General features: G+C 40.1%; 81 protein-coding genes and 1 tRNA gene. 59 read left to right on the top strand and 23 right to left on the bottom strand.

Annotated features, from left to right (window positions below; translation table 11 throughout):
- Nucleotides 1-394 precede the first annotated feature (394 nt).
- Nucleotides 395-1,534: a PIN domain-containing protein gene (locus tag BM380_RS17165; RefSeq protein WP_090495341.1), complete on the top strand. Its 1,140-nt coding sequence runs from the start codon at nt 395-397 to the stop codon at nt 1,532-1,534.
- A gap of 136 nt (nt 1,535-1,670) precedes the next feature.
- On the opposite strand, the gene BM380_RS17160 is transcribed toward BM380_RS17165, so the two are convergent.
- From BM380_RS17160 to BM380_RS17150, 3 genes are read right to left on the bottom strand one after another with little or no spacing between them, the layout of a single operon-like run.
- Nucleotides 1,671-2,858, bottom strand: a complete 1,188-nt coding sequence (locus BM380_RS17160; protein ID WP_033102823.1) for a vWA domain-containing protein — start codon at nt 2,856-2,858, stop codon at nt 1,671-1,673.
- A 1-nt stretch (nt 2,859) separates the two neighbouring features.
- The gene (locus BM380_RS17155; RefSeq protein WP_008464234.1) at nt 2,860-3,708 is read right to left on the bottom strand and encodes an AAA family ATPase; all 849 of its coding nucleotides are present in this window, start codon (nt 3,706-3,708) and stop codon (nt 2,860-2,862) included.
- Between the two features lie 54 nt (nt 3,709-3,762).
- A complete protein-coding gene (locus BM380_RS17150) occupies nt 3,763-3,987 on the bottom strand; it encodes a DUF1653 domain-containing protein (protein ID WP_008110327.1) in 225 nt (74 codons plus the stop codon).
- 61 nt (nt 3,988-4,048) lie between these two features.
- Here BM380_RS17150 and BM380_RS17145 point away from each other — a divergent pair, with 61 nt between their 5' ends.
- From BM380_RS17145 to rpoS, 11 genes are all read left to right on the top strand, one after another.
- Entirely contained in the window at nt 4,049-4,522 is a 474-nt protein-coding gene (locus tag BM380_RS17145) for a DUF2947 domain-containing protein (RefSeq protein ID WP_013465675.1), read from the top strand.
- 70 nt (nt 4,523-4,592) lie between these two features.
- On the top strand, nt 4,593-5,225 hold the full coding sequence (locus BM380_RS17140; protein WP_016899656.1) for a hypothetical protein: 633 nt from the start codon (nt 4,593-4,595) through the stop codon (nt 5,223-5,225).
- A gap of 35 nt (nt 5,226-5,260) precedes the next feature.
- Entirely contained in the window at nt 5,261-5,548 is a 288-nt protein-coding gene (ftsB, locus tag BM380_RS17135; protein WP_013465673.1) for a cell division protein FtsB, read from the top strand.
- Nucleotides 5,538-6,239: a 2-C-methyl-D-erythritol 4-phosphate cytidylyltransferase gene (ispD, locus tag BM380_RS17130; RefSeq protein ID WP_090495340.1), complete on the top strand. Its 702-nt coding sequence runs from the start codon at nt 5,538-5,540 to the stop codon at nt 6,237-6,239. The genes ftsB and ispD overlap by 11 nt, the downstream gene beginning before the upstream one ends.
- Nucleotides 6,236-6,718 carry a 2-C-methyl-D-erythritol 2,4-cyclodiphosphate synthase gene (ispF, locus tag BM380_RS17125; RefSeq protein WP_090495338.1) on the top strand — a complete coding sequence of 161 codons (483 nt, stop codon included), beginning with the start codon at nt 6,236-6,238 and terminating at the stop codon, nt 6,716-6,718. The genes ispD and ispF overlap by 4 nt, the downstream gene beginning before the upstream one ends.
- Nucleotides 6,715-7,764: a tRNA pseudouridine(13) synthase TruD gene (gene truD, locus BM380_RS17120; protein ID WP_013465670.1), complete on the top strand. Its 1,050-nt coding sequence runs from the start codon at nt 6,715-6,717 to the stop codon at nt 7,762-7,764. Before ispF ends, truD begins: the two co-directional genes overlap by 4 nt.
- Complete coding sequence (gene surE / locus BM380_RS17115) at nt 7,745-8,509, top strand: 5'/3'-nucleotidase SurE (RefSeq protein ID WP_028833935.1); 765 nt, start codon at nt 7,745-7,747, stop codon at nt 8,507-8,509. The genes truD and surE overlap by 20 nt, the downstream gene beginning before the upstream one ends.
- On the top strand, nt 8,499-9,137 hold the full coding sequence (locus tag BM380_RS17110; RefSeq protein ID WP_036953558.1) for a protein-L-isoaspartate(D-aspartate) O-methyltransferase: 639 nt from the start codon (nt 8,499-8,501) through the stop codon (nt 9,135-9,137). The genes surE and BM380_RS17110 overlap by 11 nt, the downstream gene beginning before the upstream one ends.
- A gap of 9 nt (nt 9,138-9,146) precedes the next feature.
- A complete protein-coding gene (locus BM380_RS17105) occupies nt 9,147-9,725 on the top strand; it encodes a YqaA family protein (protein ID WP_016899662.1) in 579 nt (192 codons plus the stop codon).
- Between the two features lie 41 nt (nt 9,726-9,766).
- Nucleotides 9,767-10,591, top strand: coding sequence for a peptidoglycan DD-metalloendopeptidase family protein (locus BM380_RS17100; protein WP_090495337.1), 825 nt, complete (start codon nt 9,767-9,769; stop codon nt 10,589-10,591).
- A 117-nt stretch (nt 10,592-10,708) separates the two neighbouring features.
- Entirely contained in the window at nt 10,709-11,680 is a 972-nt protein-coding gene (gene rpoS, locus BM380_RS17095) for an RNA polymerase sigma factor RpoS (RefSeq protein ID WP_028833937.1), read from the top strand.
- A gap of 61 nt (nt 11,681-11,741) precedes the next feature.
- Here the strand turns inward: rpoS and mutS are convergent, their stop codons facing one another.
- The gene (gene mutS, locus BM380_RS17090; RefSeq protein WP_090495335.1) at nt 11,742-14,327 is read right to left on the bottom strand and encodes a DNA mismatch repair protein MutS; all 2,586 of its coding nucleotides are present in this window, start codon (nt 14,325-14,327) and stop codon (nt 11,742-11,744) included.
- A 21-nt stretch (nt 14,328-14,348) separates the two neighbouring features.
- Here mutS and BM380_RS17085 point away from each other — a divergent pair, with 21 nt between their 5' ends.
- Together BM380_RS17085 and recA are read left to right on the top strand one after the other, a co-directional pair.
- Complete coding sequence (locus tag BM380_RS17085; RefSeq protein WP_024602330.1) at nt 14,349-14,837, top strand: CinA family protein; 489 nt, start codon at nt 14,349-14,351, stop codon at nt 14,835-14,837.
- A 68-nt stretch (nt 14,838-14,905) separates the two neighbouring features.
- The gene (gene recA, locus BM380_RS17080; protein ID WP_013465663.1) at nt 14,906-15,949 is read left to right on the top strand and encodes a recombinase RecA; all 1,044 of its coding nucleotides are present in this window, start codon (nt 14,906-14,908) and stop codon (nt 15,947-15,949) included.
- A 127-nt stretch (nt 15,950-16,076) separates the two neighbouring features.
- On the opposite strand, the gene BM380_RS17075 is transcribed toward recA, so the two are convergent.
- Both BM380_RS17075 and BM380_RS17070 read right to left on the bottom strand, forming a co-directional pair.
- On the bottom strand, nt 16,077-18,197 hold the full coding sequence (locus tag BM380_RS17075; RefSeq protein ID WP_175527476.1) for a TonB-dependent siderophore receptor: 2,121 nt from the start codon (nt 18,195-18,197) through the stop codon (nt 16,077-16,079).
- A gap of 201 nt (nt 18,198-18,398) precedes the next feature.
- On the bottom strand, nt 18,399-19,568 hold the full coding sequence (locus BM380_RS17070; RefSeq protein ID WP_090495332.1) for a DcaP family trimeric outer membrane transporter: 1,170 nt from the start codon (nt 19,566-19,568) through the stop codon (nt 18,399-18,401).
- A 404-nt stretch (nt 19,569-19,972) separates the two neighbouring features.
- Between BM380_RS17070 and acs the strand changes: the two genes are divergently transcribed.
- The 3 genes from acs (at nt 19,973) to BM380_RS17055 (ending at nt 24,418) form a co-directional block, all read left to right on the top strand.
- Nucleotides 19,973-21,913, top strand: a complete 1,941-nt coding sequence (acs, locus tag BM380_RS17065; RefSeq protein WP_090495331.1) for an acetate--CoA ligase — start codon at nt 19,973-19,975, stop codon at nt 21,911-21,913.
- Nucleotides 21,914-22,005: 92 nt separating this feature from the next.
- Nucleotides 22,006-22,656 carry a response regulator transcription factor gene (locus BM380_RS17060; RefSeq protein WP_013465659.1) on the top strand — a complete coding sequence of 217 codons (651 nt, stop codon included), beginning with the start codon at nt 22,006-22,008 and terminating at the stop codon, nt 22,654-22,656.
- Nucleotides 22,657-22,810: 154 nt separating this feature from the next.
- Nucleotides 22,811-24,418: an AbgT family transporter gene (locus BM380_RS17055; protein WP_028833942.1), complete on the top strand. Its 1,608-nt coding sequence runs from the start codon at nt 22,811-22,813 to the stop codon at nt 24,416-24,418.
- A 73-nt stretch (nt 24,419-24,491) separates the two neighbouring features.
- Here the strand turns inward: BM380_RS17055 and purU are convergent, their stop codons facing one another.
- Nucleotides 24,492-25,322, bottom strand: a complete 831-nt coding sequence (gene purU, locus BM380_RS17050) for a formyltetrahydrofolate deformylase (RefSeq protein ID WP_013465657.1) — start codon at nt 25,320-25,322, stop codon at nt 24,492-24,494.
- A gap of 401 nt (nt 25,323-25,723) precedes the next feature.
- Between purU and BM380_RS17045 the strand changes: the two genes are divergently transcribed.
- Nucleotides 25,724-27,391: a methyl-accepting chemotaxis protein gene (locus BM380_RS17045; protein ID WP_090495329.1), complete on the top strand. Its 1,668-nt coding sequence runs from the start codon at nt 25,724-25,726 to the stop codon at nt 27,389-27,391.
- 300 nt (nt 27,392-27,691) lie between these two features.
- Complete coding sequence (locus tag BM380_RS17040; protein WP_016899669.1) at nt 27,692-29,044, top strand: magnesium transporter; 1,353 nt, start codon at nt 27,692-27,694, stop codon at nt 29,042-29,044.
- A 90-nt stretch (nt 29,045-29,134) separates the two neighbouring features.
- Here BM380_RS17040 and BM380_RS17035 read toward each other — a convergent pair whose 3' ends face one another.
- From BM380_RS17035 to BM380_RS17005, 7 genes are all read right to left on the bottom strand, one after another.
- On the bottom strand, nt 29,135-30,130 hold the full coding sequence (locus tag BM380_RS17035) for a sensor domain-containing diguanylate cyclase (RefSeq protein ID WP_090495328.1): 996 nt from the start codon (nt 30,128-30,130) through the stop codon (nt 29,135-29,137).
- A 335-nt stretch (nt 30,131-30,465) separates the two neighbouring features.
- Nucleotides 30,466-30,843, bottom strand: coding sequence for a DP-EP family protein (locus BM380_RS17030; RefSeq protein WP_010387773.1), 378 nt, complete (start codon nt 30,841-30,843; stop codon nt 30,466-30,468).
- A 55-nt stretch (nt 30,844-30,898) separates the two neighbouring features.
- Nucleotides 30,899-34,156, bottom strand: coding sequence for an nSTAND1 domain-containing NTPase (locus tag BM380_RS17025; RefSeq protein ID WP_090495326.1), 3,258 nt, complete (start codon nt 34,154-34,156; stop codon nt 30,899-30,901).
- A gap of 76 nt (nt 34,157-34,232) precedes the next feature.
- Nucleotides 34,233-35,066 (bottom strand): mechanosensitive ion channel family protein, encoded by an 834-nt coding sequence (locus BM380_RS17020; RefSeq protein ID WP_090495325.1) that lies wholly within the window; start codon nt 35,064-35,066, stop codon nt 34,233-34,235.
- Nucleotides 35,067-35,103: 37 nt separating this feature from the next.
- The gene (locus tag BM380_RS17015) at nt 35,104-35,835 is read right to left on the bottom strand and encodes an LrgB family protein (RefSeq protein ID WP_090495323.1); all 732 of its coding nucleotides are present in this window, start codon (nt 35,833-35,835) and stop codon (nt 35,104-35,106) included.
- Complete coding sequence (locus BM380_RS17010; protein WP_013465649.1) at nt 35,828-36,181, bottom strand: CidA/LrgA family protein; 354 nt, start codon at nt 36,179-36,181, stop codon at nt 35,828-35,830. The genes BM380_RS17015 and BM380_RS17010 overlap by 8 nt, the downstream gene beginning before the upstream one ends.
- Nucleotides 36,182-36,264: 83 nt before the next feature.
- On the bottom strand, nt 36,265-37,056 hold the full coding sequence (locus BM380_RS17005) for a crotonase/enoyl-CoA hydratase family protein (protein ID WP_028833950.1): 792 nt from the start codon (nt 37,054-37,056) through the stop codon (nt 36,265-36,267).
- Between the two features lie 290 nt (nt 37,057-37,346).
- Here BM380_RS17005 and BM380_RS17000 point away from each other — a divergent pair, with 290 nt between their 5' ends.
- The 3 genes from BM380_RS17000 to BM380_RS16990 are packed head-to-tail and all read left to right on the top strand — an operon-like array spanning nt 37,347 to nt 39,039.
- Nucleotides 37,347-37,667 carry an HI1450 family dsDNA-mimic protein gene (locus BM380_RS17000; protein WP_013465646.1) on the top strand — a complete coding sequence of 107 codons (321 nt, stop codon included), beginning with the start codon at nt 37,347-37,349 and terminating at the stop codon, nt 37,665-37,667.
- A gap of 46 nt (nt 37,668-37,713) precedes the next feature.
- Nucleotides 37,714-38,526 carry a DUF481 domain-containing protein gene (locus tag BM380_RS16995; RefSeq protein ID WP_064663076.1) on the top strand — a complete coding sequence of 271 codons (813 nt, stop codon included), beginning with the start codon at nt 37,714-37,716 and terminating at the stop codon, nt 38,524-38,526.
- Nucleotides 38,527-38,553: 27 nt separating this feature from the next.
- Nucleotides 38,554-39,039 carry a hypothetical protein gene (locus tag BM380_RS16990; protein WP_090495321.1) on the top strand — a complete coding sequence of 162 codons (486 nt, stop codon included), beginning with the start codon at nt 38,554-38,556 and terminating at the stop codon, nt 39,037-39,039.
- 41 nt (nt 39,040-39,080) lie between these two features.
- Here the strand turns inward: BM380_RS16990 and BM380_RS16985 are convergent, their stop codons facing one another.
- A complete protein-coding gene (locus BM380_RS16985; protein ID WP_013465643.1) occupies nt 39,081-39,566 on the bottom strand; it encodes an FKBP-type peptidyl-prolyl cis-trans isomerase in 486 nt (161 codons plus the stop codon).
- An 11-nt stretch (nt 39,567-39,577) separates the two neighbouring features.
- Entirely contained in the window at nt 39,578-40,489 is a 912-nt protein-coding gene (locus tag BM380_RS16980; protein ID WP_090495320.1) for a CAF17-like 4Fe-4S cluster assembly/insertion protein YgfZ, read from the bottom strand.
- Between the two features lie 152 nt (nt 40,490-40,641).
- Between BM380_RS16980 and BM380_RS16975 the strand changes: the two genes are divergently transcribed.
- The gene (locus tag BM380_RS16975) at nt 40,642-40,893 is read left to right on the top strand and encodes an FAD assembly factor SdhE (RefSeq protein ID WP_013465640.1); all 252 of its coding nucleotides are present in this window, start codon (nt 40,642-40,644) and stop codon (nt 40,891-40,893) included.
- 55 nt (nt 40,894-40,948) lie between these two features.
- Nucleotides 40,949-41,305 carry a hypothetical protein gene (locus tag BM380_RS16970; RefSeq protein WP_090495318.1) on the top strand — a complete coding sequence of 119 codons (357 nt, stop codon included), beginning with the start codon at nt 40,949-40,951 and terminating at the stop codon, nt 41,303-41,305.
- Here BM380_RS16970 and nadB read toward each other — a convergent pair.
- On the bottom strand, nt 41,280-42,890 hold the full coding sequence (nadB, locus tag BM380_RS16965) for an L-aspartate oxidase (protein ID WP_013465638.1): 1,611 nt from the start codon (nt 42,888-42,890) through the stop codon (nt 41,280-41,282). The genes BM380_RS16970 and nadB overlap by 26 nt on opposite strands.
- Before the next feature lie 245 nt (nt 42,891-43,135).
- Between nadB and rpoE the strand changes: the two genes are divergently transcribed.
- The 10 genes from rpoE (at nt 43,136) to pdxJ (ending at nt 51,685) form a co-directional block, all read left to right on the top strand.
- A complete protein-coding gene (gene rpoE / locus BM380_RS16960; RefSeq protein ID WP_010387792.1) occupies nt 43,136-43,717 on the top strand; it encodes an RNA polymerase sigma factor RpoE in 582 nt (193 codons plus the stop codon).
- A gap of 1 nt (nt 43,718) precedes the next feature.
- Nucleotides 43,719-44,333, top strand: a complete 615-nt coding sequence (locus tag BM380_RS16955) for a sigma-E factor negative regulatory protein (protein ID WP_013465637.1) — start codon at nt 43,719-43,721, stop codon at nt 44,331-44,333.
- A gap of 4 nt (nt 44,334-44,337) precedes the next feature.
- A complete protein-coding gene (locus tag BM380_RS16950; protein ID WP_016899682.1) occupies nt 44,338-45,291 on the top strand; it encodes a MucB/RseB C-terminal domain-containing protein in 954 nt (317 codons plus the stop codon).
- Between the two features lie 12 nt (nt 45,292-45,303).
- Nucleotides 45,304-45,753 (top strand): SoxR reducing system RseC family protein, encoded by a 450-nt coding sequence (locus BM380_RS16945; RefSeq protein ID WP_013465635.1) that lies wholly within the window; start codon nt 45,304-45,306, stop codon nt 45,751-45,753.
- 122 nt (nt 45,754-45,875) lie between these two features.
- Entirely contained in the window at nt 45,876-47,663 is a 1,788-nt protein-coding gene (gene lepA, locus BM380_RS16940; RefSeq protein WP_090495317.1) for a translation elongation factor 4, read from the top strand.
- A gap of 16 nt (nt 47,664-47,679) precedes the next feature.
- The gene (gene lepB, locus BM380_RS16935) at nt 47,680-48,615 is read left to right on the top strand and encodes a signal peptidase I (protein ID WP_013465633.1); all 936 of its coding nucleotides are present in this window, start codon (nt 47,680-47,682) and stop codon (nt 48,613-48,615) included.
- Between the two features lie 2 nt (nt 48,616-48,617).
- On the top strand, nt 48,618-49,295 hold the full coding sequence (gene rnc, locus BM380_RS16930; RefSeq protein WP_008466504.1) for a ribonuclease III: 678 nt from the start codon (nt 48,618-48,620) through the stop codon (nt 49,293-49,295).
- A complete protein-coding gene (gene era / locus BM380_RS16925) occupies nt 49,285-50,217 on the top strand; it encodes a GTPase Era (protein ID WP_013465632.1) in 933 nt (310 codons plus the stop codon). The genes rnc and era overlap by 11 nt, the downstream gene beginning before the upstream one ends.
- 22 nt (nt 50,218-50,239) lie before the next feature.
- Nucleotides 50,240-50,932, top strand: a complete 693-nt coding sequence (gene recO, locus BM380_RS16920) for a DNA repair protein RecO (protein WP_013465631.1) — start codon at nt 50,240-50,242, stop codon at nt 50,930-50,932.
- Between the two features lie 21 nt (nt 50,933-50,953).
- Nucleotides 50,954-51,685, top strand: coding sequence for a pyridoxine 5'-phosphate synthase (gene pdxJ, locus BM380_RS16915; protein ID WP_010387803.1), 732 nt, complete (start codon nt 50,954-50,956; stop codon nt 51,683-51,685).
- A gap of 29 nt (nt 51,686-51,714) precedes the next feature.
- Here the strand turns inward: pdxJ and barA are convergent, their stop codons facing one another.
- Entirely contained in the window at nt 51,715-54,489 is a 2,775-nt protein-coding gene (gene barA, locus BM380_RS16910; RefSeq protein ID WP_175527475.1) for a two-component sensor histidine kinase BarA, read from the bottom strand.
- Nucleotides 54,490-54,600: 111 nt separating this feature from the next.
- Here barA and rlmD point away from each other — a divergent pair, with 111 nt between their 5' ends.
- The 6 genes from rlmD (at nt 54,601) to BM380_RS16880 (ending at nt 63,202) form a co-directional block, all read left to right on the top strand.
- Nucleotides 54,601-55,926, top strand: a complete 1,326-nt coding sequence (gene rlmD, locus BM380_RS16905) for a 23S rRNA (uracil(1939)-C(5))-methyltransferase RlmD (protein ID WP_090495314.1) — start codon at nt 54,601-54,603, stop codon at nt 55,924-55,926.
- Nucleotides 55,927-55,934: 8 nt separating this feature from the next.
- On the top strand, nt 55,935-58,091 hold the full coding sequence (gene relA / locus BM380_RS16900; RefSeq protein ID WP_028833955.1) for a GTP diphosphokinase: 2,157 nt from the start codon (nt 55,935-55,937) through the stop codon (nt 58,089-58,091).
- Nucleotides 58,072-58,896 (top strand): nucleoside triphosphate pyrophosphohydrolase, encoded by an 825-nt coding sequence (gene mazG / locus BM380_RS16895; RefSeq protein ID WP_090495312.1) that lies wholly within the window; start codon nt 58,072-58,074, stop codon nt 58,894-58,896. The genes relA and mazG overlap by 20 nt, the downstream gene beginning before the upstream one ends.
- Before the next feature lie 157 nt (nt 58,897-59,053).
- Nucleotides 59,054-60,688, top strand: coding sequence for a CTP synthase (locus BM380_RS16890; protein WP_013465625.1), 1,635 nt, complete (start codon nt 59,054-59,056; stop codon nt 60,686-60,688).
- A 97-nt stretch (nt 60,689-60,785) separates the two neighbouring features.
- Nucleotides 60,786-62,084 (top strand): phosphopyruvate hydratase, encoded by a 1,299-nt coding sequence (gene eno / locus BM380_RS16885; RefSeq protein WP_013465624.1) that lies wholly within the window; start codon nt 60,786-60,788, stop codon nt 62,082-62,084.
- Between the two features lie 143 nt (nt 62,085-62,227).
- Nucleotides 62,228-63,202 (top strand): prolyl hydroxylase family protein, encoded by a 975-nt coding sequence (locus BM380_RS16880; RefSeq protein ID WP_013465623.1) that lies wholly within the window; start codon nt 62,228-62,230, stop codon nt 63,200-63,202.
- A 13-nt stretch (nt 63,203-63,215) separates the two neighbouring features.
- Here the strand turns inward: BM380_RS16880 and mutH are convergent, their stop codons facing one another.
- Nucleotides 63,216-63,887 carry a DNA mismatch repair endonuclease MutH gene (gene mutH / locus BM380_RS16875; protein WP_013465622.1) on the bottom strand — a complete coding sequence of 224 codons (672 nt, stop codon included), beginning with the start codon at nt 63,885-63,887 and terminating at the stop codon, nt 63,216-63,218.
- Between the two features lie 529 nt (nt 63,888-64,416).
- Here mutH and rppH point away from each other — a divergent pair.
- The 17 genes from rppH (at nt 64,417) to BM380_RS16790 (ending at nt 80,502) form a co-directional block, all read left to right on the top strand.
- Nucleotides 64,417-64,935: an RNA pyrophosphohydrolase gene (gene rppH / locus BM380_RS16870; protein WP_013465620.1), complete on the top strand. Its 519-nt coding sequence runs from the start codon at nt 64,417-64,419 to the stop codon at nt 64,933-64,935.
- Between the two features lie 23 nt (nt 64,936-64,958).
- Nucleotides 64,959-67,223 (top strand): phosphoenolpyruvate--protein phosphotransferase, encoded by a 2,265-nt coding sequence (ptsP, locus tag BM380_RS16865; RefSeq protein ID WP_013465619.1) that lies wholly within the window; start codon nt 64,959-64,961, stop codon nt 67,221-67,223.
- 65 nt (nt 67,224-67,288) lie between these two features.
- Nucleotides 67,289-68,098, top strand: a complete 810-nt coding sequence (locus BM380_RS16860) for a sulfite exporter TauE/SafE family protein (protein WP_090495311.1) — start codon at nt 67,289-67,291, stop codon at nt 68,096-68,098.
- A gap of 12 nt (nt 68,099-68,110) precedes the next feature.
- Nucleotides 68,111-68,914: a prolipoprotein diacylglyceryl transferase gene (lgt, locus tag BM380_RS16855; RefSeq protein WP_064663050.1), complete on the top strand. Its 804-nt coding sequence runs from the start codon at nt 68,111-68,113 to the stop codon at nt 68,912-68,914.
- A 13-nt stretch (nt 68,915-68,927) separates the two neighbouring features.
- Nucleotides 68,928-69,779, top strand: a complete 852-nt coding sequence (locus BM380_RS16850) for a thymidylate synthase (RefSeq protein ID WP_090495309.1) — start codon at nt 68,928-68,930, stop codon at nt 69,777-69,779.
- 17 nt (nt 69,780-69,796) lie between these two features.
- Nucleotides 69,797-70,675 (top strand): UTP--glucose-1-phosphate uridylyltransferase GalU, encoded by an 879-nt coding sequence (galU, locus tag BM380_RS16845; RefSeq protein ID WP_013465615.1) that lies wholly within the window; start codon nt 69,797-69,799, stop codon nt 70,673-70,675.
- 225 nt (nt 70,676-70,900) lie between these two features.
- Nucleotides 70,901-71,803, top strand: a complete 903-nt coding sequence (locus tag BM380_RS16840) for an SPOR domain-containing protein (protein WP_090495308.1) — start codon at nt 70,901-70,903, stop codon at nt 71,801-71,803.
- A gap of 70 nt (nt 71,804-71,873) precedes the next feature.
- Nucleotides 71,874-72,470 (top strand): SPOR domain-containing protein, encoded by a 597-nt coding sequence (locus BM380_RS16835; RefSeq protein WP_090495306.1) that lies wholly within the window; start codon nt 71,874-71,876, stop codon nt 72,468-72,470.
- Between the two features lie 136 nt (nt 72,471-72,606).
- Nucleotides 72,607-73,200 carry a hypothetical protein gene (locus BM380_RS16830; RefSeq protein WP_090495305.1) on the top strand — a complete coding sequence of 198 codons (594 nt, stop codon included), beginning with the start codon at nt 72,607-72,609 and terminating at the stop codon, nt 73,198-73,200.
- 39 nt (nt 73,201-73,239) lie between these two features.
- Complete coding sequence (locus tag BM380_RS16825; protein WP_090495303.1) at nt 73,240-73,689, top strand: DUF4402 domain-containing protein; 450 nt, start codon at nt 73,240-73,242, stop codon at nt 73,687-73,689.
- Nucleotides 73,646-74,533 (top strand): fimbrial biogenesis chaperone, encoded by an 888-nt coding sequence (locus BM380_RS16820; RefSeq protein WP_244186360.1) that lies wholly within the window; start codon nt 73,646-73,648, stop codon nt 74,531-74,533. The genes BM380_RS16825 and BM380_RS16820 overlap by 44 nt, the downstream gene beginning before the upstream one ends.
- Before the next feature lie 62 nt (nt 74,534-74,595).
- Nucleotides 74,596-77,607, top strand: a complete 3,012-nt coding sequence (locus tag BM380_RS16815) for a carboxypeptidase regulatory-like domain-containing protein (RefSeq protein ID WP_090495300.1) — start codon at nt 74,596-74,598, stop codon at nt 77,605-77,607.
- 18 nt (nt 77,608-77,625) lie between these two features.
- Entirely contained in the window at nt 77,626-78,288 is a 663-nt protein-coding gene (locus BM380_RS16810; protein WP_090495298.1) for an SPOR domain-containing protein, read from the top strand.
- A gap of 67 nt (nt 78,289-78,355) precedes the next feature.
- On the top strand, nt 78,356-78,949 hold the full coding sequence (locus BM380_RS16805) for a FlgO family outer membrane protein (protein WP_090495297.1): 594 nt from the start codon (nt 78,356-78,358) through the stop codon (nt 78,947-78,949).
- A gap of 12 nt (nt 78,950-78,961) precedes the next feature.
- Nucleotides 78,962-79,639, top strand: a complete 678-nt coding sequence (locus tag BM380_RS16800; RefSeq protein WP_090495295.1) for a FlgO family outer membrane protein — start codon at nt 78,962-78,964, stop codon at nt 79,637-79,639.
- Nucleotides 79,640-79,647: 8 nt separating this feature from the next.
- A complete protein-coding gene (locus BM380_RS16795) occupies nt 79,648-80,325 on the top strand; it encodes a FlgO family outer membrane protein (protein WP_090495294.1) in 678 nt (225 codons plus the stop codon).
- 102 nt (nt 80,326-80,427) lie between these two features.
- A tRNA-Arg gene (locus BM380_RS16790) sits at nt 80,428-80,502 on the top strand.
- Nucleotides 80,503-80,690: 188 nt separating this feature from the next.
- Here the strand turns inward: BM380_RS16790 and BM380_RS18350 are convergent.
- From BM380_RS18350 to BM380_RS16775, 4 genes are all read right to left on the bottom strand, one after another.
- Nucleotides 80,691-80,852, bottom strand: a complete 162-nt coding sequence (locus BM380_RS18350; RefSeq protein ID WP_175527474.1) for a hypothetical protein — start codon at nt 80,850-80,852, stop codon at nt 80,691-80,693.
- Nucleotides 80,849-81,802 carry a hypothetical protein gene (locus BM380_RS16785; RefSeq protein ID WP_090495292.1) on the bottom strand — a complete coding sequence of 318 codons (954 nt, stop codon included), beginning with the start codon at nt 81,800-81,802 and terminating at the stop codon, nt 80,849-80,851. Before BM380_RS16785 ends, BM380_RS18350 begins: the two co-directional genes overlap by 4 nt.
- 289 nt (nt 81,803-82,091) lie before the next feature.
- Nucleotides 82,092-82,934, bottom strand: coding sequence for an SEC-C domain-containing protein (locus BM380_RS16780; protein ID WP_090495291.1), 843 nt, complete (start codon nt 82,932-82,934; stop codon nt 82,092-82,094).
- Nucleotide 82,935: 1 nt separating this feature from the next.
- The gene (locus BM380_RS16775; protein WP_090495289.1) at nt 82,936-83,331 is read right to left on the bottom strand and encodes a hypothetical protein; all 396 of its coding nucleotides are present in this window, start codon (nt 83,329-83,331) and stop codon (nt 82,936-82,938) included.
- Nucleotides 83,332-84,067: 736 nt separating this feature from the next.
- On the opposite strand from BM380_RS16775, the gene BM380_RS16770 reads away from it, so the two are divergent.
- Nucleotides 84,068-84,859, top strand: a complete 792-nt coding sequence (locus BM380_RS16770) for a type IV toxin-antitoxin system AbiEi family antitoxin (RefSeq protein ID WP_064662646.1) — start codon at nt 84,068-84,070, stop codon at nt 84,857-84,859.
- Nucleotides 84,852-85,796: a nucleotidyl transferase AbiEii/AbiGii toxin family protein gene (locus BM380_RS16765; RefSeq protein WP_064662645.1), complete on the top strand. Its 945-nt coding sequence runs from the start codon at nt 84,852-84,854 to the stop codon at nt 85,794-85,796. Before BM380_RS16770 ends, BM380_RS16765 begins: the two co-directional genes overlap by 8 nt.
- Nucleotides 85,797-85,991 lie beyond the last annotated feature (195 nt).

Below are 85,991 nucleotides of genomic sequence, written 5' to 3'. Positions count from 1 at the left end.
AAACAAGGACCAAAGTAGGGCGAACGAGTTAGCAGCTAGGTAGCTGCTTAAAATCAATTAGTTAACCTGCTTAACTGCTCAGGCTAGCGGCCTCTGTACGTGTAAAAAATATAATTGCTTATTAAGGCAAATTTAGGTGTAATGAATACATAATAAGCGCTGAGCAATGCAGGGAAAGCTTACATAACACTAGCTAAGCTGATTAAATCAGCTAGGAAAGTGAGAGCCTCCAAAAAGCAAATTCCCATAGCATAAACAACACCAACTCTGACACACCGAGCAGGTAGCGGCTCAGTCCAACAAGCGATTATGCAACACAAACAGCGTGTCGCATAAATACTAAAATGTTATATTTTCATAAGCACTTGCAGCACATTAAGGAATATTGTGGAAAATGAAAAACGAATTTAGCAAGCGAAATATCTACCCATCTCCAGCGGAATCTTTTGGGTTTTCATTAGAGCCTATAGAAGACATAAAAAATGATGCTCTAATTGTTTTAGATGCAAATGTACTTTTACTTCCTTTTACAACAAATGTTAAAAATGTCGAAGCAATTAAAGCCGTTTATGGGCAACTTGTAGAAAATGACAAAATATTCTTGCCAGCTCAAGCTGTTCGAGAATATCTAGATAATAGAGCAAAAAAACTTAGTGAAATGAACGAAGCTTTACAGAAGAAATCTAACCAAAGTTTCAATTATGTCGGCGCTTATCCTTTGTTAGAAAGCTTAGATGAATTTCAAGCTGTATTAGAGCTTGAAAGTGAACTAAAAAAGGCAATTAAGGACTATCAAAACAAAATAAGAGAAACACTAACAGCAGTTCATAAATGGGGATGGAATGATCCTGTCAGTAAAATGTATCATGAAGTCTTAGCCGAAAGAGTTTTAGATGATAAAGAAATAGATATTGAAGAAATTTCTAAAGATCTTGAAAACCGAAATGCTTTAAAAATTCCACCGGGATATAAAGACCAAAATAAAGAACAAAATCAAGCCGGTGATTTGCTGATTTGGCATGAAATTCTTAAGATTGCTAATGAAAAAGGCCAGCATGTTATTTTCGTTTCTGGTGATGATAAAGTTGATTGGTGGCATCAAAGTGGTAAAAGTCCTTTGTATCCTAGGTTTGAGTTAGTCGATGAGTTCAGAGAGAAAACTTCTGGAAAGTCGTTTCATATTGTCAGTCTCTCTAAGTTATTAGAGTTATTTGAAACAGATCCAGAGGTTGTAGATTCGATAAAGACCTCAGAGGAGGAAGCCAAATCAGAACCTGTTGAAGATAACCCTCCTAAAAAGAGAACCCCTTCATACGATCCGGATTGCGAATACAGAAAATATCTAAAAATACCTATCTCTCATGGCTTGTTTGTGAATCATGAAAAATGGAAAGTTAAGGGTGGATATGACACTGATACGTATTCTATTACGGAGATAAATGAAAAAGGCGAAGTTGAAAACGAATATCAGCTGTTTGATAGTACAAAAACATCACCTCCATTTAGCCGTGAAATTTATGGAAAGAAAATATAACAAAGCCTTAGAATCAGATTCGTAAAAGTTGGCTCGATTCCGCTTCGCTTCACATTTTAGCCAACTCTTACTCACCGCTTAAGGCGGCGTTGTTACAACTGTCTGCAATTGGCGCTGAGCTGTCGTAAATTAATATTTAACTCAGCTCTTTTATAGCGCTACTTATCCCATCTAAACTCAGTGGGTACATGCGGTTGTTCATCAGCTGCTTTATAAAATCAATTGATTGGTAGTATGGCCAGTGTTCAACCGGTTGTGGGTTGAGCCACGCTACTTTATCAAAGTGATTGGTGATTCGGTTTAACCATGCACTGCCGGGTTCTTCATTCCAATGCTCTACTGAGCCGCCAGGATAGGCAATTTCATACGGGCCCATAGTGGCATCACCTACAAATATAACTTTGTAGTCGCTGGTAAACTTGTTAATGAGCGTCATGGTATCAATAACGTTTGAGTGGCGGCGTTGGTTATCTTGCCACACGTGTTCGTATAAACAGTTATGAAAGTAGTAAAACTCTAAATGTTTAAACTCGCTGTGGGCGGCGCTAAATAGTTCTTCACAGGTATGAATGTAGTCATCCATTGAACCGCCAATATCAAACAGCATCAATACTTTTACTGCGTTGTGGCGCTCGGGGGCCATTTTTACATCGAGCATGCCGCCTTGCTTGGCGGTCGCGCGTATGGTTTCGTTTAAATCAAGGGTGTCGCTTGCGCCAGTGCGGGCAAATTTGCGTAGTTTTTTAAGTGCCAGCTTTATAGTGCGTGAGCCAATTTCGCGGTCAGAATCTAGATTACGGTATTCGCGCTTATCCCACACTTTTACTGCTTGGCGATTGCGGTTGCCATCTTGACCAATACGCACACCTTCAGGGTTATAGCCGTATGCCCCAAAAGGCGAGGTGCCGCCGGTACCTACCCACTTATTGCCGCCTGCGTGGCGTTTTTGCTGTTCTTCTAAACGCTCTTTAAGAGTTTTCATCAGCTCGTCTAGCCCGCCCATGGCTTTTAGTTGGGCTTTTTCTTCATCGCTTAGGTGCTTTTCAAACTCTTTGCGCAACCAATCTTCAGGTAAGTTGTGTTGCTGTTTTAAGCTCTCGAGCAGGTCTAAGTCGGCAATACCGCTAAAGTAATCGCTAAAGGCTTTATCGAATCGATCAAAGTGCGTTTCGTCTTTTACCATTATGGTGCGCGCTAAATGATAAAACGCGTCCACATCAGCAAATATAACGCCTTGTTTTAAAGCGTTTATTAAATCGAGCAGTTCGCGCAGACTCACGGGTAAGCGGTATTTGCGTAGCGTGAAAAAAAACTGTACCAACATATTAGCGACGGCTCATAAACGCGAGCTTTTCGATTAGGCTTATGTCTTGCTCGTTTTTAAGTAGCGCGCCAAACATCGGCATTAAGCCGCCTTTTTGCGCTTTGTCATGCAGGGTTTTGGCATCTATATCTTCAGCCATTAATAGTTTTAACCAATCCAGTAACTCGCTGGTGGATGGCTTCTTTTTAAGGCCATTGGCTTCGCGTAAGTTAAAAAATACTTCTAGCGCTTGGCGAACTAAATCTTGTTTAACATGCGGGTAGTGCACATCAATAATTTGCTGCATTTCGTCGCTATTTGGAAAATCAATATAATGGAAAAAGCAGCGGCGTAAAAACGCATCAGGCAGCTCTTTTTCATTGTTTGACGTGATGATCACAATAGGGCGCTCTTTGGCCACAATGCGCTCACCGGTTTCGTATACATGAAATTCCATTTTATCGAGTTCGAGCAGTAAATCGTTTGGAAACTCAATATCGGCTTTGTCTATTTCGTCAATAAGCAGTACTGGGCGTTTTCCGTTTAGTTCAGCGTACATGAAGGCTTGCCACAGCTTACCTTTAACTATGTAGTTACTAATATTGTGAACGCGCTCATCACCTAGCTGGCTGTCGCGCAAACGCGATACCGCATCGTACTCGTACAAACCTTGCTGCGCTTTAGTGGTTGATTTTATATGCCACTGAATAAGCTCGGTATCTAAACTTTTTGCCAGCTCTTCAGCCAACATGGTTTTACCTGTGCCCGGCTCGCCTTTAATTAAAAGCGGCTTTTGCAGCATAATAGCGGCGTTTACGGCCTGTTTTAATGCTGAGCTTGCGATGTAATTATCAGTAGAATTAAATTGCACGGGTTATCCTTTATCTGGTCTGAGCAGTAATTATTATGCGTTATAATGCCATAGTTAATCGGCTTCACCAAGGTAGGCAAAACGCGCAATCGTTTTACCGTCTTTTTCAACGGTTTCAGTAAACATACTTAGTGGGCGTGCCCATATGCCGTATTCACCGTATAAGGCTTGGTAAATAACCAATTGCTCGTTGGTTTCGCTGTGAGTTGCCACATGCATAACTTTATATTGTGGGCCTTTGTAGTGTTGATATAAACCCAGTTTTAGTGCTGTAGTCATAGTCTGTTATCTTGTATAATTTGCCTTCGCTTTTTATTATGCCAAAGAATACGCCAATACTATGAATTATATTTCTCTTGATGATTACAAAAAAGCCTGGGTATTTCGCCACAAAGATATTCCGGTTTCAGATATTGATGCAGCTAATATTAAACCGATGACCAGCGAACGTGCTGCAGTGCTATGGACAACCATGGTGAGTCGTGAACATGATCATCCTGACTTTTTTGATAAAACCGATTGGTGCGCGCAAGAGCAAAACTTTAGCCAAGAAGTAAATTGGGAAGACGCATGGGAAAGCGAAGATCCCCAATTTCCTGACGCTATTTTAAACCACCTAGACTGGCAGGCTAACACCACCGTTTATTTTTGTATGGCGCGCGATAATATTATTGAAACGAGCTTTGATGTGTTTAAACGCAACTGGCAAAACTTTATGTTTTTAGCCGATGGCAGTTTATTAATTGGAAAAAAACGTAATACGGTTGTGCAATTTTTAGAATCAGGCATTGCGAAATTAGGCGAAAAGCCCTAACAATCGGTGCTTAAAAACTGTGCATTACTGTGTTATAAAACATCTATCAAGGTGTTTTTGAGTACAGCGATTGGTCAGTAAAAATAAGCAGTTTGACACAAACCAACAAGTTGAAATGTGGCAAACTGATGCACAAAAAGTGCTTTATGCACAATTATGTAATGCCTTTTATCAGCGTGAGGTGCAGCGCTTAGTGGCTGAACCTAATGGTGATCGTTTACGCAGGCAATTAAAAAGCCTGCCTTATTACATTGAACGTGCCGCAACACGGGTGGCTAATGCAACATCGCCTTTTACGCTCGATGCGCAAAATGGTGGGTGGCTTGAAAAGCAAAAACCAACTCCGCCAGAAGTTAATTCTTCAGCGAATGAACTTTTTTATCAAGTCTATGCCAAAGTTGGGCTGATTATTCCTGTATTATTACAAAATCACGGCCAAATTCGGGTTAGAATAGACAGCATTGATCAAGTAACTAAAACACAGGTTCATTGCAATGAGCTTGGCTGGTTTGATTTTTTAGGCCAAGGGCTTGAGCAGCAAAGTGCGCAATTACTCAAACCCAATAAAGCAACGCTTGCTGCGGCGTGTTGTGGCCACCAGTGGCAGTTTTCTAAGCGCAGTACGCCACGGGTATTATCGTTACGGGAAATGTTATTGGCTGCCAATATTAATTGGCGCAATGTTAAGCGGCCATTGGCGTAAAGCTTACAATTCAAAATTAAAATAAGGAGTGTTTAATGCGATTTTTTCAATTTGGCTTGTTGTGCTTAGCACTTTTTATTCAGTATAGACTTTGGTTTGGCCATAATGGTGTGCAAGACTACACCCGTCTAAAAAATGCGGTAGCATCGCATCAACAAACAAACGAAAAGCTGATCAAGCGTAATAAAGTATTAAAAGCGGATATAGAAGATTTAAAGCTCGGCCTTGAAGGTATTGAAGAGCGTGCCCGCAACGAATTAGGAATGATTAAACCGGACGAAACCTTTATTCGTGTTTTACCGGCTCAACACCATGACAAATAAATTTACTATTGCAGCTATTGTTCCTGCCGCAGGTGTTGGCAGCAGAATGCAACACACAACACCAAAGCAATATATTTCCTTAGCAGGGAAAACCATTTTAGAGCACACGCTCGCTAAGTTATCGCAGTTACCGCAGTTAAATTCTATAGTGGTGGCTTTGAGCGAAACCGACCCTTACTTTGACGACCTTACGCTATCTGATCCTCGCATCGTGCGTGCTATTGGCGGTAAAGAGCGTGCAGATTCAGTATTAAACAGTTTATTGTTTTTAGCTGCCAATCCACCGACTTGGGTTTTGGTGCATGATGCAGCAAGACCTTTAGTTGATATTGCTGATATAGAGCGCCTAATAGCACAGTGCATGCAGGCTGATGAAGGCGGCATTTTAGCCAGCAAAGTAAAAGACACCATAAAACGAGGGCAGAGCCATGCGCAGCAAACAGTGCCTCGTGATGATTTATGGCAAGCACTTACGCCACAGCTTTTTAAATATGACGAGCTCAAAACAGCACTGCAAAATGCGTTAGCCAAAGGGGCAATTATTACTGATGAAGCCAGTGCCATGGAATGGGCAAATAAGCCGGTAAGGTTAGTGGCGGGGCGCAGCGATAATATTAAAATTACCACCCCAGAAGATTTAGACTTAGCAGGTTTTTTACTGCAAAAACAAAATAATGAGAGTGCAACATGATACGAATAGGCCATGGTTTTGACGTGCATAAGTTTGGTGGCCAAGGGCCTTTAACCATCTGCGGCGAAAAAATTGATTACCCGCAAGGCTTTTTAGCGCACTCAGATGGTGATGTAGCTATTCATGCGTTGTGTGACGCGATTTTAGGCTCATTAGCGCTGGGCGATATTGGTAAGCACTTTCCAGATACAGCCAGTGAATATGAAAATATCGATAGCCGTATTTTACTTCGCCATGTAGTGAGTCTAGCCAAGCAACAGGGCTATGTATTGGGCAATGCGGATGTCACCATTGTGGCACAAGCACCAAAAATGCTGCCGCACATTCAAGCAATGCGAACCAATCTTGCCAGTGATTTAAATGCTGAACTGTCACAGATAAATGTTAAGGCTACAACCACTGAAAAGCTCGGGTTTGAGGGGCGTAAAGAAGGTATTTCAAGTCATGCTGTGGTCATTATGAGTAAAGAAAGCGCATGAGCGAATTAAATTATTTATACGGCGCGCCGCTTTCTAAAGCCGACTTTAAAACCACCGCTGAAGACTTTATGGTTGATGAAGATCTCGGTATAGAGTTTACCGGCAGTGGCGAACATGTGTGTTTGCAAGTGGTAAAAAAAGGCGAAAATACTCAATATGTGGCTAAGCTGATTGCACAAAAAGCGGGGGTGTCGCCACGTGATGTAAGTTATGCCGGCATGAAAGACCGCCATGGAGTATGCTCGCAGTGGTTTAGCGTAAAAGTACCGATTAAAAAGCATATTGATTTTACTGAGCTCAACAGTGAAAGCGTGTTTGTGGTATCGCAGCAGCGCCATGAGCGAAAATTGCGCACCGGTTGCCATAAAGGAAATAGATTTACCATTACCCTACGAAATGTAACCGAACCTTTGGATATTTTGTGCCGTATAAACGCAGTACGCGCAGGTGTGCCTAACTACTTTGGTGAGCAGCGTTTTGGCCGTGATGGGCATAACTTAGTGATGGCTGAAAAAATGTTTGCCGGTGAGCGCATACGCGATAAAAAGCTACGAGGCATTATTATTTCAGCTGCGCGTTCACATGTGTTTAATCAAATTGTTAGTTTACGCGTGGCAGAACATGGCCTTGCTAAAACCATGCACCGCGAAGTATTTATGCTTAGCGGTAGCAATGCGTTTTTTGAAGATGCGATCAGCGATGAAAATATTGCACGTCTTGCCTCTGGCGATATTATGATGTCGGCGCCCATGGTGGGCAAAAGCGAAAAAGGCCTTACCGAACAAGAAAAAACATGGTTGGCACCGTATCAAGCATGGTGTGATGGCTTAGGTGAGTTAGGGCTTAAAAACGAGCGCAGAATGCTGCGTTTAATCCCTCAAGATCTAAGTGTAGAAACACTTGATGAACGCACATTAAAACTCAGCTTTGGTTTACCCAAAGGCTGCTTTGCAACGGCTTTACTGCGCGAACTGGTTGATTATACTGACGCCAGTCCTCGCGAGCGGAAAGAAAAGGATAACGCAGATGAAGATTCTATTAAGTAATGATGATGGTGTTAATGCCAAAGGTATTGCTGTTTTATACCAAGCATTAACACAAATTGCTGAGGTAACGCTGGTTGCGCCAGATAGAAATTGCAGTGGCGCAAGTAATTCACTGACGTTAATGAATCCTTTGCGTGCAACGACACTCGACAATGGCTTTATGTCGGTTAATGGCACGCCAACGGATTGTGTGCATTTAGGTGTGAATCAATTAATGGATGAAAAGCCCGATTTAGTGGTAGCCGGTATTAACCACGGCGGCAATTTAGGTGACGATACACTTTACTCTGGTACGGTTGCTGCGGCGACTGAAGGTCGTCATCTGGGTTTACCAGCAATTGCGGTGTCTTTGTGCTCTCACCATGGTGAACACTTTGAAACGGCAGCAGCCGTTACGGTCAATATTATTAAAGGGCTTGCTTCGCATCCACTGCCTAAAGATCAGATCATCAATATTAATGTGCCAGATATTCCTTTAAGTGAGCTAAAAGGGGTTCAGGTAACTCGCTTAGGCGCGCGACACAAAGCAGAAACCATGACTAAGCAAAGCGATCCTTGGGGACGCGATATTTTTTGGTATGGTTCTTTGGGTACAGAAAGCGATGCCGGTGAAGGCACCGATTTTTATGCTGTAAATAATGGCTATGCATCAGTCACCCCATTGAGCGTTGATATGACCGCTAAAGACAGTATCAAAGCTGTGGGAGAGTGGTTAGCCGAGTTGGAGATCAACCGTGCTGGCTAATTATACCCGCAGTGCACAAGCGCTTTCAGACCTATTACAACGAGAGGGCGTAGAAGATAAGGAGGTTTTAAAGGCGATTTCGCAAATTCCTCGGCATATTTTTATTGATGATGTACTAAAGCACAAAGCGTATCAAAATACGGCGCTACCGATAGGGCAAGGACAAACTATTTCTCAGCCTTACATTGTTGCCCGCATGACCGAATTGATGCGTTTAGCTGGCGTGAAAAGTAAAGTGTTAGAAATTGGTACCGGATCCGGCTATCAAACCGCGGTACTGGCTAAAACCTTTGATAAGGTGTATTCGGTTGAGCGTATAAAAGCTTTGCAATGGCAAGCAAAGCGTCGATTACATCAGCTCGATTTATATAATGTCACTATGAAACACGGTGACGGTTGGCAAGGATGGCAATCGCAAGCGCCATTTAATGGCATTATTGTGACGGCTGCGGCAACGATTATCCCTCCAGAACTACTCGCACAACTTGCAGATGGAGGCGTATTACTCGCCCCCATTGGTGAGGCAGAACAAAAATTAACCATGGTTATTCGCCAAGGCGATAGCTTTACAGAGCATGTAATTGCGCCAGTAAGATTTGTACCTTTGGTCCCTGGCGATATTGAATAGGAATTCATTTTGAAGTTGTTTACCAAGTTATATGATATGGCCTTAGTGTGGGCTAAGCATCGCCATGCAGAACGTTATTTAGCAGGGATGAGCTTTGCCGAATCGGTTTTTTTTCCGGTGCCACCCGATGTAATGTTAGCGCCTATGTCGCTGGCGCAACCGAGTAAAGCATGGCGATTTGCAAGCTTTGCTACCGTAGCTTCTGTGCTTGGTGGCGTGCTAGGTTATCTACTAGGGTTTTGGTTATTTGAACCTGTTGTAGAGCCTTTTATTGCACAAATGCAATGGCAAGATAAATTTAATACGGCACTTACATGGTTTAAAGATTATGGCGTATGGGTGGTATTTTTAGCCGGGTTTTCGCCTATTCCTTATAAGGTATTTACTATTGGTGCAGGGGTATTACAAATGGCGTTTTTACCCTTTATTGTTGCATCGGCGGTTGGACGAGGGGCGCGTTTCTTTTTAGTATCTGCTTTAATGAAATGGGGCGGAGTTAAAATGGAGCAAAAATTACGTCAATATATTGAAGTGCTTGGCTGGGCTGTTGTTGCTTTAATTGTTGTTGCGTACATTTTATTACGTTAAGTACTATATATTAATGTTATTAACGCAGAGGGCAAAACGCATTGAATAAACAAATACGCTGTTATGTTGCTTTATTTATTAGTGTTTTGCTCTGTGCATGCTCGTCTCGCCATGTTCCCGCTCCGGTAAGCAGTTTAAATAATAATATTAATGACTATCCCTCACGGATTAATATTAACGGCGGAAAATACACAGTACAAAAAGGCGATACACTTTACTCGATTGCTTTTAGTGCCGGAAAAGATTTCAGAGAGCTTGCAAAAAACAATTCAATTCCATCACCTTACACTATTGTTCCTGGTCAGGTTGTTTCTCTTTTAGAACCAAGTAAGCCAAGGGTTACAGCAAAAACGAATGAAAAACACCCAGCTAAAAAGCCATCTCATTTACAAAAAAATAACAAAAAATTAAAGAAAGAGCTTGATAAGCCGAAAAAACGAAGGTATGTTCAAAAACAAGCTAACCAAAAAATTAGCAAGTCTCAAGGTTCTACAAACAGAAAGTTGAGTTGGTTTTGGCCTGCTAAAGGTAAAATAATCCAACGCTTTTCTAACAAGGAAAATGGTTATAAAGGCCTACAGATTGCTAATAAAAAGGGGGCGGCAGTATTCGCCGCTGCTCAAGGAACGGTAGTCTATGCGGGTAGTGCACTAAGAGGTTACGGTAATTTAATTATATTGAAACATAATGATGATTACCTAAGTGCTTATGCACATAACTCAAAGTTACTTGTTAAAGAAAAGCAAATAGTGAAGGCGGGACAAAAAATAGCAGAAATTGGTAATTCAGAGTCTTCAGTAACGGCACTTCGCTTTGAAATTCGTTATCGAGGAAAAGCTGTTAACCCTGCTAAATACCTACCCTGAACTAAAGGTGTTGATTGACAGTTCTGGAGAAGGCTCATGGCTAATACAGCAAAAGCTAATAAAACGACTACAGACCTTAATCATAAAGTTATTGATAGCTTGCTCAGGAGAAGTCTTATGGCTGATGTAGCAAAAGCTGAGAAAACCCCCACTGATGATAAGTTTGACGATTCAAAAGTTGAAGAGCCAACGCAACTACTTGATGACGTGGAAGATGAAGACGTATTTGTTAAAGAAGAAGTCACTAAAAACCTCGACGCCACTCAGTTATACCTAGGCGAAATTGGTTTTTCCCCTCTATTAAGTGCCGAAGAAGAAGTTTTTTTTGCACGAAAATCGCTTAAAGGCTGTGAAGCTTCCCGTAAACGCATGATTGAAAGTAACTTACGCTTGGTTGTGAAAATTGCGCGCAGGTATAACAATCGTGGGCTTGCTCTACTCGATTTAATTGAAGAAGGCAACTTAGGACTCATTAGAGCTGTTGAAAAGTTTGATCCTGAACGTGGTTTTCGATTTTCTACTTATGCTACATGGTGGATACGTCAAACCATTGAGCGGGCGATAATGAATCAAACGCGTACTATTCGTTTGCCTATTCATGTAGTTAAAGAGCTTAACGTTTATTTACGTACAGCACGTGAGCTAACGCAAAAGCTTGATCATGAGCCTACCGCAGAAGAAATTGCAGAAAGCTTGGATAGACCGGTCGAAGACGTCACCAAAATGCTACGCCTAAATGAAAAAATCGCCTCTGTAGATATGCCCATTGGTGGCGAGAATGACAGTGCATTATTAGATGTGATAGCTGATGAAAAAAATGTAGGCCCTGAAGGTGAAGTACAAAACAACGATATGAATACGCATATCATTGACTGGTTAGGTGAATTAAACCCTAAGCAACGCGAAGTACTTGCACGTCGGTTTGGTTTACTAGGCTATGAACCCTCAACCCTTGAAGATGTTGGCCGTGAAATAGGCTTAACCCGTGAGCGAGTTCGCCAAATACAGGTTGAGGCGTTACGTCGGTTAAAAGATATTTTGCAGCAAGAAGGATTAAGTACCGAAAGCTTATTTGAACAATTTGCTTAATCTAATCTAAACACACAGAAAAATGAATACAGCCCGGCTTTTTAAGCCGGGCTGTTTGCGTTTAAAGCAGTGCTTTTAATTTATAAAGCAGTTCATGCGCCTGACGCGGTGATAGGTTATCAGGGTCTATTGCGCTCATTTGTTGCTCAAGCTCACTAGGCTGAATTATTTGCGGTTCACTATCAAACGGTAAAACCTGTTGCTCTGTAGTGACTGTGGTGACACTTTGATGGTTTTCAAGCAAGCTTAGCTTTTGTTTAGCTTGGGCAATAACCGCTTTAGGCACCCCGGCCAGTGCAGCTACTTGCAAACCAAAGCTCTTACTCGCTGCGCCATCTAATACCGTATGCATAAAGGCAATGGTATCGTTGTGTTCGATGGCATCTAGGTGCACATTAACCAGCCCAGGCGTTTGCTCTGCAAGCTCTGTAAGTTCAAAGTAATGGGTTGCAAACAGGGTTTTAGCCGCTATTTTTGAAGCGAGGTGATCAGCCGTCGCGTACGCCAGTGATAAACCATCGTAAGTGCTGGTTCCTCGGCCTATTTCATCCATAAGCACCAATGATTGCGCGGTGGCATTATTTAAAATAGCCGCGGTTTCGGTCATTTCAACCATGAAGGTTGAACGCCCAGATGCTAAGTCGTCACTGGCGCCAATACGGGTAAATATTCTATCTATATTACCAATTTTAGCGCTATCGGCAGGAACGTAGCAGCCAATATGTGCCATAAGCACAATAAGCGCAGTTTGGCGCATGTAGGTTGATTTACCGCCCATGTTAGGGCCGGTAATAATCAACATTTTACGCTGGTTATTGAGCTCCACAGGATTGGCAATAAACGGGTCTTTCATTACCTGCTCTACCACAGGGTGGCGGCCTTGTTTAATGCTGATATTATCGTTATCGCAAAGCTTTGGCTTGGCATAATTAAGTGTTTGGGCACGCTCTGCCAAGTTATTTAGTACGTCTAAATCGGCAATCACCGAAGCCATTATTTGTAGCTGCTCAATGTGTGGAGCAATAAACTCAAATAACTGTTCGTACAATTGTTTTTCAAGAGCCAGCGCTTTTGATTGACTGCCGAGGACTTTGTCTTCGTGTTCTTTTAGTTCTGGGATTATATAGCGTTCGTTATTTTTTAATGTTTGACGACGAATGTAATCTGCAGGCACTAAGTGCGAGTTGGCGCGGCTCACTTCAATAAAAAAGCCATGCACTCGGTTATAACCAATTTTAAGTGTACTAATACCGGTGCGTTCACGTTCGCGCAGCTCTAGCTGTTCAAGCACATCGGTGGCACCTTGGCTTAAATTACGCCACTCATCGAGTTCGCTGTTATACCCTGGCGCAATAACACCGCCATCACGAATTAATACTGGCGGATTATCAATGACAGCACGTTCAAGTAATGCTTGTAGCTCAGGAAGCTCTTTAGAATGCGTAATTATATGTGAAATACGTGTATCAGTTGCATCGTTTAATAAGCTATGCAGCGGTGCTAATGCTTGAAGCGCACTGCGAAGCCGTGTTAAATCGCGTGGGCGAGCGGTATGTAATGCCAAGCGAGCAATTACACGTTCTATATCACCAATCTCTTTGAGCGCGTCATGCAGTTCACCACATAATTGTGCATCTAAAATGGCAGTAATAGCATTAAGTCGTGAGTTGAGTTCATCTTTATTACGAATAGGAGTATGAATGCGACGTTTAAGTAATCGCGAGCCCATCGCCGTTGCTGTTTTATCAAGCACTTGGGCTAAGGTGTTTTCAAAGCCGCCGGATAAATTAACCGTTAACTCAAGGTTTTTACGGGTTGGCGCATCCAAAATAACCGCGTGTTCGTTATGCTCAAGAGTGATTGCGCGGATGTGCGGTAATGCAATACGTTGGGTATCTTTTACGTACTGCATTAAACAGCCTGCTGCAACCAAGGCGCTATGTGCTTTGTCGACGCCAAATCCCACTAAATCTTTGGTCCCAAACTGCTCGCACAGTAAGTGTTGCGCGGTATCAAGGTCAAACTCCCAATCAGGGCGACGTCTTGCCCCTTTAATGTGTTCAATTAAGTGAGTGTTTTCAAAGTGTTCGCTATACAGTAATTCAGCAGGCGCTAAGCGTTGTAGCGTTGAGCTAAATGCTTCATCAGTGTTTACTTCAACAACATTAAAGCGCCCTGAGTTGATATCAAGATACGCAATACCGTATTGGCCTTTTTTATTTTGCCAAACACTGGTTAAAAGGTTGTCTTGGCGTTCTTGCAGTAAGGCTTCGTCAGAAATGGTACCCGGAGTGACAATACGTACTACCTTGCGCTCAACAGGACCTTTGCTGGTGGCTGGGTCGCCCACTTGCTCACAAATAGCCACCGACTCGCCCATTTGTACTAAGCGGGCTAAATAGTTTTCTACTGCATGATAAGGCACGCCCGCCATAGGAATAGGATCGCCGCCGGCTTTGCCACGATGTGTTTGTGAAATATCAAGCAATTGCGCGGCGCGTTTTGCGTCGTCAAAAAAGAGTTCGTAAAAATCCCCCATCCGATAAAACAATAAAATATCGCGATGCTCTGATTTTATTTTTAGATACTGCTGCATCATAGGGGTTTGTTGTTTTATAGTGTGCGGTGCATAAAGATCAAACGACATGTATTTACCCAAAGGCTGAATATGGAATTACATCAAGAGATTAAGACACTTGCTGCGCAATTAGGCGCTATTTTAACGGATAAACGCTTATGGATCACTACCGCTGAATCATGTACTGGTGGTGGAGTGAGTTATTCGCTTACCGATACCCCCGGAAGCTCTGCATATATTGACCGCGCATTTGTCACTTATAGCAATAACGCAAAGCATGAATTACTCAATGTGAAACGTGATACCCTCGAGGAATTTGGCGCGGTGAGCGAACAAACAGTCATTGAGATGGCAGCAGGTGCATGTAAGGCGGCTAATGCTGATATTGGCATTGCTATTTCAGGAATTGCAGGTCCCGGTGGTGCCACTGAGGGCAAACCGGTAGGGCTTGTGTGGTTTGGGCTACAAATTAACGGTAAACACTGGACGTTTGAGCAAGTATTTGATGGAGACAGGGCGCAAGTTAGGCTGCAAGCTATTGTATTTTCATTGAAAAGTATAATAGAGAAGATAAAATAATAAAATTAGCTTGATACTGTGATTTCATACAGTATACTTGTCTGCATTAGCTGGATTTGGAGAGTAAAATGAACGATAACAAACAAAAAGCATTGGACGCAGCTTTATCACAAATTGAACGTCAATTTGGTAAAGGCTCAATTATGAAATTGGGTGATAACAAGGCGTTAAACATTGACGCTGTATCAACAGGCTCGCTAGGTATTGATATTGCTTTAGGCATAGGCGGCTTACCAATGGGGCGTATTGTTGAAGTATATGGCCCAGAGTCATCAGGTAAAACAACGCTAACATTGCAAGTTATCGCTGAAGCTCAAAAAGAAGGTAAAACGTGTGCCTTTGTTGATGCTGAGCATGCTCTTGATCCAATTTATGCACAAAAACTAGGCGTTAACATTGATGAGTTACTGGTATCTCAACCAGATACGGGTGAGCAAGCACTGGAAATTTGTGACATGTTAGTGCGTTCAAGCGCGGTTGATGTGGTTATTGTCGATTCGGTTGCAGCATTAACGCCAAAAGCTGAAATTGAAGGCGACATGGGTGATTCACACATGGGCTTACAAGCACGTTTAATGTCACAAGCATTACGTAAGCTGACTGGTAACATTAAGCGCTCAAACACGCTATGTATTTTCATTAACCAAATCCGTATGAAAATTGGTGTAATGTTTGGTAACCCTGAAACAACAACCGGTGGTAACGCCCTGAAATTTTACGCCTCTGTACGTATTGATATTCGTCGTATTGGTTCGGTAAAAGAAGGCGACGAGGTTGTTGGTAATGAAACGCGCGTTAAAATTGTTAAAAACAAAGTTGCACCGCCGTTTAAACAAGCTGAATTTATCATTATGTATGGTGAAGGTATTTCTAAGCAGGGTGAGCTGATTGATTTAGGTGTTAAGCACAAACTTGTTGAAAAAGCAGGTGCTTGGTATAGCTATAATGGCAACAAAGTTGGTCAAGGTAAGTCTAATTCGATTAAGTTCCTTAAAGAAAACCCTGAAATTGCAGATGAAATTGAAGGTAAACTACGTGAAATGCTATTGCTAAAGGCAACAGTTGAGCCAGAAGATGGCGAAGACGTATTAGGTGACGAAGGCGACCTTTAAGCCAATTAGTTTTAAAAGCTTGATTTGACCCGAGCTTAAAAAAAGCGCTAACCAATTAGGTTAGCGCTTTTTTATTGCTTGCTATAAATTGACTTAAGCTCTGTTCATGAGAGCCCAGTACTCAGGTTTATAGCTGCCAGTTAACTGACAGTGAGTAGTTACGCGGTGCACCGTAGTAACCTTGAGCCCAATAGAGGCTGTTTATGTATTTTTCATCAGTGCTGTTATTAACATTGAAGGTAACACCGACGTTTTGAGTGATTTCGTAGGTGGCCATTAAATCTAGTAAGCCATAAGCACCTTGTTTTGTAGTAACCAATGCGTTGCCTGCTGGATCTTTTACTTGCACGCGGCTAATAGAGTCTTGCCAGCGGTAATTAGCACCTAAGGTTAAACCATCAATAAATGGCACCTGATAAGTGGCAGCCATTTTTAATTGGTTTTCTGGGGTGTAGTCTTTAACAAGTTCGTCACCATCAATACTTAAATTACTAAAGCTGATACTGGCACTTAAATCGTCAGTTAAGCGACCGCTTAGCTCAATTTCGAATCCATCGCTATTGATACCATCTGCAGCATAATAACGCGTATCGCTAGGAAGAGAGTTTGGAAGTGCAACAGCAAGTCCATCTTGCTCGGCATCAAAGTAGGCGAGTGTAACAAATACTTGCTCACCTAAAAGCTGTGCTTTTAGGCCAACCTCAGTACTTTTGCCAATTACAGGAGCCAGTTGTTCAGCATTAATGTCTAACTCTTTTTGTGGTACAAACGTTTCGGTATAGCTAGCATACGCAGATAACGACTCGGTAAAATCGTACACTGTGCCAATATAAGGGATTAATTCTGAGTCATCACGGGTTTGTACTACATCATAAGCAATACCTTTAGTTTCCCAATCGGTATAGCGTACTCCAGCTAAAAGGCTCAATGGTTCAGCTAATTTGATGCGGGTTGATATATAAGCCGACCTTTGTGTGTTTTGTACATCACTGCCATTAGGTCTATCAACCAATGTCGCTTCTGGAATAACACCATCCCAACTTGCTAAATCAGGCATACCTGGAAAACCATTACCTGTAGTGTAGTCATAAAGCGATTGGTCATTAAAGTCCATGTTTGCTTGGCTGATGCCGAATGATAAGTCGTGCTCTAGCGAAAATAGCTCAAACTTACCGCTGGCATATAAATCATACAAATCTTGTGTGTCTTTGTAATCATAACGACTCGCATAGCCCGTTAAACCTAAACCAGTTTCTTTATCTGGTGTGCCATACACATAAAACAACTCTGAATTTTGTTCATTTTTTATGTGGGCATAACGCGCTTTAGCGACCCAAGTCGCTGATAAGTTTTGCTCAAGTGTTACATAAACACGTTCAGCGCTATTATCCCAATACGACCAATCTGCAGCTGTGCTAGTTGAGTCATCATAGTTAGTTGCTGAGCCATCAGTGTAATAAAGTGGTAACGCGCCCCATAAAGGACTGTCGGCATCTTTTTGTTCGTTTACGTAGTTAATGCTCAATAGTGTATCGTCAGTCAGCTTACCCTCATAGGCAAGGTAGGCAACGGTTTTATCGGTTTCGTAACGGTCTAGGTATGACTCTTTATCTTGCTTAGTAAATACAGCACGAACAGCGTGTTCATCGTTAATCGGTGTGGAAACATCAATATCTACACGTTTATTATTCCACGAACCATAAGAAGCGGATGCATGAGCTTGCGTTGTGTAGGTTGGTTTTTTTAGCACCATATTAACAGTAGCCGATGGGTTACCTGCACCGGTCATCATGCCGTTGGCACCACGCACTATTTCAACGCGATCGTAAATTGCCGTATCAAGTGTACCTTGAATTGAACCTGAACTTTGCGGCGTGCCTAAACCATCAATTAAAAAGTTAGTTATTTCAAAACCACGGGCTTTAAAGTAAGTACGATCGGTTTCTATTTGTTCCACTGTTACGCCTGGGGTGCTTTCTAATACCGCATTAATATCATCAAGTGAAAAGTCATCCATCAACGCGCGTGAGACAACAGAAATTGACTGTGGAGTTTCTTTAATTGTTAAACCTAGCTTAGTCGCTGACTGTGCTTCTTCGGTAATATAATTTTTATGATGTTGCCCATAAACGGCAATTTTTTCTAAAGGTAGGTCGTCTTGCGTGTCGTTAGCAATAGCATGCCCAGATAAAACCAGTGAAGTAAGTAGACTCAGTTTAAATGCAGAGTTTTTATGTTTGTACAGCATCTTGTTTCCCATAAGATAAAATGTGGGTGTAATTTAATCTAAATGAGAGTGATTTGCAATTGCGTTAAGTCGGTATTTTACACATCTTTGATATTTTTTAAATAAAGCGTGTGGTTGTAGTTAACCTGAGCGCTAGTTAAAAACCAAAAAAGCGGCCGAAGCCGCTCAGGAAGTAAATCAGTACTTTAATCAGTAAAGAAATTAAAATGCATATTTAACAGAGAACTGTAAGCGATCCATATCGCCATCTACGCCACTTTCAAGCTCACGTTCTGCATGTTTTAATTCAGCACCAAAGGTTAAGCGTTTAACCGGTGAGTACAGAATATTTGCGCTGTAGCTTTGGCTTGATTCTGTCGGATCACCTGAGAATGAAAGTAAGTCTGTATTGTTATCTGCTGAGAAAAACGAATATAGGAATGTAGAGCGCCATTGGCTGTTCCACTTATGTTGATAAGCAATAAAACCTGATGTTGAATCAATGGCATCTAAATCATCACCGTTGAGTACCGCACCACGTGCTACGTTTAGACCAACATAACGGCCTAACCCTTTACCTTGAGTAAGCATAAATTTAAGGTTGTCTTCACCTAGTTTAACCATACCTGATGCACTGACACCAAAAGAAGTTTCATTGGCATCAACACCGCCTACTTTATAAGTTAATTGACGAGCGAGTGCAGCAACTACAAAGTTACCCCAGTCAGCATTGTGGGTATAGCGTGCAGTAAAATCAGGTAATGAGGCATCATCCGTCACTGCCATGCCACCACCAGGTGTTGTAATTGTACTTTCTGGGTTTTCTAAAGAGAAAGACCATGCGCCCGTAGTGTATTTAATTTGAGATTGACGAACAAAGACGGTGCCTTCAGCTGGGCCAACAAAATCAAGCGCTTCTGGTAATGCACCGACGTTTTGAAAGTTTGACCATGTTTGACCAAATAACCAGCCATCATAAGAAATAAAGGCATGGCGAATACGCGGAGAATATGAATTGGACACACGCTCGTTGCCGCCAGGAGCAGAAGCTAAAAAGTCTAACTCAATTTTAGTTTTAACCGTTTTGCCATTATCTAAAAGTGTAGACGTACCAAAGTTAAAGCGAGATTCACGTGCGTGCATATCAAATACAGCGTCTGAGTTATTATCGCTGCCAACGGTTAATGTACTTGGTACATAAAAGTCACGGCCAACACTGGTGCCTGCAGGCGCACCTGCTGAGTAGTCACTCCACATTGCGTCGAGTTTAATGTATCCACCGTAGGTGAATTCGGTATCACCTATTTTTGCAGCTGTTGCGGCATAAGCTGTGCTAGAAAGTGCACAAAGTACAGCTGTAGCTGCCAGTGTTTTAATTGGAGTAAGTTTCATTGTTGCGTCCTTTTATAGGCTACTTGTTGTATGTTTTTTCTAACGTGTGTTACTTATATAGTACTAACAAATTGAATTTACATAGTTTTAATTTAATTTGTAAGTAAATAAGGATTGTTAATAAACAGTCAATACTTTTAAATATTTAAGCTACTGTTGTATATGTACACAATTTACTCAATCAACTATTAGTCTATTAGACTAAGGTTTAATAAATATGAGTTGTTCATATTCTTTGCTTTAATAATGTGTATTTTTATGTATATCAAGTGTAACTAAGGGGATTATAGATAAGATAATAGCTGTTTGAACCTAGATACAACTAATGTCTAATATTTAATAGTGCACCGCTGAGTAATCCTTGATGAAAAGCCTAAGGCAAGTAATATAAATTGGAGACTAATATGTCACAAAGTATCTACCCAGTTCCTGCGCATATTAAAAACGCAGCGCTCGTCGATAATGAAAAATATAATACGATGTATAAACAGTCTGTAGAAGACCCTGAAGGGTTTTGGGCTGAGCACGGTAAGCGTCTTGACTGGTTTACTCCTTATTCAAAAGTAAAAAACACTTCATTTGATAAAGGCCATATTAATATCAAATGGTATGAAGATGGCTACCTTAATGCATCTTACAACTGTATCGACCGCCACTTAAAAACAAAATCAGATAAAGTAGCGCTTATTTGGGAAGGCGATGATCCTTCGCAAAGTGAAAATATTACCTATCAACAACTACATGACGAAGTCGCTAAATTTGCCAATGGCTTAAAAAAATTGGGTGTAAAAAAAGGTGACCGTGTTGCCATTTATATGCCAATGAGCCCACAAGCTATTTATGCAATGCAAGCTTGTGCCCGTATAGGTGCGATTCATTCTGTTATATTCGGTGGCTTTTCACCATCGGCTATTGCAGATCGTATTAATGATTCAGGCGCTAAGGTGGTGATCACATCAGATGAAGGTCGACGCGCCGGTAACTGTGTACCGCTTAAAGCAAATGTAGATGAAGCGGTGTTACAAGATTCGGTAACTACCGTTGAGCATGTAGTTGTTCATAAACTGACCTCTGGCGATGTTGATTGGCATAGCCATGATATTTGGTGGCATGAATTAGTTGCTGATGAAGCACCCGAGTGTGAGCCTGAGCGCATGAACGCTGAAGACCCATTGTTTATTTTATATACCTCAGGTTCTACGGGGCAGCCTAAAGGTGTGGTACATACCACTGGTGGTTATTTAGTGTATTCATCAATGACTCATGAATATGTTTTTGACTTACAAGAAGATGATATTTTTTGGTGTAGTGCCGATGTGGGCTGGATCACCGGTCACAGTTATATTGCTTATGGCCCGCTTGTTAATGGGTGTACGCAAGTCGTATTCGAAGGTGTGCCAACTTACCCAACAGCAGGGCGTATGGGTGAAGTTGTTGATAAACATAACGTTACTATTTTATACACCGCACCTACTGCTATTCGAGCGCTTATGGCCAAAGGTGATGAGCCAATTGCCAGTTCAAACCGAAATAGCCTGCGTATTTTAGGTTCAGTAGGTGAGCCAATTAACCCCGAAGCGTGGACATGGTACTACGAAAAAATTGGTAAATCTAACTGCCCAATCGTTGATACCTGGTGGCAAACTGAAACTGGCGGCATTATGATTGCGCCGCTTCCAGGTGCAACTGATATGAAACCAGGCTCTGCAACTCGTCCATTTTTTGGTATTGCACCGGCGTTATTTGATGCTGAGGGTAATACATTAGAGGGCGCTGTTGAAGGAAACCTAGTTATTTTAGATAGCTGGCCTTCGCAAGCACGAACTGTGTATGGCGATCATGAGCGCTTTGAGCAAACTTATTTTAGTGCCTACCCGGGTGTTTACTTCACCGGTGACGGTTGTCGTCGTGATGAAGACGGAGATTACTGGATCACAGGGCGTGTGGATGATGTGCTTAATGTATCTGGGCATCGTTTAGGTACTGCTGAAATTGAAAGTGCTTTAGTTGCTCATGAAGCTGTGGCTGAAGCTGCAGTTGTCGGTTACCCGCACGATATTAAAGGCCAAGGCATATATGTTTACATTACACCTAACGAGGGTGTAACGGTGAGTGATGAGCTAACAAAAGAGATCCGTAATTGGGTACGTAAAGAGCTGAGCCCTATTGCATCACCCGATATGATCCAATGGTCGCCAGGGTTACCAAAAACTCGCTCAGGCAAAATTATGCGTCGTATTTTACGTAAAATTGCTGCAAATGAGTATCAACAGCTTGGTGATACGTCGACACTCGCCGATCCGTCAGTCGTTGATGAGCTAGTAGAAAATCGATTAAATCGTTAATTTCGCGTTAAAAGCTTGATTAGAAGTTGATTCTAAACGTAGTATATCGGCTGTTGTCTATCGGATAGCAGCCGAATTTTTGGGAGTGAACAATGAGTCAGTTTTTAATAGCGGACGATCATCCGTTATTTCGCGAAGCATTAAAGGGCGCTTTGAGCGCAAAATTTGCAGGTTTAGAGGTTTTTGAATCGGCCGATTTTGATAGCACATTGAAAGTGTTAAGCGAACAAGAAGATCTTGATATATTACTACTAGATTTACACATGCCAGGTAACGGTGACTTGTACGGATTAATCCGTATTCGTGAAGATTATCCGAGTTTACCGATTGCGGTGGTTTCGGGTAGTGAAGATGTAAATATTGTTTCTAAGGTAATGGGTTATGGCGCTATGGGGTTTATTCCCAAATCATCTTCATCGGATGATATTGCTAATGCAATAAACCAAATACTTGAAGGCGACACTTGGCTGCCAACTGAACTAAAAAGTAAGGTAGCTGAAATAGAAGGCGAAGATAGGGAAATTGCCGCACAAGTTGCATCACTTACTCCACAGCAATACCGTGTATTGCAATATTTGCACGAAGGCTTACTTAATAAACAAATAGCTTACGAATTGCATATTTCAGAAGCCACCGTCAAAGCACACATTACTGCCATATTTAGAAAACTCGGTGTTTATAACCGAACTCAAGCTGTTTTAATTGCCGCAAAATTACAACTAGAACCCATAGAGCAAGTTTAAACAGGTTAAATTAGAGGCGAGAGCCTCTTTTTTGCAACTCAAGCATGCGAAACCATTCAGTTACTATGACATAACAAGTCATTCATCTTTATTACATGACCTGCTGGGTAAATAATGCTAGGTTACGGGCATTTTGTAATTAATAGAGCATGGTATGTCAGACTCAATAGACTCACCAAACACATCCCAAGATGAAAATCAGGTCGCAAAGAACGGCTGGTTTAATCGATTTTTAGCCACTGTAGAATTTTTAGGGAACATGCTTCCCCACCCAATTACGTTATTTGCATTGTTTTGTATTGCCATTATTTTATTTAGTGGTGTTGCCGATTGGTTTGGACTCAGCGCTATTGATCCACGGCCTGAGGGCTCTGCTGGGCGCGATCCAGATGGTGTTATTGAAGTAGTAAGCTTACTCAGTGCAGAAGGCTTACAACGTATTGTAACGGGGCTGGTGACCAACTTTACTAGCTTTGCGCCATTAGGGACTGTATTAGTTGCGCTATTAGGTGTGAGTGTAGCTGAGCATTCAGGGCTATTGTCTGCCGCTATGCGTGGCATGGTAATGGGGGCATCAAAACGCTTAGTGACCTTTATGGTGGTGTTTGCCGCTATATTATCAAATACAGCTTCTGAGCTTGGCTATGTGGTATTGATTCCGTTAGCGGCAATGATATTTCATAGCTTAGGTCGTCATCCGCTTGCCGGTCTTGCTGCGGCATTTGCTGGGGTATCTGGTGGTTACAGTGCTAATTTATTATTGGGTACTATCGATCCGTTACTAGCCGGTATTACCACGCCAGCTGCACAAATGATTGACCCAACTTACCAAGTAGGCGCAGAAGCAAACTGGTATTTCATGATGATATCGGTATTTTTAATTGCCATATTAGGCACGCTAGTTACTGAGAAAATTGTAGAGCCGCGATTAGGCAAATATAACCCAGACGAAGCCAGTGAAGATTTAGCTCAAAACAACATTGCCGGTTTAACTGATAAAGAAAAGTCGGGCTTAAAATGGGCTGGATTCTCATTACTTGTTGTTTCATTACTACTCGCGTGGACGGTTGTACCCGCAGACGGTATTTTACGTAACCCAGAAACAGGCCTAGTTGCTCACTCGCCGTTTTTAAAAGGGATTGTGGTTTTTATTTTTGTCACCTTTGGTATTCCAGGTTTTGTGTATGGCCGCGTTGTTGGCACCATGAAAAATGATAAAGACGTGATTAACGCCATGAGCAAAAGTATGAGCTCTATGGGAATGTACATTGTATTAGTATTTTTTGCTGCGCAGTTTGTGGCATTTTTTAAGTGGACTAACTTAGGTACTATTTTAGCCATTAATGGCGCTGCATTATTACAGGCACTTAGCCTAACGGGGCCGGAAGTATTTGTGTTGTTTATTTTAATGTGTGCTTTAGTGAACTTAACGCTAGGCTCATCGTCAGCGCAGTGGGCAGTAACAGCCCCTATTTTTGTTCCTATGCTGATGCTTATAGGTTATGCCCCCGAGACAATTCAAGCAGCTTATCGTATTGGTGATTCGGTAACTAACTTAATTACCCCGATGATGAGTTACTTTGGCTTGATCCTCGCGGTTGCCACTAAATACAAAAAAGACATGGGAATAGGTACTTTGGTAGCGACTATGTTGCCATATAGTATTATTTTCTTTGTTGGTTGGGTGGTGCTGTTTTACTTATGGGTATTTGTTTTAGGTATGCCAGTAGGCCCTGGGGCACCAACGTATTACACACCCTAACTAAGTAAGGTTTAATATTTACTTATAAAAAATGCCAGCTTATTAGCTGGCATTTTTATTTAAAAAGTAAAAATTATGAAAATACGACGGTTTTATTGCCATTAATAAATAGCTTATGTTCTGATGCTAGTTGCAATGCTTTACAAAACACTGTTTTTTCCACGTCTTTACCCATTTTAGCCATCATTTCAGCCGTATTAGCATGGGTTACACTCGATACGTCTTGTAAAATAATAGGGCCTTCATCTAGCTCATTATTTACAAAGTGAGCCGTGGCACCAATAATTTTTACACCGCGCTCAAACGCCTGATGATACGGTTTAGCACCAATAAAAGCCGGTAAAAATGAGTGATGAATATTGATGATTTTACCCTCAAATCGACCAACAAACTCAGGGCTTAAAATACGCATGTATTTAGCTAACCCAATAATGTCAGGGTTATAGCTGGCAATTAAGTCACCGACTTTTTCGTCGTGCTCACTGCGCGTAAGCCCTTCATGAGAAACCACATGAAAAGGAATATCAAATCCCTTAACCAAAGGCTCTAATGTAGGATAATTGGCAATCACGGCAAGTATCTCTATGTTTAGGGTTTGTTCAAATTGTTTTAACAACATGCCGCCTAAACAGTGGGCTTCTTTTGTGGCTAATAAAACAACTTTGGTTTTTTCTTCACCGTGTAGCGCCACTTTTGCACCTGCGGGTAATACTTCGCGCAGCTGTGCTAAAAACTCAGTGTGGGGTTCGCCAGTGAGTTCAGTGCGCATAAAAAAGCGCTGTGCATCTTTATCTACAAACTCGTTATTACGAATAATGTTTAAGTTATGTCGGTGACACAGTCCGGTAATTTTGGCGATTAAGCCAATATCATCGGCGCATTGGGTGGTTAGTATGTAACTCATTTTCCTCATTCTTACCCAGTAGTTAGTTGCTTCATTATTTGCGTTTTAACTCAGAAAGCAAGACCTTTGTGTGATGCCCAATATTTAATTTCATTAAAGCTAAAATAGCGTTAGTCAGGTTAATTTAGCTTTAAGGAAGTTTAACAAGCTGTGTACTGGCTATGTGAAAGGCTAAATTGGTTTTGGTTCTTTATTATTGCTTATATACTATCGTCTAGTTATAAAGTGTTTTTTAGTGTGTTTTACTATTGCAAGAGTGTATTAAATTGCTAAACGATCTCGTTTGTGCTTAATTTGTATACAGGTATGCGTTGTATAGTAATGCAAACAATGAAATTTTTTAGCTAACGGGCTACAAAATAAAAAGAGCTTGATGGCTTGTAATGTTAATTGGAGAAATAATGGGTAATTTAAGCTTAAAAAACAAATTGCTACTGTTGGCTGTTTTACCATTAATTGTATTGCTAATCAGTTTTATGGCGGGCTCATATTATTTAGAGAAGCAAAATCAGCAGCAATACTTTAATGAATTCAAAACCAAGCTGATAGCAGACAAACAAACGCTGCTAAAAACAGAAATTGAAATTGGTTCTCAAATAGTGCAATACCAATTAGCACAAGGTAATGAACAAGACGCAAAAAATGCGTTAAGAGATTTAAAATTTAGCGAAGATGGCTATTATTTTATTTACGATACCGATGGCGTGAGTGTTTTTCATGCATTGTTAGGCGATGCAATTGAAGGGCAAAATAAAATAGGCATGACCGACCCAAACGGTAAAAAAATAGTGGTTGGCTTACTAGAGCAAGCTCGTAAAGGGGGGGGGTCTTTTACCTATCACTTTCAAAAACCTAACACGACGGGTTTGATTGAAAAAATAGGGTATGCAGCCATGATCCCAGGTACTAACTGGATGATTGGTACGGGTACTTATATGGATGACATTGAGGCTGAACTAGTTAAATACCAAGCAACCATGGCTGAGCATTTAACTGAAAAAATGACCACCTTATTTTTAATATCACTTCTGCTACTTGGTTTAGCAGCAGTGGGTGCTTTATATGCAGCGAGTAATATGGTTAAACCAATACATCGAATGGTACAAAGTTTAGATGACATAGCAAAAGGTGAAGGTGATTTAACCAGAAGATTAGTGATTGACACCCATGATGAAATTGGTCAATTGGGTGAATCGTTTAATCTGTTTGTTAGTAAGCTGCATAGTATTATTTCCGGTGTGGTCGATGTGACGAGCGATGTTAAAACGGCCTCATCAGATATTAATACGCAAACCTTATTAATTGAAGATAAATTATTAAAACATAATCATGAAACTGAATTAGTAGTCACCGCTATTACTGAAATGTCAGCAACCTCGCATGAAGTGGCGCAAAACACTACACAAGTTGCGGTATCAACGCAGGCAGCAACAAAAGAAGTGGCCAATGCGCAAGATTGTGTGGATGTTTCACTCAGTGAAGTTTCAAATTTAATGGGTGAAATTAACCAAGCCGCTGAGCAAGTAAACTCGTTAAGTGAACAGTCTAAAAAGATTAATAGCGTGTTGAGTGTCATTGGGGGTATTGCTGAGCAAACGAACTTATTGGCATTAAACGCCGCTATTGAGGCTGCACGAGCGGGTGAGCAAGGTCGTGGTTTTGCCGTTGTAGCTGATGAAGTAAGAAGCTTAGCAAGCCGCACTCAAGATAGCACATTAGAAATTAATGAAATGCTTAGCGAATTACATAACTTAGTCACTGCGGCTGTAGGAGCCATGCAAGCGAGTCAACAAAGCTGTAACCGCTCTGTAGAGTCTTCACGCGCTATATCTGAAAGTCTAGGTGCGGTTACTACATCGGTAACAACAATTAACGATATGAGTACACAAATTGCCACCGCAGCTACTGAGCAAAGTAGCGTTACAGAAGAGATAAACCGTAACGTGTATGCAATTCAAGAAATTGTGAATGAATTAACGCAATCGAGTAAAACGACCTCTTCGGTAAGTCAGCACTTAGCGGGACGAGGTCAAAACTTAGGTGATTTAGTTGGTCAGTTTAAAATATAAATAACACTTAGCTATTAATTGCTTTTGGAAGCCGTGACTTATTTAGTTACGGCTTTTTTTTTGCTTTATTTTTAGCTAAAGCGCGATAGTTTATTGCCTGCTACAACCATAAATATTTAACAGCACAGCGATTTTTTAATATTTTTATTAGCGACTAATGTACACTATAAGGGTCTGTTGACCTTTTTGGATTGAAACGTGTTCAACCTCGAAAGATAAACAGACCCTAGCTAATCTCATTAATAAGTACTTACTTATTACAGTAAATTTATAGTGAAACGACTATTTTAGGGTTTTTAAATGATAGAGTATCCGGTTGATCAGTTACCACAACTCATAAACGACTTATTGCAGTGTGATACCACTGAGCGCAAAAATAAATTACTTATAGATGCTCAGCAAACTTTATCAACTGAGCACTTATCTTTATTGTTTGAGGCGATCCCTAAAGAGCAGCGTCTTGAAATTTGGCATTTATTAGATGAAGACACGCAGCACGAAATTTTTGTTAATTTAAGTGAAGATAGCTGTTTATGGTTACTACAAACACTAGACGACAGTGCCGGATTTAAATTATTAGACGAAGTAAATGTTGAAGAGCTACTTGAGTTAGAAGAAGTTATTCCACAACGTTTTATTGATTACGCTAAAAAACAACTCGATGAAGCACAAACTAAGCAATACGAACTGGCTCAGCAATATACACCAGAGCAATTAGGTCACTGGATTGGGTTTGATTTTTTAAAGGTGTCAGACAAACTCACTGCGGGTGGCGCTAAAAAGCTGCTACACAAAGGCTTACCGCAATACAGCGAAGTTATTTATTTGGTGAGCCGTAAAGGTAGCTTAATCGGTGAAGTTGCGGTTAATGATCTGATAAAAGCGCATGATAACGAGAGTTTAATGACGTTAGCTAATCATGACTTTACCTCATTGCACGCAGACCATGATTTATATGAAGCCGCTGAAGTGGTTATTCATAGCGAGAAAATGGCCATGCCCGTGGTTAATGCCGATAACAAATTAATAGGGCGTTTAACCATTGCATCAGCTTATGAATTACGTCAAGAAATAGCCGACGAAGCGGCAGCAAAGGCCGGTGGTTTACGAGAAGACGAAGACTTATTTGCCAGTGTTCGTAAAAGTGCTAAAAACCGTGGTATTTGGTTAGGTATAAACTTAGCAACAGCATTTTTAGCCTCGTGGTTTATCGGTTTGTTTGGCGCAACCATAGAGCAAGTGGTTGCACTTGCGGTATTAATGCCTGTAGTGGCGTCAATGGGCGGTATTGCCGGTAGCCAAACCTTAACGGTTATTGTACGAGGACTGGCTCTGGGTCAGGTTACTGACTCAAACCGAAACGCATTACTTAAAAAAGAGCTGCGAGTAGGGGCGGTAAATGGCTTGGTGTGGGCATTAGTGATTGGTTTGCTAACCTTTGTATGGTTTAACGATATTATGCTTAGTATAACCATTACCGTGGCAATATTACTTAACTTAGTGGCAGCATCGTTGGCGGGTGTAGTGATCCCGTCCATTTTAGATAAAATGAAAATTGACCCTGCGTTATCGGGTTCAGTGATTTTAACCACAGTCACTGATATTGTCGGCTTTGTGACCTTTTTAGGGTTAGGTAGTTTATTGTTACTTTAATTTAATTGGCCGTTATTTAACTAAACGCCACCTCCATGAAGTGGCGTTTAATATAGATATAGCGTCATTAAAAGGCCTTTAATTTAAACTTTAAACAATCGTACTTATTTTATTTCTACCTTCTGTTTTTGCTCGGTATAAAGCCGTGTCTGCGGCATATAACAGCGCCTCGTAGGTGCGGTACTGGTTATTATTTTCACAGGCAATTCCTTGGCTTACACTAACTTTAACCTCCGGTGGTAGGCCTATATCTGTAAATGTCATCGCATTAATTTGTTGTTGTACATGCTTGGCAACAATCGTTGCACTTTTTATATCGCAACGCGGTAAAATAATAGCAAACTCCTCACCGCCATATCTCGCAGCCAAACACTCTCTTGACGGAATACAATGCAAAAGCATTTTTGCAATTTTTTGTAAGCATTTATCACCTTTAATATGCCCATAGGTGTCGTTGAATTTTTTAAAGTGGTCAACATCAATCAATATGCTGGTTAGAGGTTGTTGGCTTTGAATACTTTCTTGCCAGTATTTTTTTAGTGACTCATCTAAAGCTAAACGATTAGCGAGCCCAGTTAAGTGATCGGTTGAAGCTTGTATTTTTAAACGGTTGTACATCGCTTTATGCGTACTGAGATCATGAAGTATGCAAACGTATAATTTTTGCGCCGATGCAATACTTTTTGGCATGCTAGATATTGATAAGTCTGCTTCAATAACATCACCATTCGCTTTATTTATTTTTATTTCATTTGGGCCAAAGCTAAGGGAAGTATCTTTAATGTCTATCCAATTTAATAACGTCTGTTTATATTTATCAAGGTCTGCACCGTGTAAAAACGACAGTAAATTTTCGCCTATTAGAGATTGCTGAGAGTAACCTAATAGCTGTGCTGCTTTTGGGTTTGCAAACTCAAAACCACCGTGCTCATTAAGTACAAAAATGCCTTCGGCGGTGCCGTTAAATAATTCAATTAAAGCGCCAAATTGGGTATGAGAAAAAGGACTCGATAAAGCGCAATCGAAGGGGAGTGCTTTATCGTTTTTAACCGCTGGAGTCTCTTTTTTATTAATTTGTTTAGACACGTTTTAGCCTTAGCATGATACAGACGTTTTTGATGTCTACAAATTTACATAAAAAAGTGCAATTAAACCTTTCGGTAATCTTCTGATTTTAACTGATTGATATTTAATGTCTTATTTGCGTTTGTGGCTTAGTTTTATTTGCGGTTTAAATAGCGGTTAGTGTGTTAAAATTTATTGTTAATTAAAATAGTCATTTAAATTTGTTGTTGGTTATACAACATTTAAAACTAATTAGTAATAATATGAACAACTTTTAAAGTTATGTATGTTTGAACTTTCTAAATAAAAGACGCTCATTTAGTTCACAGCTAAATGAGCGTTTTGAGTTCTAAATATTAACGAGGTTCATTTCTAACTTGTGGATCTGCGCTAATGTATTTTTGGATTGTTGGGATTGCAACAATAAACTGCAAGCATAAATCACCTGCATTTTTATTTGAATCAACAACCACTATAGATTGACCACCGTTGATTATTTTAAAACTAAAATCTTCTACTATTGGCCCACTCAGCTCTGCGCCAACAAAATAAAAACCACGCTTGAGCGTTTCTTCATCTAAAGTATAGACACCATGAGTGTTTGGAACTGTTACCTCTCCACCACCTGATACCTCATGACCATTTTCTGTGTATTTGAATACAGCCTCGTCGTTCTCATTAATTGTTACGTTAACACTAAATTTTATAAGTTGATTGTTATCTACTGTAGTCATTGTTTACATCTCTTTTTTTAATAAGTAGTAGGATACTACTGAATATATTTTTAGTTTATAAGTCGAAATTATTGATACCAAATTCTTTAAGTATCTTTATTTTTTCGGGAGCTTCAGACAAGCGATCTAAGCAACTATATGCCTGTAATAGGGGAAAAAGAATATCAATATCATTTGTTTTTTTAGCTATATTTAAGATTGATTTTAGAGCCTTGTGGCAAAATAATTTTCGCTTCTCATTATTCTCTTTAGATGCTGCTAATTTTGCTTGCGCCAAATATATGCTGGCTGTATTAATGCTATTATTAATGCCTGAGTTTTCTTCAATTCCTAGTGAAGTTGTATATCTGTTTAACTCATCCATGAACTTCTCTGCCAAGGTCGATTGTTTGACTTTGACAAAGTAGCGAATCAAATTGACATAGATACCCGTGATATTACGATTTTTCTCTGATGTATGTAAGAAGTTTATAATGCTTTCAATTAAAGAAATATTAGCGAGCTCACCGTAAATTAAGATTTGGTTAGTTAAAAACTGAAAATATTTTTCTTGGAATTTCTTATTTTTTGGATCCTGTTTTAATGCTTTTTTTTCAGCCTCTAATGCTTCTATTGTATGCAAAAAAGCTGGCTGTTTATTTGGCAGGTAACTTAGTAGATTGGCTTGATGGGAGTGCGTATAGGCTAGCATCTCAAATAAGTTTGCATCATTAGGGTACAGAGAAATTAAAGTATTTAAAACTTTTTCTGCTTGTTCATAAGAATTTAGCGCATTTCTGTAGTTACCTAAGTGTACTTCTGTGCTAGCAATCCAGCTAAGAGTATCAGCTCTATCAATTAATAAGTTTTTATCGTTTGGAATTAAATTAAGCGCTTCATTTTTAAGGGTGAGCGACTTTGTAAAGCGTTGTTTCGCGGCAGTGTAGTTAAATTGCTTTAAATACAAAGAGCCCAGCGAATTATGCGAATACGATAGCTCCATAATCGAGTTAAAACCATTCGGTGCTAATGAATACATTTTCTCGCTGTAGGCATGATATTTTTTAAATAATGGCTCAGTAGCAGCGTAATCACTTTTATCATAATGAAGCTGACCGAGCCAAAAGGCATTGGCACCGGCAAGGGTGAGTAGTTCTAAATTATTTGGTTGTATTTTTAAAAGTGCCTCAAGACGCGTGCGGGCGTTTTCAAAGGCGGTTTTAGCCTCATTGGTTTTACCGCGCGAATAGGCCACTTCGCCCATGGCCTCAAGAGTTTGTGCATATTGAAAGCGGTTGTTAAATTCGGCTTTTTGGTCGTTAAAACTAAAAAGAGAGCTGGGCTCTTCTGCTTGATTGGTAAAATACTCCAGCGCTTTATTACTAATGCCATCGAGCAAATCCATACGCTTAACGCTGCGCAGCTTATCGGCAAAGTCACCGACCATAAAGCCAAGTAGGCTTTCAGCCTCTTGGCGCTTTTGCTGTGCAAGTTGCTGCGCTTGAAAACTAGTGAAACTCATGAATAGGGCAACACAGGTAAGTAAGCAAAGCAGTGCAATCGTGCCGCGTTTTATTATTGTTTTTGTTTTACTATTTTTGAGCGAGTTATTTATAAGGGCGCGTTCGTCATTGTCTAGTTTGAATATATTGTCGTTTAATAACGTGAGCGCTTCTTGCAATGGTTTACCCGGTGCTAATAGGTAAGCGCTACTTTTATGTTCATTAAGCCACTGTTGCGTGTGGTGGTGCAAACGGCTTTTAATAGCAAGGGCATCTTTATGATCGTTTATCCACTGTTTGGCACGTGGCCATTGGCGTAATAATGCCTCGTGGGCAAGGCTAAAGCAGGCTTCTTGGTTTTGTAAGTGCGATACAAATAAGCGACTGTCGACCATGGCTTGTACAAGCTCTTTTTGGCTGGTGTTGGTTAATGCTTGTAAGCGGGCCGCACGGCTAGTAATGGTTTTACCATCTGGGTTTAGCGTCACTAACTGCGATAATACGCTTTTTAGTTGCTGTTGTTGTTTTGCGCTCAGCCCAATAAAAACATCTTCTGCCTTTTTACCAATAGCGCCTTCAATACCGCCGAGTTTTTCATACACGCTGTGCAATAACTCATTATTTTCACTGCGCTGTAAATACAGCTCTTGCAGTGTGTATTGCAACATGGGCAGGGCATCAGGGTTGTTGGCGGTATCTGCACACAGTATTTCATCCAGCGGAGTTTTGGTTTGCGGGTCGTGTGAGAACGTTAAATTAGCGGTTAATGCCGGCAAGCGAATAATTTGTTGTAGTTCCTGGCGGTTGGGAGGGGTTAAATCATAATGGGCGCCATTCGCTTTTGCGGCCATAAGGCTGGGTTGCTCTACCACTAAAGGGTAAAAGTCGTTACGACACGCACTAAATACGATCACCGCTTTAGAGGTGGCTAAACGTTCAATAATCGATAAAAAATGACTTCGGGTGTTGGGACTAAATAGTGGCGATGAAAGCAGCACCTCTAAGCGGTCTATAAACAAAAAAAACTGCGGTGTGTTTAGTTTTGTATTTGCCTTACTGATTGCAGTTTGTAACGTGTTTATCACTTCGTCAATTGTGTGCTCTAATTGCTGTGCCAGTGTTTGCGAGCTTAATCCTTCAAATACGGGTTGTTGGTTTATATCCCAATCAAGCATGGCTGAGGCTAAATCTAAATACAGTCTAGTTTGATGCACATCTGCAAAGTCGAGCTGAGTGTATGAAACAACGCCAATACCATCATAACCGCGCTCATCAAGTAGCTTTGGTAAAATACCCGCATTGACTAACGACGATTTACCCGTACCACTTGGGCCAAGTATTAAGCAAAAAGCACGGCCAGATTTTACTTGGTTTGATACGTTTTCGAGTAAGGTGGTGATGGCTTGGTTACGACCAAAAAATAAATGGGTATCGGTTGGGTTATACGCGCTTAAACCTAAAAAAGGAGAACCACCTTGCCACGTGTTTATAGAGCTTGATGTATCTTCTGCAAATGGAAACTCAAGTTTTGCAATAATACGGTAGCCGCGTTTACGAATGGTTTCTATGTATAGCGGGGAGCTTGCCTTATCACCCAGTGCTTTTCGCAGTTGTGTGATGGTTTTATGCAGTGGGTTATCGCCTACTTCAATGTTTTGCCAGCACTGATTGAGTAATTCGTCGCTGGTGACCATATCGCCTTTTTGTAAGCACAGATATAATAATACATCCATTGCTTTAGGTTCTAATTGCGTTACTTTTTCAGCACATTGTATACAATTGCTGGCAGGTGTTACCTGCCAGTCGCCTAGATAAAAAGGTGATTGATGCATAAGGACTCGTTATTATTTTATTTGTAAGCACGCTTAATTAATTTAATATGATTTAAAATCATATTAAGGTTTTTATTTATTTTAGGTCGCTTTTATTAAGCGTAACAATGCGTTGTGGAAACGGAATTTCAATATTGGCATCGTTAATCGCTTTATACACACCGCCATTTATTGCGAGTTTAGTTTCAATAATTTTAGTGGTGGGCACCCAATAACGATAACTAATGGTGACGCCGCTATCAGCAAAACGTTCTATACCAATTTGTGCATTAGGGTGTTTAGCAACGAGTTCGTGATTGACTAATACGTTTTCAATAAGGCTTATCGCAGTATCACTACAGGCACTGTAGGCTATGTCTATTTCACCTTTTACCAGTGAATAATTAAATGAGTTATGCAGAATTTCGCCAACAATATGCTTGTTAGGAATGGTTATTTCTACTTTTTCTTCATTAATTAATACGGTGTGCCCCAGCTCAATTACTTTTACTTGGCCACTAACGCCTTTTACTTCTATGGTATCGCCAACCACAAATGGTCGCGTAGCAATAATAGCAAGCCCCGCGCCATAATTAGAAAGCATACCTTGTAACGCTAAGCCTGCGCCTAATGAGGCGGCACCTATTGCAGCTACAAATGGGGTCACACTAATGCCAATTTTACCAAGCGCAATAATGATCACCATAATGATCAGCAGTACTTTTACAACATTACTGACAAAATTAGTCAGGGTGATATCAATGTTATGGCGGGTCATTAAGTTTGCGACAACTTCGGCGAGCTTTTTAGCGACCCACAGGCCAACGAGTAGAATAAAAATAGCGCCCACTATTTGCATACTGTAGGTAACTAAATACTCGGTAAGTAGGGCGTAGTACTTTTCAAATTGCTGAATTTCGGAACTGATCATGCTGGGCTCTATTTTTAGCGATACTGTTATCTGCTTACTATAACAAAGTGTTAACTAAAATTGGATATAATAGTGGTACTATCACTGCGGTTAATAATGCACTGAGTGCCATAGCCACTGATGAAAATGCGCCTATTTTTGGGTGTTCGGCAATAGCTGCCGCCGTACCAATTGCATGGCACGCGGTACCGATTGCAATTCCTTGTGCCTCAAAGTTATAAATCTTAACTAATTTGAGTAACATAAAGCCAAACAAAGCCCCCAATAAACCAATAAAAATAACCATGGCAGCGGCAAGTGAGCTAATTCCTCCTAATGAGTCAGTAACCAGCAGTGTGATAGGGGTTGTTACACTAAGTGCCGCAACAGAGGCGCTCAATTGTGAGGGCACAGCAAATAAAATACTTAATACAAAAGCCACTAGTGTGGCGTTAACAATACCTATACTGCAAGTAGCGACAATTAATAGTAAGTTTTTACGTACGTGCATAAATTGCTGATAAAGCGGCAAGGCTAAAGCAACAATGGCCGGCTCTAATAGCCAACTTAGTAACTGACTATGTGAGGCAAATTGTGAATAGGGTAATTTAAGGTTGACTAACAGTAGGGCAATAATGCCAATGCTTAAAAAAACAGGGTTGGTTAATGACTTTAAAATAGTCTGATTTATTTTAAGATTAACCGCTCTTAGTGCAATAAAGAGAATAATAATAAATGGCACGGTTAACCACCATAGGCTGGGGGTTATGCTGGTGGTTAAGTTAGTCATTATTAGCTCTGCCTTTAAAATAGCCCACTAGGCTTGCCACTAAAATTAAACTACTGAGTGGGACTAATAAGATGACCGCAGTTAAGAAAGGCCAATGTGATTTAATTAGCCCTAAATGTTCTATAAAACCGACGCCTGCAGGAATAAAGAAAATAGGCATTACATTCAAAATAGGTGATGCGCAGGGAGCGAGTTGATGTTCTTTAACTATGCCCAATAACAGTAACGTTAGCAGCAAAACCATGGCGAGTAGAGGAGCAGGAAAACTTGCATCAAGAAGATGCATAATGAATTTGCTTGTTGCCAAGCACAATAAAATAATTGCGCTACTTAGTAGGTATTTCATTAATTTGGCTCACTAGAATAGAAGAGCCTAACTTTAACAAATAACGCTGTTTTATGCATTGTGCCTTAGTATTACCATCAATGTTACCAGCGCTTGGCGTTTGTAAACTCAATATCAGCTTTCCCTTTAGCTTTAGCAATGGCTTTTTTAGTATTAGGGTTGATCAGTAAGCGAATTTGGCTCCATGTTTCTTTAGCGAGTATTTTTCGAGCAGGGGCTTTATAGCTTTGTTGAGTTACACGCTTTATTGCAGCTAATGTGTCAGGTGAGCGCGCTAGCAGTGTATCAAGCATCTCTTTAGTTGCTTTATCTGTATCGTCGGTTGTTTTGGTTACTAAACCTAGTTCAAAAGCATGTTGTGCGTTTATTGGATTTGCGTGACTTGCTAACCAAAGCGCTTGGTCGCGTTTTACTAAGCCTGAAAGCATAACATTAGCGCCCATATCTGGGCATAACCCCCAGCGCGCTTCCATAATGGCGAGTTTGGCATCGTGGTGAACAATCCGGTAATCGGCACCCAGTGCTATTTGCAATCCACCCCCAAGGCAATTTCCGTTTATTTTTGCAATAACAGGCACACTCAATGATTGCCAACCAAGTACTACTTTTTGCGCTAAATTTTGATTACCAGGAAGCCATTTAAATAGGAGTTTTATAATATTTATTGGCGAGGCCATAACCGCGTTAATATCAAGCCCTGCACAAAAGTGTTCGCCTTCACCGGTTAATACAACCGCACGAATATTGGCATCTTTTTTAATATTTTTAATCACCTTGTTAAGCTCAATAAACATAGTAAAGCTTAAGGCATTTTGTTTTTCTACTCGATTTAATGTGACGGTGGCAATGCCCTGTTTTTTTTCTAGTTTTATCATCTCGCACTCCTCTGACCTGTTATTTGAGCTTATGTTTTTATTCGTGCTAAGTAAAGTGGATGAAGATGAATAAAAAACAAAGTGAATTTTTTAATGCAATTGCGGTCTGTTATCTTTCAAGGCAAATTTAATCTTGAAAGGCCAACAGACCCTAATGCTAACCAATCCATTAATATCTATAAGTATTAGGTAAAAGTAAAAAAGTCAGTATTTAACGTGTTTTTTTTATCAAAACACTAACAACTTTTGATATTATGGCGCCAACTTAAAAGCTCAGAGGTTAACCACTCATGTCAGGTCCACGTTTATTTACGGTAGAAGAAGCAACCCATCAAGCTTATGATATTTTTTTGGAGCTGGCTCCCAACAACCTGAGTGATAAAGATGTTGAAGAATTTAACCTGCATCGTGAAGAACTTGGCTTTATTGAAGAAGATGAGCCCGATGAACAGTGGCAAGATTTTGTTGCACTAGAAATAGAGCCTGAGCATTTTATTCAAGTATTAGTAGGCCTTGAGTTTGATAACGAAGACGTCTTATTTGCGAAAATTTTAATTAGCCGTGATAAAGACGCGCCTTTTTGCCATATTTTATGGAAAGAAAGTGAATAACTTTTTCGGCCCCTTTTCATTATTACCATTTGCAAGAGAATGTATTTTGCGAAAGTACGTTGTATTACTGCTTTTATTATTTAGCTCCTACAGCTGGGCAGTGGATCCCTTTGAAGATTTTCATCAATATGGGGAGCTCTCTGATGAAGAAATTCATGAGCTACACAAAGGCGAAGTACTTTATGGTGATACCGAGTTTGGTTTTATTTTAAGTAGAGGTAATACCAACTCAACCAGTTTTAAACTCAAAGGTAATCTTTACCAAGATTTTGAAAACTGGCGTAATCAATTCAAAATAGATTCCTTATACAAACGTGACGAAAATGAAGAAACGGGCCAGTCTGATGTTACGGCTAATCGCGTGTTTGTTTCTGCGCAGGGTAACTATAAAGTTGGTGTTAAAAATTCGTCTTTCTTTATTTATGGCGATTATGAAGAGGATGAATTTAGCGGTCTTGATTTTAAAAGTACGGTGGCAACCGGCTATGGTGCACGTATTTATCAAGGGGTTAAAAACAAAGTAGATATAGATATTGGCCCTGGTTTATATCGCTCCGTTGCTGATGATGAGTCAACAATAAGCGAAGACGATAAAGACAAAATGGGTTACTTGTTACGTATTGCCATGCAATGGGAGCGATTAGTATCTAAGCGCACCCGATTTAATCAAGACATTAGTATAGAGCAGTCTTTATCTGGGCTTAACTCACGGTTAAAGTCAGAAACCGCCTTAATTAGCCAAGTGGTTGGGGCTGTATCGCTCAAGTTTGCTTATATGTACCGTTATAACTCTAAGCCTGAAGAAGATAAGCTTAAATATGATTCAGAGCTCAGCGCAACGTTAGTATACAGTTTTTAATTTTTTAACTTTTTAATTGAGAGTGTTATGTATCAGCATAAGCAGTATGCGGTATTTATATTTGTAGTATTGGCATGGATAGGTGGGTTTGTTGCACTTGCATGGAATTTAATGGGTGCCGATGTGCCGTTAATGGTATTTGCAGGTATTTTATTGCTGGTGGGTTTTTTATTTCATGGTTTAACCATTAAAGTTGATGAAGCCCATATTAGCTGGGCATTTGGTCCAGGCGTTGCGGGTCAAAAATTAGCACTAGAGGACATAGTTGACGTAAAAGCAGTACAAAACTCATACCGTCACGGTATTGGTATTCGCATTACGCATGATGGTTGGATTTATTCAGTATCAGGCTTTAGTGCCGTGCAATTAACGCTTAAAGATGGCAGCCAATACCGCTTAGGCTCTAATGACCAAGCAGGATTAGTTGCTGCGCTTGAAGATAAAATAACCCCTAGCGAAGCACCTGCAGCAGAGCCTCAAGTTAAATTACGTACGCATAATAATATGCTATAAAAAAAGCGCCTGAGGCGCTTTTTTTATTACTGGATTAGGGTTTAGTGGTCGTGACCACAACCGCCTTCACCATGTACATGGCCATGCTCAAGCTCTTCAGCCGTTGCATCGCGTACTTCTAAAATTTCTACATCAAAGTTAAGCGTAATACCAGCGAGTGGGTTGTTACCATCAACAATCACTTCTTCGTCTTGAATATCGATGATCATGACTGACTGGTCGCCGTCATCGGTGGTTGCACGAAATTGCATGCCCACTTCAATGTCCATGCCTTCAAACATTGATTTTGGCACTGCTTGCATTAGGTGATCATGACGCTCACCGTAACCTTCTTCAGGCTCTACTTTTACACTTAGTGTATCGCCAGCTTGTTTGCCTTGCAGCGCGTTTTCAAGTCCTGAGATCAGGTAACCCGTACCAACGATAAAAATTAATGGCTCACCGCCAAATGAGTTATCAATGGTATTGCCGTCATTATCTAGTACAGAGTAATGCATTTTTACCACTTTATTTGCTGCAACGATCATAGTCATTCCTATTATTCATCTTCAAGAGAGTAAGGTAGAGGCAGAATGTTTAGCTCTACCGAAGGGGTATGTTTTGCACGAAGAACCTGAGCGGTGTCAGTATCGTTTGGCAACACAACTAAGCCAGTTAAAGTGTGTGTTTTTTCATTAAAGCTTTGCGCAATAAGTTTGCCCGCGCGGCGCCAGTTTTCACCTAACTGGGTTTCGATATCGGGTGCATCGAGCAATCCTTCACTTTGCCCTGTAACGATATACATGGCACGTTTATTTTTACCTAAGTATTTCATACGTGCGACGGTTTCTTGGCCGGTGTAGCAACCCTTTTTAAAACTGATGCCATTGATGGCTTGAAGATTAACCATTTGCGGCACATATTCATCAATTGCATCAACGCTTAACTGAGGCTCACCAGCTAGCAGTGAGGCCTGTTGCCACATAGCGTCGTTGTCGAGGGTAGATACTTCATCAGGTAAGCAAAATTGGCTATCAACCATAAGTAAAACGCGGTTTGGCGCAAGTTTAAGGGCTTTGCCGTTAGCAAAGTCGCATGCTGTGGCATTGTCACTAAAGTGAATATCAAGTTGCGTAAGCAAATCAGTTAGGTCATCACCTAATAAACCAATTAATCGCTCTGGGGCTTTATTAATTTCAACTTTTGCAAATACAGCGTATTTTTTTAACTCAGCCAGTGAGCGTTCTACTTCAGCACTTGATCCGGTTAAATAATAGTTTTGCTGGTAAGAAAATAGCTTAAATACACCCCACAGCTTACCTTTTGCGCTACAGTGACCTGTCCACAAAAAGTTGTTGTTGTTGATTTTATTGAGATCTTGAGTGATTTGTCCGTGTAGGTAAGATAATTTATCTGTGCCTGAGAGGCTAATAACCTGATGTGATAAAGGACATGCATAAACCAGAGACATAAACACCTTCTTTGCAATAACAAATGAAACCACATAATAACGTAGTTAAAGCCGATGGTACAGCCACCAACAAGCGTTGTTTTTTTATAATTTAGTGCTGTTAAATTAACGCGCATTTGTTAAACTCGAATTAATTAAATATGAGGTTTAAAATGGTTGAAATACATAGTAAAGCACGTATCCGTTGGGCTTGCCGCCGTGGCATGTTAGAACTAGATGTTTTGTTTATGCCGTTTGTTGAAGAAGCTTATGATTCGTTAGATGCTAAACAGCAGGCGACTTTTCAGCGCTTATTAACACAAGAAGACCCAGATTTATTTGCTTGGTTTATGGGCCATGAAAAATGTAAAGACGTTGAGCTAAACAGTATGGTTGAGCTAATTTTAGACCGAGTTCGTGTATAGGTTTACCGTCACAAATAATCAGACAGACCACAAACAGGTTGTGGTCTTTTTTTGTGTGCTAACTTTAATATTATGCTTATTTACCACTTCTATTTTGGCAACTCTTTTTTGCATTGCGCTTAATATCGTTGCTGGCATTATCGTTTGGCGAAAAATCGTGGCTGCTCAGCCAGAGCAGGGCGTTATATTATTAGAGCCAAATCAATTTCGTTTTGAGAATGAAAAGCTTATAATTCAAGGGGTTATTGGTAAGCAAAGCCGATTACTTGGTCGCAGTGTGTGGTTGTATATTAATGGCTTTAGTGAAAACTATTGGCTGATTATCTCAGCCAATAGTGTTGATGAGCAAAGCTACGCGCGTTTAAAACGCGCAACACTTGCGGCAATTAATTGCGCTTTGGAGTCAAAATAGTTGGCGTTGGATTTTCGTTTTGCTCTGGGTAGTCAATGGTAAAGTGCAGTCCGCGACTTTCTTTACGTTCCATAGCACTTCTAATTATAAGCTCGGCTACTTGAACTAAGTTACGTAACTCAAGTAAGTTATTACTCACTCTAAAGTTCGCGTAGTAATCGTGGATTTCTTGCTGTAATAGTTCAACACGATGAAGCGCGCGTTCAAGTCGTTTGGTTGAGCGCACAATCCCAACATAGTCCCACATAAATAATCGCAGCTCATGCCAGTTATGGGTGATCACGATTTCTTCATCTGAGTTAGATACGCGGCTTTCATCCCAACTAGGTAACTCAACCAGTGCAGGAGCGGTCTCTATTTTACTCAAAATGTCTTTTGCTGCTGCATGGGCAAATACAATGCACTCTAATAATGAGTTACTTGCCATACGGTTAGCACCGTGCAGCCCAGTGTAAGCCACTTCACCCACAGCGTATAAATTAGCTAAGTCGGTTTTGCCATTAAAGTCGGTCATAACGCCGCCACAGGTATAATGCGCAGCAGGGACAACAGGAATTGCCTCCTTGGTGATATCAAGCCCTACGCTTAAACATTTGGCGTAAATCGTTGGGAAGTGTTCAATAATAAAATCTTTGTCTTTGTGGCTAATATCTAAATATAAGCAATTTGCACCAAGGCGCTTCATTTCAAAATCGATAGCGCGCGCGACTATGTCGCGCGGGGCGAGTTCTTCTCGCTCATCAAACTCTTTCATGAATCGCGTGCCATCTGGGCGTTTTAAATAGGCTCCCTCACCACGCATTGCTTCGGTAATTAAAAAGTTTTGCAACTCAGGGTGATAAAGACTGGTTGGATGAAATTGATTAAATTCCATATTAGCAACGCGACACCCTGCACGCCATGCCATGGCAATACCATCACCGCTAGAAACATCAGGGTTAGAGGTATAAAGGTATACTTTACTTGCGCCACCCGTTGCTAGGGCAACAAATTTTGCGCCAATTGTTTCTACTTTTTTGGCTTTTTTATTCCACACATACATGCCATGAACATGTGAACCCGTTTTGCCGATACTTTTATCGGTAATTAAATCAATCGCGTTGTAATGCTCTAACAAGGTGATATTGCTATGCGCTTGAACTTGGCTAATCAAGGTTGTTTGCACAGCTTTGCCTGTGGCATCGGCTGCATGCAAAATGCGTCGGTGGCTATGCCCACCTTCACGAGTTAAATGAAAGCGCTCTTTACCTTTGCTATCAAACTCCATATCAAAAGGCACGCCTTGGTCAATCAGCCATTGCAGGCAGTCATGAGCATTGCTGGCAGTGTAATGAACCGCCTCTCTGTCGCATAAACCGCCACCGGCGTCTAAGGTATCTTCAACGTGAGACTCTATACTGTCATTTTTTTTATCAAAAACAGCGGCAATTCCGCCTTGGGCATAAAGAGTAGAACCTTCGGTTAATTCACCTTTACTAATTACGGTAACGTTACAGTAATTAGCCAAAGATAAAGCAAGTGATAAGCCTGCTGCGCCGCTACCAATAATAGCGACATCGGTAATGTGATGTTTATTTTGGTTCATCTGTGAGGTACTTTGCGGTTACAATGCTCAGATAGAGCAATATTTATTTTTAATACTTATAGTTGTACCATATTTGTAGCACTACCACGAAGTGGTTTTAGCGTATAAATACGTAATTTTTTAGCTATTTTATAAAAAAACAATATGAAGCAGAACTTTTTATTCATCTAAGGGTCAGAGTAGGTGTGAACAATGGCGACACTATGAATAATAAGCAAGAATCAATCAGAGGAGTACCGGCTCGAATGAGCGAGCAGGAATTAGATTTAGCGTTAGTGAAAAGGGTTCAGCAGGGAGATAAAAACGCCTTTAACCTATTAGTTAAGAAGTATCAGAACAAGATTGCCGGTTTGATCTCACGTTATGTATCAAATCAGGGTGACATTGCTGATGTAGCACAAGAGGCGTTTATCAAAGCGTATCGTGCCCTTCCAAACTTTCGTGGTGACAGTGCTTTTTATACTTGGCTTTACCGTATCGCCGTTAATTGTGCTAAAAATTACTTAGTGGCTCAAGGGCGTAAACCGCCAGCAAATGATATAGATGCTGACGATGCCGAGTTTTATGAGGGTGCTGATTCAATGCGTTCAAACGCATCACCTGAAAATTTACTATTAAGCGAAGAAGTACGCGCTGTTATTTTTAATACGATTGATAGTTTGCCTGAAGATCTTAAAACCGCGATTACCCTTAGAGAAATTGAGGGGATGAGCTATGAAGAAATAGCCGTGGTGATGGATTGCCCAGTCGGGACGGTGCGTTCGCGTATTTTTCGTGCCCGTGAAGCAATTGATAACAAATTAAACCCATTAATAGGCGAGTCTTAGTATGACAAAAGCACACGTTAACCGCTTAGATAACGAATCGTTATCAGCATTACTTGACGGTGAGCAAGCATTAAATGATGCCGAGATTGCATCTGCTGATGTAGCTACATTTGGCCGTTACGCGTTAATCGGTGATGCAATGCGAGCTAAAGAAAACAACAAAAATATGGATTTTGATATTAGCGATCGCATTTCATTAGCACTTGATAGTGAGCCGGTTTATGCAGACTTTAGCCAGTCTGAAAGTGTGGCAAAGCCGGTAAATACTGAAGCCGATAATAAAATCGTGGCGTTTAATTGGCGCAAGCCGGTTGCGCAGTTAGCAATTGCAGCTAGCGTGGCAATGTTTACTATTGTTGGCGTGAACACCTTGCCGCAAGGTGAAGATGCTGTGCAAAACGAAATTCCTTTATTACAAACCACGCCGTTAACCGGCATGGCATCGCCAGTGAGTTATTCATCAGCACCGGCGCTAGAGAACGCAGAGCAAGGCTTACGAGAGCTTCAACAGCAACGTATTGGCGCTCTAGTACTTGAACACCAGCGTCAAGCACGTGTGGCTCATTCGTTGAAAACTGCGAAAACAGATGAAACGTCGCAAGAGGAAAAAAACTAATTAGATGAAAGTAATAACTTTTGTTATGTCGTTGGTGTTAAGTTTTAATGCTTTTGCCAATGACACAAACCCCGCTAAAGATTTACTGCTTGAAATGGCCAGTGCAGTTCATACACGTAATTTTGATGCCTCTTTTGTTGTTGTTAAAGGCAAAAGTATGGAGCCCTACCGTTGGGTGCATGCTAAACAGGGGGACGTTGAGCTTGAGCATTTGAGTTTACTCAACGGTGCTGGCCTTGAAATGATCCGCATTGACAACCAAGTTACCTATTTTGAGCCACAATCAGAGCCGTATTCATTAACAACCGACTCAATTGCCGGCCCTATTCCTGAAGTGCTTTTTAAAGATATTAACCGCTTAAGTGCGCATTATGATTTTGTGCTTGGTGGTAAAGGCCGTATTGCTGGGCGTCCTGCGCAATTAGTTCGAATAGAATCTAAAAACGAAGATAAATACAACTATTGGATATGGATTGATACTGAGTCGTCGTTATTATTAAAAGCGGCGTATGTTAATCATCAAGGTGAAGCGCTTGAGCAATTACAGCTCACTCATATTAGCGTGACTGAGCAACCGGCAAACTTATTATTAGAAGTGCTTAATCGTAACTTTCCAACCCCATTACCTGCCAATTCAATTGATGAACAAACTAAAGCGAATGCCATGAACTGGACTATTGGCTGGTTACCTGAGGGGTTTGAATTACTTAAGTCAGACAGGCATAAGCTCGACTTAAATAATGAATTAACAGATTATTATTTATTTTCTGATGGGTTTGTTGAAGTATCGGTGTTTGTACAACGACCACTACCGGGTAAGCGTTTAAGCGGTGCCCTCACCTCAGGGGCAACTACGATTTATGTACACAACGGCGGAAATTTTGATGTCTCTGTGGTGGGAAACATTCCAACCATGAGTGCCAAAGCCATTGCTGAGTCTGTATCGCGGGCATTATAAAGTAACTAAACTATGATTGAACAAACGTTAACCGTCGTGGCCCTTAGTGGCCACGTTGCGCATTTAGAAGCCCAACAAAAACAGGCCTGTGAAGGCTGTAATGGACGCTGTGGCTCACAAGTGTTTAGTAAGTTATTTGGTACCGCCAAAAAAACATTACCTTATAAATTTGAAACACAGTTAGAAATAGGCCAAAAAGTAACTTTGTCATTGGATGATAGCCATGTTGTAAAGCATGCCTTTGCAGTTTACATGCTGCCTTTGTTTTTGAGTTTAATATTCGCTTTAATAGCCAGTGAATTGATATTGTTAGCCGAAGGCTGGCAAATTTTAGCCGCGATATTGGGTGGGATCACCGGCTTTTTAATTGCTAAAACATGGGTGAAATCATTAAGACATGAGATAAAAGTGATAAAAATTCATCCAATTAGCCTCCCTTTAACTCAAATAGATGGTGATTGACGCCAATTAAATGTAAAATTGCGTTTTTATGCCACAGTAACTTGAAAATACACAGCAAGTATTTTCAAGTTATTTAGGCATATGACCTTAGTCCTTTAAAATAGAAGTTTAGAATCCAGTTTATGAAGCATATCCGTAATTTTTCGATCATCGCCCACATTGACCATGGTAAATCGACCCTTTCTGACCGTTTGATCCAAGTTTGTGGTGGTTTAACCGACCGTGAAATGCAGAAGCAAGTTCTGGATTCAATGGATATTGAACGTGAACGTGGCATTACCATCAAGGCACAAAGTGTAACCTTAAATTATAAAGCGAATGATGGTGAAACTTACCAGCTTAACTTTATCGACACCCCTGGGCACGTTGACTTTACCTATGAAGTATCGCGTTCTTTAGCGGCTTGTGAAGGGGCACTGCTCGTTGTTGATGCTGGTCAAGGCGTAGAAGCGCAAACATTAGCAAACTGTTACACCGCCATTGAAATGGACTTAGAAGTTATACCGGTACTTAATAAAATTGATTTACCACAAGCTGATCCATTACGTGTAGCCGAAGAAATTGAAGACATTATTGGTATTGATGCCCTTGATGCCGTGCAATGTAGCGCCAAAACAGGTGTAGGTATTGCTGAAGTACTTGAAATGATCGTTAAAGATGTACCGCCACCAGTTGGTGATAAAGACGCGCCATTACAAGCGCTAATTATCGATTCTTGGTTTGACCCGTACCAAGGCGTTGTATCGCTAGTGCGTATCAAACATGGCGAACTTCGCGCGGGCGACAAAATTAAAATCATGTCAAACGAGAACGTACATACCGCTGATAATGTAGGTATTTTTACGCCTAAACAAACCAATACCGGTATTTTACGCACTGGTGAAGTAGGCTTTGTTATTGCCGGTATTAAAGAAATACACGGTGCACCGGTGGGCGATACTATCACGCATCAAAAAAATGCAGCACCACTGCGCTTACCTGGTTTTCAAAAAATTAAGCCGCAAGTTTATGCGGGTATGTTCCCAATAGCCTCTGATGATTACGAGTCATTCCGCGATGCACTTAACAAACTAAGCTTAAACGATGCCTCGTTATTCTTTGAACCAGAAAATTCAACTGCGTTAGGGTTTGGTTTCCGTTGTGGCTTCTTAGGTATGCTGCACATGGAAATTATCCAAGAGCGTTTAGAGCGTGAATACGACATTGATTTAATCACCACAGCACCAACGGTTATTTACGAGGTCGTAACTAAAGAGGGCACGACGCAAATTGATAACCCGTCTGATCTTCCGCCAGTTAACGATATTTTAGAGATACGTGAGCCGGTTGTAGAAGCTAATATTTTAGTTCCACAAGAGTACTTAGGCAGCGTAATCACCTTATGTGTTGATAAGCGCGGTATGCAAACTAAAATGAGTTATCACGGTAAGCAAGTTGCAGTAACGTATGAACTGCCAATGGCTGAAGTGGTAATGGACTTCTTTGATAAGCTAAAATCAACAAGCCGTGGTTTTGCCTCGCTTGATTATAACTTTAAGCATTTCCAAACCTCAGACATGGTACGTGTAGATATACTTATCAATGGCGAGCGTGTGGATGCATTGGCTATCATTGTTCACCGCGACAGCGCACAATCACGTGGTCGACAGCTTGCTGATGCGTTAAAAGAACTTATACCACGTCAAATGTTTGATATTGCGATTCAGGCAGCAATTGGTCAACATGTAATCGCCCGAACAACTGTTAAGCAACTACGTAAAAACGTAATCGCTAAATGTTACGGTGGTGACGTGAGCCGTAAGAAGAAATTACTTCAAAAACAAAAAGATGGTAAAAAACGAATGAAGCAACTTGGTAACGTTGAAGTGCCTCAAGAAGCGTTCTTAGCCATTTTGAAAGTTGGTAAATAAAAATAAAGGATAATAAATGGCTGGCTACTTTTCAGTTTTATTGGTGTTGTTAACTTTAGGCTCAGGTCTAATATGGTTAATAGATCACTTAATGTTTGCCCCTAAAAGGCAAGAACGTTTAGCAATTGCTCAAACTTCTGCCGGTGGTCAACTTGATGAAGAAACCGCAGCATTGATTGCGCCTGAGCCAATGATTACTGAAACAGCAAAGTCGATTTTTCCGATGATTGCTGCTATCACTATTTTTAGATCATTTATTTTTGAGCCGTTTCAGATCCCATCGGGTTCAATGATGCCCACCTTATTAGTGGGTGATTTTATTTTAGTGCAAAAGTATTCTTATGGGATTAAAGACCCAGTATGGCGCAGCCAATTAGTGGATGTAAGCGAACCAGAGCGTGGCGATATTGTTGTTTTTAAATACCCGTTAGATGAGAGAGTGGACTATATTAAACGTGCTATAGGTTTACCTGGCGATAAAATTGTTTATCGTGATAAGCGTTTATATATTCAACCAAAATGCGAAGAAGGTGAAGTTCAAAAGGGCGCACTTCTTTGTAATGAATTCAATAAAATTGATTTTAAATTAATTAATGATAATGAATTTAAGCAAGGCCCAATGGATTTAGCGCGTTTAAATGAAGATTTAACCACGACTAACCATGACATTTTAATCAACCCAAAATCGCCTGAACGTAAGGGGCGTTACTACCAGCAATTGGGCACACCTGCGGATGAATGGGTGGTTCCAGCTGATCATTACTTTATGATGGGTGATAATCGCGATAACAGCCAAGATAGTCGCTTTTGGGGCTTTGTACCAAAAGAAAACTTGGTGGGTAAAGCTGTCTTTATATGGATGAGTTTTGAATTTGATAATGGCCCAGATGACATTTTACCAGGATGGGTTCCAACTGGTGTTCGTTTTGAACGCCTAGGTAATATTCAGTAACAATGAAAAAAAATGTAACAGAGTTATACAAAAGAATTGGCTACACATTTGCTGATCAAGGGTTACTTGAGCAAGCAATGACGCATCGCAGCCACAAAGGTCAACATAACGAGCGACTCGAATTTTTGGGCGACTCAATTTTGAGCTTTGTCATTGCCAATGCGCTGTACGCTAAATTTCCTAAAGCACGCGAAGGCGATTTAAGTCGAATGCGTTCGACTTTAGTTCGCGGTCAGACGTTAGCTGAATTTGGCCTTGAATTTGAGCTTGGTGATTACCTACGCTTAGGTCCTGGCGAGCTAAAAAGTGGTGGTTTTAGACGCGAGTCAACCCTAGCGGATGCAGTTGAAGCTATTATTGGCGCTGTATTTTTAGATTCAGACATAGATCGCTGCGGCGAGCTTATTTTAGCGTGGTATGAATCACGTTTAGATGCTATTTCACCAGGGCTTAACCAAAAAGATCCTAAGACCCTGCTGCAAGAGTATTTGCAAGCTCGTAAGCTATCATTACCAGGCTACACCGTAGTTGATACTAAAGGTCAGGCACACAATCAAACATTCACGGTTGAATGTATCGTTGATGGAATGGATAGCATTATTTCTGTTGGCAGCTCACGGCGTAAAGCCGAACAAAAAGCGGCCGAAAAAGCATTGAAGATACTTAAAAATGAATCTTGATACCTTAATACAGCCTCATGAAGGCGAAATAGACACATTTTGTGGCATGGTTGCGATTGTTGGCCGTCCTAATGTGGGTAAATCAACACTGCTTAATGAAATTATTGAGCAAAAAGTCAGTATTACCTCACGTAAGCCACAAACCACGCGCCACCGTATTATGGGTATTCATACTGAGGGTAAGCACCAAGCGGTGTACGTCGATACCCCAGGCCTGCACGTTGAAGAAAAGCGTGCTATTAACCGTTTAATGAACCGTGCAGCGTCTAGCTCAATTGGTGATGTTGAGCTGATCATTTTTGTGGTTGAAGGCACTCATTGGAATGCCGATGACGACATGGTACTTAACAAAGTAAGCCAAAGTGGCAAGCCGGTATTGTTAGTTATTAACAAAATTGACCAAGTGAAAGATCGCGACCTTGTACTTCCACATATGAAGTTTTTAGGCGATAAGTTTGATTTTGTAGGTATTATGCCCGTATCTGCGACTCAGGGTAAAAACATTAACCTGATCAAAGAAGAAGTGACTAAGCGTTTACCACCGTGCGAATTTTATTTTCCTGATGACTACGTAACTGACCGCTCAATGCGCTTTATGGCGGCTGAAGTTATCCGTGAAAAGCTAATGCGCTTTATGGGTGAAGAGTTACCGTATTCAGTGACTGTGGAAATAGAGCAGTTTAAATGGCAAGAAAACGGTATTTGGCATATTAATGGCCTGATACTAGTTGAGCGTGAAACGCAAAAGCGCATGGTAATTGGTAACAAAGGCGAAAAGCTAAAAGTAATCGGCCGTGAAGCGCGTAAAGACTTAGAGGAAATGCTTGAAAATAAAGTGTTTTTAGAACTGTGGGTTAAAGTTAAATCGGGCTGGGCTGACGATGAGCGTGCCTTAAGAAGCTTAGGTTACGGTGAAGATTAACATTTTATACGCAGCATAATTTATGGACAGCGATTTCTATAAAGCTTATTTATTACATCGGCGTCCATATAGCGACTCGCAAGTAATGCTCGATATGCTAGTAGAAGGCGTTGGCCAGCTTAGAATGCTCGCACGAGTTAGTGGCCGCCAGGCCACTAAATACAAAGCCCAACTCCAACCATTTCAAGCCTTACTCGTCCATTACAATGGCAAATACGATTTAAAGTACATCAATAAATTTGAGCTTCATGGTAATCCGTTATTTTTAACCGGTGATAAGCTTTACTGTGGCTTTTATTTAAATGAATTAACCAACCGAATTGTGCCGATTAATGAACCCATTGATCAGGTTTTTCAACTTTATAAAACTCACCTAGAAAACCTTAATAGCGGGACTGACATGCAAGCAGTGCTTCGCTCTTATGAGTTTCAATTGCTAGAGCTACTAGGTTATGGGGTTGATTTTAGTTTTGATGCGGATGGTGAGCCAATTGATGACACGCAAACGTATAGCTACTTTGCAGAAGTGGGCTTTGCGGTGCAACACGACTCGCGTTCTGGGTTTACTGGTTCACAACTCAATGCCATAGCAAATCATGACTTTAGCCAAGCGGATGTGTTATATATGGCAAAGCAATTAAGTCGTTATTTATTAAAACCATTGTTGGGCAACAAACCATTAAAAAGTCGTGAATTATTTACGGCCTCTCAATAAACAAATTTCACAGGTACAAAAATGAAAGATATTCTTCTAGGCGTGAACGTAGATCATATTGCAACGCTTCGCCAAGCACGAGGCACTTCTTATCCTGATCCTGCCCATGCAGCAAGTGTTGCAGAGCATGCCGGTGCTGATGGCATTACTATTCATTTACGCGAAGACCGCAGACACATTCAAGACCGCGATGTGTATGTAATGGCTAAAACTATTCAAACACGTATGAACCTTGAAACCGCAGTAACCGATGAAATGATTGCTATTGCACTTGAGGTTAAACCTGAATATGTATGCTTAGTGCCTGAAAAACGTGAAGAGCTTACCACTGAAGGGGGCTTAGATGTGGCAGGCAATATCGATAAAATAGCCGCTGCAACTAAAACATTAACGCAAGCTGGAATTAAAGTATCACTGTTTATTGATGCTGATAAAGCGCAGTTAGATGCAGCAAAAGCGTGTGGTGCACCTTATGTTGAAATTCACACTGGGGCTTACGCAGATGCCACCAACGATGAAGACACCGCCAAAGAGCTCGAGCACATTCGCCAAGGCGTGAAATATGCAGCCAGTATTGGTTTAATTGTTAATGCTGGCCATGGTCTGCATTATCACAATGTAAAACCAATTGCAGCGATGCCAGAGATTTATGAGCTAAACATTGGCCACGCTATTATTGCCCGCGCAGCCATTGACGGTTTAGATAAAGCGGTTCGTGATATGAAACGCTTAATGCTTGAAGCTCGCGCGTAAAGTTATAATTAACAATATTAAAGACGAGCTTATTTATTACTGATATCAATGTTGGCATCAACAAGTAAGTTTTCAAGCTCGTCTTGCAACTCAAATAACTCGGGCTCAATATTCTCAAGCGTACATTCATTTTTAAGTGATGTTTCGATCGTTTCAGCCAATGTTTTTAATTTTGGTACACCTGTATAGCAGCATGCGCCATGAAATTTATGGATAACGCTAAGTACTTGAGGGCAATCTTCGCTGCTTATTGCTTGATTTAGTAAGTTTAGGGTTTCGGGCACGCTTAGCAGTAACATATTAAGCATTTCATTGGCTAATTCTGCTTTACCGCCTGCACGTTGCAATGCCAGCGTCCAATCAAGCCGAGTGCTATCAAAAGGGGCAGGGCTATGTTCAAATGTGCTTTTTGACTTATCACGACTCACTGGTAATTGCGGGCTATGATCGCAAATAATCTGGTTTAGCATATCTTCATCGATAGGCTTAGTTAAATAACCTTCAAAACCATCTTTTAATAACTGTTCTTTTTCACTATTAAGTGCATGCGCCGTCACGGCAATAATAGGGGTATCTTCATTCAAAGATGACTCTTTAATGAGTTTACAGGCTGTAATACCATCCATTATAGGCATTTGAATATCCATAAAAATCACATCATATTTATGGCTTTTGCTTAAACTATACGCTTGTGACCCATTATGTGCGGTATCAATTAATTCAACTTGCTCGTTGAGTAGGGTGTAAATTAATTTTAAATTAGCGTCATTATCATCCACCACTAACACCTTTAGCGGCAGCAGGGTTTGTTCATGCTGTTCTATATTATGTGCCGGGTGGTCGAGTCGATAAGGCGCAGCTAATAGCTCACATAGCTTTCGGTGATTAAGAGGTTTACTCAAACAGGCGTCAGCGCCGCTGCCGATGAAGGCTTCGCGCATGTTGTGCGATACGGTATTGAGCATTAAATATAAATAATCGGTTGATTCTCTAACCGCTTTTACATAGCTTTTTAAACGCTGCATATCGTCAACTGATGCCATGTGACCAATAAGACAAATATCAAAATTGATCTCTGAATTTCTTATGCACTCTAAAAATTCGGTTTCGTTATAGCAAGGAGTGACACTGACTTTCCACTCTTGTAATAATGAGACAACAGCATGATGGGTATGCTTATGCGGCTCTAAATAAAGAACACGTTTACCAATTAATGACTGGGTAGGCAAATCGTTGATAAATACATGATTTGGTAATCTAAATACGCCATTAAAGGTAAAACAAGTACCGCTACCAGGGGCTGAATTTAAGGTAATACGGCCGCTCATTGCTTCAACGATATGTTTAGTAATAATAAGCCCTAAGCCGGTACCGCCAAATTTGCGGGTAATACTGGAGTCGGCTTGACCAAAGGCGGTGAATAGCGCGTCTTGTTTATCTGCTGGAATACCTACCCCAGTATCTGCGACTGACACTAAGACAGAGGTGCGCTCTTCATCAAGCAAACGATGGCTAATATCAACTTTTATCGCGCCTTTTTCAGTAAATTTAATCGCGTTACTTAACAAGTTAATCAGCACTTGTTTAAACCGTGTGGGGTCGCCAGTTAAGTGATCAGGCACCTGAGGATTAATATAAATAGAAAGCTCAAGTTGTTTGTCGTGTGCGCTAGGTGCTAGTAAGGTCATAACTTCGTTTACGCTATCGCGCAGTTGAAACTGAATAGACTCAAGCTCCATGGCTCCGGCTTCTAACTTGGAGAAATCTAATATGTCGCTAATAATAGTCATTAAGCTGTTAGCCGAAAGCTCTATGGTATCAAGGTAATCTTTTTGGTTTTTATTCAGAGGCGTTTTATAAAGCTGGCGGGTAAATCCAATAACCCCGTTAAGTGGGGTGCGTAACTCATGACTCATTTTAGCTAAAAAGTCAGATTTAACACGGTTAGCATCCTGCGCTTCTTTTTTAGCCATGGTGAGCTGGATATTTTGTGTTTCGTATTGTTCAAGCGTTTCGCGGTAATCGCTGGTTGCCTGATCAATATTTTTTTGCATTTCATCTTTTTGCATCACCATAGAATGCGAGATGGTATTGAGCCCCTCACGTAATAACTCAAACTCGCCATTCATGGGTTCAGTTAATCCGGTTTGTCTTTTACCTTCAATCAACCTGTCGGTAGCAAGTACTAACTTATTAAGCGGGGTCATAAACATCCGACTAAGTCTTAGCGCTAAAATAGCGGCTAATACTAAGGCGAGAATAATAATAATACCGCTGACCAATAATGCACGTTGTTGGCCAATAACAGCTTTGTCGCGGTTAAGCTGAATCACAACGGTGCCCAACGAGGTTTGGAACTCAGAAGTATTCCAGTCGCTATTGGGGGTTGTATGGTTAATGATAGGGGTGAAAAAGGTTACTAAGTCTTCACTTTGCTGAACATAGGTGGCTTTAAAGCCATTTAATTGCGTTTGCTCAATTAAAGTGTCGAATGAGCGATGATAATTACTGGTTATAATAAGTTGGTTGTTATCATTAAAGATGGCAATCGATTTAATCGAAGGGGAGTGTTTATTGTGTGTATAGCGAATAATGCGATTAAGCAGTTTTTTATTTTTTTCCAGTAAAGGTTGTTCAAGTGCAATAGCCAGAGGTTCAGCAATCGTTGTGCCTTGTTGATATAAAATTTCATCAAGCTCAATGTAACGATTTATTGTAAAATAACCACCTAGTAATAGCCCGATGATCACTGTGGGGATCAGGGTGAGTGTTAAAACAGAATCGCGCAAGCCTAGTTTGGTCATAATCTGAGCATTATTATCATTTTTATTGAATGTGAGTATATACATACTCATAGTTATTCTCAAAGTATCTAGGTAGAGACGTGATTCATCAACCCTTTAAGGTAATGCCTAATGGCACAAATATTTAAAGCAAAGAAAAAACCACTTCAACAGCAATCACTTGAACTTGATATAACGGCAATGGATCACCACGGACGTGGTATTGCTAAGTACAATAATAAAGTGTGTTTTGTCAGTGGGGCATTACCTGGTGAGCGAGTAAAAGCCAAGTTAGTTGATGATAAAGCACGTTACAGCCAAGCTGACACGCTTAAAATACTCAAAGCCAGTGAATATCGCACCACACCCATTTGTGAACACTACAGCCAATGCGGTGGTTGTCAGTTACAGCATTTAGATGCCACACAACAAGTCGTTGAAAAGCAAGCGGCGGTAAATCAATTATTTGCCAAGTTTGCAAAATTAACTGATTTGAACTGGCAAGCTCCGCTGCTAAGCCAAGCAACGCATTACCGACGTAGTGCCCGCATTGCCGTAATGTTCGACAAAGCAGCAAAAAAAATGCGGGTAGGCTATAGAGCACGTGGCTCTAAAAGTATTGTTAGCATTAATCATTGCCCAGTATTAAGTGACGTATTTGCAGAGGTATTTAACGTATTTGATAACATAATTAATCATAATAAGGCGCTGCACAGTATAAGTCATTTGCAGTTATGCGCTGCAGATGAGCAACACTTTATTGTTATTCGTCATACAAAAGCCATTTCGCCCACAGATAAAGCGTTTGTTGAGCAAAGTGTCTCGGCACATCATTGGCAATTAGTGTGGCAAAGTGATAGCGATATGATTGATCATGCCCATTTAGCGATGCCATTTTATAAGCTTGATCAGTTAGATATAAAATTTGAATTTGGACTAAATAACTTTATTCAGGTCAATGCGAGCGTAAATCAGGCAATGTTAATTCAAGCGGCGAGCTGGTTAGCATTACAAGGTGATGAAAATATACTGGATTTATTTTGTGGTATTGGTAACTTCTCTTTAGTGTTAGCAAAGCAGGCTAAAACAGTAACAGGAATTGAAGGCGTTACTTCGGCGGTTGCATTAGCGACGCAAAATGCGCACACTAACTCTATTACAAATACTCAATTTCATTGCTTTGATTTAACCACGAGTATTAAAAAAGCGCCGTGGTTTAATAAAGAGTTAGATATTTTAGTACTCGACCCCTCTCGCACTGGTGCTATGGCAGTTTTAGAGCAGCTTCCATTAACGCAGTTTAAAGCGATTTTATATGTCTCTTGCGACCCTGTTACCTTAGCCCGTGACAGCGCTATTATTTCGCAAGCCGGCTTTGAGCTTAATAAAATAGGGCTAATGAATATGTTCCCTCATACGGGGCATATCGAAACTATGGCGTTATTTCAACGGAGGTAAAGCGCATTATGGTAGCGACACGTCAATCTCATCAACATGACAAAACGGGTGACTTTTTTTCACGCGTAGAATCTCTTGATTTGTCTCAGGAAAAAATTAGCTTACTCAATAAAGCACAGCAACTTTGCCAAACTTGCGATAATAGCGAACGCCAAAATACCGCCATAGAGATGGTGGAGATTTTGGTTGAGCTAAATTTAGATGCTGACTCGTTAGCCACCGCCTATTTAACCCCTTATTATTTAAATGATGTAGTGAGCATTGACGCTGTCGAAGAGCATTTAGGAAATCATGTTGCGGTGTTATTAACGGGTGTGTCGCAAATGGCCACCATAAGTACGTTAGCTCATCAAGGCAATGGTACCGTGCAGGTCGATAATATTCGCCGTATGTTGCTTGCTATGGTGGAAGATGTGCGTGCCGTGGTGATTAAATTAGCCGAACAGGTGTGCCATTTACGCAACGTAAAAGATGCCGCTGAAGAAGAGCGAGTGATTGCAGCCAAAGAGACTGCGGATATATTTGCACCGCTTGCTAATCGCCTTGGTATTGGCCAATTAAAGTGGGAGCTAGAGGATTTAGCCTTTCGCTATTTACACCCAGATATTTATAAAAATATAGCTAAACAACTTGATGATAAGCGCCTTGCCCGTGAAGCGTATATGGCTGATATGGTTGAGCAAGTAAAACAGCGCCTACATGAAGCGGGTATTAAAGCCGAGGTATACGGCAGGCCAAAACATATCTACAGCATTTATAAAAAAATGGCGAAAAAGAACTACGAGTTTGATCAGCTGTTTGACATACGCGCGATGCGAATTGTGGTTGAGCGCCTGCAAGATTGCTACGGTGCCCTAGGCATAGTGCACACTAATTGGCGCCATTTAAATAAAGAATTTGACGATTACGTTGCGACCCCAAAACAAAATGGCTATCAATCTATTCATACCGTAGTATTTGGCCCCGAAGGTAAAACTGTTGAGATTCAGATCCGAACGCACGACATGCATCAAGATGCAGAGCTGGGCGTTGCCGCACATTGGATGTACAAAGAAGGTGCGTTACCAGGGCGTGGTTCAGGCTATGAGCAAAAAATTAGCTGGTTGCGTAAGTTACTGCAATGGCAAGAAGAAGTGGTTGATGGCAGCGATTTAGCGCAAGAGCTTAAAAACCAAGTGGTTGAAGACCGGGTCTATGTGTTTACTCCACGTGGAGATATTTTTGACTTACCGCTAGGGGCAACGCCTCTTGATTTTGCTTACTACATTCACTCCAATGTGGGTCATCGATGCATTGGTGCAAAAATATTTGGCAAAATAGTGCCGTTTACTCATCAATTAAGTACCGGCGATCAGGTTGAAATACTGACCCAAAAGCAGCCAAATCCAAGCCGTGATTGGTTGAACCCGTCGCTGGGTTATATTAAATCGTCTCGCGCTAGAGCCAAAATCCACCATTGGTTTAAACAGCTCGACCGCGATAAAAATTTAAGTGCGGGTAAAGAAATCCTTGATAACGAATTACAAAAGTTAGAGTTAACTTACAAAGATTTAGACCCAGCGATAAAGCGCTTTAACTTTAGAGAGCTTGATGACTTAATGGTCGCCATTGGTGCAGGCGATATTCGCCTTAACCAAATGCTTAACTTTATTACCGATAGAACGGAGCACGAGCCGGTTATTCGCTTTAAATCGCCCAGTAAAGTAACTGGCGATAAAAACGGTATTGTGGTTGATGGAGTAGGCAGTTTAATGAGTCATGTTGCTCGCTGTTGCCGCCCTGTACCTGGGGATGAAATTATTGGGTATATTACCCAAGGCCGTGGCATTGCCGTGCATCGTGAGGATTGTGACTCGTTTAGTAATTTAAAAAACAAGCACCCAGAGCGCGTTATTTCAGTAAGTTGGTCAGATGATATTAGCAGCTCCTACGCGTTAACTATTCGTATTGAAGCCAGCGATCGGTCTGGTTTAATTCGTGATATTAGTTCTGCTTTGGCGAATGAAAAAGTCAATGTGCTCAATATGAATGTCAACACGGTTGATAGCACTCAAACGGCTATTTTTGTGATGCAAATAGAAGTGCATGACTTACAAGGCACAAATAAAGTGCTTTCTAAGTTACACCAGATAGAAGGGGTGCACAGTGCAAAACGAGGGCAGTAATCAGGCTAATAATGAGGCTTTAAGCCAACTGCTGGAAATAATGCAAACACTGAGAAACCCTGAGGGCGGATGCCCTTGGGATCTCAAGCAAACGTTTGCGTCAATCGTGCCGCATACTCTTGAAGAAGCCTATGAAGTGGCTGATTGTATTGAAACGAATAATTTAAGCGATTTAAAAAATGAGTTAGGCGACTTACTATTTCAAATTGTGTTTTATGCGCAACTAGCACAAGAGCAGCAATTATTTAATTTTAACGATGTAGTGGCACAGTTAAATGAAAAGTTGGTGCGTCGTCATCCGCATGTATTTTCAGCGCAAGACACACCTAAAACCGATGCCGAATTAGCTGCGCAGTGGCAAGCAATAAAAGCACAAGAGCGTGCGGCTAAACCCCAAGGTCAAAGCTCAGTACTTTGGCAAGATATACCAAACAGTTTACCTAGCTTAACAAAAGCTAAAAAAATTCAGCAACGGGTCGCTGCGTTAGGGTTTGATTGGCCGACTTATCACGGTGCTATTGATAAAGTGAGTGAAGAGGTTGAAGAAGTGGAAGAAGCCTTAGCTCATGACCCATACTCAGATCATACAGCAGAAGAGCTAGGTGATTTGCTGTTTGCTACCGTTAATGTAGCGCGCCATGTTAAACGCGACCCCGAACAACTGCTTCGCAGTGCCAACGATAAGTTTTCTGCACGGTTTGAAAAGGTACAAAACTACTTAATTGCACAGGGTAAATGTATTGATTCTGCGTCTTTAGAGGAAATGGATGCAGCATGGGATGCGATAAAAAAACTAAATAAATAGGGACATAAAAAATGTTTGTTTTTTGTGCACAGATTTACCAATTTTAGCTGGATTGCTTAGCTATGTTTTGGTACAATTTCGCCCCGTCTTGTTTATATTCCAAAATCACTTGTTTGGGTATTATATTCCTTTTAATTCCTGATATTCTAGGGTTCGCATGAGTACAAAATTTATCTTCGTTACTGGCGGAGTTGTTTCTTCGTTGGGTAAAGGTATTGCAGCAGCATCGTTGGCCGCTATTTTAGAGGCCCGTGGCTTAGATGTTACCATTTTAAAGCTGGATCCTTACATCAACGTTGACCCAGGCACAATGAGCCCAATTCAACACGGTGAAGTATACGTTACCGAAGACGGCGCAGAAACGGACCTTGATTTAGGTCACTACGAACGTTTTATTCGCACCAAAATGACCAGCCGTAATAACTTTACGCAAGGGCGCGTATATGAAGATGTACTTCGTCGTGAAAGACGTGGCGAATATCTTGGCGCAACAATTCAAGTTATTCCTCATATCACTAATGATATTAAGCAACGTGTTTATGATGGCGCAGAAGGCCATGATATAGCAATCGTTGAAATTGGTGGTACGGTAGGCGATATTGAGTCACAACCATTTATCGAAGCTATTCGTCAAATGGGTACAGAGATTGGTCGTGAACGTGCGCTATTTATTCACTTAACGCTAGTGCCATTCTTAGGCCCTGCCGGTGAAGTGAAAACAAAACCAACTCAGCACTCAGTTAAAGAGTTACGCTCAGTCGGTATTCAACCAGATATTCTTATTTGTCGCTCAGACCGTAAGCTGCCAAATAACGAGCGTGCAAAAATTGCATTGTTCACAAACGTTGAAGAAAAAGCCGTTATTTCACTGCCTGATGTAGACAGTATTTATAAAATCCCTGCGTTATTAAAGTCGCAAGAGTTAGACAACTTTGTATGTCGTCGTTTCCATTTAGACGCGCCTGAGGCTGATTTAGCTGAGTGGGAACAAGTATTGTATCAAGAGTCTAACCCAACGGGTGAAGTGACAATTGGTATGGTTGGTAAATACATTGAATTACCGGATGCATACAAATCAGTAAACGAAGCATTAAAACATGCGGGACTAAAAAATCGTTTAACTATTAATATTCAATACGTTGATTCACAAGACTTAGAAACTAAAGGAACGGATATTCTTTCTCGCTTAGATGCTATTTTAGTGCCAGGTGGTTTTGGTGGTCGTGGTGTTGAAGGTAAGATTTTAGCGGCTAAATATGCTCGTGAAAACAAAGTGCCTTACTTAGGTATTTGTTTAGGTATGCAGGTTGCGCTTATTGAATACGCACGAAATGTTGCCGGTTTAGTTGATGCAAACTCAACGGAATTTAATGCAAACTCAGAGGCTCCAGTGGTTGGTTTAATCACTGAGTGGCTAGACGCTGAGGGTAACGTAGAAGTACGTGATGAAAAGTCTGATTTAGGTGGCACAATGCGTTTAGGCGCACAAAAATGCCATTTAACGCCTGGCTCTAAAGTACACGAAGTGTATGGCAGCGACGAAATTGTTGAACGTCACCGTCACCGTTACGAAGTTAATAACAACTTCGTTGCACAGCTTGAACAAGCAGGTTTAAGCTTTACTGGTTTATCTGAAGATAAAAAGCTAGTAGAGATTATTGAAAATAAAGATCACCCTTGGTTTATTGCAGCGCAATTCCACCCGGAATTCACTTCAACGCCACGCGATGGTCATCCGCTATTTGAAGGGTTTGTAGCTGCGGCTCATACCTACCAAAAAGCGTCTTCGTAATTTAAAAAAGGCTGTGCATATTGCGCGGCCTTTTTTGTTTCTAAGGCTGGCCTAGGGTTAGCCGTACTCACCATTTTGGGAATATAGAGGAATCAAGATGTCAGAAATCGTAAAAGTAATCGGTCGTGAAATTATGGACTCGCGTGGTAACCCAACTGTAGAAGCTGAGGTATATTTAGCTGATGGTTCATGGGGCCGTGCTGCTGCACCATCAGGTGCATCTACAGGAACTCGCGAAGCATTAGAATTACGTGATGGTGATAAAACTCGTTATTTAGGTAAAGGCGTATTAAAAGCGGTAGGTTTCATTAATAATGAAATTGCAGCGGCTTTAAAAGGTCAAAATGCACTTGCTCAAAGTGATGTAGACCAAGTAATGCTTGATTTAGATGGTACTGAAAATAAAGAAAAACTAGGTGCTAATGCTATTTTAGCGGTTTCACTTGCTAACGCAAAAGCGGCTGCACAATCTAAAAAAGTAGAGCTATACGAGCACATTGCTGACTTAAATGGCACGCCAGGTGTTTACTCTATGCCACTACCAATGATGAACATCATCAACGGCGGTGAGCACGCTGATAACTCAGTAGATATTCAAGAATTTATGGTTCAGCCAGTTGGTGCTGCTAATTTCCGTGAAGCATTGCGTATGGGTGCTGAAGTATTTCACAGCCTTGCAAAAGTGCTTAAAGCGGATGGTCATTCAACAGCTGTTGGTGACGAAGGCGGTTTTGCACCAAACCTTGCATCAAACGAAGCAGCACTTGCAGCAATTAAAGTGGCTGTTGCAAATGCTGGTTATGAGCTTGGTAAAGATATTACCCTTGCACTTGATTGTGCTGCCTCTGAGTTTTATGACAAAGAAGCAAATATCTACGACCTTAAAGGTGAAGGTAAAAAGTTTACCTCTGAAGAGTTTAACTACTTCTTAAAAGACTTAACTGAGCAATACCCAATTGTATCAATTGAAGATGGCTTAGATGAGTCTGATTGGGATGGCTTTGCTCATCAAACTAAACTAATGGGCGATAAAGTCCAATTAGTGGGTGATGACTTATTCGTAACCAATACTAAGATTTTAAAACGTGGTATCGACAATGGTATTGCTAACTCAATCTTAATTAAATTTAACCAAATTGGTTCACTAACAGAAACGTTAGCGGCAATCAAAATGGCGAAAGATGCTGGTTTTACAGTCGTTATTTCTCATCGCTCTGGTGAAACTGAAGATGCAACCATTGCTGATTTAGCGGTTGGTACAGCTGCAGGCCAGATCAAAACAGGTTCATTAAGCCGTTCAGACCGTGTTGCTAAGTACAACCAATTGCTTCGTATTGAAGAGCAATTAGGCGCTAAAGCACCGTACAATGGTTTAAAAGAAGTTAAAGGTCAGTAATTCTTTAATTTGTTTAAAATTATAAAAATCCTCGCTTATGCGGGGATTTTTAATCATAAATGCAAATATAACAGGTGGGTGGTTTATTGTTTGTAAATTTATTGTTACTTTAGGGGCGTATTAAAAATAACAATAAAATGATTATGAAAAATAACTATGTTACTCACCTCATAAATGCCAAATATCATGGCACGCTTCCTCCAAAACAAGAAATAGTGTCTTTTGCGCTAACAGCTCCTGAATTTGTTCACTATTGGTTATGTCATGCGGTTTCATCATCAACTTCTTCTCAGGAGCTAGCCATTGTTTTATGCTTAGCTAAGTATCATAAAATTGAAGCTCTTAAGGTTTTATCTCACTTTTGGCCAATCCGAACTGCTGATCCGCAAGTAACAATTAACTTTGAAAAACATATATCAGGCCTTCCTAAGACTATACAGCAGGGTATTGAAACCGATTTAATAGGGTTGTGGAGTAGCTTAATTATGCCATTGAATATTCAATCCTCTGAACAATCATTACCTGTGACAACATTAGAAACGCAACTAACGAATGAATTAGCGCAGGAGATTATAAAGCTTGCTAATAATAATTTAAATTTAGCTGGGGTGTATGCTGAAAACTCTACAAGACAAAAAGTTATAGACATCAGAGACAATGAGCAGCTTATAACACAATTACCAGTCGATAATATTTTAATAGCTATATTACAGCGCATCATATGTTCAGACGACTATGCTGACTTAGCATATGCTGAGCCTATGATTATTTATCGTTATACTCAAGGTCAGCAATACAAATGGCACTATGATTTTATTACACCTTCAAATGAAAATGCTAAAAAAGAACTTAATTTTTTTGGTCAAAGACGGCGAACACGTATTATAAATTTAAATGACGGATTTGAAGGTGGAGAAACCGCTTTTAAAGACTGGAATGTAAGTGTTAAAGCCAAGCAAGGACAAGTAATTAAATTTAATAATATGATTGGTAATCAGGTAGATAAAAACTCAGTACATAGTGGAAAACCCGTATTATTAGGTGAAAAGTGGATTTGTACGCTTTGGATGCGAGAAAAACCTTTTTGGTTACGCGAATCTATTTGGTGCAAAAATTAATACCGACAAATAATTACAACTGAAACTGCTGTTTTAATATCTCTTTTGTAAAACTGGTTTTCAAATAAAAGCCACGGGGCAGAGTTTGTATAATTTGCCCGTTGGGGCCTATGGCATCGGTAACTACTTTGCTATTAGCTGCTTTTGGCCGTATTTGCATGGCGTCGCCTAAATGCCCTGATATTTCATCTACCCGACCAAGCGCTATAAGCTCCATTTGCTCTTCCCAGTCACGCTGTAATTGCGCATCTTGCGCGGGGGAGGGTTGCCACAAAAAGCCACTGCCTATGGTTCTATCAAACGGAGCAATATCGCGCTCACTTAAAATAGGTAGCCATAAAACATGATTCAACTTTTTACGTACGCTACTTGTGTGCCAGGTCATGCCAGTTACATTCATTAGTGGGGTAACCGACACAAACGTGGTTTCTAATGGTTTGCCTTTATATGAAATGGGCAATGTTTTGAGCTCTATGCCTAAATCCTCAAAGTCGGGTAGCGGTTTTGACCCAGCACTTGCGCCTAATACATACTCAATCAGTTGACCTGTCCAGCCTTTTTCACGCAATAAATCATCTGGCGTTTTAAAGTGGTACTGCTGTGCGAGTTGTCCTAGTGTGAGTCCTGCAATAGCATCGACACGTTGCATTAATTGATTGATTGAATGAGGTTTTAAAGGTTGCATACTGTTTATTTTAGTTGAATAAATACCAACGTCATGATAGCAAATTAGTGTGTTAGTGGATATCTTTAGCGGTTGGTTGAATTTTGTTCGTGCTGTGTGTGGTGCAATTTTATGCACTGTTTTAAAACGCCAAGCTTAACTAAGTAACTGAACTGCATTGTTTTTTTTGTTTTTAGTGTTCAGTTTTAATTAAGGTCTATAAATGTTGTAAGGATAAATACAGATGTATAAACATGTTTATCCACAGATTCTGTGGAGAACATCACCTTTTAGATCTTGTATTGTGGATTTGTTTGCTAAATGAGCGTGTTTTACAAAAGTTATGCACAAGCTGTGAGTAACCAGCACAAACAGTGTGGTTTTTATGTATTTATACATGGCAGTGTTGTTTGTTATTCACATGCAATGGATTTCGCTATTAATTTGCCTTAACCGAGGACGTTAACGGGGCTTGTACGTAATAGTATTTGCCGTATTGCAGCTAATGTGGAACAATCATAAAAAATCGACTTACAAATGAGGCACTAAGGTGATTGATGCCGAAGGTTTTCGTGCCAATGTCGGAATTGTAATTTGCAATAATCAGGGGCAAGTGTTTTGGGCCAGACGCTATGGTCAACATTCTTGGCAATTTCCCCAAGGCGGTGTTGATGATGGTGAAACACCAGAACAAACTATGTACCGTGAATTACACGAAGAAGTAGGTTTGCGACCAGAAGATGTAGAAATAGTTGCAAGCTCAAAACATTGGTTACGCTATAAATTACCCAAACGATTAATCCGCCGCGACTCAAGTCCGGTGTGTATTGGGCAAAAACAAAAATGGTTTTTACTGAAGTTACGCTGTAAAGATGAAGATGTAAATTTACTAAAAACGCACCATCCTGAATTTGATGATTGGCGGTGGGTGAGTTATTGGTATCCAGTAAGGCAGGTAGTATCGTTTAAACGGGATGTTTATCGACGTGTTATGAAAGAGTTTGCTCCTTTTGCTATGCCCTTCAATAAGCGAGAGCAACAAAAAGACAATTGGCGAAGCAAAAGGTAGTTTTACATAAAAAGGAGCAGTGTATGCTGGCAACACTCAGATCGATAGCTGAGTCTGTTTCGCAACAAGCGAATTTAGACGATGCGTTAGTGTGCTTTGTGAAAATGGTAAAAGATGCCATGAATACCCAGTGCTGCTCCATTTATTTTGCCGATTACAGTCAAGATAACTTTGTACTAATGGCCAGCGAAGGGTTAAACCCCGATGCGGTGGGTAAATTTAGAATTGGCTTTACTGAAGGACTTGTTGGGCTAGTTGCTCAGCGCGAAGAGGCGATTAACATTGCGTTTGCTAAATCGCATCCTCGCTTTAAACTCTCCCCAGAAGTGAACGAAGAAGGCTACAACGCTTTTTTGTCTGTGCCTGTTGTTCATCAAAAAAAGGTATTAGGCGTTATTGTTGTGCAACAGAAAATGGCTCGAGTATTTTCTCAAGATGAAGAGTCTTTTTTAATTACGCTCTCAGCGCAGTTAGCTTCACAGCTTGCGCATGCCGAAATAAAAGAAGTATTGCGCCAAGATGAGTCGTCTCATCAAACATCGGTTTTAAAAGGGGTGTCTAGTGCGCCAGGCATTAGTATTGGTAAAGCCTTTGTTGTTATTCCTAAACTTAATTTTAAGTCCATAGAGCTTACTAAAAATAGTGATGTGAATGAACAACGCCGTTTATTCACGCAAGCGGTTGCTGCAACGCGCAAAGAATTTAGCACTTTATCGATGACATTAAGCGATACCATACCGCAAGAGGCGTTGGCGGTGTTTGATGTGTATCAGCAATTATTGGATGCTAAAAGCTTAGGTCATAATGTAGAGGCACAATTACAAGAAGGTTGGTGTGCAAAAAGTGCATTAAAAATTGTGATTGAACGTTTAGTTGCACAGTTTAATGAAATGCAAGACCCTTATATTAAAGAGCGTGCGGTTGATGTTAAAGACATTGGCTTACGGGTGCTTCATCACTTAGTGAACACTGAGCATGCAATAAAAGACTACCCTGAAAACACAATCCTCATCGCTCACACATTAACTCCTGCGATGTTAGCCGAAGTGCCAAATGAGCGTTTAGCAGGTGTGGTAAGCATTAATGGTTCAGCTAATAGCCATGCCTCTATTTTAACGCGAGCAATGGGGGTGCCTGCAATTTGGGGTATTGAAGATTTACCGTTACTGCAGTTTGATAACAAAGAAATGATTTTAGATGCTTTTGCTGGGCGTTTATATATTTCGCCTTCGCAAATGCTTATTGATGAGTATACCGAGTTACAACATCAAGATAACTTACTCAACAATCGTTTTTTAGAAGAGCAATCACTGCCTGCAATTACCTTGGACGGGGAGCATATTAGTTTATTGCTCAACGCAGGGCTTGAACTTAATACGCAACAAAATAGTGCCCATATTTGTGATGGTGTTGGTCTTTACAGAACCGAAGCGTGGTTTATGCAAAAAGGGCAGTTTCCATCGCAACAAGAACAAGAAAAATGGTATCGCGAAGTACTCAGTAGCTATTATCCTAACCCCGTAGTTATGCGAACGTTAGATATTGGTGGCGACAAAGTTTTAGATTATTTTAATATTACCGAAGAAAACCCGTTTTTAGGATGGCGTGGTATTAGAATTAGCCTAGATCATCCTGAGCTTTTTTTAGATCAGCTCAAAGCCATGCTCAAAGCGAATATTGGCTTAGGTAATTTAAAAATAATGCTGCCTATGATCAGTGGCACTGATGAAGTTGAAGAGTCGCTGGCATTGTATAACCAAGCCTATTATGAGTTAAGCGAAACATTTCCTGAGCAATTAATAGAAAAGCCAGATATTGGCATTATGCTTGAGGTACCTTCAAGTGTATTTATGCTGCCAGAGTGGTCTAGAAAAGTCGATTTTTGCTCAGTGGGTAGTAACGATTTAACTCAGTATTTATTAGCGGTAGATAGAGCAAATGCCCGTGTGGCCGATTTATTCAATCCTTATCATCCAGCTGTGTTACGTGTATTAAATAATATTGCCAGCGAATGTGAGCACTATGAATTGCCCTTTAGTTTATGTGGTGAGCTTGGCGGCGATCCCGAGGGAGCAATATTACTCATTGCCATGGGCTATAGACGTTTAAGTATGAACTTATCGTCGTTAAATAAAGTGAAATGGGTGCTTAGGCGCTTAAATGTTAGTGACATGGAACAATTACTGAGCGAGTGTTTAGCACAGCCCAATGCTAAACAAGTGTTGCGTTTAACCCGTAATTTTATGATAGAGCATCAGCTAGGTAATTTATTTTATACACCTAAATGATAGAGCTGTTATTGTTTATATAATCAATTAAAATATACATATTCTTAAATGTATTAGAGATAACTATGTATGAACTAGGACTTCTAGTTGCAAGTTGTGCGTTATTAGGTTGCATTGTTGGTTTTTTAGCAGGACTTCTAGGCATAGGCGGTGGTTTAATCATTGTGCCGGTGCTAACGAGCTTGTTACTGGGTTTTAATGTGGCCGCTGCCGATCATGTATTAGTTATCGCTATTGCGACATCTTTAGCCTCTATTTTATTTACCTCGACTTCTTCAGCGTTAGCTCATCATAAAAATGATAATGTGCCTTGGAAAATTGCCCCTTGGGTAATGTCGGGTGTGGCCATTGGCGCCTTGATTAGCGGCTTTGCTGCCAGCTTTATACCTGAGAAAATGTTACGAACCGTGTTCGCAGTGAGTGTGGTTTTTATTGCTATGAGAATGGTGCTTTCTGCCCGTAATAAAGTGAGCGTAGGTCACCCGATGCCTGCAGGCCCCGTGCTAGGAAGTATTAGTGCGATAATGGGGGCACTATCTGGGTTGATTGGGATTGGCGGTGGCGCATTACTTGTGCCTATGTTGCACTATTTTTCGGTTGATATTAAAAAGGCAATTGGTTGCGCTGCTGCGTGTGGTATTGTAATTGCCTTTTTTGGCTCTATTGGTTATGTCAGCGCCGGTTGGCGAGTAACTGACTTAGCGCATGGTTTTATGGGATTTGTTTATTTACCTGCATTGTTAGGGATTGTTGTTACCTCATGGTTTATAGCGCCAATAGGCGCCAAAGCAACGCATTACTTACCTGTGAATACAATTAAGAAAGTTTTCGCGATGTTACTTGTTATCATCGCTATTAAAATGGTTTTTAGCTAAAGGTTTATTTTTATGGCACTGGAGTTTCCTCAAATTGATCCAATAATTTTTTCTATTGGGCCACTTAGCGTTCGTTGGTATGGATTAATGTACTTAATTGGTTTTGCGTTTGCGATGTGGTTTGCGAATCGCCAAGCTAGTAAGTCCGGTTCAGGTTGGACTAAAGACGAAGTCAGCGATTTACTCTTTTACGGCATGCTGGGCGTTATATTAGGTGGGCGTATTGGTTATGTTCTGTTTTATCAGTTTAGCTATTTTATCGAAAACCCCTTATATTTGTTTAGAATAGACCAAGGTGGCATGTCGTTTCATGGTGGAACACTTGGGGTGATCACTGCAATTGCTATTTTTGCTTACAAGCGTAAAAAATCGTTATTACAAGTCGGTGATTTTGTAGCACCTTTAGTGCCTGTTGGTTTACTGGCTGGGCGTATAGGTAACTTTATTAACGGCGAATTATGGGGGCGTACCACTGATGTTCCGTGGGCAATGGTGTTTCCAACTGGAGGCCCGCTTGCACGCCACCCTTCACAACTTTACGAAGCTTTTTTTGAAGGGCTTGTATTGTTTGTCATATTATTGTGGTTTATTAAGCGTCCACGTCCTGCGGGAAGTGTGTCGGGTTTGTTTTTACTGGGTTACGGCGTATTTAGATTTTGTATTGAATATTTTCGCCAACCAGATGCGCAATTGGGGCTATTTGCCGACTTTATCTCTATGGGGCAAATTCTATCGTTACCAATGATAATTGGCGGGTTAGGCTTACTTATTTGGGCCTATAAACAACCACAATCAAAAACAGCGGCAAAAGCTTAAAAGAAGAAGTTAGATGAAACAATATTTAGAATTATGTCAGCGCATTGTTGACCAAGGACAATGGGTTGAAAACAAGCGTACCGGTACACGTTGTTTAACGGTTATAAACGCTGATTTAGAATACGATGTGGCTAATAATCAGTTCCCAATGATCACCACGCGAAAAAGCTATTACAAAGCGGCTATTGCTGAATTATTAGGTTATTTAAGAGGTTATGACAGTGCTGAGCAGTTTCGTAGCATAGGCTGTAAAACCTGGGATGCTAATGCCAATGAAAATAGTGCCTGGCTTAATAATCCTAATCGTAAAGGTGAGGATGATATGGGGCGCGTTTATGGCGTGCAAGGACGAGGCTGGCAACGCCCTGATGGTTCAACACTGGATCAACTTGCAAAGGCCATCAATAATTTAAAAAATGGCATTGATGATCGCGGTGAAATTATTACCTTTTATAATCCAGGTGAGTTTGAGCTTGGCTGCTTGCGCCCATGTATGCATACGCATACCTTTTCATTACTAGGCGATACCCTGTATTTAACCTCGTACCAACGAAGTTGTGATGTACCGCTAGGGCTAAACTTTAATCAAATTCAATGTTTTGTTTTATTGGCACTGGTTGCACAAATTACTGGCCACAAAGCAGGTAAGGCATATCATAAAATCACCAATGCCCACATTTACGAAAATCAGCTAGATTTAATGCGAGATGTGCAATTAAAGCGCGAGCCATTTGCTTCTCCTCAATTAAAAATTAATCCAGAGATTAAGTCACTCGAAGATATAGAAACATGGGTAACACGTGATGATTTTGAGGTGGTTGGTTATCAATGCCACGAGGCTATTCAATACCCATTTTCAGTTTAAAAAATAAGGAGAGCATAATGAAAGCAGTGATCCCCGTAGCCGGCCTTGGAACACGTATGTTACCGGCAACTAAAGCAATTCCAAAAGAAATGCTGCCCGTTGTAGACCGTCCACTCATTCAATACGTTGTTAGCGAAGCGGTTGCCGCTGGTATTAAAGAGATAGTGCTAGTAACGCATTCGAGTAAAAACTCGATTGAAAACCATTTTGATACCAGCTTTGAACTAGAGGCAACGTTAGAGAAACGTGTAAAGCGGCAATTACTTGCCGAAATACAGTCTATTTGCCCTAAAGATGTGACCATTATTCATGTACGTCAAGGTGAAGCAAAAGGCCTAGGCCATGCTATTAACTGTGCCGCCCCTATTATTGGCAATGAACCTTTTGTGGTTATTTTACCCGACGTTATTATTGATGATGTAGAAAGTGACCTAACAAAAGACAACTTAGCTGAAATGATTACTCGCTTTGAGCAAACTAAACACAGTCAAATTATGGTTGAGCCAGTCCCTAAAGATGACGTAGATAAATTTGGTGTTGTGGATTTAGGTGATGTTGAGTTAAACCAAGGTGAAAGCTCACCCATTCAAAGCATGGTAGAAAAACCACCCGTTGACGAGGCACCTTCAAACCTTGCTGTGGTTGGTCGTTACGTGTTGAGTAAAAATATTTGGCCATTACTGGCTAAAACCCCTCAAGGTGCTGGTGATGAAATTCAGCTAACAGATGCAATAGCCATGCTTATGCAAGATGAAAAAGTAGATGCCTACGCAATGAAAGGCCGAAGCCATGATTGTGGCAGTAAAATTGGTTATTTAAAAGCAACCATTGAATTTGCTCTTCGTCGTGATGAATTCGCCGGTGAGCTTAAAACGTTTATTAAAACGTTAATTTAAATAAACTTATCATTATTAGAAGCGCCTATATGGCGCTTTTTTTGATTGTAAAATAGCTTTTTTAGTATTTTAAATTATCACTATTTTTGCAGTTATACAGACATATTTAACATTGTGTTGTAATCTTTATGTTAACTTAAGTTGTTTTGTTGTTAACGTGCTTTATTGATTCAATTGAAAATTGACTTAATTGAGCGGTCTAAACTATTGAAAGAGAAACAATCAATGTGTGAATACAGCAAAAAGTATCACCGATATCTATTAGTCGTATTACTGTTGTTATTAAGTACTGGTTGTACGATATCGCCTGATAAAACATCATTAAATGAACAAGTTAAAGATTCACCTGAATATGTAACTATCACTGCACTTGAGCTTGCTCAACTAAAAGATGCCGCCTTGCAATGGCAGCAAGCACGCTCTGGCATAGAGCGGCTATTAAAGTTAGAACGTGAGCTCACATATTTAGTTGATAACCTAGATATTATTAACAGTAAAGCAATAGCGCAATCTAATCAGGCTGTTAGCAATCGTTATGCTCGCTCAGTAATAAACACAAAGGCGTCGCCAAATCTTAGGTATGGTAATAATTACGCAAGCACCTCAGATAAAGTTGAACGACCAAGGCAAAGGTATAGTAATCGCTACGCAAAATCCTCTAAAGGGGACGCTCCATACAATCAGCGACACAGTAGTCGCTATGCTAGCGTGCCTACAAAAATGATTACAGCCCCTTCAAAAAGCTACAGTAAGCGCGCTGTTAGTTTGCCTGTGAAAGCAACGAACTCAATCGTGAAGAAAAAAGTATTCCCTCAAACATCGAAGCTAACAAAAGTGGCAATGGTTGATACCAACAAAAAAGTATTTGCATTGCAGGTTGCGTCACTCGATTCACAAGAGAGTGTTGCTAAAGAATGGAAGCAAATTAACAAAAAAGCAGCGCCTTTGTTTAAGGACAAAATCACGACAAATATTGAAAAAGCAAAGGTTAATAACAAAACCTATTATCGACTAAAATTAGGTGAGTATTTTAACTTTAAAAGTGCAGAGGATGATTGCGAAGTATTTAAATTTTATAAAGTTGACTGTTTTGTGAGTAACTACACTGACGGACCAATCAGGTTATAAAACAGTATTACTTGGCGCTTTTATTGCATAATAGCTTTAGATAGCTAGTCTTTTGTAATGGGTGCCTAAAGTGAAACTTCATTTAATAACATTATTAATACCATTTGCATTAGCTGGTTGCAGCAACCAGCTAATGCCCTCAGATTCACAAAGCGACAAGCTTGTGCGTGAAAAAGATATAAAACCTTACCTAGAGCAATGGGATAACAACAAAGAGCAAATAGCGCGCTTAAGCACCATGGAAGAAGACTTATCGTTATTGATTCAAGCGCTTTCTGCACAAACAGATATTGATACCGTACCAGAGCCGATGAAAGAGAAGGTAAAACGTGTTGAATATGGCTCTAAGCAACCTTTACAACCCTCATCAGAAAACGCTTTAGCTGATAATACTACCAGTACAAACGAAGGGATTTACGGTGTGCAAATTGGTCGCTATTTAATTTCTAATGGGGCCAAAAGGCAAGTGCAGCGACTAAAAGAGCAATACCCTCAATTAAACAGTATTTTGCAATACCGCATTAATGAGCAACAAAAAGAATCAACTACGTTTTATAGTGTTGTAGCCGGTCCGCTAAAAAATCAACAACAGGCGGCGCAGTTGTGTTTGTTTTTTTATAAGATGGGTAATAAATGTACCTTAGCGGCATTTTCAGAGGATGTTTAAGGTTTTTTTCGCTTATTTTTGCATCCTGTTATTATAAATCAAAATAAAGTAAATATTTTCTAACTTTTTAGTGATTTTGGCCGATACTTAAATTAACCTGAACAAAAGGTTAACAACTTATATCTAAGGGAAAACTATGAACAAAATATTTACTAAAGCAGCATTAGCTGCATCAGTATCGTTATTCGCTTTTAATGCAACTGCTTTAGAAAGTGCAGATGTCCAAGCAAGCGTAACTGTGCAAAATGCATTTACCTTTACCAATGATGCTGGTTTAAACTTTGGTACTATTCGCGCGACTGCAGATCCTGCTGGTACCACAACTGCTACAATCGTTATGCCTGCAAATCCTGGTGCAGATCCAGTGGCTACAGATGGAACTAACGCGTCAATTGCTGAATTAGTTCGTGGAGAACGAGCATTATTTTCTGTCTCAGGTGTTGCTCCTTTTGGAACTCTAACTCTTGACTCTTCAGGAATAACTGGCAATGTTAATGCGGTTACTGCGCCTCCAGGTACTCCTAAATTTACGATAGGTACACCTACCTTTTGGTTATTAACCGGTGGTGCGGGTACTGGTGCTTTATTCACGACTACTCTTCAAGTTGACGCAACCGGAGCAGCTACTTTTAACATGGGTGCTACGCTAACCACAGATGCCGCTGTAACTACAAGTGCTTATATTGATGGTGAGTACAGAGGTACATTTGCATTAACACTCGATTATTAATAGGTGTCTACCTGCCTTATTAAATAGGCAGGTATTTTTATGAATAAACATATATTATTTGCATGTATTTTTTATTGCGCTAATAGTTTGGCTCAAGTAACCGTTCTTGAGCCTCTTAATTTTGGGACTATAGTCATTCCTGACAATACAAGCATCAGGTCAATAACACTCCTCCCTAACGGTGGAAGTACCAGCAACAGTATTTATTTAATGCAAAGTGGTCATCCTGCAGAGTTATTACTTGAAGGTTTAGGTGCTGGCGTTCAAATAAGCTTTAGCGATGCGGGTGTGTTTACTGCGTTGTCTCGTGTAAATGGCGGCAATGCATTTACGCTATCAAATATTAGCTATTCCAATACTGTTGTTACTACAAACGCCTATGGTATGGCGACTGTAAAAATAGGTGGTCAGTTAAACACGAGTGGAAATGGCCAACCTTATTTAGATGATAGATACAGTACAACAATTGAAATTACTATTGCTTACTAAGAGAATTACAACAATGAATTTATGGAAATCTTTTATTTTCAGTGTGTGTTTTACTTCATTATTTTATAGCTTTTATACACACGCTAACTTACTTATATCACCTACACGAATTGCATTCGATGAACGTCAACGAGTTGCTCAGGTCGTTGTTATTAACAATAGTAAAGAATATAAAACTTATCGTCTTGCCTGGGAAGAAAAAATAGCTAAACCTGCAGGTGGATATACAAGGTTAGAAGAGGGTATAGCTCACCCAACTGCACTGAGCAATATGGTGCGTATGAGCCCATCGCAAGTGCGCTTAGCACCAGGAGAAAGGCAAATAGTAAAATTAGTGCTAAGAAGGCCACAAAACTTAGCAGAGCAGGAGTATCGCTCTCACTTATTGTTTCAAGCCCTACCAAATGAAAACAAAAAAGCCACACAGGCAATAGGCATTAAAATTGATCTTATTTTGAGTTATTCGATTCCTGTTCTTTTACGCCAAGGGTCAAAATTACCGGAGGTTGACATAAAAAGCATTGCACTAAGTAATGACCAAGGAAAAAAATCATTACATGTTTCAATGCAAAGAAAAGGTGAGTACAGTACCTTCGGTAATATAGAAGCTTTTTACAAAGCAAACAACAGCGATAAAGAAGTAAAAGTGGCGATGGTTGGCAGCTTAAGTATTTATCCTGAGGTTTTGCAGCCAGAACTCACGCTCAATTTTTTTGAAAACAACGCAATTACAGGGCCGGGTAAATTACGAATAGTTTATACAGGGCTAAAAGAATACCGCAATACAATATTTGCAGAAAAAACAGTGTCTATTAATACAAACTCAGTAGGATTACTAAACTGACCTTACTTACTCGCTCCGTTTTTTACGCAAGCCTAATACCTTTATGGGTATTGGGCTTTAGTGTGTTTGCTGCGCAGCAAAATAATGAGGCTGTTTACAACACGCTTTTTAATATTGAAAAAAAATGGCAAAGCTTAAGAGAAAAGCAAGGTAATGCGGACAATTCTGATACAACTAAAGATATTTCATCGGACAAAATTGTTGTAATTGATGCTGTTAACGATACCAGTGGTTCGTTAAGTAATACATCATCAGCAACAACAGACCAAAACCTCATAGGCATTCCTGTTGGTGAGCTACTGTTTTTTTCAACTTACTTGGATAAATATTACTTAGGCGAGATAATTGCGATTAAAAATGAAAATGGTGCATGGATTGAACTAAGTAGTTTATTTGAGTTACTTAATTTTGCTGTTAATGTTGAACGCGATTCGTTAATGGCACAAGGGTGGTATATTTCGCCGAATAATATTTTTAATTTAAATATTAATAATAAAACGGTGCAGTTAAGCACAGAAAAACAGCGCCTTAATGAATCCGATTACTATATAGATGCCGGTGATATATTTATAGATATAGAAGTGTTAAACCGCTGGTTTGGATTAGGAATGGTTGCTAATTATAGCTCCTTAAAATTAGGTTTATCACCAACTGTAACCCTCCCCATAGAAAAAAAACTACAGCGGCAACAGCGTACCTTATACACAAGTTCACCCGATAAAACGCCCACGCTACCGTGGAAACCAAGTCCTTATCAAGCAATGTCGTCACCTGTGGCTGATGTACAACTAAGCTACACAGCAACAAATAATGACAACACATTAAACTATGCCATATTAGGTTCGCAAGATTTGGCCTACTTTAACAGCGAATACTATTTAGCGGGTAGCAATGGCGATTTATTAAAAGATTCACGGCTTTCATTTAACCGGGAAAACGCTGAAGGTAATTTACTTGGCCCACTCAACGCGACAAGTATTGAGTTTGGTGATGTACTTGCAACACAAATTGGCACTCGCTTTAAAAGCAATTATGCGCGCGGCGTTAAAGTAAATAATATACCGCTTTACAAAGAAATAAACAGCAATCAAATAACTTTAACGGGAGCAGTGCAAGCCGGTTGGGATGTAGAGTTATATCGAAATAATATTCTGATCGATCAGCAGCTTAGCTTACCTGATGGGCGCTACCTATTTGAAAATGTTGACTTATTATTTGGTACTAACACTTTTGAGCTCATATTTTATGGCCCACAAGGAGAGGTGGAGCGTAAAGTTGAAGAATACCTCATTGATGGTAATAGCTTAGAAAGGGGAGATGGTTTTTATGAACTATCACTTACTCAGCAAGGAGAGCAGTTATTAAATTCTGGCAATACCATAGCAGGTGAAGAAGGTTGGCTTTTATCAGGGCGCTACGAAAAAGGCATAACTGATTACTTCTCTGTTTATACGGGAGTTTCTGCACTAAAAAGTGATGATGCAGAAAACCTAACTAACTATGCATTTGGCTCTAACTTAAGTGTACTCAACAAAGTGCTCATTAATTTAGATTATGAACAAAATACCCTTGAAGAAAAAGAATTAAAGCTTTCTACGCGCTCTGAAATTTTAGGACAGTCAGTAAGGTTCAGCCTCCGCAAAGCCTCTGAACTACAAGGCCAAGTTCAGCAAAATAATAATGTATTTAATGACACAGAAAATTACGAATTGTTTTTTTCAGGTAACTTAATGGAAAATAGTTATGGTCGATTAAGTTATCAAAACACCGCGACTTACATCAATAGCGATGTTAGAGATAGCATAGTGAGGTTTGGTAATATTTTAAATTATACCGCTGGCGGATATGCATTTAATAATAATCTACAATGGAGCGACAACAATCTTTTTTCTGGCACTAGTCGTTTACAAAAACGCTTTGGGCGTTTGGGAACGCGTTTTAACATCAACTATTCTTTAGAGCCGACTAGCGAAATTACCAGCTATGAAACCGAGTTTAGCCGCTCACTTACATCAAATTTACAAGCAGAGCTAAAGCTTACGCATGCATTACAAACTGAGATTAAGTTTGCTGAGCTAGGACTAAACTGGCAAACAGATTTATTTAGTTTAAATAGCAAGGTTAATTACGACACTAATGACAATTGGCGCATTGGCTTATTTGGACGCTTTAGCTTAGGGTTTAACAGTAAAAATAATGACTACTTTATAAACAGGCGCAGCTTAGTGCAGTCGGGTTCGCTAATAGTGCATGTTTACCTTGATGAAAATAATAATGGTATTTATGACGATGGTGAGCAAAATTTAGAAGGCGTAAAAGTTAAAGGACTACAAAACTATCGAAGAGCTGTTACTGATAAAAACGGCATGGCTTTATTATCGGGTATGTCGGCTAACTTAACCACCGACATAGTGATTGAGCCTGGCAGTATTAGCGATCCTTTTTTAGTTGCCGCCAACGATGGCTTTTCAATTACACCGCGTGCCGGTTTTGTTGAATATATGGAAATACCGCTTAATCACAGTAGTGAATTAGAGGGAACTGTTTACAAACGAGATGAGCAAGGCAGTAGTGAAGTGCAGCCTTTTGCTACCGTTAAATTACTCGATAAACAAGGTAAGGAAGTGGCGCAAACTCAAGCTGCCTATGATGGCTATTATTTGTTTACCGATTTACGCCCTGGCGAATATAAAGCGGTTATAGATGATGAGTTTAAGCAACGTAAGTCCTTAAAAGATACGCAACAAGTAATGGTGAATTTACCAGCGCAAGGTGAAGTAGTAATGGGCGTTGACTTTGAACTGAAAGAAAAAACACAAACGCCAGCGTATATTGCTAATGCGGGTGGGTTTTCATCATTGCCGATTATGAAAGCGTATTATCAATTAATTAAGCGCCATCTAAATGAGCAATCAAAGCGTGATGCTTTTTATATTAAAGACGATAAACAAAAACGGTATATTTTAGCCGTCGCTTATGCCGAGTCTGCCCAAGGAGAGCTTGAACAAGTATGCGCAGAATTAAAAGTGAAGGGCTTGAACTGCCAAGTCCAAGCGCAACTTATTAGCCACTAATAACAATAAGGTTTAACCATGCAACATGCTAATTTATATAAACGCTACTCAATACTAAATGCCTGTATTGCTGTTCTTTTTATATCTGGATGCAGTAGTCCCAAAACAGCAGTAGAGTCGCCTCAGCCTAAACAAGCCAGTGCAAGCCTTTCTGACGAGGAGTTAGCGCAGCTAAAAGCCTCGTCTCAGCAGTGGCAAGCAGCCAAAGCGGGGGTTGAGCGTCTATTAGTGATTGAACAAGACTTAAAGCTATTAATAAGCCAATTAAATGCGGTGGCAAATCAAGACACCGCATCAACAAATACGCCTGTAGTACCAACAGCTAAAGCTTCAGCTGAAACGTTATCACCAAAAGTAGCACAAAAAGCTCAAGTGGCAACGAATGCAGCAGCTGATGAAAAACAAGCCGTTAAAGCGCTGTTTGCCCTCCAAGTTGCAGCCGTTACCGACAAAGACCGACTTAGCCAAAGTTTAAATGAAATAAAAGCCAGCGCATCTTCATTATTTCAGGGTGAATTTGTGGCGAATGTAGAAACTATTAATGTAAGTGGGGTTACTTACTACCGTTTAAAGCTTGGGGCTTATCAGGAACAAGCGAATGCGGCTGCTGATTGCGATAAACTTAAACAGCGCCAAATCAACTGCATTGTGAGTCATTACATCCAGCAGCCTTTAAAATAAATATGTGACAAGGGTATTCGGCATAATAATTGCTTTGTTGTTATTATGTTTTTAGAGGATGGCAACTATGCGCCTTTTGTTACCCTTACTATTATTAAATTTAGCGGGCTGTAGTTTAACACCTCAGCCAAAGCCGAGTATAAGCACTGATGCGCCTAAAGCGGTTATGGCACCTTATACGGTGAACCAGTACGTAAGTAGCTTAAGTGCCCAGCTTAGCCATATTAAAGAGCCTTTTAAAAGCACCGCTTCAATTGCGGTCAGTAGCTTTTATTTAGCAGATGCCCTAGATTCACAAATTGCTCAAGGGCAAGGGGCAGGGCTTAGCCAGCAAATTCAGGAAAGCTTAATAACCCAATTTACCCAATTAGGTTATAACACGGTTGAATATCGGCTTGAAAACCAACTTAACTTATCAGCGAATGCAGACTCAGTACTAAGTCGCAATACTGGCAACTTAAAGCAGCGTCAGATTATTGACTTTGTCATCACCGGTACTTTATCCCGCCAAGAGCATGCTTATATTGTTAATGCACGAATGGTAAATATGCAAACCAACCAAGTTGTATCTGCCGGCAGTACTGAAATTCCCATCAATGTGATGTGGAGCAATGAAAAAATACAGCAGCGCGGTGATTTCATTTACCGCAGTGAATATTAATTAGGAGCACACATGAAACGCCTACTATTAACTTTATGTTTGCCACTAGGCTTTGGTTGTTCACAAATGACAAACCATAGTGACACACAAATCACCGACGATGCGCCTATGTTTTTTGAGCAACGCCCTGTAGCCGCACCTACACAAAGCGACTCGCTGTATCAAAATAAAACAGCAGTGATGAATAAAAACAAACAAGTTAACACGCCAACACGCAAAAATATTAATCACTATGTGCGTGGGATCATGCAAGACATGGCTGAAAATTTACAGTACGTAAATACTAAAACGCCATTGGCGGTATCGAGCTTTGTTTTTTTAGATCGTGACTACAACAATGCCAACTTAGTGGGCAATCAAATAGCCGAGAGCTTTATGCATGAGCTGCATAATTTTGGTGTGCCGGTAATCGATTTTAAAACCACCGATTATATGCGCGTAACACCGGGTGGCGATTTTGTGTTTAGCCGCGACTACTTAGAGCTTAATCAAGAACAGAACTTTAGTTACGTATTAGCCGGCACGCTAGTAAACCACCAAGGCGGCATACTAGTAAACGCACGTATTGTTGGTTTAGCGAGCAAAGCCGTTGTAGGCTCTGCACAGGGCTTTATTCCGCAATCAGTGATAGACGCGTTAAATAGCAGTAACAGTGCTGATGGCGTTATGCTAAAACAAGCGAGTAAGTGAGGTTTATCATGGCTAACTTAGCTAAGCGCTCAGCTTTAATTAGCATAAGTGCATTATCATTATTACTTTCAGGCTGTAATTTAATGGGCGAGTCGACCGCGACCGAGCCCGCCAAATCTGAGCCAGAGCAAACAGTGGTAAGTGATCTTGATTTTAACCAAATCATGGCGCAAATGCAGCGCAATGACGAGCAAGAGCAATATGCTGATACAACGCAATTTAACCCAAACAAGCACCACAAAAGCTTAGTTAATTACGTTGAGCAAATGGCACTTGATTTAACCGACACCATGCAAGTAGCCCCGCAAGATGCAGCGATTGCGGTGACTTCGTTCGTTGATTTAGACGCAAGTTTAACTACAGCAAGCCAGTTAGGTAATCAGTTATCAGAAACCTTTATACATCAGCTACAAAAGTTTGGTTATAGCGCCGTTGATTTTAAAACAGCCAATTTAATTACCGTAAATAAGCAAGGCGACTTTGCCTTTACACGAAACACTCGCAAACTTGCTGGTACCAGTATAGCCAGCCATGTATTGTCAGGCACCCTTATTTATAGAGAGGACGGCGTAGAAATAAACGCACGCGTTATTGATATTCAAAGCAAACGCTTAGCAGCCAGCAGCCGAACATTTATACCGCTTTACGTATTAAATAAAGAAGATATATATTTATCAAGCAATTAACTTAATTTGATGCTTGATATAAAAAACCAGATGCCGTTATAATTTTTGTAAGCTGTAAGCTGTAAGCTGTAAGCTGTAAGCTGTAAGCTGTAAGCTCGATGTGGCCTCTTAGTTAAATGGATATAACGGCCCCCTCCTAAGGGGCAGTTACAGGTTCGATTCCTGTAGGGGCTACCAATAAAATCAATGAGTTACGGTTGTTTTGGCTTTTTTATACTTCCTGTGTAGCACATATGTAGCATCTTGTAATATCACCAGGCTAGCTTGTCTAAATTTTGGGTGCAATTAACGTTAAGCTTAGAGTAAGAACGTTCATAGCTACAATTTTATTTAATTCTATCTTTACTTTGCTATTTGTTAATAATTTACTTCCCTGATTTATTTGGAACAATTTTTTTTGCTGTTTTTTCAACTTCTTGTTTAAACTTTTCTGTATTAAGCTTTTTGGCAGCATCATTTGAAGATTCATCCAAAACGAATTTAATTTTTATATTCACTTTTTCTTGTGTATTTTTCCCTTGGTTCATGCGGCTTTTTCCTTCATAAGTAACAAGCTATGTTCCATTGCTATACGAACGGCGAAGTGATTTATTATCCATGAGTATAATTCTTTATATTTATCTTTTAGGCTATCTTCACGATTTGCAGCAATAGTAATAACGTATTCAACCTCACCAGTAGCTGGATGAATTATGGGATAAGATAATTGCGAGCCATTTTCATTATCTTGTATGTTCCCCTTCATGAACCTTCGGTCACTTTTGGCCTTTTTTTCTAATTCTTTCTGAATATTCTCAATTACAACTATTGATTTTGATTTTATTGCATGACTTACTGTACTTGATGGCGCTGATAATTTATTTGCAGGTGTTCGTGGTGGAAGTGAAGCAGGGTCAAATGAAAACCATTCATCAGGTTTTTTGTTAATCACACGAATTAGACCAACTCTGAAAGTCGCTTGTTGTTCATCCATGTATTCGAAAACACTCCTTAAACCAGCAATCAACAAAGGGATTTGTTGATCTGGTCTAGTTATTTGATTAAATGTAGTCTTAGAACAAGCATTAGTCATATTAATTATTTTTTTTGCTTCATTTCCCATTCTTTTTGTTTTGTCACCAACTACGATATCTATAGCTTTTATCAGAGCAATTAAATCATCGGCTTCTAACTCTTTCTCAGGCATAGAGTAGTTTTTAATTGCAGCAAATATTGCTTTTAATATAACAACATAAAGATATGCACCAATTATTATTACGAGTGCAGAATTATTTAAAAAAGTACCAACAAATTGCCCAAATAAATCTATAATATCTTGCTGTATTCCTTTCCTTGTAACAGAAAATGTCAGTAGTATCGGGGGGAATAAGAAAAATATTGGTCTAAAAATATACTTAACAAACCAGCTTTCAGCTATCTCTACAAACTTGCGACACGATTTCTTCCCTCGACTGCCCTCAATGACAGGTTTTATCATTAACTACTTCCTTATTTTAAAATATGTAAATAATTTGTTTTGTATTTTTGACAGCTTATACCATTAGCTTATATTAATCCCGAGTTTAACTTCGAAGTGCTACACACTCTAATATAAAGCGGTCATTGCTAATTCTTTAAAGGTAATGCGAGAGAGATTTATGAGCTAAAAATTATCACTAAGATGAAATTGTATTACTAGTTGAAATAATAGTTCCATGTTTTTTGAACTATATTGATATCGGTGATTTAATCATTACCGAATTTCAGCCAAATGACCTAGTCTCTTTTTAGATAATCAATTGACTATGAATGAATTCAAAATGCTTATGCTCTATCGTTTTTTTAGAGATACAGCACTTTTTAAATTTAATATTACTACCACAAAAACACAATGTATTGCGTGGCAAATCTATATAATCTGGGTTGTTTTTTTTATAACTTATGGTTTCAATATTCTTAAACCCAAATGGGAGCAACTTACCTTTATCAATGTATTTAGACATATTCTTTTGGACTCTAAACAGTTCAGAATTGTCCTCTATAGGTATGGCACAACGTTTATCCAACGGGTTCTCTACTAATGCTAAATGATCAAAATGTAATATTTTATTCGCAATCCCGTATGCAATATCTCCATTGTATAGCTCACCTTTTAAGTGAAGACATTCAAATGAATCTATATCTAATCCGCAAACACTGCAGTTATAATGGTCGACAACTATTCCTACACTCGAAAATAGTCGGTAAGGATAAGACGATTCCAAAGCAATGAATTGTTCTTCAAGGAAGCTAACTGTTAAATTATTTTCTTTATGGAACTTTTTAATAGATCTCAAGTAGTCCAAAATATCCTGTAAAACCAACCAAGAATCAGAAAATTTTTGTTCTGTTATAGCTAACCAATATTTGGCAACATATAAAAGTAATTTAATAAATTGCTCGGAAATGAAAATATCATTTTTCACTTTTTCTACTTTAGAATTGGCTTTAAGGTAGCTTAGTTTGCTTAAAAAGGCATTAGCTTGCTCTATCGCCTCACTAAAGTCGCATTCATTAATAAATGTTAATATTTTAATTGAGATACATTCACTATCAGGATAGTGAAATGAGTTTGTTTTAAGAAAATACAAATTACTCGTCCATAAACTTGTTTATATCGAAATTTTCAACACTTTTACTTAAGGCTGATTCACTGCCTTTAAATGAAAACCTTTTTGTAATTCCTTTATTCTTATCTTCGTAATCTACTTGAATATTAATTTCATTTTTCTCACCTTTTAATGAACCTGCAAATCTGTATTTTGCGTACTCTAGAACAAGGGCTAAATAATTTGGAATATTTTGAGCATAAGCTAAGTTAACTATCGGCATAATTAAAGAGTAATCATGCAATTCAACTTTATTTTTGTCTGTAGGTAGCTCAATATCAATTTCAGGGTGCTGAAGCTTCACCCATTTAGCAAATGAGCCAGTTTCAGATGCTATTGAATTATCATAAAAAGAATCTTCCATAAATACGATTTTCATTACAACTCCTGTTTTTTCATCTAGTTTTAGGGTCTATTTAAGTGGCGAGAATGGTTGTCTATCAGCTTATTGAAGATTACTTCTGAGGTGAAAGTATAACAACCTAAAACAGCGTATATTGCATAGTAAGATAGCTCAATAAAAAATATAGCAATATTTATGACTATGAGGCTGAACATTACCTTATATTAACGCCTATTTATAATTGCCTACAAAAGTGAGGATGATTATTATTTTATTCAGTACAGTTATTTACAAAACTCCAAGTAAGAGCCTTTTTGCCATTCTGGCAAATGGTAAGTTATAGGTAATTTTTGGCTTTGTACTGGTGTTTGATATGACCTAAAGCTCAGTTAAGCGCTTTAGCTATTTGAAATATTGTATTTAACTGCAATTTTATTTAAGAGTGATAGCTTTAGCTTTTATTGGATAATGAGGAGCTTTACCTAATACGTTCTAGCTTTAGGTTATGCCTTTTCTACTTTCCATGAATAATGCCTTGTGCGAATACACTGTAAAAAACGGCTTTAACAGCGAACCACAAGCCTTTTATTTTTAGTATGAGCTCACCATCGTAATAGCTTTGTGAACATTTAGCCCTGCCTCTAAGAGGAGTAACCTTCCTCCTTATTTAAGTTTATACAGTTGTTTTTTTTAACACTAAAAGTGTTATAATTCCAAATATTATAAACCAAGAGTTTGCTAAAATAGTAATATTCATACTTTAGGTATAAAAATGTCATCTAAAATAAACTGGTTGGTTGCTCATACATATCCAGGAGCCCTTGTTCTACAGCAATGGCTGACTGAGAACGGAATTAGTTACTCCTTAGCTCAAAAATATGCGCAGAGTGGTTGGCTGAGAAAATTATCTTCAGGCGTTTATTATCGCCCAAGCGCAAATGATGATGTTAAGCCTGATTGGGGAGGAGTTTTACAAGCAATGAACATACAGTTAAACCATCCTGTTCATCTGGCAGGGTTAAGCAGCTTGACTCATCAAGGTCTGGGCCACTATTTACAGCTAAGCAAAGAACAAGTTTGGATTGGGGTGAAGAACAAACAATCATTACCTAAGTGGTTTCGTGAATTTCCCAATCAAAATTGGTTTTATAGTGGTAACCATAAGCTTGAAGTTGTCCCTGAAAAAGACCTAAAAATGATTACGGTTAAAGGAAAAGAGCTAAAAGCGAGTTGTCCTGAGCTTGCAGCTTACGAAGTTGTTGATGCAATCGGGAAGCAAATTTCGTTTGAGCATGCAGCAGAGCTTTTTCAAGGGCTTGTAAATCTGAGTCCTAGAAAAGTGCAATCTCTTCTTGAACGTAGTAGCTCGGTTCAAACCAATAGAGTGTTTTTGTTTTTGAGTCATTATCATGGCCATCAATGGATTCAGCGCATTGATGAAATAAAGATTGCATTAGGTTCAGGAAAGCGTCAGGTGGTAGAGCAAGGGCGATTTGATGAGCGTTATCAAATCACTGTGCCAGAAATATTAAGTGTAAAACAACAAGAGCCAAACAATGGATAGAGAGAGCCCTTACTACAAGCAAGTTTCATTGCTGATCAGAATGTTACCAGTAGTTGCGACAGAGCCTTCATTTGCACTTAAAGGCGGTACAGCTATCAATTTATTTGTAAGAGACTTTCCACGCCTGTCCGTGGACATTGACCTTGCTTATCTTCCTCTGGAGCCTAGAGATGAAGCGCTAGCAAATGTAAAAGCTGCGCTGCAACGCATTACCGATTTAATTAATACTCAACCAGATACGAGTGCTGTGTTACAGGATCAAAAAGTAGATGAGCTGCGTATAGTTGTTACCAGTTCTAACGCAACAATTAAAATCGAGGTCTCTCCGGTCGCAAGAGGTACGTTGCATAAGCCGGATAGCTTACCTGTGCAAGAATCAGTCGAAGAAGAGTTTGGTTATGCCGAGGTTCCAGTCGTTAGTCTGCCCGATCTCTATGGGGGGAAACTATGTGCAGCAATGGATCGCCAGCACCCTCGAGATCTGTTTGATGTTCGTATGCTACTTGCGGAGGAAGGTATTTCTCGAGATATATTTGTTGGATTTATTACTTATGTACTAAGCCACCCAAGACCTATCAATGAGGTTATGGCTCCTAACTGGCAACCTCTTGATGTGAAGTTTCGAGCTGAGTTTGATGGCATGACCTTTAAACCCGTTGAGTTAAAAGACTTAACTTCTATAAGGCCTGCAATGGTAGCTGCATTACAAGCTCATTTCACAGAAAGAGATCACTCATTTTTGTTGTCATTCAAACAAGGGGATCCTGATTGGACAAAGTTTGACTATCCTGATGCAGCAGAACTGCCAGCTATACGCTGGAAACTACAAAACATAGCTAAGTTAGCTAAGAATCAAGAGAAACATACAGAGCAATTAGCTAAATTAGAGACTGTACTTGATAAATGGCTTAAACAAAGTAATGAAGTAAAGTGGTGAAGAAAAAAAGGATTATCAAATCAGGGCTTCAGACATTAAAATTTTTAATTGTTCGCTTTTGCTCAAAGTAACCTACCATTAAATTCTGCATAATAAAAAAGCGAGCTATCAATTAGCCCGCTTTATAAAATACTTTGCCGAACCCCGAACCCCGAACCCCGAACCCCGAACCCCGAACCCCGAACCCCGAACCCC

The organism is Pseudoalteromonas sp. DSM 26666 (assembly GCF_900116475.1).
GTDB classification, from domain to species: domain Bacteria; phylum Pseudomonadota; class Gammaproteobacteria; order Enterobacterales; family Alteromonadaceae; genus Pseudoalteromonas; species Pseudoalteromonas tetraodonis.
Note: the sequence above shows the minus strand (reverse complement) of the source record. Positions and strands in the feature narration are given on the sequence as shown.

Bases quoted from the DNA above. Each gene is read 5' to 3' on its own strand.
- BM380_RS17165 (WP_090495341.1), top strand. From the start codon at position 395: ATGAAAAACGAATTTAGCAAGCGAAATATCTACCCATCTCCAGCGGAA.
- BM380_RS17160 (WP_033102823.1), bottom strand. From the start codon at position 2,858: ATGTTGGTACAGTTTTTTTTCACGCTACGCAAATACCGCTTACCCGTG.
- BM380_RS17150 (WP_008110327.1), bottom strand. From the start codon at position 3,987: ATGACTACAGCACTAAAACTGGGTTTATATCAACACTACAAAGGCCCA.
- BM380_RS17145 (WP_013465675.1), top strand. From the start codon at position 4,049: ATGAATTATATTTCTCTTGATGATTACAAAAAAGCCTGGGTATTTCGC.
- ftsB (WP_013465673.1), top strand. From the start codon at position 5,261: ATGCGATTTTTTCAATTTGGCTTGTTGTGCTTAGCACTTTTTATTCAG.
- ispD (WP_090495340.1), top strand. From the start codon at position 5,538: ATGACAAATAAATTTACTATTGCAGCTATTGTTCCTGCCGCAGGTGTT.
- ispF (WP_090495338.1), top strand. From the start codon at position 6,236: ATGATACGAATAGGCCATGGTTTTGACGTGCATAAGTTTGGTGGCCAA.
- truD (WP_013465670.1), top strand. From the start codon at position 6,715: ATGAGCGAATTAAATTATTTATACGGCGCGCCGCTTTCTAAAGCCGAC.
- surE (WP_028833935.1), top strand. From the start codon at position 7,745: ATGAAGATTCTATTAAGTAATGATGATGGTGTTAATGCCAAAGGTATT.
- rpoS (WP_028833937.1), top strand. From the start codon at position 10,709: ATGGCTGATGTAGCAAAAGCTGAGAAAACCCCCACTGATGATAAGTTT.
- mutS (WP_090495335.1), bottom strand. From the start codon at position 14,327: ATGTCGTTTGATCTTTATGCACCGCACACTATAAAACAACAAACCCCT.
- BM380_RS17085 (WP_024602330.1), top strand. From the start codon at position 14,349: ATGGAATTACATCAAGAGATTAAGACACTTGCTGCGCAATTAGGCGCT.
- recA (WP_013465663.1), top strand. From the start codon at position 14,906: ATGAACGATAACAAACAAAAAGCATTGGACGCAGCTTTATCACAAATT.
- BM380_RS17075 (WP_175527476.1), bottom strand. From the start codon at position 18,197: ATGCTGTACAAACATAAAAACTCTGCATTTAAACTGAGTCTACTTACT.
- BM380_RS17070 (WP_090495332.1), bottom strand. From the start codon at position 19,568: ATGAAACTTACTCCAATTAAAACACTGGCAGCTACAGCTGTACTTTGT.
- acs (WP_090495331.1), top strand. From the start codon at position 19,973: ATGTCACAAAGTATCTACCCAGTTCCTGCGCATATTAAAAACGCAGCG.
- BM380_RS17060 (WP_013465659.1), top strand. From the start codon at position 22,006: ATGAGTCAGTTTTTAATAGCGGACGATCATCCGTTATTTCGCGAAGCA.
- BM380_RS17055 (WP_028833942.1), top strand. From the start codon at position 22,811: ATGTCAGACTCAATAGACTCACCAAACACATCCCAAGATGAAAATCAG.
- purU (WP_013465657.1), bottom strand. From the start codon at position 25,322: ATGAGTTACATACTAACCACCCAATGCGCCGATGATATTGGCTTAATC.
- BM380_RS17045 (WP_090495329.1), top strand. From the start codon at position 25,724: ATGGGTAATTTAAGCTTAAAAAACAAATTGCTACTGTTGGCTGTTTTA.
- BM380_RS17040 (WP_016899669.1), top strand. From the start codon at position 27,692: ATGATAGAGTATCCGGTTGATCAGTTACCACAACTCATAAACGACTTA.
- BM380_RS17030 (WP_010387773.1), bottom strand. From the start codon at position 30,843: ATGACTACAGTAGATAACAATCAACTTATAAAATTTAGTGTTAACGTA.
- BM380_RS17025 (WP_090495326.1), bottom strand. From the start codon at position 34,156: ATGCATCAATCACCTTTTTATCTAGGCGACTGGCAGGTAACACCTGCC.
- BM380_RS17020 (WP_090495325.1), bottom strand. From the start codon at position 35,066: ATGATCAGTTCCGAAATTCAGCAATTTGAAAAGTACTACGCCCTACTT.
- BM380_RS17015 (WP_090495323.1), bottom strand. From the start codon at position 35,835: ATGACTAACTTAACCACCAGCATAACCCCCAGCCTATGGTGGTTAACC.
- BM380_RS17010 (WP_013465649.1), bottom strand. From the start codon at position 36,181: ATGAAATACCTACTAAGTAGCGCAATTATTTTATTGTGCTTGGCAACA.
- BM380_RS17005 (WP_028833950.1), bottom strand. From the start codon at position 37,056: ATGATAAAACTAGAAAAAAAACAGGGCATTGCCACCGTCACATTAAAT.
- BM380_RS17000 (WP_013465646.1), top strand. From the start codon at position 37,347: ATGTCAGGTCCACGTTTATTTACGGTAGAAGAAGCAACCCATCAAGCT.
- BM380_RS16990 (WP_090495321.1), top strand. From the start codon at position 38,554: ATGTATCAGCATAAGCAGTATGCGGTATTTATATTTGTAGTATTGGCA.
- BM380_RS16985 (WP_013465643.1), bottom strand. From the start codon at position 39,566: ATGATCGTTGCAGCAAATAAAGTGGTAAAAATGCATTACTCTGTACTA.
- BM380_RS16980 (WP_090495320.1), bottom strand. From the start codon at position 40,489: ATGTCTCTGGTTTATGCATGTCCTTTATCACATCAGGTTATTAGCCTC.
- BM380_RS16975 (WP_013465640.1), top strand. From the start codon at position 40,642: ATGGTTGAAATACATAGTAAAGCACGTATCCGTTGGGCTTGCCGCCGT.
- nadB (WP_013465638.1), bottom strand. From the start codon at position 42,890: ATGAACCAAAATAAACATCACATTACCGATGTCGCTATTATTGGTAGC.
- rpoE (WP_010387792.1), top strand. From the start codon at position 43,136: ATGAGCGAGCAGGAATTAGATTTAGCGTTAGTGAAAAGGGTTCAGCAG.
- BM380_RS16955 (WP_013465637.1), top strand. From the start codon at position 43,719: ATGACAAAAGCACACGTTAACCGCTTAGATAACGAATCGTTATCAGCA.
- BM380_RS16950 (WP_016899682.1), top strand. From the start codon at position 44,338: ATGAAAGTAATAACTTTTGTTATGTCGTTGGTGTTAAGTTTTAATGCT.
- BM380_RS16945 (WP_013465635.1), top strand. From the start codon at position 45,304: ATGATTGAACAAACGTTAACCGTCGTGGCCCTTAGTGGCCACGTTGCG.
- lepA (WP_090495317.1), top strand. From the start codon at position 45,876: ATGAAGCATATCCGTAATTTTTCGATCATCGCCCACATTGACCATGGT.
- lepB (WP_013465633.1), top strand. From the start codon at position 47,680: ATGGCTGGCTACTTTTCAGTTTTATTGGTGTTGTTAACTTTAGGCTCA.
- rnc (WP_008466504.1), top strand. From the start codon at position 48,618: ATGAAAAAAAATGTAACAGAGTTATACAAAAGAATTGGCTACACATTT.
- era (WP_013465632.1), top strand. From the start codon at position 49,285: ATGAATCTTGATACCTTAATACAGCCTCATGAAGGCGAAATAGACACA.
- recO (WP_013465631.1), top strand. From the start codon at position 50,240: ATGGACAGCGATTTCTATAAAGCTTATTTATTACATCGGCGTCCATAT.
- pdxJ (WP_010387803.1), top strand. From the start codon at position 50,954: ATGAAAGATATTCTTCTAGGCGTGAACGTAGATCATATTGCAACGCTT.
- barA (WP_175527475.1), bottom strand. From the start codon at position 54,489: ATGACCAAACTAGGCTTGCGCGATTCTGTTTTAACACTCACCCTGATC.
- rlmD (WP_090495314.1), top strand. From the start codon at position 54,601: ATGGCACAAATATTTAAAGCAAAGAAAAAACCACTTCAACAGCAATCA.
- relA (WP_028833955.1), top strand. From the start codon at position 55,935: ATGGTAGCGACACGTCAATCTCATCAACATGACAAAACGGGTGACTTT.
- BM380_RS16890 (WP_013465625.1), top strand. From the start codon at position 59,054: ATGAGTACAAAATTTATCTTCGTTACTGGCGGAGTTGTTTCTTCGTTG.
- eno (WP_013465624.1), top strand. From the start codon at position 60,786: ATGTCAGAAATCGTAAAAGTAATCGGTCGTGAAATTATGGACTCGCGT.
- BM380_RS16880 (WP_013465623.1), top strand. From the start codon at position 62,228: ATGAAAAATAACTATGTTACTCACCTCATAAATGCCAAATATCATGGC.
- mutH (WP_013465622.1), bottom strand. From the start codon at position 63,887: ATGCAACCTTTAAAACCTCATTCAATCAATCAATTAATGCAACGTGTC.
- ptsP (WP_013465619.1), top strand. From the start codon at position 64,959: ATGCTGGCAACACTCAGATCGATAGCTGAGTCTGTTTCGCAACAAGCG.
- BM380_RS16860 (WP_090495311.1), top strand. From the start codon at position 67,289: ATGTATGAACTAGGACTTCTAGTTGCAAGTTGTGCGTTATTAGGTTGC.
- lgt (WP_064663050.1), top strand. From the start codon at position 68,111: ATGGCACTGGAGTTTCCTCAAATTGATCCAATAATTTTTTCTATTGGG.
- BM380_RS16850 (WP_090495309.1), top strand. From the start codon at position 68,928: ATGAAACAATATTTAGAATTATGTCAGCGCATTGTTGACCAAGGACAA.
- galU (WP_013465615.1), top strand. From the start codon at position 69,797: ATGAAAGCAGTGATCCCCGTAGCCGGCCTTGGAACACGTATGTTACCG.
- BM380_RS16840 (WP_090495308.1), top strand. From the start codon at position 70,901: ATGTGTGAATACAGCAAAAAGTATCACCGATATCTATTAGTCGTATTA.
- BM380_RS16830 (WP_090495305.1), top strand. From the start codon at position 72,607: ATGAACAAAATATTTACTAAAGCAGCATTAGCTGCATCAGTATCGTTA.
- BM380_RS16825 (WP_090495303.1), top strand. From the start codon at position 73,240: ATGAATAAACATATATTATTTGCATGTATTTTTTATTGCGCTAATAGT.
- BM380_RS16820 (WP_244186360.1), top strand. From the start codon at position 73,646: ATGATAGATACAGTACAACAATTGAAATTACTATTGCTTACTAAGAGA.
- BM380_RS16810 (WP_090495298.1), top strand. From the start codon at position 77,626: ATGCAACATGCTAATTTATATAAACGCTACTCAATACTAAATGCCTGT.
- BM380_RS16805 (WP_090495297.1), top strand. From the start codon at position 78,356: ATGCGCCTTTTGTTACCCTTACTATTATTAAATTTAGCGGGCTGTAGT.
- BM380_RS16800 (WP_090495295.1), top strand. From the start codon at position 78,962: ATGAAACGCCTACTATTAACTTTATGTTTGCCACTAGGCTTTGGTTGT.
- BM380_RS16795 (WP_090495294.1), top strand. From the start codon at position 79,648: ATGGCTAACTTAGCTAAGCGCTCAGCTTTAATTAGCATAAGTGCATTA.
- BM380_RS18350 (WP_175527474.1), bottom strand. From the start codon at position 80,852: ATGAACCAAGGGAAAAATACACAAGAAAAAGTGAATATAAAAATTAAA.
- BM380_RS16785 (WP_090495292.1), bottom strand. From the start codon at position 81,802: ATGATAAAACCTGTCATTGAGGGCAGTCGAGGGAAGAAATCGTGTCGC.
- BM380_RS16775 (WP_090495289.1), bottom strand. From the start codon at position 83,331: ATGAAAATCGTATTTATGGAAGATTCTTTTTATGATAATTCAATAGCA.
- BM380_RS16770 (WP_064662646.1), top strand. From the start codon at position 84,068: ATGTCATCTAAAATAAACTGGTTGGTTGCTCATACATATCCAGGAGCC.
- BM380_RS16765 (WP_064662645.1), top strand. From the start codon at position 84,852: ATGGATAGAGAGAGCCCTTACTACAAGCAAGTTTCATTGCTGATCAGA.